At 41.9% G+C, this 97,156-nt stretch carries 93 protein-coding genes, 1 tRNA gene and 1 pseudogene (1 of these 95 running past the window's edge); 49 read left to right on the top strand and 46 right to left on the bottom strand.

Going from position 1 to position 97,156, the window contains the following annotated elements; translation table 11 throughout:
* Positions 1 to 149, top strand: a pseudogene (locus MLE17_RS10335) (IS4 family transposase); the annotation flags it as partial.
* Positions 150 to 572: 423 nt separating this feature from the next.
* On the opposite strand, the gene MLE17_RS10330 reads toward MLE17_RS10335, so the two are convergent.
* The 3 genes from MLE17_RS10330 to MLE17_RS10320 form a co-directional block, all read right to left on the bottom strand.
* Positions 573 to 1,058, bottom strand: a complete 486-nt coding sequence (locus MLE17_RS10330) for a hypothetical protein (protein ID WP_243348717.1) — start codon at positions 1,056 to 1,058, stop codon at positions 573 to 575.
* Between the two features lie 451 nt (positions 1,059 to 1,509).
* A tRNA-Lys gene (locus MLE17_RS10325) sits at positions 1,510 to 1,582 on the bottom strand.
* Positions 1,583 to 1,673: 91 nt separating this feature from the next.
* Entirely contained in the window at positions 1,674 to 2,855 is a 1,182-nt protein-coding gene (locus MLE17_RS10320; protein ID WP_410795621.1) for an exo-beta-N-acetylmuramidase NamZ domain-containing protein, read from the bottom strand.
* A gap of 42 nt (positions 2,856 to 2,897) precedes the next feature.
* Here MLE17_RS10320 and MLE17_RS10315 point away from each other — a divergent pair, with 42 nt between their 5' ends.
* Complete coding sequence (locus MLE17_RS10315; RefSeq protein ID WP_243348716.1) at positions 2,898 to 3,434, top strand: HD domain-containing protein; 537 nt, start codon at positions 2,898 to 2,900, stop codon at positions 3,432 to 3,434.
* Between the two features lie 27 nt (positions 3,435 to 3,461).
* Positions 3,462 to 4,307 (top strand): hypothetical protein, encoded by an 846-nt coding sequence (locus MLE17_RS10310; protein WP_243348715.1) that lies wholly within the window; start codon positions 3,462 to 3,464, stop codon positions 4,305 to 4,307.
* Here MLE17_RS10310 and MLE17_RS10305 read toward each other — a convergent pair whose 3' ends face one another.
* From MLE17_RS10305 to MLE17_RS10270, 8 genes are all read right to left on the bottom strand, one after another.
* Positions 4,308 to 5,090, bottom strand: a complete 783-nt coding sequence (locus MLE17_RS10305; protein ID WP_243348714.1) for a GNAT family N-acetyltransferase — start codon at positions 5,088 to 5,090, stop codon at positions 4,308 to 4,310. It lies immediately after the preceding gene.
* A gap of 15 nt (positions 5,091 to 5,105) precedes the next feature.
* Positions 5,106 to 6,608 (bottom strand): leucine-rich repeat domain-containing protein, encoded by a 1,503-nt coding sequence (locus MLE17_RS10300; protein WP_243348713.1) that lies wholly within the window; start codon positions 6,606 to 6,608, stop codon positions 5,106 to 5,108.
* A 95-nt stretch (positions 6,609 to 6,703) separates the two neighbouring features.
* Complete coding sequence (locus MLE17_RS10295; protein ID WP_243348712.1) at positions 6,704 to 8,137, bottom strand: leucine-rich repeat domain-containing protein; 1,434 nt, start codon at positions 8,135 to 8,137, stop codon at positions 6,704 to 6,706.
* Between the two features lie 97 nt (positions 8,138 to 8,234).
* Positions 8,235 to 10,160, bottom strand: a complete 1,926-nt coding sequence (locus MLE17_RS10290; RefSeq protein ID WP_243348711.1) for a leucine-rich repeat domain-containing protein — start codon at positions 10,158 to 10,160, stop codon at positions 8,235 to 8,237.
* 39 nt (positions 10,161 to 10,199) lie between these two features.
* Positions 10,200 to 11,807: a leucine-rich repeat domain-containing protein gene (locus MLE17_RS10285; RefSeq protein WP_243348710.1), complete on the bottom strand. Its 1,608-nt coding sequence runs from the start codon at positions 11,805 to 11,807 to the stop codon at positions 10,200 to 10,202.
* A 654-nt stretch (positions 11,808 to 12,461) separates the two neighbouring features.
* Positions 12,462 to 12,851 (bottom strand): hypothetical protein, encoded by a 390-nt coding sequence (locus MLE17_RS10280; RefSeq protein WP_243348709.1) that lies wholly within the window; start codon positions 12,849 to 12,851, stop codon positions 12,462 to 12,464.
* Positions 12,852 to 13,062: 211 nt separating this feature from the next.
* The gene (locus MLE17_RS10275; RefSeq protein WP_243348708.1) at positions 13,063 to 13,611 is read right to left on the bottom strand and encodes a methyltransferase family protein; all 549 of its coding nucleotides are present in this window, start codon (positions 13,609 to 13,611) and stop codon (positions 13,063 to 13,065) included.
* Complete coding sequence (locus MLE17_RS10270; RefSeq protein ID WP_243348707.1) at positions 13,612 to 14,583, bottom strand: peptidoglycan DD-metalloendopeptidase family protein; 972 nt, start codon at positions 14,581 to 14,583, stop codon at positions 13,612 to 13,614. It abuts the gene before it with no gap.
* Positions 14,584 to 15,102: 519 nt separating this feature from the next.
* On the opposite strand from MLE17_RS10270, the gene MLE17_RS10265 reads away from it, so the two are divergent.
* Entirely contained in the window at positions 15,103 to 15,324 is a 222-nt protein-coding gene (locus tag MLE17_RS10265) for a DUF2905 domain-containing protein (protein WP_243348706.1), read from the top strand.
* 12 nt (positions 15,325 to 15,336) lie between these two features.
* On the opposite strand, the gene MLE17_RS10260 is transcribed toward MLE17_RS10265, so the two are convergent.
* Positions 15,337 to 16,068, bottom strand: coding sequence for a hypothetical protein (locus MLE17_RS10260; RefSeq protein WP_243348705.1), 732 nt, complete (start codon positions 16,066 to 16,068; stop codon positions 15,337 to 15,339).
* Positions 16,069 to 16,259: 191 nt separating this feature from the next.
* Positions 16,260 to 16,661, bottom strand: coding sequence for an acyl-CoA thioesterase (locus tag MLE17_RS10255; RefSeq protein ID WP_243348704.1), 402 nt, complete (start codon positions 16,659 to 16,661; stop codon positions 16,260 to 16,262).
* A 94-nt stretch (positions 16,662 to 16,755) separates the two neighbouring features.
* Between MLE17_RS10255 and MLE17_RS10250 the strand changes: the two genes are divergently transcribed.
* The 4 genes from MLE17_RS10250 (at position 16,756) to MLE17_RS10235 (ending at position 18,655) form a co-directional block, all read left to right on the top strand.
* A complete protein-coding gene (locus MLE17_RS10250) occupies positions 16,756 to 17,160 on the top strand; it encodes a DUF134 domain-containing protein (protein ID WP_243348703.1) in 405 nt (134 codons plus the stop codon).
* Positions 17,153 to 17,377, top strand: coding sequence for a hypothetical protein (locus MLE17_RS10245; RefSeq protein ID WP_243348702.1), 225 nt, complete (start codon positions 17,153 to 17,155; stop codon positions 17,375 to 17,377). The genes MLE17_RS10250 and MLE17_RS10245 overlap by 8 nt, the downstream gene beginning before the upstream one ends.
* Positions 17,340 to 17,714 carry a NifB/NifX family molybdenum-iron cluster-binding protein gene (locus MLE17_RS10240; RefSeq protein WP_243348701.1) on the top strand — a complete coding sequence of 125 codons (375 nt, stop codon included), beginning with the start codon at positions 17,340 to 17,342 and terminating at the stop codon, positions 17,712 to 17,714. The genes MLE17_RS10245 and MLE17_RS10240 overlap by 38 nt, the downstream gene beginning before the upstream one ends.
* Positions 17,715 to 17,824: 110 nt before the next feature.
* A complete protein-coding gene (locus MLE17_RS10235; protein ID WP_243348700.1) occupies positions 17,825 to 18,655 on the top strand; it encodes a sulfite exporter TauE/SafE family protein in 831 nt (276 codons plus the stop codon).
* A gap of 276 nt (positions 18,656 to 18,931) precedes the next feature.
* On the opposite strand, the gene MLE17_RS10230 is transcribed toward MLE17_RS10235, so the two are convergent.
* The 5 genes from MLE17_RS10230 to MLE17_RS10210 all read right to left on the bottom strand — a co-directional run bounded on the left by MLE17_RS10230 (position 18,932) and on the right by MLE17_RS10210 (position 25,467).
* Complete coding sequence (locus tag MLE17_RS10230; protein ID WP_243348699.1) at positions 18,932 to 19,117, bottom strand: DUF2892 domain-containing protein; 186 nt, start codon at positions 19,115 to 19,117, stop codon at positions 18,932 to 18,934.
* A gap of 6 nt (positions 19,118 to 19,123) precedes the next feature.
* Positions 19,124 to 19,438, bottom strand: a complete 315-nt coding sequence (locus MLE17_RS10225; protein WP_243348698.1) for a hypothetical protein — start codon at positions 19,436 to 19,438, stop codon at positions 19,124 to 19,126.
* 70 nt (positions 19,439 to 19,508) lie between these two features.
* Positions 19,509 to 22,712, bottom strand: coding sequence for an efflux RND transporter permease subunit (locus tag MLE17_RS10220; RefSeq protein WP_243348697.1), 3,204 nt, complete (start codon positions 22,710 to 22,712; stop codon positions 19,509 to 19,511).
* Positions 22,713 to 22,913: 201 nt separating this feature from the next.
* Entirely contained in the window at positions 22,914 to 24,002 is a 1,089-nt protein-coding gene (locus MLE17_RS10215) for an efflux RND transporter periplasmic adaptor subunit (RefSeq protein WP_243348696.1), read from the bottom strand.
* A gap of 127 nt (positions 24,003 to 24,129) precedes the next feature.
* Positions 24,130 to 25,467 carry a TolC family protein gene (locus MLE17_RS10210; RefSeq protein WP_243348695.1) on the bottom strand — a complete coding sequence of 446 codons (1,338 nt, stop codon included), beginning with the start codon at positions 25,465 to 25,467 and terminating at the stop codon, positions 24,130 to 24,132.
* A 135-nt stretch (positions 25,468 to 25,602) separates the two neighbouring features.
* Here MLE17_RS10210 and MLE17_RS10205 point away from each other — a divergent pair, with 135 nt between their 5' ends.
* From MLE17_RS10205 to MLE17_RS10190, 4 genes are all read left to right on the top strand, one after another.
* Positions 25,603 to 25,977, top strand: coding sequence for a YbbC/YhhH family protein (locus MLE17_RS10205; protein ID WP_243348694.1), 375 nt, complete (start codon positions 25,603 to 25,605; stop codon positions 25,975 to 25,977).
* Between the two features lie 45 nt (positions 25,978 to 26,022).
* Positions 26,023 to 26,718: an RNA polymerase sigma factor gene (locus MLE17_RS10200; protein WP_243348693.1), complete on the top strand. Its 696-nt coding sequence runs from the start codon at positions 26,023 to 26,025 to the stop codon at positions 26,716 to 26,718.
* A 44-nt stretch (positions 26,719 to 26,762) separates the two neighbouring features.
* A complete protein-coding gene (locus tag MLE17_RS10195; protein WP_243348692.1) occupies positions 26,763 to 27,194 on the top strand; it encodes a DUF3795 domain-containing protein in 432 nt (143 codons plus the stop codon).
* A 306-nt stretch (positions 27,195 to 27,500) separates the two neighbouring features.
* Positions 27,501 to 27,860, top strand: a complete 360-nt coding sequence (locus MLE17_RS10190; RefSeq protein WP_243348691.1) for a hypothetical protein — start codon at positions 27,501 to 27,503, stop codon at positions 27,858 to 27,860.
* A gap of 186 nt (positions 27,861 to 28,046) precedes the next feature.
* On the opposite strand, the gene MLE17_RS10185 is transcribed toward MLE17_RS10190, so the two are convergent.
* The 5 genes from MLE17_RS10185 to tnpA form a co-directional block, all read right to left on the bottom strand.
* Positions 28,047 to 28,673 (bottom strand): Crp/Fnr family transcriptional regulator, encoded by a 627-nt coding sequence (locus tag MLE17_RS10185; RefSeq protein ID WP_243348690.1) that lies wholly within the window; start codon positions 28,671 to 28,673, stop codon positions 28,047 to 28,049.
* 168 nt (positions 28,674 to 28,841) lie between these two features.
* A complete protein-coding gene (locus MLE17_RS10180) occupies positions 28,842 to 29,213 on the bottom strand; it encodes a hypothetical protein (protein WP_243348689.1) in 372 nt (123 codons plus the stop codon).
* Positions 29,214 to 29,237: 24 nt separating this feature from the next.
* Entirely contained in the window at positions 29,238 to 29,390 is a 153-nt protein-coding gene (locus MLE17_RS10175; protein ID WP_243348688.1) for a hypothetical protein, read from the bottom strand.
* A gap of 60 nt (positions 29,391 to 29,450) precedes the next feature.
* A complete protein-coding gene (locus MLE17_RS18865) occupies positions 29,451 to 29,573 on the bottom strand; it encodes a hypothetical protein (RefSeq protein ID WP_262920310.1) in 123 nt (40 codons plus the stop codon).
* Positions 29,574 to 29,797: 224 nt separating this feature from the next.
* Positions 29,798 to 30,259 (bottom strand): IS200/IS605 family transposase, encoded by a 462-nt coding sequence (gene tnpA / locus MLE17_RS10170; RefSeq protein ID WP_243348687.1) that lies wholly within the window; start codon positions 30,257 to 30,259, stop codon positions 29,798 to 29,800.
* Between the two features lie 353 nt (positions 30,260 to 30,612).
* Here tnpA and MLE17_RS10165 point away from each other — a divergent pair, with 353 nt between their 5' ends.
* Positions 30,613 to 31,683, top strand: coding sequence for an amidohydrolase family protein (locus MLE17_RS10165; RefSeq protein ID WP_243348686.1), 1,071 nt, complete (start codon positions 30,613 to 30,615; stop codon positions 31,681 to 31,683).
* A gap of 82 nt (positions 31,684 to 31,765) precedes the next feature.
* Here MLE17_RS10165 and MLE17_RS10160 read toward each other — a convergent pair whose 3' ends face one another.
* From MLE17_RS10160 to MLE17_RS10110, 11 genes are all read right to left on the bottom strand, one after another.
* Positions 31,766 to 33,775: a hypothetical protein gene (locus MLE17_RS10160; RefSeq protein WP_243348685.1), complete on the bottom strand. Its 2,010-nt coding sequence runs from the start codon at positions 33,773 to 33,775 to the stop codon at positions 31,766 to 31,768.
* Positions 33,772 to 34,908 (bottom strand): S8 family peptidase, encoded by a 1,137-nt coding sequence (locus MLE17_RS10155; protein WP_243348684.1) that lies wholly within the window; start codon positions 34,906 to 34,908, stop codon positions 33,772 to 33,774. The genes MLE17_RS10160 and MLE17_RS10155 overlap by 4 nt, the downstream gene beginning before the upstream one ends.
* Positions 34,908 to 36,023 (bottom strand): hypothetical protein, encoded by a 1,116-nt coding sequence (locus MLE17_RS10150; protein ID WP_243348683.1) that lies wholly within the window; start codon positions 36,021 to 36,023, stop codon positions 34,908 to 34,910. Before MLE17_RS10150 ends, MLE17_RS10155 begins: the two co-directional genes overlap by 1 nt.
* A 58-nt stretch (positions 36,024 to 36,081) precedes the next feature.
* A complete protein-coding gene (locus MLE17_RS10145; protein ID WP_243348682.1) occupies positions 36,082 to 36,804 on the bottom strand; it encodes an N-acetylmuramoyl-L-alanine amidase in 723 nt (240 codons plus the stop codon).
* A gap of 70 nt (positions 36,805 to 36,874) precedes the next feature.
* A complete protein-coding gene (locus tag MLE17_RS10140; RefSeq protein ID WP_243348681.1) occupies positions 36,875 to 37,792 on the bottom strand; it encodes a hypothetical protein in 918 nt (305 codons plus the stop codon).
* 75 nt (positions 37,793 to 37,867) lie between these two features.
* Positions 37,868 to 39,358, bottom strand: coding sequence for an alpha-amylase (locus tag MLE17_RS10135; protein WP_243348680.1), 1,491 nt, complete (start codon positions 39,356 to 39,358; stop codon positions 37,868 to 37,870).
* 137 nt (positions 39,359 to 39,495) lie between these two features.
* Positions 39,496 to 40,416, bottom strand: coding sequence for a hypothetical protein (locus MLE17_RS10130; protein WP_243348679.1), 921 nt, complete (start codon positions 40,414 to 40,416; stop codon positions 39,496 to 39,498).
* A 48-nt stretch (positions 40,417 to 40,464) separates the two neighbouring features.
* Complete coding sequence (locus MLE17_RS10125) at positions 40,465 to 41,064, bottom strand: hypothetical protein (RefSeq protein ID WP_243348678.1); 600 nt, start codon at positions 41,062 to 41,064, stop codon at positions 40,465 to 40,467.
* A 47-nt stretch (positions 41,065 to 41,111) separates the two neighbouring features.
* A complete protein-coding gene (locus MLE17_RS10120; protein ID WP_243348677.1) occupies positions 41,112 to 42,017 on the bottom strand; it encodes a C1 family peptidase in 906 nt (301 codons plus the stop codon).
* A gap of 57 nt (positions 42,018 to 42,074) precedes the next feature.
* Complete coding sequence (locus tag MLE17_RS10115; protein WP_243348676.1) at positions 42,075 to 42,659, bottom strand: hypothetical protein; 585 nt, start codon at positions 42,657 to 42,659, stop codon at positions 42,075 to 42,077.
* A gap of 76 nt (positions 42,660 to 42,735) precedes the next feature.
* Positions 42,736 to 43,710: an alpha/beta hydrolase gene (locus tag MLE17_RS10110; protein WP_243348675.1), complete on the bottom strand. Its 975-nt coding sequence runs from the start codon at positions 43,708 to 43,710 to the stop codon at positions 42,736 to 42,738.
* A gap of 234 nt (positions 43,711 to 43,944) precedes the next feature.
* On the opposite strand from MLE17_RS10110, the gene MLE17_RS10105 reads away from it, so the two are divergent.
* Positions 43,945 to 44,652, top strand: a complete 708-nt coding sequence (locus tag MLE17_RS10105; RefSeq protein WP_243348674.1) for a LuxR C-terminal-related transcriptional regulator — start codon at positions 43,945 to 43,947, stop codon at positions 44,650 to 44,652.
* 622 nt (positions 44,653 to 45,274) lie between these two features.
* Here the strand turns inward: MLE17_RS10105 and MLE17_RS10100 are convergent.
* From MLE17_RS10100 to MLE17_RS10090, 3 genes are all read right to left on the bottom strand, one after another.
* A complete protein-coding gene (locus MLE17_RS10100) occupies positions 45,275 to 45,415 on the bottom strand; it encodes a hypothetical protein (RefSeq protein ID WP_243348673.1) in 141 nt (46 codons plus the stop codon).
* Positions 45,416 to 45,783: 368 nt separating this feature from the next.
* Positions 45,784 to 46,662 (bottom strand): T9SS type A sorting domain-containing protein, encoded by an 879-nt coding sequence (locus MLE17_RS10095; RefSeq protein ID WP_243348672.1) that lies wholly within the window; start codon positions 46,660 to 46,662, stop codon positions 45,784 to 45,786.
* A 258-nt stretch (positions 46,663 to 46,920) separates the two neighbouring features.
* Positions 46,921 to 48,045, bottom strand: a complete 1,125-nt coding sequence (locus tag MLE17_RS10090) for a DegT/DnrJ/EryC1/StrS family aminotransferase (RefSeq protein ID WP_243348671.1) — start codon at positions 48,043 to 48,045, stop codon at positions 46,921 to 46,923.
* 172 nt (positions 48,046 to 48,217) lie between these two features.
* On the opposite strand from MLE17_RS10090, the gene MLE17_RS10085 reads away from it, so the two are divergent.
* The 14 genes from MLE17_RS10085 to MLE17_RS10020 all read left to right on the top strand — a co-directional run bounded on the left by MLE17_RS10085 (position 48,218) and on the right by MLE17_RS10020 (position 61,182).
* On the top strand, positions 48,218 to 49,219 hold the full coding sequence (locus tag MLE17_RS10085) for a GNAT family N-acetyltransferase (protein WP_243348670.1): 1,002 nt from the start codon (positions 48,218 to 48,220) through the stop codon (positions 49,217 to 49,219).
* A 163-nt stretch (positions 49,220 to 49,382) separates the two neighbouring features.
* Positions 49,383 to 49,763, top strand: a complete 381-nt coding sequence (locus tag MLE17_RS10080) for an endonuclease domain-containing protein (RefSeq protein ID WP_243348669.1) — start codon at positions 49,383 to 49,385, stop codon at positions 49,761 to 49,763.
* A gap of 152 nt (positions 49,764 to 49,915) precedes the next feature.
* Positions 49,916 to 50,521 carry a sugar transferase gene (locus MLE17_RS10075; RefSeq protein WP_243348668.1) on the top strand — a complete coding sequence of 202 codons (606 nt, stop codon included), beginning with the start codon at positions 49,916 to 49,918 and terminating at the stop codon, positions 50,519 to 50,521.
* 43 nt (positions 50,522 to 50,564) lie between these two features.
* On the top strand, positions 50,565 to 50,984 hold the full coding sequence (gene ruvX, locus MLE17_RS10070) for a Holliday junction resolvase RuvX (RefSeq protein ID WP_243348667.1): 420 nt from the start codon (positions 50,565 to 50,567) through the stop codon (positions 50,982 to 50,984).
* Positions 50,985 to 51,013: 29 nt separating this feature from the next.
* The gene (def, locus tag MLE17_RS10065; protein WP_243348666.1) at positions 51,014 to 51,571 is read left to right on the top strand and encodes a peptide deformylase; all 558 of its coding nucleotides are present in this window, start codon (positions 51,014 to 51,016) and stop codon (positions 51,569 to 51,571) included.
* 33 nt (positions 51,572 to 51,604) lie between these two features.
* Positions 51,605 to 53,152 (top strand): acyl-CoA carboxylase subunit beta, encoded by a 1,548-nt coding sequence (locus MLE17_RS10060; protein WP_243348665.1) that lies wholly within the window; start codon positions 51,605 to 51,607, stop codon positions 53,150 to 53,152.
* Positions 53,153 to 53,348: 196 nt separating this feature from the next.
* Entirely contained in the window at positions 53,349 to 53,672 is a 324-nt protein-coding gene (locus tag MLE17_RS10055) for a biotin/lipoyl-containing protein (RefSeq protein ID WP_243348664.1), read from the top strand.
* An 18-nt stretch (positions 53,673 to 53,690) separates the two neighbouring features.
* A complete protein-coding gene (locus MLE17_RS10050; protein ID WP_243348663.1) occupies positions 53,691 to 54,479 on the top strand; it encodes a polysaccharide biosynthesis/export family protein in 789 nt (262 codons plus the stop codon).
* A gap of 85 nt (positions 54,480 to 54,564) precedes the next feature.
* Positions 54,565 to 55,311, top strand: coding sequence for a polysaccharide biosynthesis/export family protein (locus MLE17_RS10045; RefSeq protein ID WP_243348662.1), 747 nt, complete (start codon positions 54,565 to 54,567; stop codon positions 55,309 to 55,311).
* Positions 55,312 to 55,317: 6 nt separating this feature from the next.
* Positions 55,318 to 57,684: a polysaccharide biosynthesis tyrosine autokinase gene (locus MLE17_RS10040; RefSeq protein ID WP_243348661.1), complete on the top strand. Its 2,367-nt coding sequence runs from the start codon at positions 55,318 to 55,320 to the stop codon at positions 57,682 to 57,684.
* A complete protein-coding gene (gene gmd, locus MLE17_RS10035) occupies positions 57,677 to 58,828 on the top strand; it encodes a GDP-mannose 4,6-dehydratase (RefSeq protein ID WP_243348660.1) in 1,152 nt (383 codons plus the stop codon). Before MLE17_RS10040 ends, gmd begins: the two co-directional genes overlap by 8 nt.
* A gap of 2 nt (positions 58,829 to 58,830) precedes the next feature.
* Positions 58,831 to 59,877, top strand: a complete 1,047-nt coding sequence (locus MLE17_RS10030) for a GDP-L-fucose synthase family protein (RefSeq protein ID WP_243348659.1) — start codon at positions 58,831 to 58,833, stop codon at positions 59,875 to 59,877.
* 194 nt (positions 59,878 to 60,071) lie between these two features.
* The gene (locus MLE17_RS10025) at positions 60,072 to 60,887 is read left to right on the top strand and encodes a hypothetical protein (protein ID WP_243348658.1); all 816 of its coding nucleotides are present in this window, start codon (positions 60,072 to 60,074) and stop codon (positions 60,885 to 60,887) included.
* A complete protein-coding gene (locus tag MLE17_RS10020; protein WP_243348657.1) occupies positions 60,844 to 61,182 on the top strand; it encodes a diheme cytochrome c in 339 nt (112 codons plus the stop codon). Before MLE17_RS10025 ends, MLE17_RS10020 begins: the two co-directional genes overlap by 44 nt.
* A gap of 364 nt (positions 61,183 to 61,546) precedes the next feature.
* Here the strand turns inward: MLE17_RS10020 and MLE17_RS10015 are convergent, their stop codons facing one another.
* Complete coding sequence (locus MLE17_RS10015) at positions 61,547 to 62,275, bottom strand: hypothetical protein (protein ID WP_243348656.1); 729 nt, start codon at positions 62,273 to 62,275, stop codon at positions 61,547 to 61,549.
* A 127-nt stretch (positions 62,276 to 62,402) separates the two neighbouring features.
* On the bottom strand, positions 62,403 to 63,476 hold the full coding sequence (gene leuB, locus MLE17_RS10010) for a 3-isopropylmalate dehydrogenase (RefSeq protein WP_243348655.1): 1,074 nt from the start codon (positions 63,474 to 63,476) through the stop codon (positions 62,403 to 62,405).
* An 80-nt stretch (positions 63,477 to 63,556) separates the two neighbouring features.
* Here leuB and MLE17_RS10005 point away from each other — a divergent pair, with 80 nt between their 5' ends.
* Entirely contained in the window at positions 63,557 to 63,880 is a 324-nt protein-coding gene (locus MLE17_RS10005) for a hypothetical protein (RefSeq protein ID WP_243348654.1), read from the top strand.
* Between the two features lie 2 nt (positions 63,881 to 63,882).
* Here MLE17_RS10005 and MLE17_RS10000 read toward each other — a convergent pair whose 3' ends face one another.
* A complete protein-coding gene (locus tag MLE17_RS10000; RefSeq protein WP_243348653.1) occupies positions 63,883 to 65,070 on the bottom strand; it encodes a metallophosphoesterase in 1,188 nt (395 codons plus the stop codon).
* 12 nt (positions 65,071 to 65,082) lie between these two features.
* Positions 65,083 to 66,051, bottom strand: coding sequence for an NAD-dependent epimerase/dehydratase family protein (locus tag MLE17_RS09995; protein WP_243348652.1), 969 nt, complete (start codon positions 66,049 to 66,051; stop codon positions 65,083 to 65,085).
* A 151-nt stretch (positions 66,052 to 66,202) separates the two neighbouring features.
* On the opposite strand from MLE17_RS09995, the gene kbl reads away from it, so the two are divergent.
* Positions 66,203 to 67,393 carry a glycine C-acetyltransferase gene (kbl, locus tag MLE17_RS09990; protein ID WP_243348651.1) on the top strand — a complete coding sequence of 397 codons (1,191 nt, stop codon included), beginning with the start codon at positions 66,203 to 66,205 and terminating at the stop codon, positions 67,391 to 67,393.
* A 52-nt stretch (positions 67,394 to 67,445) separates the two neighbouring features.
* Here the strand turns inward: kbl and MLE17_RS09985 are convergent, their stop codons facing one another.
* Complete coding sequence (locus tag MLE17_RS09985) at positions 67,446 to 69,398, bottom strand: transglutaminase domain-containing protein (protein WP_243348650.1); 1,953 nt, start codon at positions 69,396 to 69,398, stop codon at positions 67,446 to 67,448.
* A gap of 24 nt (positions 69,399 to 69,422) precedes the next feature.
* Positions 69,423 to 71,267: a DUF3857 domain-containing protein gene (locus tag MLE17_RS09980; RefSeq protein WP_243348649.1), complete on the bottom strand. Its 1,845-nt coding sequence runs from the start codon at positions 71,265 to 71,267 to the stop codon at positions 69,423 to 69,425.
* Positions 71,268 to 71,495: 228 nt separating this feature from the next.
* Between MLE17_RS09980 and MLE17_RS09975 the strand changes: the two genes are divergently transcribed.
* The gene (locus MLE17_RS09975) at positions 71,496 to 72,401 is read left to right on the top strand and encodes a DUF4349 domain-containing protein (RefSeq protein ID WP_243348648.1); all 906 of its coding nucleotides are present in this window, start codon (positions 71,496 to 71,498) and stop codon (positions 72,399 to 72,401) included.
* A 72-nt stretch (positions 72,402 to 72,473) separates the two neighbouring features.
* Here the strand turns inward: MLE17_RS09975 and lepA are convergent, their stop codons facing one another.
* On the bottom strand, positions 72,474 to 74,261 hold the full coding sequence (gene lepA, locus MLE17_RS09970) for a translation elongation factor 4 (protein WP_243348647.1): 1,788 nt from the start codon (positions 74,259 to 74,261) through the stop codon (positions 72,474 to 72,476).
* 368 nt (positions 74,262 to 74,629) lie between these two features.
* On the opposite strand from lepA, the gene MLE17_RS09965 reads away from it, so the two are divergent.
* The 3 genes from MLE17_RS09965 to MLE17_RS09955 all read left to right on the top strand — a co-directional run bounded on the left by MLE17_RS09965 (position 74,630) and on the right by MLE17_RS09955 (position 78,633).
* A complete protein-coding gene (locus MLE17_RS09965) occupies positions 74,630 to 75,316 on the top strand; it encodes an L-ribulose-5-phosphate 4-epimerase (protein ID WP_243348646.1) in 687 nt (228 codons plus the stop codon).
* Positions 75,317 to 75,381: 65 nt separating this feature from the next.
* Positions 75,382 to 76,884 (top strand): L-arabinose isomerase, encoded by a 1,503-nt coding sequence (araA, locus tag MLE17_RS09960; protein ID WP_243348645.1) that lies wholly within the window; start codon positions 75,382 to 75,384, stop codon positions 76,882 to 76,884.
* 78 nt (positions 76,885 to 76,962) lie between these two features.
* Positions 76,963 to 78,633 carry a ribulokinase gene (locus MLE17_RS09955; RefSeq protein ID WP_243348644.1) on the top strand — a complete coding sequence of 557 codons (1,671 nt, stop codon included), beginning with the start codon at positions 76,963 to 76,965 and terminating at the stop codon, positions 78,631 to 78,633.
* A 219-nt stretch (positions 78,634 to 78,852) separates the two neighbouring features.
* Here MLE17_RS09955 and MLE17_RS09950 read toward each other — a convergent pair whose 3' ends face one another.
* Complete coding sequence (locus MLE17_RS09950) at positions 78,853 to 79,560, bottom strand: hypothetical protein (RefSeq protein ID WP_243348643.1); 708 nt, start codon at positions 79,558 to 79,560, stop codon at positions 78,853 to 78,855.
* Between the two features lie 241 nt (positions 79,561 to 79,801).
* Here MLE17_RS09950 and MLE17_RS09945 point away from each other — a divergent pair, with 241 nt between their 5' ends.
* The 6 genes from MLE17_RS09945 to MLE17_RS09920 all read left to right on the top strand — a co-directional run bounded on the left by MLE17_RS09945 (position 79,802) and on the right by MLE17_RS09920 (position 87,967).
* Positions 79,802 to 80,539, top strand: coding sequence for a response regulator transcription factor (locus MLE17_RS09945; RefSeq protein ID WP_243348642.1), 738 nt, complete (start codon positions 79,802 to 79,804; stop codon positions 80,537 to 80,539).
* A gap of 565 nt (positions 80,540 to 81,104) precedes the next feature.
* Positions 81,105 to 81,407 (top strand): hypothetical protein, encoded by a 303-nt coding sequence (locus MLE17_RS09940; protein ID WP_243348641.1) that lies wholly within the window; start codon positions 81,105 to 81,107, stop codon positions 81,405 to 81,407.
* 175 nt (positions 81,408 to 81,582) lie between these two features.
* Positions 81,583 to 82,365: a hypothetical protein gene (locus MLE17_RS09935; RefSeq protein WP_243348640.1), complete on the top strand. Its 783-nt coding sequence runs from the start codon at positions 81,583 to 81,585 to the stop codon at positions 82,363 to 82,365.
* 411 nt (positions 82,366 to 82,776) lie between these two features.
* Positions 82,777 to 83,538, top strand: coding sequence for a transposase (locus tag MLE17_RS09930; RefSeq protein ID WP_243348639.1), 762 nt, complete (start codon positions 82,777 to 82,779; stop codon positions 83,536 to 83,538).
* A gap of 37 nt (positions 83,539 to 83,575) precedes the next feature.
* A complete protein-coding gene (locus MLE17_RS09925) occupies positions 83,576 to 87,112 on the top strand; it encodes a leucine-rich repeat protein (protein WP_243348638.1) in 3,537 nt (1,178 codons plus the stop codon).
* Positions 87,113 to 87,157: 45 nt separating this feature from the next.
* Positions 87,158 to 87,967 carry a PorT family protein gene (locus MLE17_RS09920; RefSeq protein ID WP_243348637.1) on the top strand — a complete coding sequence of 270 codons (810 nt, stop codon included), beginning with the start codon at positions 87,158 to 87,160 and terminating at the stop codon, positions 87,965 to 87,967.
* A 59-nt stretch (positions 87,968 to 88,026) separates the two neighbouring features.
* On the opposite strand, the gene MLE17_RS09915 is transcribed toward MLE17_RS09920, so the two are convergent.
* On the bottom strand, positions 88,027 to 88,239 hold the full coding sequence (locus MLE17_RS09915) for a hypothetical protein (RefSeq protein WP_243348636.1): 213 nt from the start codon (positions 88,237 to 88,239) through the stop codon (positions 88,027 to 88,029).
* Between the two features lie 49 nt (positions 88,240 to 88,288).
* Here MLE17_RS09915 and MLE17_RS09910 point away from each other — a divergent pair, with 49 nt between their 5' ends.
* From MLE17_RS09910 to MLE17_RS09870, 9 genes are all read left to right on the top strand, one after another.
* Positions 88,289 to 89,863, top strand: coding sequence for a rhomboid family intramembrane serine protease (locus MLE17_RS09910; RefSeq protein WP_243348635.1), 1,575 nt, complete (start codon positions 88,289 to 88,291; stop codon positions 89,861 to 89,863).
* Positions 89,864 to 89,950: 87 nt separating this feature from the next.
* Entirely contained in the window at positions 89,951 to 90,493 is a 543-nt protein-coding gene (locus MLE17_RS09905; protein ID WP_243348634.1) for a hypothetical protein, read from the top strand.
* A gap of 96 nt (positions 90,494 to 90,589) precedes the next feature.
* Complete coding sequence (locus MLE17_RS09900; RefSeq protein ID WP_243348633.1) at positions 90,590 to 92,530, top strand: SPFH domain-containing protein; 1,941 nt, start codon at positions 90,590 to 90,592, stop codon at positions 92,528 to 92,530.
* A 150-nt stretch (positions 92,531 to 92,680) separates the two neighbouring features.
* Positions 92,681 to 93,280, top strand: a complete 600-nt coding sequence (locus MLE17_RS09895) for an energy transducer TonB (protein ID WP_243348632.1) — start codon at positions 92,681 to 92,683, stop codon at positions 93,278 to 93,280.
* 72 nt (positions 93,281 to 93,352) lie between these two features.
* The gene (locus MLE17_RS09890; protein ID WP_243348631.1) at positions 93,353 to 93,892 is read left to right on the top strand and encodes a dihydrofolate reductase family protein; all 540 of its coding nucleotides are present in this window, start codon (positions 93,353 to 93,355) and stop codon (positions 93,890 to 93,892) included.
* 3 nt (positions 93,893 to 93,895) lie between these two features.
* Positions 93,896 to 94,687 carry an energy transducer TonB gene (locus MLE17_RS09885; RefSeq protein ID WP_243348630.1) on the top strand — a complete coding sequence of 264 codons (792 nt, stop codon included), beginning with the start codon at positions 93,896 to 93,898 and terminating at the stop codon, positions 94,685 to 94,687.
* A 111-nt stretch (positions 94,688 to 94,798) separates the two neighbouring features.
* A complete protein-coding gene (locus MLE17_RS09880) occupies positions 94,799 to 95,950 on the top strand; it encodes a hypothetical protein (protein ID WP_243348629.1) in 1,152 nt (383 codons plus the stop codon).
* 54 nt (positions 95,951 to 96,004) lie between these two features.
* Entirely contained in the window at positions 96,005 to 96,565 is a 561-nt protein-coding gene (locus tag MLE17_RS09875; RefSeq protein ID WP_243348628.1) for a DNA-3-methyladenine glycosylase I, read from the top strand.
* A gap of 108 nt (positions 96,566 to 96,673) precedes the next feature.
* Positions 96,674 to 97,156, top strand: the 5' portion of a protein-coding gene (locus MLE17_RS09870) for a hypothetical protein (RefSeq protein WP_243348627.1). It continues 114 nt past the right edge of the window; 483 of the gene's 597 nt are visible here — the first part of the coding sequence; its start codon is at positions 96,674 to 96,676; its stop codon lies off the right edge, out of view.

The raw sequence follows: 97,156 nt of genomic DNA, 5'->3' as shown, positions 1-97,156 counted from the left end.
AACTTGACAGAACTACATATGAGGTTTTGCAGATCTTGAGTATTTCATTGACTGATAAAACTAATCTTAGAGAACTATTCAACAGAACTAAATTTCAAAATGACAAAGATCGTTTTAGGCTTAATGAGCCAAGTTTATTTGAGTTTTAATTACGTCCCAATTTTAATGGGACACTAGTGACTGAATCTAATCAATTAATGCAATTGACAGGTCATTCTTGTGTTTTGCGGGTGGGATTGGACGGGAATCAAAGGGTGCGGGAAAGAAATGTTTCTTTGGAGAAGATATTGGGTCGTTTTATAAGAGCGAAAGCAGGTCTTATCGCTTATTTGTGTTTGTTAATTTTGTAGGTAGGCTGTGGTGGACGCTGGAGTATATGGGGTGATGCGGTTACAAACCGCATCATTTTTTTTTATTTTAGTCTCGAATCAGCGGTTAAAAAACGCTGCACCCCGTTGCTTACTTCATATTGATCCATTGTTCTGATTTGTTGATTGGGGCAGCGGAGATCTGGATTTATAATAGCTTCACTCTTTAACCTGAGTCGTTTAATGGTAATCCATTTGATTTATCTATGGAATAAGATCAGCACCGATTCCCTTTTTATATAGTAGGCAGAAAGACTCACCTGCTTGCCCATAAAGTTTTTCAAAACCGGTTAAGTTCTCAAGATACTCTTTTAGCGGTTTATTGTTTAATGTCGATTCAAGTTTTAAATCCTCAATCCGGAATGGAAATTGAGTGTTAATAGGATTGGGCGTATGCAAAAAGAGAGCATCGCTTGCGCTATCAAAGTCAAGTATAATTGTGTATAATTGGAAATCTGTTTTTAGATTTCTGGTCTTCTCAATCAATAAATCGAAATGGCGAAATAATTTATCCAGGTGTGGTTTTCTTTTCCTGAAGCTATTATTGCCATGTCCATACCAATCAAAATGAATGTGCCAATTATCAAACCAGGTATCCGTTTTCTCAAAATCCAGCCATTTCATTTTATCGAATTCATTTTGAATTGATAAGTTCTTATAATATCGTCTTAATCCTCTCTGTCGCTTCATATAATTACAATTGATAAACGAGACTTAAAGTATTATTGATCCTGTCAGTTAGTATAACAATCAAATCTTTGTCCATAAATTCGTAGTCGTCCGGAATGTTCAAAATCTCAATAGGAGGAATGTCTAAATATCGATATAATTCCCTTAGTTTAGCCCTCTGTCCTGTCTCCATTACAAATATCAGGTCAGCCCAGTTTAAATCATTCTCTGTTATTTTTCTATCGCTTTTTGGACTTAATCCGGCTGAACGAATATTGAACCGATTATCATTTTTGAAAATCGACTCCGCTGTCCTGCTCCGTTTCTTATTTCGTCCACAAACTACTAATATATTGGGCCTATTTGTCATTTGTATGGGGGGATTTGGAGTATACTTGCAAACTGGAGACTTGTTTTTCGAGGTAGGTATTTTTTGAAAGAAAAAAGCCACTAATAATTAGTGGCTTTTCAGTGACCCCGGAGGGGCTCGAACCCTCGACCCATTGATTAAGAGTCAATTGCTCTACCAACTGAGCTACGGAGTCAATCGTTGGTGATTTGTATCAGCAAAAGTACAATAAAATTTAAACGTGCCAAATATTTCGTAGAGAAATTTTTATGTCTCCAGCCCTTATTTCATCGGGATTCCGTCTCTTCATAGAGCAGATATTTGCGGCGCGTTTCTTTGTATTTGTTTAACTCTTTCTGCCACAATCCTTTAATCTCTGTTTCTCCTTTTCCGGCAATAATCATCTTTCGAACAAGACTGGTTCCCATCAGCTGATCAAATCCGCGCGGTTGAGTGAAAAATAGGGCTCCCTGCCCGGACTTTTTATAATAATCGAGGAAGAACTTAAGGGTAAAACCGCCTTCAAATGATTTCTTGCGGAAATCAATCCCATAGCACAGCCTGTTTTTCTGCGCCGGATTCTTATCAAAACCGGGCAAGGAAACCGGAGTGAAGGTAAACGAGCCGAATCGTTTATCCGGATATCCGATGACCTGAAATGGGTAGGTAGTCCCGCGTCCCACACTGACCGCTGTCGCTTCGAAAAGGCAGAGGGAAGGGTATAACGAGACTGCCAGATCATTGGGCAGGTTGGGGGAGGGTTTTATGGGTAGGGAATAAGGCTGGTGATGTTTCCATCCCTCCACTTTGATCACCTGCAACGGACAAACCTTTTCTTTGCTTTTGAGCCAGTGTTCGCCGTTGACCATTTGTGCAAATTCGCCAACCGTCAATCCGTGCAAAAGGGGAATAGGTACAATCCCGACAAATGAACGCAGGGAATCCTTTATCACCGGCCCATCCACGTAATCGTTTGGATTGGGGCGGTCCAGCACGATTAACCGGATATGTTGATCGGCACAGGCTTCCATCACATAGTAGAGTGTGCTGATGTAGGTGTAGAATCTTGCTCCAACGTCTTGGATATCGAATATCACGGCATCTATACCTTGTAGTTGTTCGGCAGTCGGTTTCTTGTTTTTACCGTAAAGAGATACGATGGGCAGACCGGTCTTTTTATCTGTTTCGTTATGAATAGTTTCACCTGCATCTGCCGTTCCGCGAAATCCGTGTTCGGGGGCAAAGATGGTTTTGATGCCTATTTTCTGCGCTAACAGTGTATCCACCAGATGCGTGCGGTTGTCTTTCAATACCGAGGTCTGATTGACGACCAGCGCAATCTTTTTTCCTTTAATCAGAGGGAGTAGCTTATCCAGGCAATCGGCTCCGTTTAGCACCTTATTGGCTCCAATCATACTCAGGAAAGGAACGATAGTAAGGATTAATGTTGTTAAACAGACTTTTCTCATAAGTTATGCGTAATTTTGTAGTACAAAAGTACGCTTTTATAGATGGACCCGTTAGAGATCATACAGAAATATTACCCCGAAAATAGTAAAGCATATCCCATTCTGGTCGATCACAGCCGACTGGTTACGGACAAAGCCCTTGACCTGGCTCTTGATCATCCTGAGTTAGAACTGGACCTAAAGTTTGTGGAAGAGGCGGCCATGCTCCATGATATTGGCATTTACCTGACCAATGCGCCGGAAATCGGTTGTTACGGTGAACATCCTTACCTGCGACACGGTTATTTAGGGAGCCATATAATAGCAAGGGAAGGCTTTCCTAAGCATGCATTAGTATGTGAAAGACATACCGGGACAGGACTCACAAAGGATGATATCGTCAAGATGAATTTCCCGATTGTCCCCCGTGATATGCGTCCGGTGTCGCTGGAAGAACAGTTGATCTGCTTTTCAGATAAGTTCTATTCCAAATCAAAGCCGGGTAAAGAGAAGTCGGTGGAAGGAGTTCGCAAAAGTATGGCGAAATATGGCGAGCACCACGTGAAGAAGTTTGACCTTTGGTGTGAGATGTTTCTTTGAATTTTCAATACAATAAATATTTGTGGTATGAATAGTAAATTGGCTTTGTTGTTATTGCTTCTTGTTTGTTTTTCTGTGAATATGCTGGCTGAAGATGAAGCCGAAGAGAAGACATCATATTTCACGGCTTCAATGAATTATTCGACAAACTCGGTTTGGGAAGGTAGGTCCGATTCGATTGTCACTCCCTATATCGGGACAACGCTCGGTTATCACTTTAAATTCGGCGGATATATAAACGGAACCCTTAACTTCTATCCGAATCGCAAGGATAATGTACTGGATCAGTCTATTCTGCAGACCGGTTATGATTTTACTCTGATTAAGGATAAACTGAAAGGTGCTCTTTCCTATAGCGCTTATTTCAACAGCAAATACAGTACTCAGGTAAAATCAGAGATAAAAGGTGTAACCTCTGCCGGATTATCCTATGATGCCAAAATCTTCGAATGGTCTCTCAATGCCGATTATGATTTTGGAAATAAGAGTGATTTTACGCTTACCTCCTCATTGTCCAGATGGATTCAGGTTTTCAGTAAAGGAAATAATACCTTGTCGGTAAACCCGACGGTTACCGGATTTGCAGGAACGCAGAATCTCTATGCCGAGTACCTGAAGAACAGGGTGAATAAGATAAAACTACACGGTAAGAAGGCCGAAACAACAGCTGCATCAACCACTTCTACAGTGCAGACCTCTGAATATTCCCAATTTAATCTGGTTGATATAGATCTGGCTTTGCCGGTTGGTTATAGTTACCATGATTTGTCATTCAGTGTAACACCTACTTATGCCATTCCGTTGCATGTGCAGAGTGGTGAGTTTACATCACATCCTTTTTACGTGAATTTCTCGGTTGAATATAAATTCTGACTAAAGTTTCCTGACCCTTCTGGCTACCTTGCGTCGTATTTTTTCAAATGAAGGTGGAGGACCGGTTCGCACCTCTTTGCCGTCGATATATAGTGCGTCGGAGATTCCCCATTCATTTACAATCTCACGATTGGTGGTGTCATATTCTACGATCTCAATCTTTCCGGGGAATTCCTCCGAAGCCCGTTTAACCCGCTCATAGGCAAGCGTCATTACCGGACACCATCCGTTTCGGAAGAGGGTTACATTGACTTTACCGGAGCCTTTCGCCGGAAGTTTTTGTGGCCGGATAAATTTAGGTGCAATGGCGTCTTCATTAAATGGTTTCCACAATAGCCGCATCATCCCGTATTTGTCCACCACTTTATGCCCCTGCCGTTTAAACCACGAGGCCCGCATAAAGACCGGAAGTATCAAGCCCCACGTGACCAGCCCATCAGCGCCAAGCTCACGACAATCCTCTTCTGCCGCTAGAATCAGGGCTTTCCCCATTCCTCGATGGCGATAATCCCCGCGTCCTTGTTTGTGCCCGTGTACCCAGATGCAGAGCACGACATAGAGATTCTTGCCCTCAAACATGGAATGCTCGATGGGTATGTATTGAATCATACCGCCGATGATTCCGTGATCATCTACGGCATATTTTACCCTGATGCCTTTGTCTTTCATCTTTTCGTACCACTTTTGCTTAAAGTCTCCGGCTTCTTTGATGTCGTCAGACCATTCTTCAAGACAGCAGAAATAGTGGTGCTGGTTTTCGGGGGTGATATCGATGATTTTCATGGAGATATAATCCGGTTAATATAGAACTACTTTGGTTGTGTATTCTCCAATCTTCAGAATGTATAAGCCTTTCGGTAAATCAATTGCTATTCTGCTGGATTGAGGGTAAATGGTTTTGATATAAGCTCCTGTTGATGTGAAGAGTTGAACGGATGCATCGCAGTCTTCAATAGAAATCTGATTTTGATTTGTATAGATTTTTAATCCGTTAATATTGGTATTTCTGATTGCGGATGGAAAGTCCTTTTCGGATATATTTGAGAATAATGACCAGATCGGGTCTGTTTGATAGGCTGATTTTGATCCTATGGGAACATAAAGCAGGCAATTTAGATAATCGACTAAAGAAAAAGTGGAAGGAATAATATTCGGAGGTATAGGATTGGCTGCCTGAATTGTTTTTAAACCAGAACATCCTGCAAATGTTTCAGTAGGTATAGAGGTTAAATTTTTACTTAGATATAATTCTTCAAATCCGGAGCAATAAGCAAAGGTTGAAGTGCCGATAGAAGTTACAGAATTAGGAATTGTCAAGGTTCCGATCAGACCGTTGCAATACATGAAAGATGCATTCCCGATAGAGGAAACCGAGCCTGGAATAGTTAATGAACCGGTTAACCCGGAACAGAGTGCAAAAGCATTATTTCCTATTGTCGTTACAGTCGTTGGTATAATTAATGTACCAGTTAGTCCAGTGCAATTAGAGAATGTAAAAGGATTTATAGCTGTTAATGAATTTGAGATTGAAAGATTTCCTGTGAATCCGGAACAATTTTGAAATACCCTTTCACCTATAGTCGTAACAGAATTCGGAATTAGGAGATTCCCTTTTAGCCCTGAACAATATGAAAATGCGGCAGTACCAATGGTCGTTAAAGAACCTGGAAATGTCAGAGTGCCATTTAATCCAGTACATTGAGTAAAAGCATAACTCCCGATTGTGGTAACGGAATTGGGTATGACCAGATTTCCTGTCAGTGCTGAACAATTTGAAAATGAAGAAGAACCAATAGTTACTAATGACGCTGGAAAGGTAACTTCCGTTAATCCTGTACAACTGGCAAAAGACAGATCTCCGATTTTCTGAACATGATCCGGTAATATAACGCTGTTTATTCCGGAACAATAGTTAAAGGCGTAATCACCAATTGATGTTGTCGAACTCGGCAATTTAATGCTCTTAAGTCCGGTTTTATAGAAGAAAGCCCGTTTGGGTATTTCATTAGCCGGATAGCTAAGCGATGCCGTGGAATATGTCCCTCCGGTTCCGGTATATGCCGCAATATTGCTTGCTGACAAATCTAAATTGGTTAGAACGGTCATTTCATCCCGTAAGAATTTGACATCACTTGCGTCAATAGTACCCGTTACAGTCAAATCAGTAATGGTGGTTTTTTCAGTTGAAGTAATCAATGAGTTCAAAGTTCCTGCTGTGGTGACGTTTACGGTTTTGCTGACTTGTCCGAAAGCAACTGTATTCAGCAGGAATAGGCTTAGGATAAATAATAAGTTTTTCATGGTTAGGTGTTTTATAAGGTTTGGTTAGATGAGACTCCGAAACCCTAATGCTGCAGGCTTCCGGACACTTCTTTGGCATGATTAAAAAAGATCGTTTACAGGATAATCTTGTGAAAATGATTACCCAAGCGAATAATGTACATGCCGTTAGGCAAGTCAATCGCGAGTTTGCCTTCCTGACATTGCAAGACCTTGATGAGCTGCCCCGTCACGCTATAGATTTGAATCAGGGCGTCTGACTGACTGCATTCAACTATGAGCTGGCCATTCGTAGTGTAAACATCATTTTTGCTAATTACTACGTTATTTGTCGCAGCTGTAAAATCCATTTCCGAGACAATCTGGAAGTTTGACCAATAAGATGCAGCTTTGTATACCGCTTTTTTCCCGATAGGAACATATAGAGTGCAGGTGCTGTATGGTACTCCGGAGAATGTTGTGCTTGTAATAGCCGGGGGAACAGGATTCGTCGCTTTAACTATATTCAAAGCATAAAATCCACCGAATGTACTTTGTGGGATGGTGCTGATATTTTTGCTTAGGTAAAGTTCTTCTATATAAGAACAATATTGAAAAACAGCAGCACCGATAGAAGTGACAGAGTTTGGTATAGTCAGTGTTCCTGACAGTCCATAGCACCAATGGAATGCACCTTCTCCGATAGTTGTCACGGAGTTGGGGAAGGTGAGTGAGCCGGAAAGTTTTTCACATGAGGAAAAAGCATCAGGCCCAATAACCGTTATAGATCCGGGAATAACTAATGAGCCGCTTAATGCTGAGCAATTTGCAAAAGTAGCTGTGCTGATTTCGGTTAAAGAGTTTGATAGTGTCAGTGTTCCGGTAAATCCGTAACAGTTCTTAAAAGAACTTTCTCCCATAGCCGTAACCGAGTTGGGAATCACGAGGTTGCCTTTCAGTTTTGTACAGTATGAGAACGCAGAGGAGCCAATTGTCTTTAATGAGCTGGAAAGAGACAGGTTCCCGTCTAAACTGTTACATTGATAAAAAGCACTTGCTCCGATATCTGTTACCGAATTGGGAAAAACCAGGTCACCCTTCAGTCCGGAACAGTTTGAAAATGCACTTTGCCCAACGGTTACCAGGGATGCCGGAAAGGTAATTCCTGACAATCCGCTGCAACTGGCAAACGCCATATCCCCGATAGATGTCAGAGATATGGGTAGTGTAATGGTTTTTAGTCCATTTTTGTTGTATAAGCCACGTTGGGGGATTTCATTGGCTGGGTATGTGATTGCGGAAGAAGTGGTTCCTTCAGCTCCGGAGTAGCTAACAATACCAACGCCTGACAAATCGAGGCTGATAAGTGCCGTCATATTGTCCCGCATAAACTTAAAGTCGCGGGCATCTATGCTCCCGGATATAGTCAGATCGGTTACGGTTGTGGCCTCAGTAGTCGTGAGCAATGTGTTTAAAGTCCCTGCTGTACCAACGTTTACGGTTTTGCTGACTTGTCCGGATGCAATTGTATTCAGCAAGAAGAGACTAAGGAGTAAGATAATGTTTTTCATGGTTGGTCGTTTATAAGGTTAGGTTAGAAAAGTGATTCAGGAAGCCCGACAAAGCAGGCTTCCTGACACTTCTTTTACATGACTGAAAAGAAAATACTTACAGCATAACCTTGAATGAGCGGTTACCAAACCGAATAATGTAAATGCCATCAGGCAAGTCAATCGCCAGTTTGCCTTTCTGACTTTGCATGACCTTAACAAGTTGTCCTCTCACACTATAGATTTGAATCAGGGTGCCGGACTGACTGCATTCAACGATGATCTGTCCATTCGCAGCATAAACACGGATCTGCTCCTGGATTGTATTGACTATTGTAGTGAAGTTTTGTTCCGTTATAGTGGTAAAATATGACCAATATGGTGCAGACTGGTAAGAACTTGTTGAACCTGTCGGGATGATGAGCTGGCAAGTGGTAAAGTCCACATCTTCAAATGTGTGCATGCCGATTGAAGGTGCTGTAGGACGGGCCGATTGAATCTTTGTAAGGCCAATACATCCGAAAAAACAGTAATCGGGGATTACACCGATATTGGCAGGCAGATATAATTCCGTTAATCCGTAGCATCCGTAGAAAGCTTCTTCTCCGAGGGTGTTTACTGTCTCCGGAATAATGAGCGCACCCGACAACGCGGCACAATCGGTGAAAGCGCTGCTCCCGATTGACGTGACGGAGGAGGGAATAGTTAATGTTCCCGTCAGCCCGGTGCATTCGTAAAAGGTATAATCGTTGATCGTTGTCAAAGCATTTGATATTGTAATAGAGCCTTTAAATCCGGTGCAGTTGGCAAAAGCTCCTTCTCCCAGGTTGGTGACTGTATTGGGGATAATCAGATTTCCGGTGAGGTGGTTGCAGTAATAAAAGGCATAGTTACCAATAGTTGTAACGGAAGCGGGAATCGTCAGACTTCCAATTAAACCGTACCCATAGGCAAATGCGTAGTCAGCAATTGTAGTAACTGTACCGGGAATCGCACACGAACCGGATTTTCCGGTTGGATATTGAAGTAAAGTAGTAAAGTCTTTATTATACAACAGATTATTGTAAGAGGAATAAGTGGGGTTATCACCAGCTACGGAAAACGATGTAATAGAGCTTCCCGCAAAGGCTGCTGTTCCGATAGAGGTGACGGACGCCGGGATAGTCAGAATGCCCGTAAGCCCCGAACATCTGCTGAAAGCAAAAGCTCCGATGGTATTAACTGATGTGGGAATAGTGAGGGTTCCTGTCAGTCGGTAACAGTTTAAGAATGCGCTATCCTTTATCGTAATTATCGAAGTGGGCAATGTCAATCCGGATGAAAGACCAGTACAGTTCATAAATGCTTTAATCCCAATGGTGGTAACAGACGAAGGAATGGTCAATATCCCGGTTATTCCGGAGCAACCATAAAAAGCTGCATCTCCCACAGACGTGACTGTAGAGGGAATAGTATAATTGGCTGTTGTTTTGCCATACGGACAGAGAAGCAATGTGGTTTGGAGCTTATTGAAAAGTATCCCATCAATAACAGAGAAGCTACTGTTTCCACTACCAACGGAGAAGGCCGTTAAGGCAGTATTCGTAAATGCTGCTTTTCCGATAGAAGTCACAGGATCGGGAATGGAAAGTGTTCCGGCAAGCTTTATACAGTTATAGAAAACTGAATCACCAATTGACGTTATGGAAGTGGGCAAAGTTATCGAGGTCAACAAACTTTTGGTGTTGAATGATGATACCGGCATTTCATTGGCTGCATAAGTTGCAGTACTGCGGACGCTGGTACCGCCGGTACCGGAATAAGCAGCGATAGTTACCCCCGATAGATTCAAATTGGCGAGCTGTGAAATATTGTCCCGCATAAATTTGAAATCCCGGGCATCAATTGTACCGGTTACGGTGAGATCTGTGACTGTCGTCCTTTCTGTAGAAGTGAGTAAGGTACTCAACGTGCCTGCGGATGCAACATTGACGGATTTGGATACAGCACCTGATATTACAGATGTTATGCAGGCAAGACTCAGGGTAAGTATTATTCGTTTCATAGCCTGTTATTTATTAGCTGTCAGATTTTACCGGCCGGATCAGTTCTTTACAATTTTACGGGTTACAGATAATTCTCCAACATTTAGTTGTACGATATAAATTCCATTTGCCAGCTCAGAGATGGAAATAGATTCGTCTCCTGAGATATTTTTAGCAATCAGCTGTTTCCCTGCTGTATTATAGATTCGGAGGATTGCCGGACCGTTAATGCCTTCTGTCCGGATTCTGTCGCCTGATGTGTAGATTTGAGGTTTATCAATCACAGCATCTGATTTCCCTGTAGGAATTAATTCTACAATGGAGGAAAACTCTTTCCACTGATAAGCATTGGCATAAGCGCTTTTTGCATTTTGGGGGACATATAAAATACAAGTAGGGTCAATTCCATAAAAAACAGAGTAGGTACTACTCAGGTCAATGGGGACTGAGCGGGATACATAAAATGAGGTTAGGTTACTGCAATTGAAAAATGCATTTTCTCCGATAACTCCTACCGATAGAGGAACAGAGAATGTTGTCAGACCGGTGCAGTTATAGAACGCATATGGTCCGATAGTGGTAACAGATGATGGGATATCGATTGAGGTCAGGTTCTTACATTTGTAGAATAGACTGCTGCTTATCGAGGTCAATGTAGCTGGAAGTGATACCGAAGCCAGATTTATACATTCGGTAAATGCATTATTACCAATAGAGGTCACTGATGAGGGTATCGTAATAGACAGAAGTGTATCGCAGTGGGCAAATGCGTAGCTGCCGATAGTTGTTACCGAGTTGGGTATATCTATTGAGGTTATGCTTTTGCAGTAGTTGAATGCGTTTTCCCCAATCGTGATCACAGAGGTTGGGATGGTAACTGACGTCAGACTGTCGCAAAAGGCAAAGGCATAGTTCCCGATGCTGGTCACTGTAGCCGGAGGGGTGTAGTGTCCACGAAGAGAGGACGGGCATTGTAATAAGGTAGTCTGAGTCTTATTAAAAAGTACACCTCCATTGCTGGAATAATAGAGGTTGGCCGGATCTACAATAAACAGAGCCCCACATCCGAAAAAAGCACCGTCCCCGATAGAGGTTACCGACGCCGGGATATTTATTGAAGACAGGCTTTTACAGCTGGAGAATGCAGAAGCGCCGATCGTTTTTAGTACTGTAGATCCGGTAATGGAGGATAGGTTATAGCAATCAGAAAATGCCTTATCTCCGATGATTGTAACCGATGAGGTCCCTGTTACGGAGATTAAATTACTGCAGTTCATAAATGCTTCTGCATTTATCCTGTTTACCTGGGTATTTACAATGACGGAGGTTAATGAATTGCTGCTGTATAAGGCATAATCCGGAATGGCTTTAGATGGATAGAAAACGGATAAACCAGACCAGTTATCAGTTCCGTCAGTACCTGTATAGGATGCAATATTCGCTTCGCTGATATCCAGTACTGACAATGAAGACATTTCATCACGCATGTACCTGAAATCGCGTGCATCTATGGAACCTTTGATTGTAAGATTTGTAACTGTGACTCTCTCTGTAGAGGTGAGTAGGGTATCTAACCCTCCCGGTGTTGCATTGACGGTTTTGTAAACCTGTCCGATAGCAATGGATGCTATAAAAATAAATCCAAGGGTAAAAATAAGCTTCTTCATGACCAACAAGTTCAGTTTAGGTTAAATACAGCGAATCCTGTAAAATAATATCCTGCAAGGATATGAGATGGTTATTAGTCGGTAAAGCAGATTAACAACTAATCATGTGACGAAGCATAACAATGTGAAAACCTTATCAGTAAGTATAGATGATTATAAAATCATCTTCAGGTATATAACAAACTGAAGGTAACAAGAGCTGCCTTCGGAATGGATTTTTAGCATTTATAAAGATTTATCGGATAGCTGGTCTGTTTATCAGATAAACGACTGCTAAACAAAGGATAAAGATTGATTGTATTAATAGCTCTATAACGGTTTGTGTGGCAAGGTATCTATTGAGTCCTTTTTAGGGAAAGAATTTACCTAAAGGATTTCGTGGGATAATTTAGGATAAACTCTATCTAAATGATTTTAGCCACGAATGCACGAATTAAACACACCATATAACCTTTTGTTAATCAGGTGAACTGAAAATCGTAGTTTCACGAATCTTTTTTCATTACTGAAAAAAGAAAAGACACATTACATATTCGTGGATTCGTGGCTAGATAAGTATGATTGTTTAAACCTTTAATATATCACCCACACAAAACGTTATAGAGCCGTATTAATCTTATCTCGTGAAGTCTTATCCTCTTTAATTTCGGGTATCTATTTCAGTTTGATTGGTTTGGTGACAATTAATTTCCCGTCCGGCGTCATCTTGGTATCGTCCATATCTTCTTCAAAGGCTTGGTTGCCGGAAGCCCCTCCATTCAGGTGATATCTGACGGTGGTATTGTCCCATTGGGTCTGGTCCAGATTAGATAAATCAATTGTCGAAACAATGAGCAAATAATCATCCTTTAGCTCTGAAGCTTTGCCGAGTACAAATTCTTTTATCTCGCCCAGATCATCGGTCGGATTGGAATGCGCAATTGCAACCTCTTTTTCTCCGGCATTGGCTTTGTAAACGACCGTATGCGCAACGCCCTGGGTTTTGACTTTGACTCCTAGGGTAATGGGATGGTCGTTTTCACCGGTGGTGTACGTTCTTTTCATTTTGTATATCGTTTAAAGTTAAAGTAGCGTGACTTTGAATTGCGAATTTTATATTTTGGTGCTCTACCCCGACGTAACCTGAAGCGGTAGAGCCGCGTAATATTTGTATCAGGGCTTCTGTATTACTTCTGTTTAATCCTTTTCATATGTCATTAATTATTTCTGTTTTGGCTACATATGGTGCCGATAACTATCGGCATCGCATGTAATGTCATGCTCCTTTATGAACATTTGATCTTGCTCGTTTCATCGGAATAAACCGGGATACTTTTTTCTTGTACTCCAGATATTCATCGCCGAAATCATCCAGCAGCCTTTTTTCTTCGGAAAACTTAATCATATAGCTCATGAAGGTAAAAAAGGCCAAAACCGTCAGCAGGCAGATCAATGAATTCTGTAGAATACCCACCCCGAAATAGAGCGTAAATGCTCCAAACATCATCGGATTGCGACTATAACGATAAGGTCCGGTCGTCACCAGCTTTTTGGTTTTGGGACTGATGGAGATATTAAATGCCTGAGCAGGCCCGCCTTTTCCCACATTAAAGAGAAAGATATTAGACCAGATTGCAAAGACGGCCCCGACAACCAGGAACGGAGTTGCGATGATCCAGCGTATGGCTTGCGATTCTATCAGGCTGATGTGTGTAACGGAATGATCCCATGCGCCCAGATTAACCAGACCCATGGGTATCAGGATTCCAAACATCGTTAAGCCTAATGTGTATCCAAGGATATGTCTGATAAGATTTGACATCATTTATGCCGTTCTGATCAATTGTCCCATTTTGATAATGCCATTTCTGATTCTGTTCAGATGGCGTAATACATCCACCGTTGTTCCGTATTTTTCGGCGATAGAGTGGAGAGTGTCTCCCAGTTGCACCTTGTGGTAAGCAATACCTTCCACTTTAGCCAGTTCTTCGCCTCTCTTCCGTTTTTTTGTATCGGCATAGAAAACATAGGTATCCATGTGTGTCACTTTATTCTCAAAGTCGATAATCTCAGCCGGATTGATTGCGACACCCAGGAAACGGGTTTCGAAGTGAAGGTGCGGACCGGTAGAATGTCCTGTATTTCCTCCCAATCCGATCACTTCACCGGCTTTGACGTATTGTCCCACTTTGACGATCTGGCGGGAGAGGTGTCCGTAAACGGTTTCCAATCCGTTGTTGTGGCGGATTACAATGACTTGTCCGTAACCGCCCGACTGATAGGCTACAACACGTACTTTTCCGGAAAAAGCAGCGTGAATAGGTTCTCCAACGGTTACTTTCAGATCGGTTCCATAGTGAAAGCGATGCATACTCGGGCGAAATCCGTAGTTGGAAGTTACTGCTCCCATGCAGGGCATGCTGAATGCAGACAAATCTATCGCAACAGATTCGGGAAGATTGTTCATCTCCTTATAAGGATTGACTGCGTTGGTATTCCAGTCGTTGTTGTACAATCCCAGTGCCGGATAGAGGTCTTCCTCATTTTCAGTCGCAATACTCGGTCGAAAGGCGGAGATTGAATCAATCCTTTGCTTTATCCGATTGATCTTAACAGCATCGGCAAGCATTCCATTTCCTGCATAAGGCGACTGTTTGGCATGATGTGCATGGGTACGATGTATAAGGGTGCGTCCCGCAAATTTACGAGAGTGGCGGTGTTTCGTCTTAGCATGAACATTCAGGTGCATAAAAAGGGAACCGACTGACATAAATACATATAATACAGTCCTTTTCATGGCGGTTGCTATTTTAAGAGCCTGTTTAAATTTTATTGCTCGACTTTTTTAGGGCTATTTCGGAGTAGATTTTTTGCTTTTATCCCGCTGATTTAGCGGGATAAATCAAGGGGGAAAAGTGAAAAATATGCCCGAAAGAGGCTAAAAAAGGAGCAAAGAAAGGAGACTCTTCTCCATAATGAAATTGTTTAGGTAAAATTTAAACAGGCTCTAAGTTGCAGCGGATAATGACATTATACTGCTGTTTTCGGAATTCTTTCTATGTATATCTTGTTGTTCCTATCGGAACGGGAACCAATGCCCTCCCTGACGATAAGCAGAATCGCTTTTGCAGATAGTGTTTAGGTTAAAAGGGTACTTTCTTATAAAACAAGTGCCTTAGATGGTTGGTTTTGGTTGGTGCGTTAAGGATGGTAAAGAGGGCGTTTTCTAAAGGCAGCGCTCAGCATTACAAATCGAGGGTGTCTGTGTATTGTGTACTTTCCATTAACTTTGTTCGTCTAATTATCACTGGAAACTATGCATAATACTGGAAAAGTTCTGATTTTATTGGGTTTAATCGCTGTGATAGCAGGAATCGTAGTCTATTTCTGGGGAGATAAGTTCTCCTGGCTGGGCCATTTGCCCGGCGACATTTGTATTGAAAAGGAGAACTTCAGGTTTTATTTCCCAATAACCACGATGATTATAGTCAGTGTGGTGTTGTCAATAATCGTCCGGATAATTCAGAAGCTATTTTAACCGGGATAGTTTTCAAATAGTCAATAATAGCCCCAGGTAGGAGGTAAAGAAACCTCCGTTCACCAGACTGTGTCCTGCCGAGAAAATCAGATGTACTTTGGGGCTCGCATTGATTGACCCTCCGAGATTAAACGCTGTGACAGGTTTCACACCAATCGCATCCGATGAATGATAGTAGAGCTCGCCACCCAGCATCAGGGTGGGAGAGAAGTCGTATTGTACCTCCCAGCCCGAGAAGATATAGTTGCGGTTGCCTTCTCCCGGATTGATCCAGTATCCCATACCTCCGTATGTGGTTAATTTGCCCCACGACTTTTGCGCCCAGACCGGGATGAAGATTTTGGCTTTTCCATTGCTGAATGTCTCATTTTTTATCGTGGGTACTTCAATGATTGGAAAGATTCCACCCTGTGGACGTGAATCGGTTTCTTGCAGGAAACGGAATTTGACTCCCACTTCGGTCTCTGTATATCCGAAAGAGGCTTTCTGATGCGGTACGGTCGTGTAATTCACCGGCATCAGCAAATGTATCTGCACATCAGGTACCAGACCATAATTCACTTCAAAATGCGGTGATGTTCCCGACCAGACTCCTTGTTGGTAGTTGTTTACTGTCGAAACATAATATTCCCAATGTTTGTATTCAACCGGCTCCGGATCATCGGTATTGAAGGGCGGCCCGGCGTAGCTTTTTTGTGCACACAATAGAGCAATCAGGCAGGTTAATATCAGCAGTTTTCGCATAACGTTATTTGTCTTTCATTCAGAACTTTGGTTCTACAAATAACATCTCTGTTCAACTCCTTGTTTTATGTGCTGGAATAATATTTGTATAGTTTGAAAATTGAACTGGCAGTACTCCAGTTTTTACCTCACTCTTTGTAGCTACTGTTTATGATTATTTACTTTACAGAAGTGGCTCTGATTTCCCAAAATTAGTGGGTTGTAATCCCGATAGGATAGCTGATGCGACGGGGACGATTCTCATCATCAAGTGCAGCAAATACAAATGCACCTTCCACCGCTTTTTCGCGTTTCTCGCCATACATCTCTTCCATGTAGATTTCCACCTGTACGGTCAGTTTGACCGGACCTGCCTTCTCCACACGTCCCACTACCTCGACGAAAGAGCCCGGGGAGATTGTTTTCAGGAAACGGATATTTTCCGTGTTAACGGTAAACATACGTTGTCGGGTAAAGCGCGTGGCGGTAATATAGGCCACCTCGTCCATCCACTGCATGGCCTGTCCGCCAAAGAGCGTTTCGTTAGCATTTAACGTGCTGGGGAATATGGCCTTAAACTGGCGGGTTTCGCTGGATTCTATTCGTTGTTTCATTTGTCTGACGGATTAATTCTGTGGCAAAAGTAGTGATTAAATGAACATATGTTCATAATAACTGCTATATTTGCAGCCCAGAAATCAATTACAGATGGCAAGAACGCCCCAGAAACGTAAGATAACAGCTCCTCCTACCATGGAGGGTTTCAAGCCGTTTGGCATACCGATGAGTACGCTCGAACCGGTCATTCTGCTCTTTGAAGAGTACGAGGCAATTCGCCTGTGTGACTACGATGGGCTGACACAGGATCAGGCAGCTGAACGGATGACTGTATCGAGGCCTACCTTTACGCGCATCTATGAAAAGGCGCGCCGGACCATTGCTCAGGCCTTTGTGGAAGGCAAAGCCATTTTTATCGAAGGGGGCAATTATCATACAGACGAGCACTGGTACCGTTGCGAATCCTGCAAAAAACTGCTCATTGAGCAAGAGGAAACCGAACAATGCGGCTATTGCCAGTCAGCCGAACTCCGAAAACTGAACTCAAATGGATAAATGTAAAGAAGAGGGGCTCTATAACGGTTTCTGCATCTGCGTGTATTGCGGAACCCGGCAACCTCACCTCAAAGGCGTTCCCTGCCGTGAAACCGCTTGTCCAAACTGCGGCAAGTTCATGATGCGCGAAAATGGATATCATCATCAATTATACATATTAAAAAAAGGAGACAAAGATCATGAAAGTAGCGATCCCGACACGGGGTACTGTGGTTGACGACCACTTCGGCCATTGCGAGAAGTACACCATTTATACCATTGGTGCGGACAACCATATCGAAAGCACCGAAACACTTCCATCGCCTCAGGGCTGTGGTTGTAAATCAAACATCGCTGCGGAATTGAGAGAGAAAGGCGTAAAAGTGATGCTGGCCGGTAATATGGGCGAAGGTGCGATGAAGAATCTGGTTTTGCGCCAAATCGAAGTCATCAGAGGCTGTAAAGGCGAGGTAGATGAATTAATTGCGGCTTATTTGCAGGGAAGAATCAACGATTCGGGTGTGGGTTGTGATCATCATCACGATCACGGCGCCGATCATGTGTGCTCGAAATGAAGACATACGATTCAAGTCTATATTCCAAAATAAATAGGAGGATATCTAAACTATCCCCCTTATTCTTAAAGTCATAATTAGCAATCTGTGTCAACAAAAATAGCGGTATTATGGACAGCATTTATATGATCATCCCGCTTGGCTTTCTGATCGGTACCGTTGGCACCCTAATCGGTGCTGGCGGTGGGTTTATATTGGTTCCCATCCTGATCCTATTGCATCCGGAACTCAGCACCGAAACCATCACTGCAATATCGATGGCAGTGGTTGCCTGTAACGCTCTGTCAGGTTCAGTAGCCTATATGTCTTCCAAAAGAGTTGATTACAAGGCAGGCTTTGCATTTGCCCTGGCAACGGTGCCTGGTTCAATACTTGGTGTGTTTACCACCAGACTCATTCCGCGAACTACTTTTGATATTCTTTTTGGCATCTTGTTGCTCGGTTTAGCGCTTTTTCTTTTCCTAAAGGGAGGCATGAAGATGGCGGTCACGAAACCCGCTTCCTCGCATAAAGGGTGGGTGCAGCAACATCTTGTCGATAAGTGGAATGAATCCTATGATTATGCTTACGATATGTTTAAAGGAGCATTTCTAAGCCTTTTTGTGGGGTATTTCTCTCCATTGCTGGGGATTGGCGGTGGGATTATTCATGTGCCGGCTCTGGTGGAGTGGTTGCGTTTCCCCGTACACATTGCCACGGCTACTTCGCATTTTATCCTTGCCATCATGGCCACGGTGAGTGTGATTGTTCACATTTACAACGGAACCTACAATGATCCCCTGATTCTGAAAATGGTCATAGGGCTGGTGGTTGGCGTGATACCGGGGGCGCAACTGGGCGCTTACTTATCCCGGAAGATTCACGGCAGGATGATTATCAAGGCATTGGCGCTTTCCCTTATCGTTGTGAGCATCCGGATTTTATTGTCAGGTATGATCTGACGTCTTCCTAAAGCATTTATTCCTGTACGAAAGTCGAAATAATTGATGCCATCCTTTCTTATCGTCGCCCTACTTTTCTACGGTTGCTCTTACACCTCCGTCATCAGAATCGTATTAAGGGAGTGAACTGCCTCCAAAAAGATGGAGACATAACTTTTTGGAGGCAGTTCAAAAATACTCAACCGTATCAACTTTTCCTCTACTTTTTTCTATACAACAAAAGCGCTGACTCATTCTGATCCAGCGCTTTTGTTGTATTTCTATGGGTAAACATGGCTATTCCCCGATGCGCATCTCTTTCAATATCCATTCCAGGGGACAAAATCGGGTAAATGCAGATTGAAGAAGGTTGACTCCTACAAATACACCGAGCCAAACCCAGTTGGGTGAAACGGTGAGGGTGAGTGTTACGCTAAGTAGCATCATAATCCCTGCTACAGCACGGATAATTCTTTCTCTCATAATCTTTTATATTTTGCTGAATGACTCAACGGGTAAAACAAATGCATGAATGGGAAATTGAGACTGATCGTTGCAGTTACGTGATGTGATCATTTCTATGGCCGCATCGGCAGATGCCGCATCGGTAAAGCTGAAGAATACAACAGAGTCAAACTCTCCGTTTTTACTGCCAAACCAGTTGTTCAGAGCGTTGGGGTTACCATTATTGCGTTTGTAACCGGTGGTTTCCGACACACTAAAAATGGATATTCCAGCCTCTTGCAGAAGTTTCGATACTTCGTGCTTATCGTCGGTGAGCGAGGTGATGATTAAGAGTTTCATAGGGGGTAGATGTTTTTTTAATTTAAGGGGATGAGACCTGACAGGTTTTTAAAACCTGTCAGGTCTGAACTTACTTACTTTCCGGATATTTCTTCCGCATCATTTTGAAGTAAAGCAAAGGCACTACAATCAAAGTCAGCAGCGTTGAGGTAAATGTACCTCCCATCAGCGAGATAGCCAGCCCCTGGAAGATCGGGTCGAACAGGATCACAACCGCACCTAAGGCAACTGCACCGGCGGTCAGCAGGATAGGAGTGGTACGAACAGCTCCCGCTTCTATGATAGACTGTTTCAGGGAAATGCCTTCCTCCAGCCTGATATTGATAAAGTCAATGAGCAAGACCGAGTTTCTCACCATCACACCCGCTAAGGCAATAAAGCCAATCATGGAGGTGGCGCTGAAGAAGGATCCCATGATCCAGTGACCAATCACGATACCGATCAACGAGAGCGGAATGGCAGCCAGCATTACGATAGGTACCATGAAATTCTGGAACCAGCCGACAATCAGCATATAGATGATGATAATCACAATCAGGAAGGCGATGCCCAGGTCACGGAATACCTCGTAGGTAATCTGCCATTCACCGTCCCATTTCAGGGTATAGTTGTCTTCGAGTTCTGGCTGTTTACTGTATTCTTCGTTAAGCTTATAGCCGGCAGGAACTTTCACCTCTTTGAGTTTATCCGAAATCTTAGTCATAGCGTAGAACGGACTTTCCAGTTTACCCGCCATATCGGCCACCACGTACACCACACGCTTCTGATCTTTACGGAAGATGCTTTTTTGAGATACATCTTTCTTGATAGTGATTAAATCGCTTACCGGTACAGCCATGCCCTGACGGTTGATAATTTTCAGATTGCTCAGGTCGTTGAGTCCGGCTTTGTCGGCATCACTCAGTTGCAGTAGGATATTCACCGGCTGGAAGCTGTTGGTACGGTGCAACACTCCTGTGGGCATGCCCGACATGGCGCCTCTTACGGTAGCCACTACCTGTGCAGGAGCAATACCCATTTTCATTGCTTTCTCTTTATCCACGTCGAAGTTCAGTTCCGGTTGGTCAGCTTCCACCATCCAGTCTACATCGACAACGTCTTCCGTATTGGCTACGATGTGTTTCACCTGGTCGGCGATTTTCATCTGCTCGTTGTAGTCCGGACCGTAAATTTCAGCCACCACAGTGGACATCACCGGAGGGCCGGGAGGAACCTCCACCACTTTTACATTAGCATTGTATTTCTTCGCAATGGCCTGAATGGCAGGTCGCATTCCCTTTGCAATCTCGTGGCTCTGAGCTTTACGTTCTTTTTTATCCACCAGATTTACCTGGATATCAGCCACATTCTCGCCGCGGCGCATGTCATAGTGACGAACCAGACCGTTGAAGCTGATTGGAGCAGAAGTACCCACATAACCCTGATAGTTGGTGACCAACGGCTGTTTGGCGATGTATTCCGAGATCTCCTGCGTGATGGCAGCGGTGCGTTCGAGCGTAGTTCCTTCAGGCATATCAATCACCACCTGAAATTCATTCTTATTGTCAAACGGCAACATCTTCACCGGAACCGATTTGGTATAAAATAATGTCAAAGAGCCTAAAAGTATTGCTACAGTCACGAGCATGAATGTCCAGCGCTTTTTGCGGTTTTCGAGCAGCGGAACGATGGTCTTGTAGTACAGACGGTAGATTTTGCTGTCCTCCATCTTATGCTCTTTGTGTTCCTTGCCGGCTTTCTCTTTTTCCCTCAGGAAAATGTAACCCAGATAAGGAGTCAGGGTCAATGCAATAATGAGCGAAATCAGCATCGCAATAGATGCTCCAATCGGCATCGGACTCATGTAGGGTCCCATCAATCCGGACACGAACGCCATCGGCAATACTGCCGCGATTACAGTAAATGTCGCCAGAATGGTTGGATTTCCTACCTCGTTGATGGCGAAGATGGCAGCCTGATGGAACGGCAGACGTTTCATCTTGAAGTGGCGGTGCATATTCTCGGCAATGATGATGGAGTCGTCCACCACAATCCCCGTTACAAACACGAGGGCAAAGAGCGTAATCCGGTTGAGCGTATAATCAAGGAAATAGTAGGCAAAAAGTGTCATGGCAAAGGTGACCGGAACCGACAGGAAGACCACTAATCCACCGCGCCAGCCCATCGCCAGCATCACAAACAAGGTAACTACGATAATAGCGATGAACAGGTGCATCAGCAGTTCGGATACTTTTTCAGAAGCCGACTCCCCGTAGTTACGGGTGGTAGTCACTGTTACGTCATTCGGAATCAGGTCTTTCTTCAGGTGATCCACCTTACTCAGAATTTGCTCGGAGAGGTGCATCGCATCGGCTCCTTTTTTCTTGGCAATAGCCAATGTTACGGCAGGGTATTCGCCTTTGTGCTTCAGTTGGTCTGCCTTACTGGCCGCTCCGTAACCGAAAGTCACGTACTGGCGGGGAGTTTCTGCTCCGTCTTCCACTTTAGCGACCTGACGGAGATAAACGGGCTGGTTGCCGTTAGAACCCACAATCAGATTGGCCACATCATCGGCGCTGCTCAGGAAGTTGCCGGTCTCCACAGAGAATGCGGTGTCGGCTTTCAGCAGATTGCCGGAGGTCATTTGTGCGTTACTGCCCTGGATTTGTTGGCTGATAGAGAGGAAATCGACATGATTTTCGGCCATTTTATCTTTATCCAAAACAACTTTCACCTGACGGCTGCGACCTCCGAGGATAGTCACGTTGGCAACGTTGGGAATCTTCTTGATTTCGGTGGTCACCACTTCTGCTAGTTGGGTCAGGGCATAATCACTGCTTTTTTCGCTCCAAAGGGTGAGGCTCAATGCAGGTACGTCATCGATGGCACGGGTTTTCACCAAAGGCATGGTTACGCCTTGCGGGAATTTATCCATGTTCTTCATGATCTCGTTGTAGAGCTTCACGAGGGAACGTTCGATGTCTTGTCCCACGTAAAACTGCACCGAAACCATTGCCTGGCCTTTCATCGAGGTGGAGTAAACGTGCTCCACGCCTTTGATATTGGAGACCACTTTTTCCAGTGGTGCGGATATGGTCGATTCCACCTCCTGCGGTGATGCACCGGGGAAACCGATCATGATGTCGGCCATTGGCACATCGATTTGGGGTTCTTCCTCACGCGGTATCAGGTATGTACTGTAAGCCCCTATCAGCAGGAAGGCTATCATCAACAGTACAGTCAGTTTTGACTTTAAAAATGCGTTGGCTATTTTGCCGGATAATCCTTCTTTCATAGTTGAGAATGTTGTTTTTAATTGGCCGAAAACCATTTGTATCATCAGCACAGGGCAACGCCCTGTGTAAAATGTTTTCGAAGAATTTGCACCCTGTATGGGCAATCTGTTTTTATTTTGCCCTTTCAGGGCGCAGGTTGTCGGGGGATTCTTTTCCTGGGGCGATACCCCGGGCTGATGTTATTTCAGACTTTCAGCCTGTTAGTTTTTCGCAACGACCGTTACTCCGTTATACAATTTTCCGTCCGCTTGTAGCACGAACCGCTCATTCGCATTCAGTCCCGAAAGAACCTCCACCTGATCACCTGAAACTTTGCCCAAACGCACCCAACGGAGCGAGGCTTTGTTTTTGTCCGAAACCACATAAAGGCCGGTCAACTGGTCGCGATTGACGATGCTGGCTACCGGAACCTGAATGCTGCCCGATTGTGAAGAACCTGTTGATTTACCGGCTACAGTGGCGTTGGCATACATGCCGGAGAGTAACTCTTTCTGCTGGTTGGCCGGGATAGTGATTTTTACCACGTATTGACCACCGGTAGCTTGGGAGGAAGGGCTTAGCTCTGTTATCTTTCCCTGGAAGCTTTTGCCGGTCGATTTGATGTCCACCTGTGCTACCTCTCCCACATTTATTTGATTGATATCACTCTCCGAAACCGTTGCACTGAGGCGAAGCAATCCGTTCTGTTCCAGAATTAACAACGGCATTCCGGGATTTGCCATGCTACCTTCGTCGGCCAGCTTTTGGGTAATGACACCGGAGAAAGGAGCCGTGATGTTAGTGTAGCTCAGCATGGCATTGACCTCCTTCAATCCCTGGCGGGCCGCTTCGAGGTTCGATTTGGCTGCGGTGTATTGCAGGGTGACGTTTTCCAGCTCTTTGTCTGATGCGCTTTGCTGTTTGTGCAACGTCTGGAAGCGGTTGTAGTCCTTGGCAGCATTCTTATAGGCTGCTTCTGCGGCGGCAATCATCGCCACGGCCTGTGCCTTTTTCGCCTGAATGTCTTTGCTGCTGATGGTGGCGAGCAAAGCGCCTTTCTGTACGCGATCGCCTACTTTTACCCTGATGGAGGAGATGTAGCCCATCACGCGGGTACTGATGTTGGCGGTATTTTCTGATTCGAGCTTTCCGCTTAGGAGGATGCCGGAACCACTGTTGCCGGATGGGGTTGCAATTACTACCGGAACGGGCTTGGTGTCGTCGGTTACGGCTTCGTTTTTTTCTTTGGATGAACAGCTCGTCATACCTATGACGACTGTCAGTAAGGCTGTGGATATGAGTGATTTCATAAATGTTATAAATAAGTCCCCTAAATTCCCCGACGGGAAACTTGCAGGAGTGCGGTTGTTGAATCGTTATATTTATTGATTATTCGAAGTATTCATTTTCAAATCCTCAAATTTGCTAATCTGCAGATTATCTGGCTCCGAGAAACACCAGATAAGCCAGTGTCAGGTTATTTCCGTAAATGGCTTGAGCTAGCGAAAGCTTCTGTTGCAGCAGTTGTGAGTGCGCCATCAGCAGATCGGTAGTGGAGACTAATCCCTCGTTGTAGCGATCCTGCAGGATACGGAGTGACTCTTCTGCCTGTCCTACCGATACGTTTTGGCGGTTGATCTCTGCCAGAAGATCCATGCGGTCGCGGTGAGCCTTGTTGAGTTCGAGCTGGCTCTGGTCGGTCTGCTGACGAAGCTGTGTGTTGACTTTTTCGAGTTCCGCTTTGCTGGAGTTTATCTTGTGATAATTGTTGAGACCGTTGAAGATGGTCCACGAAACTTTCAATCCCACCAGATAGGAGTTGGCATTGAAACGATCCATCTTGTAGTCGTTAAGCTGGTAGCTACCGAATGCATTCAACTTCGGATAGCAGCTCAACTGTGCCGCTTTGACCATCATCGAAGAGGCTTCGGAGGCCTTTTTCAGAGCCATCAGGTCGGAACGGGCGGGGGAGACTTCGGTGGCTACGGATGCTGTTTCGGATTCCAGTTGCAGCGAATCCACGTTATAGATTACGCTTGCCGGTTCGCCCATCGTAAGTGCCAAAGTTTCCGAAGCGCTGCTGACATTGCTTTTCGCTTTGGTCAAGTAGCTTTCGACGGTCGCCACATTTACCTGCACATTGAGCAGATCGGATTTCTTGATCAATCCCTGCTCGAAGTAACGGCGGGTATTGGCTTCGATGCGTTTGGCGTTTTGTAACGACTCTTCCAGTACCGAAACCGAACGGTTGGCCAGTTGCAGTGTGAGGTACGCTTTCGTTACATCAAATTGCACATATTCTTGCGAACGTTTGTGTTTGTATTCGTAAAGCTCCTTTTGCTTGCGGGCTGCAGCACGCTGGAAGTAGGTGTCCACGTTGATGAGCGGTTGCTTTACCTCCACCTTCGCGCTGAAGTCTTTGCTGTTGCTTGGATTGTTGAGGCGTGTCGGGTCGAAGTCGGCCATCGTTACATTCTCCTGTTGTAGCTTAAATCCGAATGCGTTCAGTGGATTGTTTGTCGCCATCGCTGTGTAACCCAGCTCCACGTGCGGAAGCAGGATAGCATCCGTCTGGCGGTAGTTTGATTTGGCGATTTGGGCTTCGAGGCCCGATACTTTGAGCGATGCGTTGTTGTCCATCGCGGTGGAGACGGCCTCCTTCAGCAGAAGGTGTTTTCCTGCGGGGGCTTGTGCCGCTATTTTTCCTGCGGGGAGGATAACACTTGTCAGTAAGGCTATTCCGAGGAGGCGGCTTTTGAGTGTAGTAACTGCCATATTGTTTTTGATTTTTGTTTCTTGCTGCAAAGGTAGAGCAGGCAAAAATCGTGGTCAGCTACTTTTGTTACATAAGGGGGATTTTGATATTTCGTGGTTATTTTCAACCTTTGTGATAGTATTAATAAACTGACTATGTTACATAAAGACAGCCTGTTTAGGAACTTAACCCAGAACTATAAGAGTATAATGTGGATTTGTATCATTCTTTTGATTATTCTCTTTTTTACAGACAATTTCTTTTTTACAGATAAGCAAAAGGTAAAAAACGATGCTTATTTGATTAGAAATGAAAGTACTGCAGTAAAAATAGCCGAGGCTATTTTATTTGAGCACTATGGGAAAATGAAGATAAATTTGGAGAAGCCATTTTCTATTAGTCTTAAAAGTGATAGTTTATGGTATATAGAAGGGACTTCATATACAACTGGATTTGCAAGTGGTGGTGTATTTCACATTACGTTATCTGCAAGAAACGGAAGAGTAGTTGATATGTATCATGACAAATGATATTCCATATTTAACGGAACATTCACAACGTAAAAGCATCATCTTATGGATATTGACAAAACTCAGTTGGTAAAAGAGTTTGGGCTAAGTGTTTCGAGGTTGGCTCATCGCATGATACATAATCAGGAGTTGGCCAAAGAAGCTGCGCAGGAAGTCTGGGTTGAGATTATCAGAAGCATCGGTTCATTTCAGGGAAACTCAGAGATTTCGACCTGGATTTATTCCGTGGCTAAAAGGACGATATTGAGGTATGCCGAGGCGGAAAGGACCTACACAACGATGGAAATCAATAACCATTTTGAGCTTGAACCGATTGATTGCGACGGAGCAGAGGGTGAAAAGAGGCAATGGGTGAAGGAAAAATGCGATTATTGCCTGACCGCATTTTGCCATTGTCTGAATAACGATGCCCGGTTGATATTCTTGTTTCGGGAGATAGCAGGCTTGCACTATGAGCAAATCGGTCATATTATGAATCTGAAGGAAGAAAATATCAGGCAGATTTTGACCCGTTCACGCGAAAAAGTCAGGCATTTCATGAATAACAATTGCGTGATTTACAATCCTCAGGGCAATTGTAAATGCAGGATTCGGAAACATGTCATGGCCGTAGATCTGGATAAAGAATACAATAACTTATCGAAGGCTGCTGAACTGGTCGCTTTTTATCAGAAATTCGATAAAGAACTTCCTCAAAAAAATTATTGGGAAAAAATAATATCCGAAGTTGTCACAGAATGATGTTTTTCTCCACTAAAGAGGTGTATATCTTTAAAGTGAAAAAAATGGACTACAAAAATCTGACTGCTCCTTGTGGGAGAGATTGTTTCAACTGCTACTTTTATCTGGCATCGAAGGATGTGAAGTACAAATCAGCCCTGGCTGCAAAGCTTGGACTGGAACCTGATAAAGTGGCTTGCCCCGGATGCCGTAACATCAAAGGTGATTGCCAGGTGCTCAGGAATTATGGCTTTTCCGGTAATTGCAAAATCTATCGGTGTGTGACGGAGAAGAAGGTAGAATTTTGCAGTGATTGCACTGATTTTCCGTGCGATTTACTTCATCCTTTAGCGCATGGAGCCGAGCGGTTTCCGCACAATCTGAAAGTATATAACCTTTGCATGATCAGGAAGATGGGATTAGAAAACTGGGCCATTCATCAGGCAAAACCCTCTTTTGACCGCTATTACAATGATAAGCTGGATACCTGTTTGTGATTAAAGGTTAATTTCTTTTCCGCAAAAATTTGCGCTCCCCGTAATCCCTATCATCCTTAATCCACATTTCCATAAACAAAAAACCGTCCGCAACCTCGTGGAAAACCCAGCACCTAGCGGACGGTCGTCTACAGCCTCCTATAAATCCGAAACAGATTTGCCCCATCACCAGATGGGGCAGATTTCTTCTTAAACGGCATGGAACACTGCTATCAAACATAAATAATTGAAGCCTTTAGGCCTTTGTTGTAAAGAGAATGCATTTATCTTTGTATTTAGAATCAAACCAAATAATACCAAGGAATAATGAATGCTGTTCTAACTCCTTCTATTCGATTTGCGAAATTTATTACCAGGGATAACGATGCGAGTGTAATTATTGCAAATGTCAGATTTATCACGAATAGGAAACATCCTAAATTTGGAATGTGTCACATCTTTACGGATGATCCTGATCATACTTTATCTTCTCATCCGCTGTACGATGCATTGTATATGACTGAGGAAAGTGCCCGTAAGGTGTTGTCAGATAATGGCTTTGTAGAAGTGTGTCCTGATTTTAATGCGCACGATATTGATCACCTGAAATTAGTGAGGGATTACTTGCCTGATGAGTGGATTGAGTGTTTTAATTCCTGGTCGAAGCAACTCAGGGCAACTCCTTAATCTCAAGCAATAGAGAGACCTTTTTTACTCAGAATAACCGCTCTGCTCAGATTGGAGTAATTAGAGGGAAATATTTACGATACAAAAAACAGAAAGCCTTCCAGATCACTATTTTATGTGAAGGAAGGCTTTTCCTATCTGTGAAAATCCGTGTTGCACAGCATCCGTGTCATCCGCGTGCCAGACTTATCCCACCAATGTAATCTTATTCCGTCCCAATTTTACTATACCTTCCTCCTCCATCTGCTTGAGCAGGCGGGAGACTACCACGCGGGCAGTTCCCAATTCGTTAGCCAGAAGTTCGTGAGTAACGGTGATGGTGTTGTTATCCGTGAGGCTGCATTTAGTCTTAATCAGGGAGAGCAGTCGCTCGTCCACTTTCTTAAAGGCAAGGGAGTTGACAATCTCCAGCAGCTCTTCGAAGCGTTTGTGGTAGAGGCGGAAGATGTATTCGAGCCACTCGGGAAACTCCTTGATGAGCGGCACCATTTTACTGGCGGGGATGAAAAGTATCTCGGTATCTTCTTCGGCAATTGCCTTGATCTTGGAGGTATCATTGTACATGCCTCCGAGAAATGACATGATACAACTTTCGCCCGCTTTGATGTAGTAAAGCAGGATTTCACGTCCCTCGTCATCGGTTCGCAGCACCTTGATGTTGCCGTATGATACGATGGGGATAGCCTTGACATAGGCATTCTCGCGTTGGATCACATCACCGGCTTTGAAGACTTTGGGGATGCTGTACTCTTCCAGCCGTTTACGGATCTCGGGTGAAGTGCGGAATTCGATGATGTCGTGTAGCGCTTGCATGATTATTTCCTTTTTTTTGTAAGGTAAAGATAGCGGATTTTGAAAGACCGGTCTTCAAAATGCAAATACAAATGCACTAACCTTTGATTAGATTCCATTTGTTTTGTCTATGATAATATGATTTGTAGTCACTTTTCAATAGATTCCTATTTGCAGAATTGCAACATGTTAGATAGTCAATAATAGTCCCAGGTAGGAGGTGAAGACATTGCCGTTGATCAAGCTGTGACCCGCCGAAAAAATCAGGTGAACTTTGGTACTTGTATTGAATGACCCTCCGATATTAAATGCTATAATGGGTTTTTCACCAATCTCATCTGTCGAATGATAATAGAGTTCACCTCCCAGCATCAGAGCGGTAGAGAAGTCATATTGTATTTCCCAGCCCGAGAAGATATAATTCCGGTTACCTTCTCCCGGATTGATCCAGTATCCCATCCCTCCGTAAGTGGTTAATTTATCCCACGATTTTTGTGCCCAGACCGGGATGAAGATTTTAGGCTTCCCGTTGCTGAAGGTTTCATTTTTTATCGTTGACACTTCAATGATCGGAAAGATTCCTACCTATGGACGTGAATCGGTCTCCTGCAGGAAACGGTATTTGACACCCACTTCGGTCTCTGTATATCCGAAAGAGGCTTTCTGATGCGGTACGGTCGTGTAATTCACCGGCATCAGCAAGTGTATCTGCACATCAGGTATCAGGCCATAATTCACTTCGAAATGAGGCGATGTTCCCGACCATACTCCCTGATGGTAGTTGTTTACAGTAGAAACTTAATATTCCCAATCCTTGTATTCAACCGGCTCCGGATCATCGGTATTGAAAGGCGGACCGGCGTAGCTTTTTTGCGTACTGAGCAGGGCTAACAGGTTGGATATTATCAGTAGTTTTCGCATAGTGTTATTTGTAATTGGTTCTTGGTTCTACAAATAACAGCATTGATGGAAGAGTTGTTTTGTTTGCGTGGAAATATTGTCTTTTGGCGAACGTTAACATACAACGGATTAAAATCCGTTGCTACAATATCGGTCGCACCTACGGCGCTTTGCCGTACGGTGAAGTGCCGTAGGCACGATCGATGTTGTAGGCAAATTGGGCAATCATTCGCGGGAATATGAATTCAAATTAAGTCTTCAAAAATATATTCTTCATCGTAGTCCACCTCGTAAGTCTCCAGAAAGTCCAGATATTCCTCCCGGAAGCTCTGATGGTGATGATGTTCCTCTTGATGTTCGATATAATGATAAACCGTATCTACTTCTGATCTGCAATATGAGAATGCGCCATATCCTTCCTGCCATTCAAATCGGTAATCCAGTATGCTGCTTTCGTTGATCCATTTGGATGACTTTGCTTTGGCATTTTTCATCACATCGGACAGCGAGACGGAAGGCTTCAATCCAAACAGACAATGTACATGATCCTCCACACCGTTGACAATAAGTGTTTTGCAGCCGGTCTCATTGATCAGGTTGCCAATTACAGCCATCAATTCTTTCTTCCAGTTTTCGGCGATGACAGCATCGCGGTATTTCACTGCGAAAACGGCCTGAATGTAGATTTTGTGATAGGTATTTGCCATGATAAATGGGGGATATGTCGATTTGTGTGGTATGGATGAAAATTGTTCTTATAACACTTGTCATAACGGATTGTTTTCAACGGATTAAATTGCCTAACGGAGAACGTTGTTTCCGTTGCTACAATATCGGTCGCACCTACTGCGCTTTGTTGTACGGTGAAGTGCCGTAGGCACGGTCGATGTTGTAGTGCAGGATTTTAATCCTGGGTAGATTTGTATGTGAATAGAGAATGGATGCGAAAAAACATATTTAAGAAGGGATTTGTTTTTATACAAACCTGATTCGATTTATATCAGTATAAATTCATTAGGCTCTTCCTTCAGTTTTTTTATCACATTAATCTATTAGCCTTATGTATTACAACTGCCATATCCACACTTTCCTGAACGTGGACGTTCCGGAGAAGTTTCTTCCTCTTTCATTGGTACGTTTTCTGGCCTCCAAAGAAAGGAGCCGGTTTTTGGCCAGAATCCTGCATCATATCAATCCTTTCACGGATAATGATTTATTTGATCGTTATGCCAGGTTTCTGATGACTGGTGGTTTGGATTCGCAACGATCGGTTTTAGCTAAATGTGCCGCATATTATCCAGATGGTATAAAGTTTGTCATCTTACCTATGGATATGGCCTACATGGAGGCCGGGAGAGTGCCGCGGCCTTACGATGTGCAGATTGCTGAGTTGGCGGATCTGGCCAGTGAGAATCAGGCAGTCATTCCTTTCTTTCATGTTGACCCGAGACGCCCCGGTGTATTTGATATGTTCAAGAAAGCGGTGGAGAAGGATGGTTTCAGAGGACTAAAGATTTATCCTCCATTAGGCTATTTCCCTTATGATGACCGGTTATATCCGATTTATAAATATTGCCAGACAAATCATATTCCGGTGATATCGCATTGCAGTCCTTATAATGCCGTGCATTACCGGGGATGCAAGCATGAGCTATTGAAGATGCTCTCCAAATCCAGGATTCCTCTTCCTGATCTGAAAGGTAAGAGCAAGAAGGAGCTGTGTTCTTGTTTCTCCGATCCCCGCAACTGGACTCCTGTGTTGGAGGATTTCCCCTCGCTAAAAATTTGCATTGCGCACTTTGGCTCTAACTATTATCTGGATCAATACCTGGATGATCCCGGACAAGCTGATAACTGGTTTGTCATCATTAAGAAAATGCTCAGCGATTATCCCAATCTTTATACGGATATATCCTATACGCTGAATGATACGGATTATTTCTCGGTATTGAAAATTCTTCTTACTGATAAAGACCTGAAGCACAAGATTCTTTTTGGTTCGGATTACTACATGGTGCAGACTGAAGCGCAGGAACGCCGCTTCTCAATGGATCTTCGTGCTTTTCTGGGGGAAGAAAATTTTAATCTGATAGCGATGGAGAATCCGAAGAGGTTTTTAGGGGAGAGGTAGTTTTGTTTATCAATCTATGAACTGCACCCCCAATTTAGATATTACATTTGGGGTGCAGTTCAAAATAGAAGCAGTTCTTTGCTTATCGGGATTTGTTATACAAATTCAAAATAGGGATATCTACACAAAGTGATACACTAAATCTTGAATATTTATTATTATACTCATTTTGAGTAGAAGTGACTTTTCTCAATAAAGGTCCAACCTGATATCCAACATTTATAGAGATCGGGCACTTTGGAAGTCCAATCGAATAAAAAATTCCCGGCGAAATGATATCTTTTAACTGAATCTTTGGCGCTAAACCTACACTGTCATTTGACGTGTCAAACCTAAATGCAGCGAGAGTTCCAATATCAATAACCGAAAAAAATATTGATGACGACATTCTTGCTTTGGAACCAAACGGAAATGAATGACCCATACTTGCTGCGAAGCCGATTGGTGCAGATATTCCATAACTATTCCAGTTTTTAAATCTAAAGTTCACCTCCCGATGTCCGTTATCCACATCTTTAATCTTTTCATAACCCCAATAACCTCCGCAATATGCATTCAACGACACATTAAAGTTGCTCTCTCTTTTCACCCTTGAAGAACCGGCTGGCAATGCAACAGCTTCAATTGCGGCGGCTACCTCATCACTATTTTCAGCTTTAGCAACAGTAGCTGCAAACGTTCCATATTTGACTAAAAAAGATGAGAGCTGCTGCATCTTTTCCAGCTCCCTCTTTTCATTTTCTAGCTCTTTTATTATTTCTTTCTTTACTTTCTTTTTAATCGTATCATTTAGAGCTTTAATGCTATCGTCTATCTCCTGGATTTGCTGATTTATATGCTTAGAATTCAAATCAGAAAAGTAACTGCTTAGTTCCACAATTGCCGAGGTATATTGTTTTTCATAGATGTCAACGTACATATTTCCCACACTATGTGCCGCTTTGAAATAGGATTGATCAATTTTATTATTAATTGAAGGCAATTGATTTACATATTCAAGCAGACTAACCGTAGCGTCATATAGACTATAATAGTCCTGATAGGTTGGCTTATCTTTTCCGGCAATCTGCTTTTCTTTGATTGCATTAAAATAGTAATTTGCATTATTTGCTTTTGAAATCAACGCATTTAAATAAGATGTATTCTTTTGAATCTCTTTTAGAAACGGTAGAATCGTGTCATTGTTAATCTTCATTTGAGGATCTATTTGCTTAACTTGTTGGTATATTAATCCCAAATAGATATTCAGCAGAACCGGATCTTTATACAGCAACATTACAGAATCCTGACTTAGCCAATAATGACCGGTTTGCCTTGACCGAAGAGACTGAGAAAATAGATCAATTACTCGTAAAGAAGGATACAAATCCGGACTTATTCTATCTAAAGAATTCTTATCTGCTCGCAAAGTGGCATAATTATGCACAATATCGCCCGGATGTTTCCCCTCTCTGAATTCGTTTGTAATGAATAAAGCATTAGATAAAATAGTTTTCACCTCCGGATATTCTGAAAATAACGACTTCATACAATCACTGTTGACCAGTCTCTCCAGATTTGGTAGTAAAAGAGCTAAATCTTTTTGAAACGACTCCCGAAGCAAATCCAGATAAGCCGAATAATTATAAATCTCCCGATCAATTGCTTTTAAAGCATTATAAGTAGCCGGAAATAATATCTCCGCTTGGGGGGTGTTGTCCAATTCTTCTTTAAAACGCTCAAAGAAGGTAATTGATAATTCCTGTTTAGTTCTCTTTACTATAAATTTTGCCATGCCATCGGCAAAGTTGGTGACATCTAGATCGCCAAAGGAACTAATAAACTTATTTATATATGGAGATGGTATGTAAGCATGCAAACATGCCGGATCGAAATAATTCTTTAAGAAATGATTCTGAGTTAATAAATATGCTATTTCATTGTCTGATTTTTCAGGATAATACATATATAATATAGTAAACTGATTTTGCCCAAACTTTTTATTGCTATTCAATGCTTTGCTTAATTCAGTTGCATCATAAAATGCATTTTGTGCAAATGTGTTAGCACCGATTAACAGTAAAAAGATAAGAAAGTAGTTGTTCTTTTTCATATACTTTGATATAAAATATAGGGGTTAATTATTCTATATTGATATCCATCGTTATAACAAAGGGGGGAGTTAATTAGGGCATTGTTAATTTTTGCTGATATATTCTTTTCTCCTTCCTTTTTGAGTTTTGAAACCAACAAAGCTAAAATACCAGAACAAATCGCAGTTGATTGACTGGTCCCAGATTCTATATTCAAATCACCATTAATCCAATAAGATAAAACATTCGTACCTGGACATGTTATTGTCAACTTGGGATTACGATATGAAAACTCTTGAAATACATTATTGAAATCGACTGCTCCAACGGATATTACACCATCTATTATGGCCGGAAAATACCCTCCAATTATAGGCCCATTCAGATTTCTATTCCCAATTGAACAGACTAAAATCTTTCCCTTCTGCAAAGCCTGATTTACAATAGGGATCATATCTGGAATATTTAATAAGCTCCCATTACTTATAGAAATTATATCAATGTTCTGAGGCGATCCTTGTACCAATCCCGCAGCCCATGCAATTCCATTGATCATACTATTAACAGAAGGAGAATTATTTCTATCTGAAATTTTCCCTACATAAAGGTTACTTTTAGGCGCTATTCCAATTGGATTTTCTTTATTTCTTGAAGCAATCAATCCTGCGCAATGAGAACCATGTCCTAGATCATCATCAATTGATATGCTATTGGGGACGAAATTTCGAGCTCTTAATTTCGAATTTAAATTTCCTCCAATTATATCTGAAGAAATTGCACCTAATAAATCCGGACAATTTAAGGCTATGCCGCTATCTAAAATCGCAATCGAAGCGTTCTCTCCAAATTCTTTTTTGTCCCAAATCTTATCTATTTGAAGCAGATAAGGAATTGTTTTAATATTCTTATATTCACCAGCGATTTTAGGTTGAACTTCTTTTGTTTTTTCTATCAAGTTCTCCACCCCGCCACTCCAATAATAATTACCCGCTTCATCCCGATACCAGGTATCGATTCCCTCGTATTTGTCACCCGGGTAGGGCTTATCTTCTACTTCAATTACAGAGCCGGGAGCAAGATATTGAAAGCAGGGGGCATTGACACTTGGCCTGCCCACCCGCACATTCAAATAAACTTTAACTGTGACTTTCATTATCCTTTACGTTCAGGAGTTGATAATTTATCTTCCGGATTCCCTTTGGCACTTCCCGGTTTCGAACTGCTCACTGAACTTCTTAGCTTCATGAGCTTATTCAGCTGGTCAAACCAAAAAGGAGCGCCTAATGAGATGGCAAGTGCCGTGATGAGCCAACCTGCAAGATGATCTAAGATTTCTTTCATGCTAATATCACAAATGCAGTATGATTGATAGCCAAGCCCTAATACTCCGTTCATGTTTGCGATATCGGTTTTTATAAGTGAATCAGCCCGATTGATCAATTTCTCCTGAGTCATAAGTAACGCTTCTGTCAAGGTGTCTTTTATTGCCGTATCTGTACTTTGCACCTTATCCAGATTCGGATGAACCTTTGCAAAAGCATCGGCTTGCGCCACAACTGCTTCACGCAGCTTCGGATCTTTTTTAAGCTTATTGGCAATGGCAATCGAATCAACATTAAAAGAAGCTGCTATAACAAATCCAATGATCAGCGTAATAACCTGAGTCTGTTTTTTATACCAGCCGGTGCAACGTTCCATGGTTTCATCAAACCAAGACTCCAGACTTTTTTTAAATACACTAATTTCGCCATGGGAGTCGACCCAGATCGAATATAGAAATTCAAGTGTTTCATTACTACTATTTTTTATAGAAACTTCTACCCACTTTATTTTTCCATCCTTAAGGGACTCACTAATCATTTTGGAATGATTTTCGCCCGGATCCTGAACTTTCCCTCTTAACAAGTCAATTATTACTTTTGAGAAAGTTTCTTTGGAAATGTAAGAGGGGCGGCTATTGGGTTTGTCTTCTGCCAGGTATTTGACAAGTGGATGGTTGTAAAATGCTGTAGTCAGGTCAGTTGTTTTTTCTTTATCTTTTATTGGTTTGAAAATAAAAAACAACATTTGAAATCGATTAACCATTTGAAATCGATTATTAAATCGATTTCCATCTTCCAACATTCTAATAATAGCCCTCTCCAGTACTTTTGCCCTGAAATGGAAATAACTGGCCAGCAATTCCTGGATCGTAGTAGCTAACAGACTATATAACAGATAGACAAATACTAATCCGATAGCAATGTCCAAAGCAGCTATTCCGCTCATAATTGTTAAGTTTTAAAATTTTATTATTCTCAAAGTACGATGATAATAGAGATTATCGCTACACAACCAGAGAAAGATATCCCGAATGCACCCACTTATCAACCCCAATCTGAAACCATTTACCAATAAATCCAATGGGATGAATGATATCATCTTTATTTAGCTTGCCGACAATAGGGAAAGTAATTCCGTTTCCTTTTCGTATATTCAGTTCAGAAGCAGTAACGATATAAGCTTTCGGAGCGACGGGAATGGGATTAAATACAGCATTCAGAAATTGACCCCAAATGCCATTATCCAGCATCATATACGGGCAATCTTTGCCGGTAATGTCATAGTGGCGATAGATGTCTTTCCTTTCGAGATGATATTTATCGCAGAGGTAACGGATCAGTTCGATGGTATTCTCCCGGGTCTTATAAATATTCCCATCTGAGTTGACGCACATCTCGATGCCAATGGTGTAATAGTTGGGGCTGTCACCATGCGGAACACCTAACTGAGAGTAAATTAGAGGTTCATAAGATTTGGCTCCTACATGATATGCCTCTTCATCATCGGGGATCAGATGAAGGATGGTTTTGTCATCCACCACATAATGAGCTGAGCCATAAACAACATTAGTAGAAGGCTTAGGCCGGTTAAAATATCGGTAATGCATTTCAGCATTGGCTCCTTTGGACATATTAGCTGTCCAGTGCACAACAATACCATTCAGCTTCTTAAGATTCTTTCCGGGCCGATTGTAACCGGTCAGAAGTTTTTCATCAATAGGTAACATAATGGATAAATTTAAGATGAACAATGACTTATGAGGTTAAGAGCAAATTCCAGATAGTTCTTTATCGCAATTATTTTAGCCGTCTAAGCTGGATCTTTGTAGAGTCTATGTATTTGTTTTTCTTACGTTCATTTCCCAGAGATTGAAATGCTTTGGCTATTACTGCGCTCTGTATTGCGCTTTTAGATGCGGTTTTTTCAATACTTTCAATATGCTTGATAGCTTTTGAACGAGCAAAAGTATCGGCAGGGCTTTCTATCGCTTTTTGCAGATCTTCCTTGATTTTGGCCAACTGAATAATTTCATTTGCTTTATCTTCTTTCGGGTTTTCTGAAAGAATAACCGCTGCATTTTCTTTTGCTTCTGTCGTTTTTCCAACTAATAAGTTTCCCTCAGCAACTTTGAGTCTTGTATAGTTATTCCGGGATGAAATCCTTTTCAGGTTGTTCAGATTTTTATTTACATCAGAAATGGCTTGTTGGTTATCGGGATTGATCATCAAGAAATTGATTGCCAGACTGGTTTGTGCAAGCGTTTTCATTTCAATCGCCGGAACATACCCTGGCTCTTTTTGTAATGCTTTGTCTGCATATTTTGTTCCTTCGTCATATTGACCTAAAATTGTTTTTGCTTTTGCTAATTGGGTTAGATTCTTGGAAGAGTAAACAACCGATGGATTTATCTTAGAGATATCATTTTCGAGATCTTGTTTTATCTGAATATTTGATGGATCATTCATTAGCATTCTATTTTCTACTTCAATTTTCCCGAATTTAGTATCAATTGAAATCTTCTTAATTCCGGAGTATCCAATCATTATAATGGAAAAAGCTATAAAAGGAACGAATTTTTTTATATCTCCTCTGATATTGATGAGAACACCTGCTATCATTATAAAGAACAAGAAGCAACCGAAATATAGAAGGATGCTTTCAAAAGGCTTTAATCCATCAATTGTGAGGAAATTGAGATTTATGTTTAGTAGCATGGTCGTTGGTTTTTATTGTGGTAATTTCAATAACTAATAACTTCTTTTATAAAACAATAATTCACATCCTTGCCTTCATTTTTGTTTCACCCATACAGATACCGATTTTTCATTTACCCAAAATTCTCCCCAGCCATCTTTGTTGATTTTGACGGTTTCCGTTCTGTTATTCAGATAATCATGATATTCATTTCCGGCAGAATTCTTTCCCATATACATCCATTTCGAACCGCCACTGCCATTAGTCAATAACACCGCTAATCCTGAGTTTTCATGGTCGTTGTCACCCTCTCTTGTCCATCCGACCATGTTGCTGTGGTCAAAATAATCGTTTTGATTTCCATAAGCATACAGTTTTCGGGCACGAATCATTTCTGTGAGTTTTGGAACAGGAGCTAAGTCGATGTTGAAACCATGATCGGTATAACCGGCTCCATACAGGTCGGGATAAAATACGCAAGGATAGCCTTGCTCGCGCAGTAAGATGATGGCATAGGCAAGGGGCTTGAACCAATAATCGACCCACGACTCAAGTGCCTGACAAGGTTGTGTGTCGTGATTGTCTACAAGTGTAACAGCCTTACACGGATTTATTTGAACAAGCGTATTATTCAAAATACACCTCATGTCATAATAATTGCGTGACGCCTCGTAGAAGTTTTTATGGAGCGGGGCATCGAATAAAGACATACAACCTTTTGTCATTTCGATGTATTTCAATAAATCGTTCACATGATCGGGATTCCAATATTCACCCACTGCAAAAAAGTACTCCTTAAGTTGTTTTCTTAAATATTCGAGCCAATTTCTAAAGAACGAATATTCGATGTGCTTCACAGCGTCGATGCGAAATCCATCGATATCGGTTAGCTCAACGAACCATTTTCCCCATCTCGAAAGTTCAGTCCGCACGGCGGCTGAATTCATGTCAAGATCGTTACACATCAGGTAATCGTAATTTCCATTTTCGTCACCTACCAATTTTTCCCAATCTTTTCCCCGATCTACAAATTTGTAAATGTAAAGCGGATTTCCATAGGGGTCTTTTTCATCCGGATAATTATTGGCATAATCCACGCCATCAAAATGTTCCCAATTCCATTTGAAATCAGAGTATTTATTATTTCTGCCGGGGAAATTGAAAACAGTCCATGCTTCTATCCAATCAGATTCACCAAGGACAAAATTTGCATTTTCCTTTTTTACTCTTACAATCTTCACAAATTCAATATCATCACCTCCCGCTTTTTGATTAAAAACAATATCTCCATAGACCTGCAATCTATTGGCATGAGCTTCTCTAATAGCATGGATTAATTCGTTTTTGGTGCCATATTTGGTGCGGATAGACTCTTTCTGATCGAACTCCCCCAAATCATATAGGTCGTAAATGCTATAGCCAACATCGTTCACTCCAGCACTGCCTTTGTAGGCCGGAGGAGTCCATAATGCCGTGAAGCCCATTTCTGCCAAAGACTTGGCTTTTTCACCTATTTCTTTCCAAAGAATTCCGGTATTGGGGTAATACCAGTGGAAGAATTGAATGATTGTTCCGTTGGTTGCCATAATTGAAGATTAATAAGATGTTTATATATGTGTAATACGAATTGACAGGTAGCTGGATTGTAACGGGACAATCCCAATAAAAGGCTTGCATGATTACTCCCATGGTGATTGGTTTAAAGGATTACGGAAAAATGATGTTACAGAAATGAATTGGAAGTGCTGTGATATTTCTTGCTGAAAACCCCTGAACTGATCAATTCGTCAATCGTTGCCTGAATGGAAACAATCCTCGACTGATAAGTATTGCCGCCTATTTCTAGTAAGTTATGATAAGCTTGCAGATAATTTTTGTTCGTGTCCAAAGCCTGCGAGATCTGAGCGTTATTGCCTCTTCCCTGGTGTCGTATGTCGCAAATAACCTGACAGACGTAATCGGGTACGCCTTCTAAATTGAATTTGTTATGATATTGGATCATATTGTTCTTGTATAGTTCGGTCGCTGTTTCGATCTGTATATCAACATGCGAAGGGTCATTCATCGCCCAATGTACAAAACGGGCAGAGCATATCAGTTCCTGTTTATCCACTTCGTTTAACGAAGGGTTTAGGTAATTCATTAACTCCTGAGTAGAGCTTTCATTTTCCAGTTGAAGCGAGCCATCTTTCCCTTTATAAAAAATATGATTCCCTTTCAATTCCAGTTTTGGAAAATAATCTGAGGCATTGGGCTGGGAGAGAAGTTTTCTGAAAAACCGGACAAAATCCCCATTAGGGACATGAGCTGCATATTGCATAAAGCCAAATGTAAATTGAGCCCTATCATAGGTGTTCAGGCAGCTAAAGCTACCCTTGCTTTCGGCAATTGCAGTCGGATAAATAAAGTATGCCCAGAAACCATATCGGGATACCTGTTTTTGAGGATCATAAACTACTGTTTGTTTAGGATTTTCCAGTCCAATGTAGTTCTTGTAATGGGTTTGGTATCCTACGAAAAACTTTGAATCAGCATTACCGGCAAGAGCTGCATAATGAGCCGTTCTTCCATTTGGCGTTATTTGGCTTGATAATGAAAAGTCGAGTGCCATAGTGTTATATTTCTGTTTTAAATAGGTGGCCATAATTGGCTACCGGTTAATGATATTCAGGGTAGATTCCCGAAGGATGGCCTATAAGTCGTTTTTGTTCAATAAGGTATAGGTGAATTTGTTTCCCAATATCTTTGCCGATTCGTTACACATATCCATAAAATGGTTGAATTGGAATGAATCGGCAAATACCTGGCAACCCGCAGACCATTTATCTACCTGAATCGATCTGCCATTCAGACAGGCCCGATGGATATTGATTCCGAAATTATTATTGGTTTCTTCGCTGCCTGAGTTGTAATCCAACTGTTTATCCCTGTCGTAATCCCGTATAACCGTGAGATTGCCTATCTGTACCAGGGCTTTATATTTACCCTGATGTAATCCCAACTGATGGCTTCCCGGATATTGGCCTTCTTTTAGAATGGCTGTTCCAAGTGGATTGCCGGGATTTTCCAACCAGAATAGACCCGGATCGGTGGTGGCTTCATACTTCACTAAATTCCAGTTACCTTTATACTTCCACATTACTGTTATCCAATCATCGAAGGAGTTTGGTTTGGCGTTAATGCTCCGGATTCCTACGATGTTAAGGTTATAAGGCTTGGTGTCATTTTCAAAAATCTTGTACCCTTTTTTTCGAAGAGCATTTTGAATTTTTTCAAGAGTGATGTCAGTCATAGTTATAATTTATTTTGATCGTGAATGATATTTCCATTTCCGGATTTTCAAATTCCAAATTGTTTGGTATTCACATATTCCATACTCAACAGAGACCAAAAGTCCATTGCCAGTTTGTTTAGCACATATTCGTATGGAAGCCAGCCGTAACCTTTATCGCCCCAACCTGATCCCCATGAATTGCGGATAAGCAGTGCCCCTGTCGTTTCTTTGTTGCATTTGGTGTTTCTAATTTTCTTCTTGTCGTCATAGCCAACTGCGACAATGGCGTGTCCCCATTCCGCTTTTTCTCCTATACAGGGGTAGGGTATTCCACCGATCACATTTGTGTTGTCAAAAGAAGGAAATCCCCAAAAACCAAACATTGAAGGGATTCCGGCGGCAAGATATTGTTTGACAGAGGTTAGTGCAGATGACGGAGGCGTATTTACACCCTGAGGATCATGGCAGAAGTATTTAATAGCCTCATAATTATCTGCTACAGCATAGACAAAAGCGGTAGGTTCATTATCGAAATCTACCACATTGTAGGGCCAGTATTTTTCATCCGGAACACCGCAAAGACAAAGCGCACTCATTACACTTCTTAGCCATGCACCCGAATCCCCCGTTACCTGCATAAGATTGCGGGTGGTTTTATAGAGAAACAGGCGAGATCCTTCGATATGATTGCCAAATGCCTTACTTTCAAAATACTCAATTATCCCGATCCCGGCATGTGCGGAACATGAGCCCAGATTTCCCTGGTCTTCAACAGGAGAACAGTGTTGTCTTAAATCAACCATCGCAGGTAATGAAATGCTTCCGGCTGTTATGCCCAGTAATTTCCCCATCTCTTTAATCTCGGGATGTTCTATGGAATAATCTCGTAAATCAGGTAGTGGAGGTAACCAGCCTGTTCCTACAACCTTATTCGTTTCGGTAAGTACGACTTTTTTATACAATGCATTCATAGTAATACTTTTTAGATAGATTGATGAATTTATGATCGCGATCAGGGGGGGCAGATCTTATTTAGTCTGATGTGTTGAAGCTTTGTTTTCCGGAATTTTAAGCACCGCGTAAGTTCCCGAGCTAATGCCCAAAAGAATTAACTCATTATCTCCAATGGTTGGAATTATTTGGTGAATGGGAGTTGAACTACTTATGTTATTAACTACATTGATGATCATCCATACTCCAAAAGTGAGATTAAAGAGAAGGGCCTGCAAACGATGAATACTCGCTCCGTTCTGATTGGAAATTAAATCGATCAGGAAACCTTCTCCATCGTCATCCTGATGCCGGGTTGGAATATTGTTTTGTCTTATGTCCGAAATGTCGGTGATCCTGGCGCCTACAGTTGTCGCGGCGCTAATGCCCAGGAGTTCTAATGTAGAAGCGGAAAGCTGGAGTATTTCATTGAACCGGAACATTGCCGCAATAATCGCTGAAAGGATGATGATCGACCACCATGCCAACTGTACACGGGCAAAACTCCGTGGTTTTTTTATAGCAGTACTTAGGTCCCTCAATAGGTTGTATTTTATGTCTAAGGTCCAGACGATTGCCAAAAGAATAAGCAATGTGATCCAGTAGATTACTACAAAATTCATGATCGTTTGTGTTTAGGTTGATTAAGAGAAATAATATTATTGCTTGCTTTCTGAGATGAACGAAATAAGAGGGTTGCTACTTAACTATATACTTCGAATCCTTCCCATTTAATACTCGTATAATGTCCTTCACCACATCGGTTGAGGAATAATAGTACCAGTGGTTTAGTTCATTTATTCCGATAGATTGATCGAAATCGTCTTTAGTATGAGTCACATCGATATCGAAGACATCCTTCATATTGTCTGTACTTTTACGCCCGTAGCGTCCTAAACGGTTATTGAAATTTTTGGTGTATTTGGAGATGTCAAGTACCACATCATGCTCATGAAAATAGATATGTACACGATAGCCAATATCAATAAGCTTTTCAAAAGGCTCGTGTGGATCGAAAATTGTATATTCCACATCGGCTGCCACAAGGATAATCTCTCTGAACAACTCATATTTATGGGGTAGGCTTAACAGCATAAACTCCAGCACCTGATTACCCATCGAATGGGCCATCAGATGAATATGTCTTTGACAGGGGGCATTTTCATCTTGTTTAAGAAAGCGATTAAAGAAGATAACCACCTTCTCAAAGCACCTGGCCAACGTTATTCCGGAACGTTGGGCATCATATTGGTCATCGCGGTAATGTAGGGGAATGTCTGGACTTTTAGAAGGCCAGGTGAAAATTACGATATGCTTAATTGGTGAGCCGTCGATTACATATCTTTTGTTTAATCGGTCGAAGCAATCTTTTACATCATTCAGATCTGTGTTAAACCCGTGAATGAAAAACAGCACATCGCCTTTATTGGTAGTCAGTCCATCATATAGTTGTTTGAAGAACCTTGACGATCCTTTCAAATCTGTTGGCTGTAGCTTCTTTATCCCGACATATGAGATTTCCATTTCATTTTCCGGTTCAGGAAATAGGATTAATTTGCCATCTAGATACTCTCCAAAACGAAGATTGTCTCCGGCATGTTCTTTGCCATCGGATCGGATCATTTCCGATGTTCCGACGGTTACGATCTCGCGGTTGGTTATAAAGAGGTTCATGATATAATTATGTTTTATGTTAAAGGTGTCAATAACAAAAAGATCAAACAAACAGAATGAAATACAGCTAAAAATCAAAATGGTCAAAAGAAAAACAGGGTGAAATCGTGTTATATAGAAGTGTGATTGTGGTCTTTGTGTATACTCTTCGGATTCTAAACAAAAATACAACATCCGACCCCCCGAAATCAATACTACCATGGTAGTATTTTTGAACCTTAAATCTCCCTGAACATGAAAGAATCAAATGAAAGTAATCCGGTGAATGGAGCAGCGTTTGAAAGCTTGTTTTATAAGAGTATCGTTATGACTCTTCCGGTTGTGTTGATGGTGAATGAAGTTGTGAATCAAGGGGATATTGCCTCGCTGTGTAATGTCTGGATGAATCCATTCGGGTTAATGTTTCTGGGGTATGGTCAACAAGAGATTACGGGGATGAGGTACGGTTTTTTTCAACAGGTGATTCACCCCGATGACCTGGAGGTATTGCCGGTAAGTCTATTGGTGATGAATGGGGTTCAAGAGGCGGAGCCGGTCTTTGTAGGGATGCACCGCATCCGGCCCAAAGGGCAACAGCAATATCATTGGCTCTTTTGCCATTGCACGGTGATGGATACCTTTGAGGACGGCTCTCCCCGCAGGTTACTCTCCGTGGCCTTCGAGATCACGAAGATCATGCACACCGAAAATCAACTCTTTGCCGCCATGCGGGAGATCAGCCGCCTGAAGCACGGTCTGTGTCACTGCTGCCTTTCAAAGCGCGAAAAGGAAGTACTCCATTTAATCATCAAAGGCAAGACCAACCGGGAGATTGCCGACCAGCTTTTTATCAGTCTGACTACCGCCCGCAAGCATCGCACCAATCTGATTCATAAATTCGGTGTCCGCAATTCCGCCGAGCTGGCCGCTCTCGCTGTGGAGAGCGGGGAGGATGGGGATTGATGTTTCTTTCCTGATTATCTTTTTGTCAGGGTTATTCCCATTTCCAAAACAGTTGTAGTTTCTTTCTACCTTCGCTCTTCCTCCACAGCAATTCCACAGCAACTCCACATATGCTCCACAGTTGTCCGGAACAAATATGAAAAAGGGTGCAATAACAGAACTTTCGGTTTATGACGGTTTTGCTGTCAAAATGTTTTTTGATTGATGCAGGAAGAGGTATAAGTCCGTTAGCGGGTTTCGAAAAGGTGTGTCTATTTGTGCTTCTTCATATGCGGTAGAATGCACACGAACCCACAAACATGACAGCGTCGCAGGCCTGTCATCGTTAAAAGCTCAATGAAAGCAGAATTCCATAATCTGACCAATCACCGTATTCCGTGGTAGAGGCGCGATTTATCGCGACTAAAATATTCGCACCCGTAATATAATCACAATTGTTGGCAGATCCCGTAACTGAACTTCTGTTGGTGTATGTTAGTTATTTAAAATCGATGGGTTGAATTGCCTTTTGGGAGATTTGTTTCTATGCCACAACATCGGTCACAACGGAATAAATTCCGTTCAAAATTGTTCGCACTTATATTCAATGGATTGAAATCCATTGCTACAATATCGGTCGCACCTACGGCGCTTTGCGGTACAGTGAAGTGCCGTAGGCACGACCGATGTTGTAGCCCGTGAATTCATTCACGGGAATAAAATCGAATATTATCGCAATAAAAACAACAACATCCGTCTGGAATCTCACATATAAATCAACCATCAGAAACCCTTCTTATTTCTGATGTAACAACCCGTAGCTTCTTTTCTATAACTAATTCCTGCAAGTATTTATCTCTTGCATCCAGATTTGCATTTGAAATGCCACTGCTCCGTTACTCCTCCGATACTCCTCCGATGCTGCTCCAATACTGCTCCTATACTGTTCGATCAAGGGATATTGGTTGTTTGTGTCGGTTTGGTATTTTATAGGGTGTGTTTGTATTGAATTGTTGCTAAATAATATCTCTTTGTAATGGATTGTAAGTTGCGTATTTCGGGGGTGATGGATTGATTTTTGTGCTTTGATTCCTGAAAGTATTTAAATGCAGGGCGTTTTTATGATTCTTGGCCAGAGTCATATTGCTCCCGTTATTTCACAATCAGGTTGCAGGATGGGTTGCAATGTTCACCGGTTAGGTTCACAGTGTAATATCCGCTATTGAGCTCTTTAGTAATTATACCCACGTTTATCTTATGTTCTCCGGGAGGTAATGAGCCGTTAAAAAGAGTCTTTATCATTCTGCCAGTCAGGTCATAAATCGAAATCCGGATATTATCCGACTGCAAAAGGGTAAATGTGAGTGTCGAAGATGACGTAACAGGATTGGGGGCAATGATTGCTTTTCCAAATATTTCCGGCGTAATTACCCCTGTGGTATTGGACGGTATCACCTTCATATTGTCAGCCATAAAGATAACCCCATAGTCCTGGCAAGTGGGCGGGCGTTTATCGTAGTGGACCACCACACTGTCGAATCCCTGGGTGAAACTGCAGCTCAGCGTATCGACCGGCCATGTTCCCGGATTGGTAGCGGTCATGGTGGCTGTTCCGATTAACGAGCCTTTACTATACGCCGTTACCCGCATGGTGGCGGCATCATCACAGCCCAACTCCTGACATGCGTACATGATGGAGAAATAGGACAGCATCTGATCGAAATGGATATGCAGGTCGGCCAGATAGATGCTGTTGGGGTAGATTACCTGTCCGGCGAATCCCTGAGGTGTAAATCCAAGCGCATTGGCCTCCTGAATGGAAAAGCCCTGTCCAGTTGCAGAAAAGTAGGCGGTAATTCCACCTGCAGTCAGGTTGATCGGTAGTGAAGAATGAAGCGGGGCATTGTCGAAGTCAAACAATATTGTCTGAGCGGACGCATTATTTGCCGTGGATATCACACTTGCTGATAAACACCAAATTATGCAGGTTATCACCAGCGGATTGTGCTTTTGGATACTGGAGGTTTTCATAGCCGAATGGATTAAGGTAATGTATATGGCATTGGCCTGTTTTTGACATTTTGATATTTCCATACCTCAGGGAAACAACCGTTTCAGAGCTGTTGATGCTCCACGTATCCTCCACGTATGGTCCACGTACACTCTACGTATGCTCCGTGGAGAGGATAAAGTGTTAAAACTGTAGAGACATCTTCCTTTGTGCCGGATATTGAGCCTTTTTGCTGTCAAAAAGATATACTGTGAATGTTCCTTCGGAAATGCCCGGTATTATAAAATACTTTTGATCCCTTCGCTCACTTTCTCCACAATAAAATCAAGCTCTTCTGTCATCAGGGCAGAGCCGGAAGGCAGGCATACTCCTCGGTTGAAAATATCTTCCGCCACTTTATCTCCATAATAAGGCGCTTTTTCATGGAGTGGTTGCAGGTGCATCGGCTTCATGGCGCGTCGGGCTTCAATCTTGAATTGTGCCAGATAATCAATCACCTGTTGTGGATCGCCATCATCAAGGAGAAAAGTGGTTAGCCAGAAATTGCTGGAGTAGTCCGACGACGGTTCGGTCTGGAATGTCAGGTTAAACGGGGCGAGTTTCGTCCGATAATATTGGTTTGTGTTGCGGCGTTTGGCAACCCGTTCTTCCAATACCGTCATTTGTCCCCGCCCGATTCCTGCCGAGATATTGCTCATGGCGTAGTTGAATCCCAGTTTCTTGTGTTCGTAAAAGGGGAGCGGTTCTTTAGCCTGCGAGGCGAGAAACTTAGCCTCGGCAAAATCATCGGCATATTTCGCTACCAAAGCACCGCCGCCGGATGTGGTGATGATTTTATTGCCGTTGAACGAAATGGTCCCCAAGTCACCCAGCGTGCCGCATTTTTTTCCTTTGTATGCGGCGCCCAACGCTTCGGCAGCATCTTCAATCAGCGTAATTTCGTATTTTTGAGCGATAGCCGTGATTTTATCGTAATTGGCAGGCATGCCGAAAAGGTCAGTGACGATGATGGCTTTCGGTTTGTTGCCTTTGGCGATGCGGTCGATGATCGCTCGTTCAAGTTGTTCGGGGCAGATATTCCAGGTCTCTTTTTCACTATCAATAAATATAGGAGTAGCATCCTGGTAAAGAATCACATTGGCCGATGCGGCAAAGGTGAGACTTTGGCAGATCACCTCGTCGCCACGGTTGACATTGGCCAGGATCAGGGCCAGGTGAAGGGCTGAAGTGCAGGAGTTTAATGCCAGGGTATGAATGTCACTGTCGAGGAAGTTATTTAATTCTTGCTGAAAGGCTTCGATATTGCTTCCCGCTGTGGTGATCCAGTTGGTCTGAATAGCCTCTTCGATGAACTCTTTTTCTCTTCCGCAAAGGTGCGGGGGGGAGAGGAATATCTGTTTCATATGTCATTAATTATTATAGTTTTGGCTATATATGGTGCCGATAGCTATCGGCATCGCGTTCAATGTTATAATCTTATGAACATTACTTCATGCTCGTTCCATTGAACTTTCTTTTTAAATCGTTGGTTTCTTTAATAAACAGGAGCACAAAGAGAACACAAAATAGAATGATATGCAAATAATCACAGATAAAGCCGGATGGCGGGAAGCAATTACCCGACAGGGAAAGTATGATTTTTACTACACCTACGAGTATCACGCTTTGCATAATAACGGCGAGCCTTTACTTTTTGTTTTTGAAAATGGCGATGAACGGCTCTGTATCCCTTTGCTGATGCGCTCTATAGAAGGGACGCCTTATTACGACCTGACTTCTGTGTATGGATATGCGGGGTGTCTGTACAACACGGATAATCCATCTGAAGCCTTGTTGCAAAAGTTTCGGGATGAGATGACGGAATATCTGATTAATCATGAGGTTATTTCAGTCTTTTCACGATTACATACTTTAATACCCAATGCATCTCTGATTCCTGACGGAATGGGAGAGGTGGTTGCTTTAAACCGGACGGTCTATATCCCTGTGTCGGAGCCGGAGACGTATCAAACCTCATTGTATGCCGATACGCTGAAGAGACAACTGTGTGCGATAGCGAGTAAAGGATTGTCGGTTCGGACAGCCACTTCATTGGATGACTGGATGGCATTTTACAAAATATATACCCGGTCAATGGATGAGAAGCAGGCTCCTGATGAGTACTTTTTCTCGACCTCCTATATGCTCGGGTTAAGGAATGCGACTGAATTTAAGCCTCTTTTATTGTTGGCAGAATATGAAGGTGAAGTAGTAGCCGGGGCATTGTTTGTGGTTTGCGGAGAAATCATGCAATATCACCTGGGGGGTGTTTTGCCGGAATTCCGGGATTTGTCTCCTTTGAAACTTTTGATTGATAGAGCCCGGCATCTGGCCTCCGGGATGAAGCTCAGGTATCTGCATTTGGGCGGTGGGAATGGAGCTGTTGATAATGGCTTGTTTCAGTTTAAATCCCGTTTCTCCCATCATTTTTCCACATTCCATATCTGGAAATGGATTGTGGACGAGGATATTTACGAGCATTTATCGGAAGGATTGGCTGAAGGACGGTTTCCGAGGTATCGGAATATGATGGGGTGAGATATTGTAGTGCCCCCTGGGTGGTCAATAATAGGTCTGGTGCAATGAAATTACAGGCTGATCTTGCTCTTTGTTTTTACCCCTAATCCCCTGAAGGGGACTTTTGCTGAGTGCGGAGTTGGGATTTAACTGCTATTTAGTCGCATGTTTAATTGTTTCGAATATGATTATAAAGAAAGAAGCTTCGATGTTTTATAATGCAAAACCTGAGCTTTATGAGAAAGCAAAGGTTTTACGAAATAAAATGACACCGGCTGAGGTCGTATTATGGGATAGAATAAGAAATAATCAACTTGGGGTGCGGTTTAAACCCCAACATCCCATAGATATTTTCATCGCTGATTTTTACTGTCACAAATTTAAGTTGGTGATTGAGATTGATGGAGAGATTCATAATAGTCAAACAGAATATGATATTGGTCGGACTGCAGAAATGGAGTCTTATGGAATAACCGTAATACGTTTTACTAATGATGAAATATTCAATGAATTAGAGCGTGTTATGGGTGAAATTCGAAAGTGCATAACAGAACTAACTTCGTGAAGGTTAAGTCTGAATATTGTTAAGAGGAAGACTTTAAAGGGTTACTACTGCTGCAAAAAGTCCCCTTCAGGGGATTTAGGGGTGAAAATGGCAACGATATTTAATAACTATATGAGTTTTTCAAACCTTGGGTATTTAGGGGTAAAAGATTTATGTATAAACACTATATCAAACGCATTCTTGATGTAATAATCAGCACCCTGCTGATTATCCTCCTCTTTCCGCTAATATCACTATTATGCGTCGTCATTCTAATTGATATAAGGGAATGGCCCATTTACAGTGAATGGCGGGCCGGTTTTCATGAGCGTTTATTCCTTATATTAAAGCTAAAAACCATGAAGACCAATCCCTCCTTACCCGAACGTTACCGTATTACCCCGATGGGAGCATTTCTGCGAAAATATTCCCTGGACGAGTTGCCCCAGTTGTGGAATGTGCTGGCCGGAAGCATGAGTCTGGTAGGCCCGCGTCCCTTAAAAGTCAAATATCTTCCCTTTTATACCTCTACCGAAAAGCTCCGTCACTCTGTTCGCCCAGGTATTACCGGTTTGGCTCAAGTGTCAGGGCGAAACTATTTAGGATGGAATGAACGGCTCAATTATGATGTTGAATATGTGCGGCATTTAAATTTTAAGCTAGATTTAAGCTTGCTCTTGCGTACTGTCTTAATAGTCCTGAAGGCCGAGAATGTCTCTGTTTTACCCGAAGATGCTGAAACTGAACTCGATGAGGAGCGAAGTCAGCTTATGTCCTGATGAGTTTTAATTGCAGATTATTTACTATCTTTGCAGCCTGATTATGGGTAGAATAATTTCCATTGATTATGGCCGCAAACGCACCGGACTGGCTGTTACAGATACGTTGCAGTTGATTGCCAACGGCTTAGGTACGGTGCAAAGTAGCCAGTTGATCCCTTTTTTGAAGAGTTATATCGAAAAAGAGCCGGTCGAACTGTTTGTTGTCGGATTGCCGAAGCAGATGAATAATCAGCCGTCGGAGAGCATGAAGTATATTGAGCCTTTTGTTAATACCTTAAAGAAAACGTTTCCTCATATACCTGTTGAGATGGTAGATGAGCGATTTACTTCCGTATTGGCGCAACAGGCTATGATCACCGGTGGCATGAAAAAGAAAGACCGTCAGGATAAAGCCAAAGTGGACGAAATCAGCGCCACTATCATCCTGCAAAGCTACCTGGAGAACAGAAGATTCAGATAATACTAGTTACAAATTTAATATTCAGCACATTGATACTTCCTGTATATTTGTATGGTCAACCCGTTTTGCGAAAAGTCGGGGAAGATATTACGCCTGATTATCCGGGTCTGGATAAATTGATCAAAGATATGTACGAAACCATGTACCATGCCGATGGCGTGGGACTGGCCGCTCCTCAGATCGGATTACCCATCCGCCTGTTTGTCATTGATCTCGATGTTATGAGTGAAGAGTTTCCTGAATACAAGGATCGTCAGCTCACTATGATAAACGCTCAGATTGTGGAGCGTGAAGGAGAGGATGTTTCTCGTGAAGAGGGTTGTCTAAGCCTACCGGGAATCCACGAAAATGTGACCCGTAAGGATAAAATCCGTATCAAATATTGTGACGAGAAGTTTGTGGAACACGAAGAAGAGTTTGACGGATTTGCGGCACGGGTTATCCAGCACGAATATGACCACATTGACGGAAAGATGTTTATTGATCACATCTCCCTGATTCGGAAACAATTGATTAAAGGAAAATTGAACGCCATTCTGGCCGGAAAAGCCAGAACCAGCTATAGAGTTGCTCAACAGCGACGCTAATAACCAAACAATCTTTCTAATAACTTTTATATTATGTCAAGTTTAAAGAAAAACATCCTTGCGCTTCGCGAAAAGAAAGCCATCGTTGAGATGGGTGGTGGTGAAGCCGCTATCGCAAAACAAGAGGCGAAAGGTAAAATGACTGCCAGAAAGCGTATTACCGCTTTGTTGGACAAAGAATCTTTCAAAGAGTATGACCTGTTTGTAACTCACGGTGCACGTGACTTCGGAATGGATAAGAAAGTACTTCCGGGTGATGGTGTAATTACCGGTACAGGTACTATCTACGGTGCTCCGGTGTGTATCTATGCTCAGGACTTTACCGTAGAAGGTGGTTCTTTGGGTTTGAAACACGCTCGTAAGATCACTAAAATCATGGATCACGCTCTGAAAATGAGAGTGCCCATCATCGGTATTAACGATTCGGGTGGTGCTCGTATCCAGGAAGGAGTAGGCGCTTTGGCAGGTTACGGTGAGATCTTCTACCGCAACACAATCGCATCCGGCGTTATTCCTCAGATTTCTGTAATCCTTGGCCCATGTGCCGGAGGTGCAGTATATTCACCTGCGTTGACAGACTTCGTTTTCGTAGTGGAAAATATCTCTAACATGTTCATTACCGGTCCTTCTGTAATCAAAACCGTTATCGGTGAAGAGATCTCAATGGAAGACCTGGGTGGTGCACGCGTTCACGCAGAAATCACCGGTAATGCTCACTTCTTTGCAGTAAGTGAAGAGGAGTGTTTCCAGCAAATTAAAAAACTGGTTTCATTTATTCCGTGGAACAATACGTCTAAAGCTAAAACAATCGCACCTAAGAAACCGGTTGCTAAAAAACAGATCGAAGACGTTATTCCTTCAGATCCAAAACAGCCTTACGATGTTCGCGATGTGTTGAAAGCTATCGTTGACGATTCTGAATTCTTCGAAATTCAGGAACTGTTTGCTGCTAATATCGTGATCGGTTTCGGCCGCATGAACGGTGAGACTGTAGGTTTCGTAGCTAACCAGCCTATGGTATTGGCTGGTGTACTTGACTGCGACAGCTCAGACAAAGCCGCTCGTTTCATCCGCTATTGCGACTCTTTCAATATTCCTATTGTTACTCTCGAAGATATGCCAGGTTACCTGCCGGGTGTTGACCAGGAGCACGCCGGTGTAATCCGTCACGGAGCGAAAGTACTTTATGCTTACTCTGAAGCTACTGTGCCAAAAATCACTGTGATCCTGCGTAAAGCTTACGGTGGAGGTTACATCGCGATGAACTCACGCCACCTGGGTGCAGACTTCGTATTTGCATTGCCAAGTGCTGAAATCGCCGTAATGGGACCAGAAGGTGCAGCTAACATTATCTTCCGCAAAGAGATCATGGAAGCTGAAAATCCGGACGAAATGCGTCAGAAAAAAGTTCAGGAGTATGTGGAGAAATTCGCAAATCCTTACGTGGCTGCTGCAAACGGATTTATCGACGCTGTAATCGAACCGAAAGAGACTCGTGGTATCTTGTTGCATACGCTGGAAGTTTCTCGTGAGAAAGAAGAGTTCCGTCCATCTAAAAAACACGGAATTCCTCCGTTCTGATGCCGGAATTGTTTACTAAGTGAAACAAAACTGAATTACTCTATAGTCTGAGAGAACGAATCGGCACTTTGATTTGTTATCATATCAAAGCCGTCATTCGTTCTTTCAGAATTTTTAATCCTAACCGATTGAAAATAGATTGGTTCAGTTAGAGACAGTTTCCTTCAAGTTACGTCGTTTCTAATTAATCCAAAAAATGGAACAGAAAAAAGATTTACAATTGGTAGATTTTGCCGTTACCGCGCGTAAATATAAAACTACCCTTACTAAGAAATTTATCAACCGCAAACAGTGGGAAAAAGCAGTTGAAGGCGAAATTAAAGCTTTCTTACCTGGTACGATTCTTAACGTATTTGTGAAGGAGGGACAAACGGTGAAAGCCGGCACGGTTCTCCTGATTCATGAAGCGATGAAAATGCAGAACAAGGTTATTGCTCCTCATGACGGAAAAGTTGTTACTCTTGCGGTAAAAGCAGGTGACAAAGTTTCTAAAAATGAGGTACTGGTGGTTTTCGAATAACCTCAAACACCTAAAACGATGAAGTATGCAGGCAAAATCTGTTTAGTTATACTTCTCACTTTAACGGCCTGTGCCGCACCCTGGAAGACCAACCTCATGACAGGTGTACGTGCAGATGCCGAATTGATCAAAGAAGTTAAACCCGCACCTGAATATTGCATTCAGCCGGGTGATGAGTTGTCGGTAAGGCTGAGGACTCTGTCGCATGAAAATGCCGGTCCTTTGTTGCAGCTTCTCGGAGAGAATCAGACGGATGTTATGTCCGGAGGTGGTTCGGGTCTTGCAGGTTCATCCCGTTTGTACACTTATTCTGTCAATGCAAACGGTGAAATTGATATTCCTTATGTAGGGAAAATCAATGTAAAGGGACTTACCATACTGCAAACGAAACAGCTTCTCGAAAAGAAATTGTTTGATTTAGTGAAACAATGCTCCGTAGAGGTTTCTTTGGTCAATAATTATTTCACCGCCATGGGTGAATTTGGTACAGGGAAAATTCCTTTGCCAAAAGAACAAACCAATATATACGAGGCTCTGGCACTGACCGGTAAAATTACCGATGTCGGTGACCGGACTCGTGTAAAACTGATCCGTCAAACCCCCGACGGACCTGTAATCAAAATCTTCAATCTCCGCTCAAAGGAGATTATCTCTTCCGAATATTTCTGGATTCAGCCCAACGATATTATCTATATTCAACCTCGTGAAGGTCAGTTCTTTGGCGTTCATAGCACTGTGTACAGTATTCTTGGCCTTTTGACAGCTGTGGCCTCCATTGCTGCTTTAGGAATTAAACTGGCAAAGTAGTTTGCCGGGTGTGATTTGCTTTGTGATATTGGGTCATTCTAAGCGGATTAAAGACATCTGCTTATCATAAAACAGTTAATGACGTATGAAAATACATTGGTATATAGCTTTGGTGATTGGCCTGTTAATGTCATCTTGTATAACCAATCGCGATACAGTCCTTCTGCAACGAAAGGGGGATGTGACGCGATATGTCGAGGCATATGACAGTGCATACCGGTTACAGCCGAATGACCGCATCGTTTATAATGTGTTTTCAACAGATGCAGAAGCGGCTAAACTCCTTACCGGTATCACTCAGCAATCAGGGATGGGATCGCAGAACCAGGGTGGTGCCGTCGGTTATCGTGTTTATCCGGATGGTAAAGTACGTTTGCCTTTTATGGGTGAATTGTCCATTGTAAATCTAACCATCCAACAGGCTGAAGAGGTGCTTCGCAATAAAGTCCGGGAGTCATTGCCCGATGCCGAAGTCAGACTTGCGTTGGTGTCTAATTACTATTATATCGTCGGTGTCGGTCGTTTTGAGATGGATAAAGATCGGATTTCCATTTTTCAGGCATTAAGCAGTATTCCGGGAAAAGATAAAATGCTTGACTATAAACATGTCCGTTTGCTGAGGAGGATGGCAGACGGATCCTATCAAATTAAGACATTGGATTTACGTTCTGCATCATTGATAAATTCCGGGTACTATTATGTGAAGCCGAATGACGTATTCTATTTCCCAACCAGCAATAAAGCATTCTACAATATAACTTCATTCTCCGGTTTCTTAAGTTTTGTGATGGTACCTGTTTCTTTCTTATTGCTAATATTGAATCTCAATTAAGCTATTATGGAATCTAAACCTTACAGAGATAATATGCCGTTACCATTTGGCAATGCCACTTCCCATTTGCCAGATGAGAGCAAGGTTGTGAACTGGCTATTCTGGATTACCACAATTCTCCGATACTGGTACTTTATCGTTTTGGGATTGCTTTTTGGCTTAATGTTTGCTTACTGGCAAAACCAAAAGTGGACACCTGTCTATAATTCTTCTATCAAATTAATGTATGAGCAGGGAAATAAGGTAGGAGCGGAATTCCTGAATAAGAATTCCTATATGCCGAATCAAAATAATATGAGTAATCAGATTTTCATGCTAAGTTCCTATGATTTGATACACCGTACATTGTCGAATCTCAATCTTACAGTCGATATGTACGAGAAAGGAATGTTTCGTTCTGAAAATCTATATAAAATAGCTCCGGTTGAAATTATTCCCTCTTTTATAGCCGAAAGTGCTTACGGGCAAGAATTTACTATTGAAAGCCTGAACAGCCGTTTTTACAAAATCTCGTTTGCGGGAAATAAAACAATCGCTTCATTTTCATTAAAGGGAGAGTATGGCAAACCTATTCAGCACTCATTGTTCTTTGTTATTGTAAATAAAACAGATCTGTTTACCAGTAGTTATAGTTTTACATTCCGTTTCAATTCACTTTCTTCGCTTGTTGACCAATATATGGCTACGTTAAGTGTAAGACCGATAGAAGAGAACTCGTCAATATTGTCTATTTCCCGGTCAAGCGAAGTGCCCCGTCGTGATCTCGATTTTTTGAGTGCGCTCTGCTCCAACTTTATTAAAGAAAACCTTGCACAGAAAAATAAAGCAGCAGAGAAAACCATTGAGTTTATAGAATCTCAGCTCTTGATTATTTCAGACTCTGTTTCTGCCTCACAGTCACGGTTGATGAATTATCAGGCCTCCAATCGTATGTACTCCAATGATGTTTCAGTAAAGGCTTCTACCGGTATTGATGATTTGGAAAAGAAAAAAGCAGAGTTACAGATGAAGAAAGTTTATTTGGAATATCTGACTAATTATCTGAAGAATAATGTACAGGATGGTGCTATGATAGCTCCTGTTAATGTCGGTGTAAGCGATGCCGGACTTTCTGAATTTGTAACCAAATACAATGATATGGCTCGTCGCCTTAAGGAGATGGGGGATAAGAATCCTCTTTTCTCAAAGTACCAATCACAGATTAGTGAACTCAAAGAGTTGATGAACGAAACTGTACGTAATATGTACAATGTCTATCAACTGGATAAAGGACAGGTTGACCGCCAGTATAGTCAGGTGATTGGTCAGATGAGCAGCGCCCCTGAAAAGGAACGGAAATATTTGTTGCTGGAGCGGAATTATAAAATTCATGAGACCTACAATGCCTTTTTGATTCAGAAAAGAGCAGAGGCTCAGATTCAAAAAGCCTCAAATATGGCTGACTATTATGTGTTGGAAAATGCAAGAGTAATCGGATCTGTCAATTCTACAGCTCCTAAGAAGAATTTTCTGCTCTTCGGGCTACTCGGACTACTGTTGCCTGTGCTGATTATTGTATTACGGGAGATATTGGATTTCTCCATAAAATCAGTAGATGAGGTTGAGCGTATTTCCCGTTATCCATTGGTAGGTAAGATTATTGTTTCCAATAAACCGGAAACAATCATTGTCAAGAACTATCCAAAGTCTAGTTATGCAGAGGCTTTCCGTGCTATGCGGACGCGCCTGGAATTTGTAGTCGGTAATCGTAATAAATCCTCTTTCATTATCACCTCTGCAGAGCCGGGTGATGGGAAAACCTATATTGCACTGAATCTGGCTTCTATTTTTCAAATGACCGGAAAGAAGGTTGTGTTAGTGGATTTTGACTTACGGAAGCCTGCCGTGGCTAAAGTATTGAAAGAAGAGGTTCACAGGGGTGTTTCAAACTATTTAATAGGTCAGGTCGAATTAAAAAATATTATACATCCCTATCCTGATTACGGATTTGATATTATCTTTGCGGGAACTTTGCCTCCAAATCCCGGAGAGCTGACGCAAAGCCAGGCAACAAAGGATTTAATAGAAGAGCTCAAAACAATGTATGATTGTGTGATTCTTGATTGTAGTCCGATTGGACTGGTGTCTGATGCTCATCCATTATCGTATTTGGTGGATACTGTTTTGTTTGTGGTTCGTAAGAATAAAACGAACCGGACATTTTTCCGTAATATCATCAACCAGTTAAAAGCCGATGATATCAAGAATGTCGCAGTGGTCGTAAATGGTCTCGACAAAACAGGAACTTACAATTACAACGGAGGCAAGAGTTATTATTACCAGACGAAATACCACAAAGATTATTATAAAGATAACTATTTTGAAAATGTCTAAAGTTGCACTTATTACAGGGATTACCGGTCAGGATGGAGCATACCTGGCCGAGTTTTTGTTAAAAAAAGGCTACATCGTTCACGGCCTAAAACGTAGAACATCTATGTTCAATACAGACCGTATTGATCACTTATATCAGGATCCGCACATCGAAAACCGGAACCTGATTTTGCATTACGGGGACTTGACCGATTCAATGAACCTTACCCGTATCATCCAGGAGACTCAACCGGATGAAATCTACAACCTGGCAGCAATGAGCCACGTAAAAGTGAGCTTCGACACTCCTGAATATACAGCAAATGCTGATGGTATCGGTACATTGCGTATTCTTGAGGCGGTTAGATTGTTAGGGTTAACTGAAAAAACCCGCATTTATCAGGCTTCAACATCAGAACTTTATGGTTTGGTGCAGGAAGTTCCTCAGCGTGAGACGACTCCTTTCTATCCTCGCAGCCCTTATGCTGTTGCAAAAATGTACGCTTACTGGATTACAGTAAACTATCGCGAGGCTTACAAAATGCACGCCAGCAACGGTATTCTGTTCAACCACGAGTCACCTCTGCGTGGAGAGACTTTCGTAACCCGTAAGATTACCCGTGCTGTCAGCAAGATTGTATTGGGCGTACAGGATAATTTGTTCCTAGGTAACCTTTCTGCACAACGCGACTGGGGGCATGCCAAAGATTATATCAAAGCGATGTATCTCATCCTTCAACAAGATGAACCTTCAGATTATGTAATTGCTACCGGAATTACAACTACTGTTCGTGATTTTGTTAAACTGGCGTTTGCTGAAGCAGGTGTGACTGTTACTTTTGCAGGTGAAGGAGTTGACGAAAAAGGTATTATTGCCAGCATTGACGAGACTAAATTCATTGAAAAAGTAGGTGAAAAATATCTGGCCGGATTGAAAGAGCAGATTGGAAAAGCTGTTGTACACGTTGACCCTGCGTACTTCCGTCCGACTGAAGTTGAGTTGCTGATTGGTGACCCGACTAAATCTAAAACTCGTTTGGGCTGGGAACCTGAATACGATTTGCAAGGTCTTGTCGAAGATATGATGAAATCTGACATCAAGCTGATGAAAAAAGATGATTACCTCAAAGAAGGTGGTTATCGCGTGATGAATTACTTCGAATAATCATGGATAAATCAGCTAAGATATTTGTAGCAGGGCACCGCGGAATGGTGGGCTCGGCTATTGTTCGTAACCTGACCAATGCAGGTTATACCAATATAATCACCAAAACCAAAAGCCAGCTCAATCTGACTAATCAGAATGAGGTGGAAGCGTTCTTTGAAACCGAACAACCGGAATATGTTTTTCTGGCAGCGGCGAAAGTAGGTGGAATTGTCGCAAACAACGTTTATCGTGCGCAGTTCATCTACGAAAACCTGATGATTCAGAACAACGTAATTCATTCGGCATATAAGTACGGTGTTACAAAGCTGATGTTCCTCGGTTCATCGTGTATCTATCCCCGTTTGGCACCGCAGCCGATTAAGGAAGAGCATTTGTTGACCGGATTGCTTGAGCCGACCAATGAGCCGTATGCGATTGCTAAAATTGCAGGAATCAAGATGTGTGAGGCTTACCATTCCCAATACGGATGTAACTACATCTCAGCTATGCCGACCAACCTTTACGGACAGAATGACAACTATGACCTTGAAAAGAGTCATGTGTTGCCAGCATTGATTCGTAAGATGTTTTTGGGTAAATGCCTGAAAAACGGAGATTGGGCTACCTTACGCAAAGACCTGAGCAAACGCTCGGTGGAAGGTGTAAGCGGAGAGGCTTCAGAAGCCGATATTTTAGCTATTCTGGCTAAATACGGTATCGATGACAAGTCGGTTACACTTTGGGGTACCGGAAGCCCGTTGCGCGAATTCCTGCACGTGGATGATATGGCGGATGCCTGTGTCTATCTTATGCTGAATTACGACGCACCTGACCAGATTCCTTCGCATGTGAATGTGGGTAGTGGTACGGACCAGACAATCAAAGAACTGGCAGAGTTGGTTCAGAAAATTACCGGTTACGAAGGTAACCTGGTATGGGATTCTACCAAACCGGATGGCACTCCCCGCAAGTTGATGGATAACTCCAAACTCTCATCACTGGGCTGGACTGCGAAAATCTCTCTGGAAGAGGGTATTACGAAAGTATTTGCCGATTATATTGCATAAACGAGTAATCGTAGATAATATGAGAGAGGTAATCTGATTTGTTTCGGGTTACCTCTCTCTTTTTCGCTTAAAACTGACTCAAATACCCAGATTTGGGGACTTTTACACTTAAATTTCCCCATTTATAGGGATTGTACTGCTGGTGCAGAAGCGCTTCCTTTGCATTCATAAAATCATATCAAAAATAGAATCGTATGAATGTAAAGAACCTACTCCTAAAAAGCGCAATGCTGACTTTCTTCCTGCTAACTGCGATGTACTCTCAGGCTCAGGACCGTATTTTTACCTATACTTATCAAAGTGGCGTGTTAAATAAAGGCCAACGTGAGATTGAAATCTGGAACACCTACCGCACCGGTAAGAGCGATTTCTTCACCGGATTTGATCACCGTACCGAGTTTGAAATCGGTCTGGGAAATAATCTCCAGACATCTTTTTACCTCAATCTTTCCACTCAGACCTCGGCAGTCGATAATGGAGGTATAAAGTCGTTGGAAACAGAACATGATATCAGTTTTTCGAACGAATGGAAGTACAAATTGTTAGATGCTGTAGCGGACCCTGTTGGCCTGGCGTTGTATGGCGAGCTTGGCATTGGAACAAAGGAAAACGAATTCGAGGGAAAAGTGATTCTCGACAAGAAAATCAACAAGTTTACTCTTGCAGCCAATGCCGTATATGAGCTGGAGACCGAAGCAGAACTTGAAAACAATAAGGCGGAATGGGAAGCTGAGCATAAGGCTGAACTCAATGTCGGTTTGGCGTATGCCCTCAGCCCAAAGTTTCAGATTACTACTGAACATGCTTTCCGTAATGTGTTTTCCGAGGGTGAGCTGGAGCACAGTGGGCTTTATTCGGGTGTGGGCATGTCTTATGTGCGTGACAATTTCTGGGTGAATTTCTCGCTCATGCCACAGGTCAAAGGGTTCAAAGGTAATGAAGGAAAATCTTTAAACTTAGTTGAGTATGAAAAAATGCAGTATCGACTGTTGGTATCGTTCGCTTTCTAATCCCAAACGCCTGGTGGGGTTTACCCTGGCAAGTTTAGCCTTAATTGCATCGGTGAGCGCTGGCCTGTACAAGCCAGCCAAAAAGGATGTGACGACCCGGGCATCTCTCGCTGAGCTGAAGCAGGGTCGTGAATTGTATGTCAATAAATGCGCTAGTTGTCACAACCTTTATGAGCCGGAACGTTACGATACCACCCGCTGGAAACGTATTATGGATAAGATGGCTCCAAAGGCCCGCATCAATAATCAGGAAAAAGCCCTTATTCTGAAGTATCTGACCAAGGGAGCCAAATAAAAAGTTTAATTGAATGAATGGATTGAATCCTTTCTGACTTTTGTTGGGAAGGATTCTTTATTTTATTCGAATAGTATATCCGGGCTTTGATTGAAGATAAATTGGTATCGTCAGCTGAGGCTCAGCTGACTGGAGGAGAGAAGTTGCCAGCTGAGGCTCAGCCGGGCAGAACCGGGCTCAGTTTGACCTGGATGAGGCTCAGCCGAAGAGAATCGGGGTCCGTTCTCGTTAGCCGAGCCTAAGCTGGTGAGAATCCCGTTCAGTTCTTGTCAGCTGAGGCTCATCCGGGTAGAACCGAAGTCAGTTCTTACTGGCTGAGGCTCAGCTAAGGCAAACCTGGCCTGGAGCGGGGTGGCTGAGGTTTCTAGTCAAGAGACATAAATCTAATTACTCTTCCTTTTTGTTTGCTGAAGCTGAGAATATACACACCTTCATCACAATCAAAACAAGGAAGACTAATAATCTTCAGTGTAGAGTCGCTTATAACCTCATGGTAAAATTCTTTATTAATTATTCCCTCATCATTATTCATAGAAATAATATCCTGTCGATTGCAGAAGAAAATATTTAGATTTCTGTCCACCTCTTTTTGTGTGAAGGTTTCGAATTGTTTTTTGGTCAAAGAGTAGATATATTTTTTCCTATATCTGTCAATAGCTTCTTGGCTTTCTGTAGGTATTGTTTCAGGGTCGAATATATCTCGAACTAAATAGTGAGTATCAAAAGTTTCTTCGTAAATAGTTTTTCCATCATTGTCTTTTATTACAAATCTGGATTTAGATTTGGCTATAAGTCCAGCTGGTATTTCAATTATAAAATGGTCTGGTTTATTTGGATTGGAAAAATGATAATCTTTGGTTTTTACAAAAGGACGTTCAAATGAAGCTCCTTTTAAAGTTGATTTGATTTTTTGATATAACTCGACATAACTATATTGGGATAAAGAATCAATATTTGTATTTTGAACAACGGAATTGTATTTGGTATGAGTAATATACGCAATTTTGGAATCACCATTTTCAGCTTTATTTGTACAAGAACTTGTTGTTGAGATTAGAAGGATAATTAATATTGAAGAAACTTGATTGTACATAAATTGAAGTATTTGTGTTTCTACAAATGTAATAAATAGGAATTGAAGAATGTGGATAACATAAATAAAAAACGGGAACACTCCATTCGGAATGCCCCCGTTTATATAGAAAAAAAGAGTTGTCGGATTAGTTTTTCGCCACGTATTCAGCGATCCATTTACCTACTTCTGAAGTTTTGTAAGCTTTGCCTTCAGCGCCAGCGATATCTTCAGTTACGATGCCAGCTTCCATAGATGCAGTTACAGCATCGCGGATAGCCTTACCTTCTTCCATCAATCCGAATGCATATTCGAACATCAATGCTGCTGAAAGTACAGTAGCGATCGGGTTAGCGATGTTTTTGCCGGCAGCTTGCGGATAAGAACCGTGGATTGGCTCAAACACAGAAGTGTGGATACCGATAGAAGCAGATGGCAACAGTCCCAAAGAGCCGGTGATTACAGATGCTTCGTCAGTCAGGATGTCACCAAACATGTTTTCAGTCACCATCACGTCGAAGCTTTTTGGCCACTGGATGATACGCATTGCAGCGTTGTCCACAAACATGTATTCAGTTTCCACTTCTGGATATTGAACCTGGATTTCCTGACCGATCTGACGCCACATACGTGAAGTACACAATACGTTAGCTTTGTCCACAATAGTCACTTTTTTGTTACGCTGCATAGCGTATTTGTATGCCAGGTGGATGATGCGTTCGATTTCTTCGCGGGTATAAACGCAGGTATCGTAAGCTGTGTTGCCATCTTCTGAGCGACCTTGCGGACGACCGAAGTAGATACCACCGGTCAACTCGCGGATGCACATGAAGTCAGCTCCTTCAACGAGGTCGGCACGAAGCGGAGATTTGTGCAACAATGAAGGGAAAGTAGTCACAGGACGGATGTTTGCGTACAAACCGAGTTTTTTACGCATAGCCAACAGACCTTGCTCAGGACGAACTTTGGCAGAAGGGTCGTTGTCGAATTTCGGGTGACCGATAGCACCGAAAAGAACAGCGTCAGACTTCATACACAGTTCGTGAGTTGCATCCGGGTAAGGGTTGCCTACCTCGTCGATAGCGCATGCACCTACGATTGCAGTTTCGTAAATCAGTTCGTGACCGAATTTTTTACAAACTTCTTTGGTTACGTTCAACGCCTGTTCAACGATTTCTGGCCCGATTCCGTCTCCGGGCAATACGGCAATGTTTAGTTTCATCTTATGTTTGGTTTAATGTTTATTGCGAATAATTTAACCGGCTGCAAAATTAGCACAAATTTCGGATGTGTGATAACGAAATGGCATTCAGATGTGGCAATTTAGAAGAGACGTGGCATGCCGCGTCTGTGCATGGAAATAAAAAAGGAATAACCCATCAGAATGCACTGAAAATTGCATCAGCGGCACTGAAATACGGGAGAGCGGTGCTGAAAAATGCATCAGCGACACTGAAAAATGGGAGGGAGGCACTGAAAAACGCTTTGGAGTCACTCCGAAATGCTTCAGCGGTACTGAAAAATGCGTCAGAGGCACTGAAAACTGCGATAGCGGCGCTGAAAAATGCGAGGGAGGCAGACTCCCAGCCCTTTTTCTGTGCCGCTATCGATCATTATACCTTGTAAATTCAATTCTTAAACAACCGCAAAACCGTAATCTCCGGTCCGGTACCGAATCGCATAGGCCACATTACATAGCCGATGCCCTCATTGACATAGAGATATTTCCCTTTTTCTTCAGACAGACCACCCCAGTTGGGGTATTTGAAGGCAGCCGGAGAGTAACGCTTATTTCCAATCTTGATGGCCATTTGCCAGGCGTGGGTGTGTCCGGCAAGTGTGAGGTCGATATCGTATTTTATATTTGGTAAAATGATTCGGCGCCAATGTTCCGGATTGTGCGAAAGCAACAGTTTGTAGCAAGTCGAATTGACATTTTTCATGGCCATCGTCAGGTTGCCGTATTGATGGAACGGTGGCTCACCCCAGTTCTCAACGCCAATCAGAGCGATACTGTCATTGCCACGGTGCAGATAAACAGAGCGATTGTTAAGCATTTTCCACCCCAGACTCGCCTGTTTCTTATGCAAATTGTCAAGGTTTTCCTGATGCTCATAAGGTTTTCTCCAATAGACATAATCGCCGTAATCGTGATTACCCATGATGGAATAGACTCCGTCCCTGGCTTTGAGCTTTGTCAGAATAGGATAGAAGCGGTCAATTTCTCCCGATTTGGTATTTACCAGGTCACCGGTAAAGACGATGAGGTCAGGATGTGTCGCGTTAATCCGGTCCACCATCTCCTGAATGATGGAATTGTCGTGTCCGAAGTTGCCAAGGTGAGTATCAGAGAACTGTACCACCGTATATCCGTCGAAAGCCTTTGGAAGTCTTTCTGATGGAATATTGACCTTATTTTCCTGAAACTGAAAACGTCCGACCAATGACCCCCAAAGCATACATCCTGCAATGGTCAGCCCGAGCACTCCTCCTGCGATTGAAAAACCTTTTGTCTTTTTCCAGATAAGCTCTGGCCAGGAGAGCAACAGGAAAGCCAGTTTGGGTAAATAAAAAAGCAGAAAAGTGTATGTTCCCCAAACATAAACGGTGGAGGTTGGGTCGGTATAAGGATTGATAAACTTGTAAATAAGGAAGATAACATAGGCTACAAAAAAGAGACTGATGCAGATATGTGTCTTCTTCAGCCATTGAGGAGCATTGAATCGTTGCAGCACTCTTTTGTAGAAATACCAGTCGGTTATTCCATTGAATAACACGATGAACATAAGCATGGTAAATACGATGCGGTAAGCCATATTGATTTGTTTTTATTGTTTAAGTGAAAATGGAATATTCAGTTTCTCGGCCACATGCACGAGCATATCTTTGACCATCATTTCCAAATTATATCGGGGCAGCCATCCCCAATCGGCACAAGCGGCAGAATCGTCAATGGATGCCGGCCAGTATTTGGCGATTTCGCGCCGGAAATCAGGTTTGTAGTCAATGGTAAAGTTAGGAATGTATTTGCGGATTTCATTGGCCAAATCTTCAGGGGTAAAGCTCATGGCTCCGACATTGTAGTCACCGTGATGTTTGAGAAATTCAGCATCTGCTTCCAGCAGTTCGATGGTCGCCCTTACACAGTCGGGCATATACATCATTGGCAGGCAAGCTTCGCTGCTCAGGAAACAGGTGTAATGTCCGGTTTTGAGCGCTTCGTAGAAAATCTCGACGGCATAATCCGTTGTTCCTCCGCCCGGCGGTGTTTTGTAACTGATGATGCCGGGATAGCGGATACCGCGAAAATCCAGTCCGTTTTTCCGGTAATAATAACTCCCGAGCATTTCACCAATCACTTTCGAAATGCCGTACATTGTATTGGGCTTCAATATTGTTTCTTGCGGGGCGTTGTAAAGCGTGGATTGCGGACCGAATACTGCAATCGAACTGGGAACCATCAACCGGTCGAGATTGTATTTGATGCCGAGTTTTATCACATTGAGCAAGCCGTTCACATTGATGTGCCAGGCCAGTTCCGGATTTTGTTCTCCTTTGGCAGATAAGATTGCGGCAAGGTGTATTACGGTGTCAATCTGATGTTGTTGAATGAGATTATCAAGGGCATCAATGTCCGTAACATCTGTCTGCACAAATATATTTTCCGGATAAATACCATTCAAATCGGGATTCACATCAGAAACAATGACGTTTTCATTCCCGTAACGCTCATTGAATGCGTGTGAAAGTTCCGACCCGATTTGTCCCAACGCTCCGGTGATAAGAATTTTATTCATAATAGTTGTCTTTTACTATTTTCGCTCCAGGTTTCCCCTCTTTTAGGAGGAGTGGAGAGGTCTATCGTAACAACATTCCCCGACTTCAACTTGTTGTAAATATATCGAAAAAATAATTCCGCATTAGACTTAACTCCTTAAAAATATTATCATGTACGGAAAAATCAGACAGCATCTTCAGGCAGAGCTGCAAAAAATCAAAGAAAGCGGTCTCTATAAGCAGGAGCGAATCATTTGCAGTCCACAGGATGCGGTGATTAAGCTCAATGACGGACGCGAGGTGATAAACTTTTGTGCCAATAATTACCTGGGTATGTCAAACCATCCCGACCTGATTGAAGCTGCTAAGGCTGGTCTGGATAACCGGGGATACGGGATGTCTTCGGTACGCTTTATTTGCGGAACGCAGGATATTCATAAATTGCTGGAACAGCGCATTGCCGATTTCTTTGGCACAGAAGATACTATTCTCTATGCGGCCTGTTTTGATGCGAACGGAGGCATTTTTGAGCCACTCTTCACAGAGGAGGATGCCATTATCTCCGATTCATTGAATCATGCTTCAATCATTGATGGAGTAAGGCTTTCGCGAGCCAAGCGGTATCGATATGCCAATGCCGATATGGCTGATTTAGAGAAACAATTGCAGTTGGCTCAGAATGAACGTTTCCGCATCATCGCCACGGACGGTGTTTTTTCGATGGATGGAAATGTGGCTCCGGTGGATAAGATTGTGGCCTTAGCCGAAAAATACGATGCTCTGGTGATGGTGGATGAATGTCATTCTGCCGGAGTGGTTGGTAAAAAGGGCAGGGGAGTTACAGAATTGTTTAATATTCGCGGTCAGGTCGATATTATCACGGGGACTCTGGGAAAAGCTTTTGGTGGAGCGATTGGTGGATTTACGACCGGACGTAAGGAATTTATCGACTTGCTGCGCCAACGCTCACGTCCGTATCTCTTTTCGAACTCGTTACCACCAGCAGTAGTCAGCGCGGCGTTGCGGGTGTTTGATCTGCTCGAAGAGTCTGACGAATGGGTAGAACGGTTGCACCACAATACAGACTTCTTTGTGGAAAAGATGATTCACGCGGGCTTCGATATTAAACCGACGGAATCATCTATTTGTGCAATTATGCTATACGATGCAGTGCTGGCTCAACGATTTGCCCAGAAGCTGCTTGATGAAGGCATCTACGTGATAGGATTTTTCTATCCTGTTGTACCGGAAGGTAAGGCCAGGATTCGTGTGCAGGTCTCGGCAGCACATACACATGAACATTTACAGAAAGCAGTGGAAGCGTTTATAAAGATAGGCAGGGTGCTGAAGGTGTTGATTTAAAATAAAAACCGCCGGAATCGTCACAATTTCGGCGCTTTTTATTGAGAGACAGTTATCCTTTTATGCAGATTACTTTTTCGTTGAATTTATCCACGATTTTATTGAAGAATCCTTTCAATTCATAGTATTGATCGGCATTAATCACGTCGTTGTTAAACTTATAACTACCAATGATTTTGACAGTCTGATTGTCAATAATTTCAGTTGTAAATGAGATAGCACCCAGATTGTTTGACAATTTCAGATCTTCCGGTTTTGAGAATACTTTGTAGCCTTTGGGAATTTGGATAGTAGCGATATATTTCTTCTCTTTTTTATAGTTCATGTCAATCGGGTAACTACGGCTAACTCCTTTCAACGGATTTTCTGTGATAGAAAGATTGCAGAATGGTGAAATAATCAGTTTGTCTTCCACTTTCTCCAAAGGAGTATTGGCTCCGAAATTAACTTCAAAAGATTTTTCATATTGAGACAGATTATTAGTCTTAATAGAGTCTGCTAGCGTAAGGGTTGAAGGTAAGATATCGCTCTTAAATTGCTTAAAGTTTGACTGATATTGTTCGCGGAGTTTCAGAGCATCATAACCAGTAGTCTCAATCTTTATTTTTCCTGATACATTTTCTTTTATCGGGTCAGGTTGAAGGTCCAGAACATAGGTTGAGTTTGACAAGCCGGGATTATTAATTGTAATCCATTGCGCGTTTTCTTTCTTAAGTAACAGTCCCTTATCGTTGAAACAGACAGGAGGTATTTCCATGAAATTACTCAATGGGTCGGTGGCATCCAACGGAATAAGATCTTCTCCTACTTTCGCCATTGCAATCACATAATTAAAGAAATGCAGGAAGGGATAGTCAGAGAATATCTTTCCATGCCCACGTGTACTAAGCAGTACCGGTGAAGTCTCAATGCCCGCGGCCTTCAACATCCCGATAAGAAACAGATTGATTTGGGCACTATTTCCCCGTTTTGTTTTAAGAAGTTCTTTTAGGCTGCTATCAGGGAATTTCGTTACATCTCCGTTCCAACTGAAGTTGTCTTTTATATAACGTTCAATGGCTTTCGCCTTTTCAAGTGGATCGGTTGACCTGAATTTCATAGTATCTACTATCGCTTTGGCTTTCTTCTCTGCATCTGATAAATAACCGGCATAGCCGTCGGAACCAAGCATCTCTTTAACGAGATTTTCCCAAGTCGACATGATTTTACGTTCACCTCCGGTTGGATAATGTATCTTTGAAAGCTGAAAGTTCAGTTTGATCATATAGTCATTAGCTGAGGAGATAAATGTTTCATCTCTGAATGCCGGAACATCTTTCATGATAAATTCGTATATCATGTCATGGTATTCGATACCTCCAAAGTGTCGGCTCATTCCAGGATCAACAAATGAATTGAATCCACTTAACTGATTTGTACCTTGCAGAATATAAATGTATTCGTAGAATGGATTCATACAGGTACGGTACTCGCTATATTTGATGGGGATTTTGTATTGAAAATCCCAGCTACGCAGGTTAAACAGGTATGGACTGCTGATTTTGTAGGATACATCTATAACGGAGCTCACTTTTACATTGGGCATGGCAAATTTCATTATCCGCCAATTCTTATCAACTTTCTCTTCCAGCTTTTTATCGATTGCCAATGGCGTCGATTTTACAATACCGTCCTCCAGATTGTAAGTTGCGCCGATAATATCATAAATTCTTTCAATTCCTTCATTGGCAAAATAGAATGGAATTTCAATCTCACCCCATTTTAAACCTGCTTTTTTGTAAATCTTGACTCTGGTTTTACGCTCAAAATAGAGAGAAAAACCTTCGTCGCCGCTTTCGAAAAAAGACCTTCCTACATCACTCAGGATTGCGGCTTCAGCGGCAGGATCACCAGGGTATTGTTTTTGTGTCAGCGCCTCGTTAAGAGATGCCAGGTCATTGTTTTGTGCTCTCATTGCAGGCAGACTGGCAATGAAAAACATCACGATTAAGAACTGCTTTTTCATTAGTTTCGTGTTTTAGTATCGTTATTATTTGGTGGTAATTACAATTTTTCTTCGATCAGACTCGGCAATCCGCTTGAGAAATTCATAAAAAGCATCGTATTCCTTTCTATCAATAGTTCCGGCATTCAGTTCAAACTGCCGCACCTGTGTCATAGTATCTTTTTTGTCTAAAAACAGAAGATTGCATTTGCCATATTTACTTTGCATGGTTTGTGTCTCGGGAAGATTCTTAAGTTTATAACCGTCGGGGAAAATGAAGTTGATGGTATCTGTATATGAAATTGGAAAAGGAAGTGATACCGCCAAAGTTCGGCTTTGAGGAGTCTCAAATCCAAGGGTGCCAATGGGGAGAAGGCTGAAATAAAATTCATTTCCGATGGGCTTCAGATACTTGTACAGATTTACTTTGGTGTTGAGCGTGATGAAAGCGCTATCGCGGTCTGCTTTGGTTAAGTCCCAACTGATCACTTCGTAATTGCTTAAAGGCAGATATTCTCTCACCTGTCTATCCTGAAAATCCTGATTGTAATCCGACTTCAGGCTATTGAAGAGGTCAAAATTATACCCACGGAATCGGAAACTCAGATCAGCATCGGCATTTCCCGTTTTGCTTAAGTGAATATTGATAGTTCTGTCGTTTTCCCCCTTTTTGCTGCTAAAAGCCGGAATATGAATAAGCTTACTTCCCTTTTCCCTTATCAATAGTGCTTCCCTGTTTTGGATAAATGCTCCGGTAAAGTCGAAGGGATGGATATTACTTGTGTTTTCCAGATATAAAGTGTCTTTATCCAGTGGAACGGTAAGGATCACATGATTAAACTGACTGGATGGGAAATCTTTCAAAACCTTTTTAGGTAAATGATCTCCTTCGATGATCGTAAGATAAGACGGGATACCGACGCTCTCGAGCAATGACTTCATATAATTACTCAATGCTTTGCAGTCACCATATTTGTTGGTTGATACATAGGAGGCCGGGTAGGGTTTAAGTCCCCCGATGTTAAGAGAAATATTGATGTAGCGGGTCTGGTCCTGCATGAAATGATAGATTTTTCTGATCATCTCCTTTTTATCCGTGATGCCGCGGGTGAGCTCTTGCACTTGCTCTTTGTCCTGAGCTGATAAATCGTTTAATCCTTTGGTCAGGCGCCAATACCAGTTGCCGAAGGATTCCCAGCTCTGAAGCTCACCTTCCACACCATAGATAAAGTGTCTGGGTACTACTTTTACATAGGGTGTCAGTTCCTCTCTGTCAATGCTGTACTTTTCGGAAAGTATGGGCTGTGTATAAGTTGCAGTCCAGATATGTTTGATTTGCCCGGGCAAACTATCAATTTTATGAGATTGAATACCATTTTCTTTGAATCTAATATCGTAGTTCCTGGGTACTTTAATCGTTAGTGACGCTTTGTCAGTCGGCATGCTATAGTTATAGACCGGAGTCCAGTCGGCAATTGACAGAAACTGCTTCCTGGTTGTCCGGTAGGTGTAGGTTACAATGTAAGGATAGACATTATGCTTAAGTACGAGCGTTTTGATGAATTCGTCCTGGTATAACGAGCTTGCATTCCTATAACTTGCATCGGAAATATCTGCACTGCGAAGATTTCTTATCCTATTGCCACGGCTGTCATCAATCCATCCATTGATATCCGATAACTTTTCCATTTTAGAATAAGGAATACTGATTTGACAGTGCTCTTCTCCGTTGCGATTGAATATGGCAAATGTTATTGTATCTGTTTCAGTGAGCTTATTGTCTGCAATTTCACAGTATTGAGTCATTTTTAGAACTTTTGCATCCTGAGCGTAAAGTGTTGATATGGTTAGTAAAAGCAAAGTGCAGAATTGGTAGATCTTTTTCTTCATAGTATTCGGATCTTCTCTTGTTATTGTAAAAAACATCAACGCCGATTAAATTTAGTGTTCTATTGAAAGCAAATATAGAAATAAAACTTGTATAATTGCATTTGTTAATCGCTTCGATTAGCTCTCTTGTGAAATTAGTGGTGTAAGAATTATTTATTGTATCAGATGTTAACGTTGAATTAGGTTGCGAAAAGAAATAGCTATCACACAATTAAAAAATCGTTTATTATGAAAACCAGACAAATTATCTTTTCTCTTGGTGTTATTGCACTGTTGACCGGTTGTGGCAATAAAGCGGCAGACAAAATGAGCTATGAGGCAGCGGCAGATTCTACGACTGTTAATATGAGTTCTTCTGCCGCAGTTGAAAATCCCGGTGATTCTACTCATAAGTTTATCCGGACAGCGAATCTGAAGTTCAGGGTGAATAATGTAGCAAAGGCAACGACAGTTATTGAAGATATTACTGCCCGGATGGGAGGTTATGTTGCTTCGACGAATCTGAGCAGTAATAAGGATAATGTGAAGACTACCGAGATTAGTAGCGATTCTACGCTTGAGACAACCTATTACACAGTAACGAACGATATGGTATTGCGCGTTCCTAATGTGAAGCTGGATACCACGTTACGCCAATTAGCCTGTCTGGTTACTTATCTTGACTATCGAGTCATTAAAGCTGATGACGTGTCGCTTCAGGTGTTAACCAACAAGCTGACACAGAAGCGTGCCAAAACGGCAGAATCCCGACTTGCAAAATCTATAGATACCCGTGGCAAGAAGTTGGGTGAAACGGCAGCTGCCGAGGAGACCCTGCAAAACAAGCAGGAAGCAGCAGATAATGCATTTGTGGAAAATCTCTCGCTGGAGGATCAGATGAAGTACAGCACCATTAATCTCTCCGTTTATCAGCGTCAGGGAATGTTAAATGAATTGATTCCAAATGAGAAAAATGTAGAGGCGTACCAACCCGGATTTTTCCTTAAGCTTTGGGAGGCAATTAAAGTCGGTTGGGTGGTTATTTCTGAATTGTTCCTGTTTATCGTAAAGCTTTGGGGCTTAATCCTTATGGCAGGAATCGTTTATTTGCTTTATAAGATTTATTTCGCAAAGAAAAAAGAGAGTCAAGAGTAAATGGATATATCCAAATAAAAAAGGCACCAATTGGTGCCTTTTTTATTTGATGAATAAGCTGTATTTTCAATATTAATCCAGTTTCAATACTGCGAGGAACGCTTTCTGCGGAACCTCAACCGAACCGATCTGTTTCATGCGTTTTTTACCTTTCTTCTGTTTCTCGAGCAGTTTACGCTTACGGGAAATATCACCACCATAACATTTTGCAGTTACGTCTTTACGAACCGCTTTGATGGTTTCTCGTGCGATAATTTTCGCTCCGATCGCAGCCTGGATAGCGATGTCAAATTGCTGACGCGGGATTAGCTCTTTCAGTTTCTCACACATGCGACGTCCCAGTCCGTAAGCATTATCCACGTGAGTTAGTGTAGAAAGGGCATCCACCGATTCGCCGTTAAGCAGGATGTCCAGTTTTACCAGCTTCGACGGACGGAAGTCGTGGATGTGGTAGTCAAATGAAGCATACCCCTTCGAAATACTCTTCAGTTTATCGTAAAAGTCGATTACAATTTCACCCAATGGCATATCATAGATGATCTCCACGCGGTCACCTGAGATGTACTCCTGTTTGAGCAGTTCACCACGCTTGCCGAGACAAAGCGACATGATCGGTCCGATGAAGTTTGTGGTAGTGATGACAGTTGCTCGGATATACGGCTCTTCGATACTTTCGATATGAGTAGGATCAGGGAGACCGGACGGGTTATGCACTTCCGACATTATACCCTGTTTGTCATACACGCGGTACGAAACGTTAGGAACAGTGGTGATAACGTCCATATCGAACTCGCGGTCGAGACGCTCCTGGATAATCTCCATGTGCAACAATCCAAGGAAACCGCATCGGAACCCGAAGCCCAAAGCCAGTGATGATTCAGGCTGGAAAGTCAGGGAGGCATCGTTCAGTTGGAGTTTTTCCAAAGATGCACGCAGATCTTCGAAGTCTTCTGCTTCGATAGGATAAATCCCGGCAAATACCATTGGTTTTACCTCTTCAAAACCGGCGATTCCACTTTTACAAGGATTAGCAATATGTGTAATGGTATCACCAACACGCACCTCTTTGGAGGTCTTGATACCGGTGATCAGATAGCCTACGTCCCCTGTTCCCAGCTCTTCGCGAGGAGCCATATTGAGTTTAAGTACACCGATTTCGTCAGCCTCATACTCTTTGCCTGTAGAGAAGAATTTTACCTTGTCGCCTTTACGGATAGTGCCGTTTACAATTTTGAAATAAGCGATGATTCCGCGGAAAGAATTGAATACAGAGTCGAAAATAAGACATTGTAGTGGGGCTTCCGGGTCACCTTTAGGAGCTGGAACGCGGTTTACGATTGCGGCCAGAATGTCTTCCACGCCAATACCGGTTTTGCCACTGGCACGGATAATCTCTTCGCGTTTGCAACCCAGCAATTCGATGATTTGGTCTTCCACCTCTTCCGGCATGGCGCTTTCGAGGTCCACTTTGTTGGCAATGGGGATAATTTCCAAGTCATGCTCGATGGCCATGTATAGGTTGGCAATGGTTTGCGCCTGGATTCCCTGTGTAGCGTCAACAATCAGCAATGCACCTTCGCAGGCGGCAATCGAGCGGGAAACCTCGTATGAAAAGTCAACGTGTCCCGGAGTGTCAATCAGGTTAAGGATATATTTTTCACCTTGATAAACGTATTCCATCTGGATGGCGTGGCTTTTGATGGTGATGCCTCGTTCGCGTTCCAGATCCATATTATCGAGTACCTGCGCCTGAAGGTCTTTTCCTTCTACTGTTTTCGTAAATTCAAGCAGACGGTCAGCCAGTGTACTTTTTCCGTGGTCAATGTGAGCAATAATGCAAAAGTTGCGGATATTCTTCATTTATTTTCAATCATAAAAATGTGCGCAAATATACACAAAATATAGCATCTGTAAGATAGGTGTAAGGGCTACACTAAACAATATATAATAGAGCGAACAAACCGTCAAAGCTTGTGGTTTAATTTAGGCGTCTGAAAAACAGGTGTTTGAGTTGTTGTATTTGTGTTGTTCAACATCTTTAAGTTCGTTTTGCGTAATGTGTTGCATAACATAATCTTTGGTGGTTGCCCAATCTTCATTTATTTCTACTTTTGCAGAGTCGAATAAGTGTAAGAATCACACTTAATGGTTTTAAGAACCATCTTCACTTATCCGAATCCTTTCGGAACCGACGTTTGCAAACAAAAACTTATTTAACCAATTTCAAAATGCTCGCAGAACTCAAAGAAAAAGTGTTTCAGGCTAATCTCGAATTAGTGAAGCACGGTTTGGTAATCTTTACCTGGGGAAACGTTAGTGAAATTGACCGTGAATCCGGTTTGGTCGTAATCAAACCTTCAGGCGTATCATACGATGATATGAAAGCCGAACACATGGTTGTTGTTGACCTCGATGGTAAAGTAGTGGAAGGTACTCTCAAACCTTCATCTGACACAGCAACTCACCTGGAGTTGTACAAAGCATTCCCCGGAATTAAAGCCGTTGTTCACACACACTCTACCTATGCAACTGCATGGGCGCAGGCAGGATGTGATATTCCAAATATCGGTACTACTCATGCTGACTACTTTGCAGAAGGGATTCCATGTACCCGCATGATGACTGAAGCGGAAGTGACAGGTGAATACGAAAAAGAGACCGGAACCGTAATCATCGAGCGTTTCGAAGGTATTAACCCTGTTTATGTACCGGGCGTATTGGTGAAAAACCACGGACCATTCTCCTGGGGTAAAGATGCGCACGATGCTGTTCACAATGCAGTGGTAATGGAGCAGGTGGCTAAAATGGCATTCATTGCATATAACGTTAATCCGCAATTGCAAATGAATCCCCATTTGATTACCAAGCACTTCTACCGTAAACACGGACCGGGAGCTTACTACGGGCAGAAATAACCGTTTTAATCATAACAGACTTAATTGCATTAAATCAAATACTTAACACTAAAAAAACAATAATCATGGCTTTTGAAAATTATGAAGTATGGTTCGTTACAGGAGCTCAGCTTTTGTACGGAGGTGACGCAGTTGTAAAAGTTGACGCGCACTCTAACGAAATGGTAAAAGGATTGAACGAATCTGGTAACTTGCCTGTAAAAGTTGTATATAAAGGAACTGCAAACTCTTCAGCAGAAATCGCTGAAATCATGCGTGCTGCTAACGGTGACACCAAATGTATCGGTATGATCACCTGGATGCACACTTTCTCTCCTGCTAAAATGTGGATCCACGGTCTTTTGGACTACAAAAAACCATTGTTGCACTTACATACTCAATTTGACCAACAAATTCCATGGGGCGAAATCGACATGGATTACATGAACCTTAACCAATCGGCTCACGGTGACCGCGAATTCGGACACATCACCAGCCGTCTGCGTAAACCTCGCAAAGTGGTGGTAGGTTACTGGAAAGACAAATCAACTCACGATAAAATCGGTGGCTGGATGCGCGTTTGTGCAGGTTGGGCTGATTCACAGGATATGTTGATCATCCGTTTCGGTGACAACATGAACAACGTAGCAGTAACTGATGGTGATAAAGTAGAAGCTGAAATCCGTTTGGGTTACCACGTGGATAACGCTCCTATCGCTAAACTGGTTCCTTTCGTAGAAGCAGTAACTGAAGCGGAAATTGATGCTTTGGTTGATGTTTACGAGAAAATCTACGACTTCGCTGACGATTGCAAAAAAGGAACTGAAAAACACGTTTCTGTACGTCAGGCTGCTGCTCAGGAAATCGGTCTTCGTCGTTTCCTTGAGTCAAAAGGTGCTAAAGCGTTTACTACCAGCTTCAACGAATTGGAAGGTATGTCTCAGTTGATGGGATTTGCTTCTCAGCGTTTGATGGCAGAAGGTTACGGTTTCGGTGCTGAAGGTGACTGGAAATCTGCTGCATTGTCACGTACTATGTGGGTAATGGCACAAGGTCTTCCTGGTGGTTGCTCATTCCTTGAAGATTATGTATTGAACTTCGACGGTGAAAACAGCTCTATCCTTCAGTCTCACATGTTGGAAATCAACCCTGAAATTGCAGGTAACAAACCACGTATCGAAGTACACTTCTTAGGAATTGGCGATGCAGGTGTTTGTGCACGTTTGATTTTCCAGGCTCACAAAGGTACAGGTGTTGCTACTACTATCGTGGATATGGGTAACCGTTTCCGTATGATTCTGAATGAAGTAGAGGTAATCGAGCCACAAGCTCTTCCTAAACTTCCTGTAGCTTGTGCATTGTGGAAACCAATGCCTAACTTCGAAATTGGTGCAGGTGCATGGATTTTGGCTGGTGGTACTCACCACTCTTGTTTCTCATTCTCTCTTACAACTGAGATGATGGAAGACTTCGCAGAAATCGCTGATATCGAATTGTTGATCATCGATAAAGACACAACTATTCGTCAGTTCCGTCAGGATCTTCGTAACAACGAAGTTTACTACATGCTTAACAAAGCTTTGAGATAATATCCACATAAAGAAGTCTGAAGCCCATAGTCATAGACAGGCTTCAGGCTTTCTTAGACTAACACACTAATAAAAATCATGAGCAAATACGTTATTGGTCTGGATTATGGTAGCGACTCAGCTCGCGCCGTTGTAGTGGACGCAATCACCGGAGCTGAAATGGCTTCATCTGTAAAATATTATCCTCGCTGGATGGAAGGCAAATATTGCGATCCGATAGCGAACCAATATCGCCAGCACCCGCTGGATTACATCGAGGTATTGGAATATACCGTTAAAGATGCTTTGTCTAAATGTCCTGCCGGAACTGCAGAGAAAGTAGTAGGTATGGCATTCGACACAACTGGTAGTACTCCGGTTTTCACCGATAAAGAGGGAACTCCGCTGGCACTGCTTCCTGAATTTGCGGAAAACCCTAACGCGATGTTCGTATTGTGGAAAGACCACACTGCGATCAAAGAAGCTAACGAAATCAACGAGTTGGCTGCGAAATGGGATATCGACTATACTTCTTACGAAGGTGGAATCTACTCTTCTGAGTGGTTCTGGGCAAAAGCATTGCACGTGCTTCGTGCAGATGAATCAATCCGTAAAGCGGGTTATTCATTGGTAGAGCACTGTGACTGGTTGCCAGGTCTTTTGGTGGGTAAAACCAAACCGGAAGAGATCTGCCGTAGCCGTTGTGCTTCAGGTCACAAAGCGATGTGGCTGGAGAAATGGGGTGGTCTTCCTGCAGAAGAGTTCCTTGTTGCGCTCGATCCTGTTTTGGCAGGGTACCGTGCTAAATTGTACACTGATACTTGTCCGAGTGACAAGAAAACAGGTACATTGACCGAAGAGTGGGCTAAACGTTTAGGCTTGACTACCAAGGTAGCTGTAGCTGTAGGTGCATTTGACTGCCACATGGGTGCTGTAGGTGCAGAGGTTAAACCGGGCGCTTTGGTACGTGTAATCGGTACTTCTACCTGTGATATCATGGTTGCTTCACACGAAGAAATGGGTGACAAACTGATCCCGGGTATCTGTGGTCAGGTAGATGGATCTGTTATCCCTGGCCTCGTAGGTCTGGAAGCTGGTCAGTCTGCTTTCGGTGACATCTACGCATGGTTCAAACGTGTGGTAGCATGGCCAATCGAAAACATAGTGGCTAAATCAACCCTGATTGATGAAGAAACAAAACAAAAACTGATTCAGGAGTCTCTGGATGCGATCATCCCGGCATTGTCAATCGAGGCAATGAAAGTGCCTGTATCGGAATCAACTATTATTGCAACAGACTGGATGAACGGTCGTCGTACTCCGGATGCTAACCAAATGCTGAAAGGTACCATCACTGGTCTTTCATTAGGTACAACAGCTCCGTTGATGTTCCGTGCTTTGGTGGAAGCTACTGCTTTCGGATCTAAAGCGATCGTGGACCGTTTCATCGAAAACGGTGTAGAGATCAAAGAAATCATTGGTATCGGTGGTATCGCTTTGAAATCTCCGTTTGTAATGCAAACTCTGGCAGACGTATTGAATATGCCGATCAAAGTAGCTAAAGCTGAACAGGCTTGTGCTTTCGGAGCTTCAATGTTTGCTGCTGTGGTAGCGGGCGTTTACGCTAAAGTAGAGGACGCTCAGGCTGCAATGGGTATGGGATTCGCTGCTGAATTCTATCCTAACGCAGAAAACCACAAACTTTATCTTGATATTTACCATAAATATGTTCAAATCGGTAAGTTTACCGAAGAGAACTTGTTTTGTTAGTAGATAATTTGTAGTTAGTAGTAGGGAAGGGGGAGCCGTGAGGTTCTCCCTTTTTTGATTTTGGTGGCGGGGCTGGTAGTTTCGCTTTTTTTTAGTGTAATTGAATTTTCGAATCCTTATTTCAGTGTATCTCTCAAGGGTATAGTGTCTTTTGAGGTATGTCATAAAACAAAAAGTGGAGGCAATGCCTCCACTTTTTGTTTGAATCCGATTAAGATCTTAGATGATAACCGTCGTTTGCAGGCTGCTCCACGAGCCCGCCAGTTCCGGGTGTTTGGTGTTGTACCAGCGGAAATAGATGTAAAGTGTTTTAGCCGCTGAGGCAGCACCCAATGACAGCGTGAAGATGGCTTTTGTCGATAAATCTTTTATCAGATTGGGGTCTTCTGCTGATGTGGGAGGTGTAGTGCCCACCATGTAAAGAATCTGTACACAGTCGGCATCGCCATAGATGGCAGCGCGTGCGCTGGTTGTGCTGTAACATTTGAGGGTGATGTCACCACCGCCTGCGGGAATTAGCATGGCTTGTACCAGTTCGTCAATGCGTGAGGTGGGAACCGTACGGGTCGTTTTCTCCAAAGCGCCCTTCTTGATATTAAAAACAGTCAAGTCGGCTACGGTTACGTTTAGCGAAACGGAAATCCGATCCAGAAAGTTAATCTCTTTGTCGAAATTAATCACTTCATCGATTTTACTCAATAGATCATCTTTGATGGCAGTGGTACGACCGTATCTTTTATCGGCGTATTTGGCATAAATCGGAGCCCATATCGTGTGAAAACCGACCCACCGATTAACCTCTTCTTCCGAAAAGCCCAGACGGGCACCGTTTGTGATGGGAATACCTAATACAATGTAGGCCGCTGTGCTGGCCAGATAAAGATTGAAATCATCAATTCCCCTGGGAATTCTTGTTGCTGAACCCATAGTTGTATGTATTTAAAATGGTGAATAATTTGCACATTGAAAAATGTACTTTACATTTGTAAATGTATATTGTTAGTTGTTTTGTCTGATGCAAAGGCATATTGTTGAAATGTTGTGTGCAATAACGACATGTCGTCAATTTTTGTCATAGATAGGGCTGTTTCTGCCAATTATTAATCAGGAGGGTTTATAGGTCGCTTATTCAGCTTGAGCGTGATCTTCTTTTAATACATGTAGTATTATGAAACGAGTAGAAGAAATGTATATGGATTTTATCGGCAATCATCCCATTTTTGCCGATTCTGAGTTTGTAATGTCCAATGCTCAGGCTTTACAGCTAAAACAGATGGCACGAGTAGAAGGTCGAACATTGGCGCTTTGTAATGCCGGGCGCAATGATTATCATTTCCTCCATACCAATTGTCCTGAATTCAGCCATCTTTTTAGCGGTACTGTTACTGTGGAGGAGTTTGTGAAGTCAATATGGCCGGCTGATATCGATCATTTTGTATCAGCATGGTGTAAGGCGTTTCGTTTTATCGGTGATTTAAGTACAGAGGAGTTGATCGATTATGCTCTGGTGTTTGAATGTCGTCTCCGCAACATACATGGTGTGTATAAGCGTGTCATGTTTAAATATCTGCTGGTCGAAGATCATTCCGAGGGAGATCATGGGCAGGTCTTACTGATGTTGAAACCTGTTGACGGGTGTAGTAGCCGTGAATTGTCTAAAGGGATATATATTATTAATTTGCAAACCGGGAAGTTTATGAAGCGTGCGACTGGTTGTACATTTTCCGATAGGGAATTGCAAATCGCGGCGCTTAGTAAGGAGGGGTATAATAAAGCTGCTATTGCGGAAGAGCTCTTTATTTCCCACGATACTATAGATAATCACCGACGTAATATCAATCAGAAATTATCTGTACGCGAGATCTCGTTTGCTGTTATGTATCTGCACGATATGGGGGTGATTTAGATGGTGTTAGATAGTGGTTTGATGTTTTGTCGTATTACAATACTTCGCTTACAGAGCGTTTTTTTATGACTACACAGTTGCTTGTAGTCGCTTCAAGCTTGCCCGAAGCGGCTACAAGCCACTAAGTAATGGCGTCGAGCTTGCTTGAAGCTACTACAGGCTTGCTTGTTGTGGCTACAAGTCGCTTTGTTGTGACTACAAGCAAGCTTGAAGCGGCTACAAAGTGGCTTGTAGTTTCTACAAAGCGCTTCGTAGTGATAAAAAAGTGACCTGTAGAGCCAAAAAAGCACTGTGTTTTGAGGTTTAAGTGACCCGCTGCGGGAGTAAAGTGCTCTCTTTTTCGGGCAAAGCACTGTGTGGTTATCTCTTGCCTGTTAGTTTGTATTAATGGGATAAGTGTATTAGAAACAATTTTTTCTGTTTAATTTGTGATTAATAGGTGTGAAATGATAAATTATAGAGTTATCTGTGTACATTTGTGGAATGGAGATAGACTTGTCTTTTCAAGAAAATCCAATTCTTAATAAGATTCTTTATCCTGAACAAATGTTTCGATTGAAAATAAATGAGATTAAGAAATTATTGCCGGCTTTGTAAAATAGGATTTTCATTATTGATTTTATTCTTGTTCTTAGTCTCGTGTAAGAATAGAAATAAACCATTTGATAAAGATTCCTGGATTAATTTTGATGGGACTGATTTTTCTCAAAGAGAACCTATCGTTAAGGATTTAATGGATCATTACTTATATAAAGGAATGAAGTATCCTGAAATAATCCGCTTGCTAGGGAAGCCGGAAATTTATGATGAAAAAAAAAGAAAAGCGAATTGGCTATATTTTATATCTGGATTATGGGTGGGATATTGATCCTATTAAAGGCCGGGATTTAATTATCAGTTTATCAAATGACTCTGCAATTGTTGATTATAAAATTGTAGAATGGAAGAAATAGCTTCTTTTCGTAGAATCTGATCCTTAATTGGGGTTTAGGTGTGAATTAGTATTGATGTAAATATTTAATCTGATTATTCGATATTTATATATGAGAAACAAGCTAATCGTTTGGTTGGTATTTTGTTCATTTACAATTTATGGACAGAATCTTAAGGTTGTTGAGAATGAGTTGTTAAAGCATTTGACGAAAATATCTTATTGGGCACATTTTACTGGAAATGCAAAGATAAGTGCAGAGGATTCATTAGATAATGAGAATGAGATATTTTATGATAAACTATTGAATTATACCAGCAAAATACCTTCTACCCTTGCTTATGATTTTAGTGAGTTGAAAAAAGCACACTTAATCATAACAACATCTTCGGATAAGAAATTCAGAATCTATTCATGGGATACTGAATTGGGTGGTACAATGAAAGATTATGAAAGTATATGTCAGTATCAGGGAGATAAAAAGGTTTGTTCAAAAAGTCTGAACGAGAATAGGCAGGAAGGAGATATTGGTTGCTGGTATTCTGAAATATTTACGTTAGAAACTGGAAGTAAAAAGGTTTATATAGCTTATGGAAACGCAGAGTATTCCTCAAGTGGATGTATGCAAGGAGTCCAGTTATTCAGTATAGATAACGAAAAACTGAATGACAAAGTCAGATTAATTAAAACCAAAACCGGGATCAGAAATAAACTGTATTTTGAATTTGATTTTTTCTCAGTTGCCAACAGAAAGGAAAGACCTGTAAAGCTCATCTATTTTGATGAAAATACAAAAACACTCAAAATACCGGTTGTGACCAATAAATTAAAGGTTACAAATCAGTTTATAACCTATAAATATAACGGTCAATTTTTTGAGAGAGTCTCCAAATAGAAATCTTTAATCGTGTGTTTTTGGCGACAAACCGGATACCACAGCCGTGCTGAGTGTTGACAGACTCCTTTGGCCGAAGATCAAGGAAGAGACCATTCAGCAATTCCGGGAGATGAACAAGAGATAGGATTCCGCATAAGCAGCCAATCATGAAAAAAATAAGAGGTAGTACATCCGCATCCGCACCGTAGAGACGCAAGATTTTGCGTCTCTAATATCGTACCAGGCGTATCAAATACCATTTCATGTGTATCAAATATCATCCATGGCATTTCAGATGGTTTGTTATTGCAATTATGAGACGCAAAATCTTGCGTTTAAATGGATGAATTATATTTATGAGACGCATAATCATGCGTCTCTACCGGGTGGGGAAATGGATGGATTACCGTTATGGAAAAATATTGGAATATGAACAACGAAAAATTTGCCGGGAAATACCGCATTCCTTCTGCACGTGCTGCATGGTGGGATTATGGCAATAACGGGGCTTATTTTGTGACGATATGTACAGCGGCTCATCGCCATTATTTCGGGAAAATAGTGGAGGATAAGATGATACTGAACGAATTGGGGCAGATAGCTGATCAATATTGGTTAGAGATTCCACAACATTTTCCCTTTGTGGAACTGGCCGAACACATCGTGATGCCCAATCATGTGCATGGAATTATTCATATCAATAAACCGGTAAAGGAGCTGAAAAATGGTGATTCATCCGTAGAGACGCAAGATTTTGCGTCTCATGAGCAGTGTGAAACAAATAAGACGCAAGATTTTGTGTCTCATGAACAGGATTGTGCGTCTGATGATTTCGCATTATTGAATGATACGCAAAATCATGCGTCAAATGTATCAGAATTGTCCAATGAGACGCATAATCATGCGCTAAATGTTTCAGGATTATTGAACGAGACGCATAATCATGCGTCTCTACGGGAAACACCGCATTCTATGAATCAATTCGGACCGCAGTCCCGAAACCTCGGATCTATCATTCGGGGATTTAAATCAGGGGTTAAATCGTATGCCACGACCAATCATCTGGTTTTTCATTGGCAGGAACGCTTCCATGACCACATCATTAGGGATGAAGAGGAGTACAGACGGATTGCTTACTACATCGTCAATAATCCGGCAAACTGGAGGAAGGATCGGTTTTATGGTGAATAAACTTATTATTGAATTACATTTTTTGAAATAACACATAATGACACGAAAAGAATTACTCTTACTATTTATTGGCTTGTTGCTGTATATTTCAGGACAAGCTCAGGTGGCAAAAACTGTTAATGTGATAACCCCCGGAACTTTATCGACACGACTTACCTCAACTGAGCTTAGTACCATTACAGACCTGACGCTTACTGGAGATATTGATGCGAGGGATTTTAAGACGATGAAAGACAAAATGCCCAAATTAGCCAATATTGATATTAGGAATGTTTCTGTCAAACATTATTATGGAAACCAGGGGTCAATGGGATATTCAGATGCTGATTCTAGTGCTTTTATTGAATATCCGGCAAATGAAATTCCCAAATATGCTTTTAATATATATTATTCATTTCCTACAACAGGTAAAGCAAGTTTAAGGACTATAATCTTGCCTGCTTCTATAACATCTATCGGTGAAAATGCTTTTGCTTATTCTGCTCTTTCTGGCACACTAAATATACCCGCATCTGTAATAACTATTGGGTCTGGAGCATTTAGTGGATGCTCTAAAATTACTGGAACGTTAATTATTCCCAGTTCAGTAAAGACAATTAAATCGAGTGCGTTTTCAGGATGCAGTGGATTTACAGGTTCACTCAATATTCCATCATCAGTAACAGAAATAGGGGGAGGTGCATTTGCTTATTGTAGTGGTTTTAATGGTACCCTGACTCTGCCAGATTCAATAACTAATATTTATTTTGGAACCTTTTGTGCTTGTTCTGGTTTTACCGGAGACTTAAAAATACCAGCTAGAGTAAAAACTATAGAAGAAGGAGCTTTTGTTGATTGTAGTGGTTTTAATGGGACTTTAACTTTCCCGGATTCATTAGCAGAAATCGGAAAAGGTTCGTTCCAAAATTGCAGTGGAATAACTGGATCATTAATTATACCTTCATCTGTAACTTCAATTGGAGAATCTGCTTTCTCTGATTGTAAAGGTTTTAATGGTAATTTGGTTCTGTCAAACTCTTTAAAAATGATTGATATAGCTACTTTTACCGGATGTTGTGGTTTTACGGGTTCATTAATAATACCTTCTTCTGTCTATGGAATTGAACGCTATGCTTTTTCAGGATGTAGTGGTTTTAATGGAACTTTAACTATTTCAAGTTCTGTCTCATTCATAAATGATAACGCTTTCTCTAATTGTAGTGGCTTTACCGGGTCATTAAAGATCCCATCTTCGGTGCTTAGTATAAATATTGGAGTGTTTTCCGGTTGTAAAGGATTTAATGGCAATTTAATTTTACCGGATAAGATTGGATATATAGATAATAATGCGTTTGCGGGATGTAGTGGCTTTACCGGAGATTTAATAATTCCCCCATTTGATTTTGAATTATATGCTAAAATCGGAGATCACGCATTTGAAGGGTGCAGTGGATTTAATGGAACGTTAAAATTTATGGGAGCTGTTCCGTTCACAATAGGACATTATGCATTTTCTGGTTGTAGCGGCTTAACTGGTAGATTGATGATACCATCCATTGTAAAATCAATAGGAAAGTATTCATTCAACAGTTGTAAAGGATTTACCGGGTCGTTAGTGATTCATTCAGCTCTTACGACCATTGATGATTACTCTTTTAAAGATTGTAGCGGATTTAATGGTTCTCTAACAATACCCGGCTCAGTTACAATTATTGGCTCCGGTGCATTTACTAATTGTAGTAGTCTAAAAGAAATATACGCCTATGGGAATAATCCTACTGATATCACATTAGGTTCATCTGTATTTCTGGGAGTACCTAATGATGCGTGTGTATTATGTGTACCTAAAAGTAAAAAAACACTATATGTCAATGCTCCACAATGGAAAGACTTTTTTAATATATCAGAGGGCCTTCCTGTAACCGTAATAACAAAAGATGTAACAAATATTTTATCTGTTACCCCTACAGGAAATGGTATTCTAAGTAATTTAGATACAAATGATCCGACTCAATGTGGTGTTGTCTGGAATACAAATCCTACTCCTACAATTGACTTGTCAAGTAAGACAATACAATCTATAACATCCGTTGGAGCATTTGCAAATAATTTATTTGATTTAGCACCTAATACCCGGTATTATGTAAGAGCTTATGCTACAAATAGTACCGGAACAAATTATGGTGATGAAGTTTCATTTAAGACTCCAAATCCGGTTTTGTTACAACCATCAATCCGTTCATTATCAGGGTTTAAAACGGTGAAAGGAATTGCGTCAGCTACACAATCCTTTAAAATCAGCGGAACAAATCTAGCTTCGGCTTTAGTTGTTACTGCACCGGCTGGTTTTGAAGTCCAGGAAAATGGAGCATCCAGTTTTGTAACAGTTCTTCGTTTTAATCCTATAGCAGGAGATGTGACAGAAAGAACTGTAAATATCAGAATCTCTTCATCGGCATCATCTTCAGGGAATATTTCAGGAAATATAGTTTGTTCAACAGCCTGGGCTGCAGATCAAATCGTTGCGGTTAACGGGGAAATTACCCAGAAACCATTGACTATAACGGCTCCGACCATCATAAATAACAAAATGGTTGACGGAAATTCAACGGCTGTAATTACAAAACTTGGAAACCTACAAGGTGTTGATGCTGCCGATATAAATAATATTGGAGTTACTGCGACCGCAAAATATGACAATGCAAATGTCGGTGTAAATAAAACCATTACTGTTGTTTATTCTCTGACCGGTAGTGCCGCTACCAAGTATTTTGCTCCTGAAAATTATATTATCAGTAATGCTAAAATATCCGATTATGTTACATTAAGACCGTTGTCAGCTCCTGGTTCTGGGTGTGAAGGTTATGATATGGACCTTTCTTATACAATTAAGACAGGAACTCCTACTCAATATAAAATCACGTTCAATAATGCTGCGCTAAGCGCCGGAATGAAAAACATCACTTATAACACACTTACCATGACAGACAGTAGTGCAGTTCTTTCATTTCCGATTCCGGAGGGTACACTTGACGGAACATACATCGGGACTCTGAAAATGAAAAATGAACTAAATGTAGAAAGTCCTGACTATCCGTTTGAATTTACCATCAATGTGTCAGATGATAATATCATTTCGAAGTTTGATGATGTTCTCCTTTTTAATAATTCCAGTGAGCGATTTACCGGCTATCAATGGTATAAAAATAATATTGAAATTCCGGGAGCTACCAAACAGTTTTATTGCGATCCGCTTGGATTAATCGGAATTTATTCACTCAGGCTGACAACTCTTGATGGTAAAACTGTTTACAGTTGTCCTAAGATTTTTTATCCATCCATGAATTCGAAAGTAAACATCTACCCTAATCCGGTAAGAGTTTCAGAATCATGCATCGTACATTTAGACGGGATAAAAGAGGAAGAATTAAAAACCGCAAAACTATCTGTGTTTGATCTTCAAGGTAAATGTGTTTACAATTCGTCTGCGGTTCAGTCGATCAACAAACTTGATTTTACGGTGTCCGGTGCCTATATCGGGCACTTATACACTGCAGGGAATGATTATGTATTCAAAATAATGGTTGTTAAATAACACGAAGGAGGGCCTTCGTATCAATAAACTTATTATCTCAGAAAAATGAATAAAAGAATCAGCATACTTTTAGGATTGATTTTATCCACCTTAATTCATGCACAAGAAAAGGGGAATTATCTCAACATAAACTTGGGAGGGGGACTTCATAATCTTTCCTATACTCTTCAGGACGGAACACAAAAAGGAAATACCGGAATATCGGCAGGAATTGGCTTTTCTCATTTCTTTACTCGTCAATGGGGATTCCAGACCGGACTTGGGATAGAAACATTCAATGCAACATCAACACTTAACGTGTTAGAAGCCACTCCGGCTATAGATAGCGATGGAGATGCTTATATTTTTAAATCCGATATTAGAGGCTGGAAGGAAAATCAAAGTTCAGTTTATTTAGAGATTCCTTTGACCGGACAATTTAAATACACGTATAGTGACAAAATAGGAATCATATCGACTTTTGGCGCTAAGGTTGCTTTTCCGATAAATACTACCTATAAAACCACTGGTGGCGAGATTGTAACCAGTGGTTATTATCCTCAATGGGATGCGGAACTAACAGATATGCCTCAACATGGATTTACTACTATTCATCCGACCTTCAACGGCGATTATAGCCTGAAGGCTCTTTATTCAGCGGTTGTTGAATTGGGTGGAATCTATAAGTTGTCAGATAAGCAACACCTTTATATTGGTGGCTATCTTAATTACGGATTAAACAATGTGCTGTCTCCTGAAACGAAAAAGGTCTATCTGGTTGATGGAGGGTATAGTGGTGTTTTGGGCACATATCAGACAAAAAGCATAAAACCATTTTCGATTGGATTGAAATTAGGGCTGTATTTTAAATTGTAATGAAACCTGATGATAAATTTCCGTTAGATAGTAAGTTTAATCCGGTAAGCAATGAGTACTTATACTCCTACAGGCAAATCAAAATGTCTTTTCATTGGCAGGAACGCTTCCATGACCACATTATCAGGGATGACGAGGAGTACAGAAGGATTGCTTACTACATCGTCAATAATCCGGCGAGTTGGAGGAAGGGTAAGTTTTATAGCGAATGAACACTGGGTATCAACATAAGACAATGCTGAATCAAAAAGCCCGGATTCATTTTCATTCATTCAATCACAGATCACATTATTATCATACACACAATCACAATAACACACAATGAACACTTATCTGCACAAATTAAAACTGGTCTATCTGCCATTTCTGAAAATTGCAATTGCTTTTATTCTTACCTATACTTTTCTGAATTGGTTACTGGTCGTTGAACTTCAAATCATTCCACTTAAAGAAATTATTGCAAACCTTTTCCTGCCTATGGGGCTTGTCTGGATTCCGGTAATCATCTGGTTACGACCACGAATTAAACTCCTCAATCTAAACCGGGGGAGTCGTGACCCGGATACTTTATATATATTGGTAGCGGCTCTTGCTATAGCAGCTACAACCATTGTTGCACAGGAATATATGGTCAGAGCTACCGGTAAACTTACTACCCTAGAATATCCTACCCTGATTAATAAGAGTGCAACTACCCGGTATTATTCAATTAAGCAGTATTATATTGACAGGAATCGGATTAAAGCTCAATGGAAGTATGAGGTTAGTGGCAAGCACAACGAAGATCTCAATATTCATATTTACGTGGTTGTGCCAATCAGTAATAAAGCCGCTGATACCTTATTGAATTATCAAAGAGCATATCTGGGAATTGAATTTGATGACCGTATCAGTAATCGTCTCAGTAACGAAGAAAAGGATCGGCTCTCGAAACAGTTTGCTGAGATGAGCATAGTCAAATTTAATGCTATGCCTTTATCTGGATATACCTATTTTGAACGTATTGGAAACTCGGATGAACACAAGGAGTATAACAAAGCAGTACACCGAGGTACCTACGCCGGCGATAAAGAAGAGCTTATTCTAACCGGCAGTAATGAACCATTTGAATCCCGTTGCGGAGATCGTTTTGCCTGGATTTTCGGTTCATTTGGAATAGGGGCGGGGTTGTTTCTGCTCATGGTTTCTTTGGTTAAGCTGGAGCAAACAGACAAAAGAAGACTTGATATCCAAACAAAAAGGCAACGAAAAGAGATGTTTGAATATCTGATGTGGTTAAAACCTCAAGAAGGCTTTTTCATTACTCCATTACTGATAATTGCGAATTTCTTAATATATCTGTTGATGGTTATAAACGGATGCGGCTTTATTACATTCCAGGGTACAGACTTGCTTACCTGGGGGGCTAATTATGGACCTTATACTGCAGATGGAGAAGCCTGGAGACTTCTGTCCTATATGTTTCTGCATGGAGGTATCATGCATTTGCTGATGAACATGTACAGTCTTTTATTTGTCGGTTCCCTTTTGGAGCCTTTCCTTGGGAAATGGAAATACCTTTCTGTATATATGGTTACAGGGATTATCTCTGGAATTGCCAGCGTTTGGTGGCATGATGCGACTGTAAGTGTCGGAGCATCTGGCGCTATCTTTGGCCTATATGGTCTATTCCTTTCTCTGATGCTTCTTAAAGTGTTACCGAGAGAATTCAGTAAAGCTTTCCTCTCAAGTATTCTGATCTTTGTAGGATTCAACTTATTTGCAGGGCTAGCAGGCGGAATTGATAATGCCGCACATATCGGAGGGCTTTTAAGTGGTGCGCTTGTCGGGCTATTTATTTATGTTTTCTCTGAAGAACGTGAATCGGAAGATGAGGAACAGGCATTAGAGGAATAATACACAACGCCAGTTTACAACATAGGAACTGAGCTATTTCTTTTTCTAACAATACAATATCTATAAATCAATCATATATCATTTATAATGAAAGTAATTCTGATTTCTATTTTAGTGTTTTTGGCCTTCATGCCGACGTTTGCACAACAAACGGAAAATACCCAACTGTCCCAGCCCTCTTTTTCAGTTACTTGTCAAACATTGAAAGATACAATTGAATTTAAGAACATAGACAAATCAAATGTCTATTTTAGAAACGGAGTAATACTTCGTCAGGCTGATATCGAGAAAATAGTTTCTTCGAATAAAGCTGCATCCATAGAATTCAGACAATTCAGATCTTTAGATAATGCGGCTAAAGTTTTGTTTATCGGAGGAGGCGCACTTGCTGTAACTGATCTGTTAATATATTCTGTCAATGAAGACTCAAAATCAAACTACAGCATTGCACCTGTGTTTGTTGGGCTGGCCGCTATAGGAATCGCAATACCTATTGAGATCTCAGCTAAAATACATTACTGTAAAGCCATTGCAACTTATAATCAGGATATAAAATCCAGAGTCTCCAGGAATGTGCAGATGAAACTGGCTTTAACTCCTTCAGGAATGGGGATGAAAATGCTTTTCTAATGAACCGACCTTAACAGTATTATCACTTTTGATTTGAAAATCAACTTTTAAACTTATCATTTTCAATACATATCATTCTAAACACAATCAATTATTATGGAAATTCTAATGAGTTTTTGGTGGATCATTCCACTGGTTCTGGCAGTCGTTCTGTACAAGTTTGTACTGCGGTTTTTATTTGGTACCGTCATTGTCCCGGAGGACAAGATCGGTTTGGTAACGAAGAAATTCGTTCTGTTTGGCGAGAACAAAAATTTGCCGGACGGTCGTATCATCGCGACAAAAGGAGAGGCCGGTTTTCAGGCGAAGACACTCGCTCCGGGAATGTACTTCGGCATGTGGGTATGGCAGTATGATGTAACGATGGAGGACTTCACCGTAATTCCTGAAGGTAAAATCGGTCTGTTGTTGGCTAAAGACGGTTCCGAAATCCCGACAGGAAACATTTTGGCACAGCGCGTGGAGTGCGATAACTACCAGGATGCAGAGAAATTCCTGATCAATGGTGGACAACGCGGTCGCCAGACTGCTTATATCACGGCAGGATCTTACCGGATCAACACCATGCTGTTTCAGGTGTCGGTAACCGATATGGTACGCATCCAGGAGAGTATGGTGGGAATTGTCACCACACTCGACGGACAGCCCATCGAAGCAGGACAGATTGCCGGTAAACTGGTGGAAGGCCACAACAACTTCCAGGACTTTGACGCTTTTATCCGAAACGGTGGTAACCGCGGTCTTCAGCCTCAGGTCATTCTGGCAGGTTCGTACAACCTGAATCCCTGGGCGGTACAGATTGAGGAAATCCCGATGACCGAAATTCCAATCGGTTACGTGGGCGTGGTGATTTCTTACATCGGTCAGGAGGGAAATGACCTTACTGGAAGTGATTTCAAACACGGTAACATTGTAGAAAAAGGCTTTAAGGGAGTTTGGATGGAACCTCTTGGTCCGGGTAAATATCCCATCAATAAATATATCATGAAAGTGGAGTTGGTGCCTACCACCAACCTGGTGCTCAACTGGGCGGCAGCTCGCAGTGAAGCCCACAACCTGGATAAGAACCTCTCTACCATTACGGTGCGTTCCAAAGATGGATTCCCTTTCAACCTTGATGTGGCGCAGATCATCCACGTCCCAACCAATGAAGCGCCAAAGGTAATTGCCCGCTTCGGTAACATGGTGAATCTGGTTTCGCAGGTACTGGAGCCTACCATTGGTAACTACTTCCGCAACTCGGCGCAGGATAGTGACGTGATTGCCTTCCTGAGCACCCGTAAAGAGCGTCAGGAATCAGCCAAAACGCATATCAAGACGGTATTGGACGAATATAACGTCAACGCTGTAGATACGTTGATCGGGGATATCGTACCGCCTGAGTCATTGATGAAAACACTGACCGACCGTAAGATTGCAGAGGAACAAAAAGTGACTTATGAGACACAGAAACAGGCTCAGGAGACCCGTCAGGGGATGGAGAAAGAGACTGCCATCGCGGATATGCAGAAGGATATCGTAAAAGCGCAACAGAGTGTGGAAATTGCAGAACGTACCGCTAATGCGACCGTGAAGAAATCGGAAGGGGATGCTGCCAGCGTGAAACTGGCGGTAAGCGCCGAATCGGAAGCTACCAAGATGCGCGCGTTTGCTGAGGCTGAAGCGACTAAGGCCCGTGCGCAAGCGGAATCGGAAGCCATCAAGCTCAAAGCGTCTGCCGAAGCGGAACAAATCTCGCTAACCGGTGCGGCTGAAGCAGGCAAGATCCTAGCTGTGGGTAAATCTACGGCTGAAGCTTATGAGTTGGCTGTAAAAGCGTTGGGCGGAGAAAACTTTACCCGTTACAAGATTACCGAAGAGCTATCGAAAGGCAACATCAAGCTGATCCCGGATATCCTGATCGGTGGTGCCAATGGTACCAGTGGCGGCAGCGCAGTCGATGGTCTGCTTGGTCTCAAGCTGATGGAGATGATCAATCCGGAAACAAAAGCTGTAAAGGGTGATATCCCTTCCGGCGGAAATAAGATGGATAACTAGGTTAGTGAATATAATTACCCCGGCCTTGTGGATGGCCGGGGTAATTAAATGGGAAGAAGTTTTTTTGATATCTATATCAGATAGATTAAATGTTCTTGTATTTGCGCTTTTCTTATCAACAATGAGAGAAAAGCTATAAAAGATCTAATAATGGAAAACACGAAGCTATTTATTCAAAAGCAAATCATCAAGTGTTTGGCGAGTTTTTACAATTTACTAAATTCTATAACTGTAAACCGAACACTATCTCCTTTAGTCAAACTGAAAATTGCAATAGGAATTACTTTACTAACAGCAAAAGCAGCAGAGGCTCAGATGATTAGAACGCCTAATCCGCCCATTATTCCAGAAACACTAAATCTATCTCATTTAGATGAAGAGCTTACAGGAAATATGTGTTACGGAATTGTAGTTACACATAAAAAAACACATTACGCTTCTTTTAAAGGAGGAGATAAAGCGCTTAATAAATTCATTTATGATCATCTGAAATATCCGGAAAGAGCTTTAGATGCTGAAGTCAGTGGTGATGTTGCAGTCAATATTACAATCGGAAAGGACGGTTCGGTCATAAAATCGCAGGTTATTCAACGGCAGGGTTTTGACCTGGATGAAGAAGCACTGAGGTTGGTTTCGCTTTTGCCCAAATTTCATCCCGGAAAGGTAAATGGAAAAAAGGGAGAAACCAATAAAACGATCATAATTCATTTTGAACTACCTAAATCCACTCCGATTGATGAGAATAAATAGGGATAGATGCTAAACTTACTGATGAAAGCAGATTATTGAGAGTATAAACACAAATACAAGTCTGAATACTTTATGGAATCTACCCAAATACAACTCTTTATCGCCCAAACCATTGATGGGTTTATTGCCCGTGAAGATGGTTCGCTGGATTGGCTGCTCGGATTGCCCAATCCCAACCAGATTGATCATGGCTACAATGAACTGATCAATGGGGTGGATACGATAATCATGGGACGGAAAACCTATGAAGAGCTATTGGCTCTGGTAGAAGAGTGGCCCTATCCGGAATTCAAAACCTATGTGGTTACCGGAAATCAGGAATACAGGGTAAAGACGGAACAAACTTTTCTCCTGCATCAGATTGACCGGGAGATCATCGGAAAACTAAAATCGGAAAGCAAGAAAAATATCTGGCTGGTAGGAGGGGGAACGCTGATTACGCAGTTCCTCAATCTGGATGCCATTGATGAAATGACTCTAAGCGTCATTCCAGTCTTATTGGGTAAGGGAATCCGACTATTTCCCAATGTTCCGAAAGAAACAACCTTTTCATTAATAAAATCGGAATCGTTTGAGACCGGAGTGGTAAATCTGGTTTATCGAAATAAATGAATTATGAAACAAAAACTATTTGCTTTGTTTTTTGCTTTGTCCCTCTTCAATGGAGTTGCTCAGACCGAAACGCAATCACAGAAGTCTGATACAGTCTTCGTTCGTTATGAAAACGGAAATCTGATTTCCTGTGATAAAGATAAGGCAGAAGGATATGAAATAAAAGATGAATTTAATCCGAATGTTCATACCCATACGATTCGATATTTACAATCTGATACTCCAATGATTGAATATGAGGAGTATGATCAGAAATTTAAGAATAATGGAAATAATGTAACTGCAACGATACCAATTAGTCATGGGAAATATACAGAATGGTATTTAAGTGGGGAAAAAAGAGTGGAGTGTACCTATAAGGAAAATATGCTGGATGGGGATTTTACAGTATTCTATCGTAATGGGAAAGTAAAGCGGGCTGAGAAATGGAAAAAGGGAGAGTGGGTTTCCGGGGAGTGCTTTGATGAAGATGGAAACAAGACCGACTATTGTTCTTATCAGGAGAGAGCTTCTTTTGTTGGAGGACTACCTGCTTTGTATAAGTATATTGGAGAAACACTACAGTATCCGGATTTAGCTCAAAAGAATGGAGTTACAGGCATTGTTTATATAAAGTTTATCGTGAATAAAGACGGATCAATTTCAGATGTGTCTGTTGCCCGAGGGGTACATCCGGCACTGGATAAAGAAGCGGTAAGGGTGGTAAAGGAAATGCCTTTGTGGAAACCTGGACGATTTGAAGGTCGTTTGGTTTCGATGGAATTTACATTACCAATACGATTCAGCTTTAAATAGAATTCTTCTAAGTGAAAGAGTGATATCATTTATACCAACTACTTCAACCTGATATTTATTATGAGATTTTACATTACAGCAAGCCTCTTGTGCTATCTATTTTTTTGTTCTATGGTATCAGCGGAGGCTTTGCCTATGCAAAATAATCGTCCTGAATCAAAGACCGAGCAAATTTATCGCTACCGGACATTATTGATTGATAAAGTGGTAAGTAACGATACTGCTGCTATACGTACCCTGTATCTGACATTGGTCAATGACTATGAAAGTGAATATTATGTAGCACTGTATCCGTTCGAAAAAAGAGTAATCAATCTTATATTGAAGGACTATACTGCATTGACCAACGAATATATCAGTACAAATGATGAAAGTATTGGAAAGTTTAAGTCAAAAATCGAGCCCAAAGAAGACGGGCTGGGGAAGATACTATACAATAAGCTTGTGGATAACAAACAAAAACTGTTGGATGAAGTAGGAAGCAATAATTCGCTGGCTTCAGATTCGAAAGCTTTTATCAAAATGATCATAGAAAACTATACAGCAACTATGCAAGATAATGCTTATAGGATGAAAACCAATGCAGATGCTTCTGTTTTTATAAATAAATTTCCTGAGAGTAAATTGACTTCTTATGTGCGAAATTATATGCGCTACGAATACAAACCCAAAGGATTTTTGTTTGGTATCGAATTCTATGCCGGACCTACAATTATATCCTCTGAAACTCGGAATTATATTGGTTCAGGTGGCGGTTTTGGCTTCGGATTTATCTGGGGGTACAACAACTGGCAGTTAAATACAAGAGCCTTTATCTCTTTTAGTGATACGCATAAAGATCTTTATTATAAAGGAATTCGTTGGTCTGCAGAAAGTGATGCAGAGACAGTATTTCCCGAGTTAAGTCTTGGGTATACATTCAAACCATCTAAAAAGATCAGTCTGACTCCGCTTATGGGATTAGGTTGGATGTCTGCATCACCTATTGAAAATGATATTAAAAAGAATCCTGATCTCGAAGATGTGGAAATAAGCAGTAAAGCGTCTCCTTTATACGGTGTTGATTTAGGGTGGAATTTATCAGAAACATACTCATACAATAGCACAAAGAAGAAGTATTCGTATGGATTTTCATCTGTACATATCCGATATGTGTATCAGGATAATCGTTTTCCAATGGAATACAGGGAAATGACAGGGCAGACTCACATTCTTTCTATTTGCTTTAAAATGGGAATTACAGGTGCAAAAAGGATTTTTTGATATGAATCCACCTGATGTCGGACTTAATGAGTTACAACTACCAAACATATAGCTATGTCCTATTGCAAATACCTCGATCAGATGGATGAAGGACGAAAGTCTCTCCACAAAGACTACCACGATTATCATTACGGGTTTCCCATTCATGATGATAACGAGTTGTTTGGCCGACTTCTGCTTGAAATAAACCAGGCAGGACTGAGTTGGGAAACGATACTGAAAAAGGAATCCTCCTTCCGCAAAGCGTATGACAACTATGATATTCGCAAAATAGCTGCTTACACAGAAATGGATAGGGAACGACTTATGGCTGACTCCGGCATCATCCGCAATCGTCTCAAAATAAATGCGGCTATTGAGAATGCCAAGACGATTCTCCGGCTTCAGGAAGAATACAACTCATTTGAAAAATGGCTGGAATACAATCATCCTAAAACTAAAGAGGAGTGGACGAAGCTGTTTAAGAAAACATTCCGCTTTACCGGCGGAGAGATTGTCAATGAGTTTCTGATGAGTATCGGCTATCTGCCCGGCGCTCATGATGACGATTGTCCGGTATCTGCTGAAATTGCAAAACGAAATCCGATGTGGAAGAGCTTACGTTCTCAGGAATAAATCACATCGTATTTCTTGATTTATTCTCCAAAAAGAATTGCTTTCGGGAAGTTATTTCTGCCAGAATCTCTACCTTTGCCGCTGTTAAAATTTAATCTTAGAGATGATATGAAACAGAGAGTTCGTTTTTTGATGTTTTTATTGGCAGTTGTCTTAGTGCCAGTATTTACCAGTTGTAAGCAAGATGAAGCAACAATTAATGAGAATATTGTTGGAAACTGGAAGACAGATTCTAATCAGTGTACCTACGATGGAGGAATATTAATGAAGTATTATCAGGTTAATACTGATTCTATTGGTAAAACGATTTTGCCCGTTTTTCAGGGATGTACTATTAGTTATACGTCAGACAAAACAGGGATACTTAAATTGCCCTATTTGGGATTGACCTTCAATGATACTTACAGTGTATCCACCGGTGCGGTAACCCTGACTTTACCAACATTGGCTAATCGGTCAATTAAACTGGATGTAGCTGCAATAAGCTCTACTCAGATGACCGTTAGGATGTCAGTGTCGGATATTTCAGCGTTAATCAGTGCGGTTGATACTACAGCAAATGCAAATAATGCGGATTTGATGGCTTTGGTG

The sequence above is a fragment of the Parabacteroides sp. FAFU027 genome, assembly GCF_022808675.1.
Taxonomy (GTDB): Bacteria; Bacteroidota; Bacteroidia; order Bacteroidales; family UBA7332; genus CAXXIC01.
Note: the sequence above shows the minus strand (reverse complement) of the source record. Positions and strands in the feature narration are given on the sequence as shown.

Excerpts from the sequence above, each read along its gene's own strand:
- MLE17_RS10155 (WP_243348684.1), bottom strand. The coding sequence starts at position 34,908 with ATGAAAGTCACAGTTAAAGTTTATTTGAATGTGCGGGTGGGCAGGCCA.
- MLE17_RS10050 (WP_243348663.1), top strand. The coding sequence starts at position 53,691 with ATGAAGTATGCAGGCAAAATCTGTTTAGTTATACTTCTCACTTTAACG.
- MLE17_RS10210 (WP_243348695.1), bottom strand. The coding sequence starts at position 25,467 with ATGGCAGTTACTACACTCAAAAGCCGCCTCCTCGGAATAGCCTTACTG.
- MLE17_RS18865 (WP_262920310.1), bottom strand. The coding sequence starts at position 29,573 with ATGCGAAAACTACTGATAATATCCAACCTGTTAGCCCTGCTCAGTACG.
- MLE17_RS09995 (WP_243348652.1), bottom strand. The coding sequence starts at position 66,051 with ATGAATAAAATTCTTATCACCGGAGCGTTGGGACAAATCGGGTCGGAA.
- MLE17_RS10295 (WP_243348712.1), bottom strand. The coding sequence starts at position 8,137 with ATGAAAAACATTATCTTACTCCTTAGTCTCTTCTTGCTGAATACAATT.
- MLE17_RS10285 (WP_243348710.1), bottom strand. The coding sequence starts at position 11,807 with ATGAAGAAGCTTATTTTTACCCTTGGATTTATTTTTATAGCATCCATT.
- MLE17_RS10315 (WP_243348716.1), top strand. The coding sequence starts at position 2,898 with ATGGACCCGTTAGAGATCATACAGAAATATTACCCCGAAAATAGTAAA.
- MLE17_RS10320 (WP_410795621.1), bottom strand. The coding sequence starts at position 2,855 with ATGAGAAAAGTCTGTTTAACAACATTAATCCTTACTATCGTTCCTTTC.
- MLE17_RS09905 (WP_243348634.1), top strand. The coding sequence starts at position 89,951 with ATGAAAGTAATTCTGATTTCTATTTTAGTGTTTTTGGCCTTCATGCCG.
- MLE17_RS10215 (WP_243348696.1), bottom strand. The coding sequence starts at position 24,002 with ATGAAATCACTCATATCCACAGCCTTACTGACAGTCGTCATAGGTATG.
- araA (WP_243348645.1), top strand. The coding sequence starts at position 75,382 with ATGGCTTTTGAAAATTATGAAGTATGGTTCGTTACAGGAGCTCAGCTT.
- MLE17_RS10280 (WP_243348709.1), bottom strand. The coding sequence starts at position 12,851 with ATGAAAAGAACGTACACCACCGGTGAAAACGACCATCCCATTACCCTA.
- MLE17_RS10005 (WP_243348654.1), top strand. The coding sequence starts at position 63,557 with ATGGCATTCAGATGTGGCAATTTAGAAGAGACGTGGCATGCCGCGTCT.
- MLE17_RS10240 (WP_243348701.1), top strand. The coding sequence starts at position 17,340 with ATGAAAGTAGCGATCCCGACACGGGGTACTGTGGTTGACGACCACTTC.
- MLE17_RS10075 (WP_243348668.1), top strand. The coding sequence starts at position 49,916 with ATGTATAAACACTATATCAAACGCATTCTTGATGTAATAATCAGCACC.
- MLE17_RS10160 (WP_243348685.1), bottom strand. The coding sequence starts at position 33,775 with ATGAAAAAGAACAACTACTTTCTTATCTTTTTACTGTTAATCGGTGCT.
- MLE17_RS09880 (WP_243348629.1), top strand. The coding sequence starts at position 94,799 with ATGGTATCAGCGGAGGCTTTGCCTATGCAAAATAATCGTCCTGAATCA.
- MLE17_RS10235 (WP_243348700.1), top strand. The coding sequence starts at position 17,825 with ATGGACAGCATTTATATGATCATCCCGCTTGGCTTTCTGATCGGTACC.
- MLE17_RS10165 (WP_243348686.1), top strand. The coding sequence starts at position 30,613 with ATGTATTACAACTGCCATATCCACACTTTCCTGAACGTGGACGTTCCG.
- MLE17_RS10135 (WP_243348680.1), bottom strand. The coding sequence starts at position 39,358 with ATGGCAACCAACGGAACAATCATTCAATTCTTCCACTGGTATTACCCC.
- MLE17_RS10130 (WP_243348679.1), bottom strand. The coding sequence starts at position 40,416 with ATGGCCACCTATTTAAAACAGAAATATAACACTATGGCACTCGACTTT.
- MLE17_RS10110 (WP_243348675.1), bottom strand. The coding sequence starts at position 43,710 with ATGAACCTCTTTATAACCAACCGCGAGATCGTAACCGTCGGAACATCG.
- MLE17_RS10105 (WP_243348674.1), top strand. The coding sequence starts at position 43,945 with ATGAAAGAATCAAATGAAAGTAATCCGGTGAATGGAGCAGCGTTTGAA.
- MLE17_RS09980 (WP_243348649.1), bottom strand. The coding sequence starts at position 71,267 with ATGAAGAAAAAGATCTACCAATTCTGCACTTTGCTTTTACTAACCATA.
- MLE17_RS09940 (WP_243348641.1), top strand. The coding sequence starts at position 81,105 with ATGAGATTAAGAAATTATTGCCGGCTTTGTAAAATAGGATTTTCATTA.
- MLE17_RS10190 (WP_243348691.1), top strand. The coding sequence starts at position 27,501 with ATGAATGCTGTTCTAACTCCTTCTATTCGATTTGCGAAATTTATTACC.
- MLE17_RS09985 (WP_243348650.1), bottom strand. The coding sequence starts at position 69,398 with ATGAAAAAGCAGTTCTTAATCGTGATGTTTTTCATTGCCAGTCTGCCT.
- MLE17_RS09895 (WP_243348632.1), top strand. The coding sequence starts at position 92,681 with ATGGAAAACACGAAGCTATTTATTCAAAAGCAAATCATCAAGTGTTTG.
- MLE17_RS10015 (WP_243348656.1), bottom strand. The coding sequence starts at position 62,275 with ATGTACAATCAAGTTTCTTCAATATTAATTATCCTTCTAATCTCAACA.
- MLE17_RS10025 (WP_243348658.1), top strand. The coding sequence starts at position 60,072 with ATGAATGTAAAGAACCTACTCCTAAAAAGCGCAATGCTGACTTTCTTC.
- MLE17_RS10145 (WP_243348682.1), bottom strand. The coding sequence starts at position 36,804 with ATGTTACCTATTGATGAAAAACTTCTGACCGGTTACAATCGGCCCGGA.
- MLE17_RS10265 (WP_243348706.1), top strand. The coding sequence starts at position 15,103 with ATGCATAATACTGGAAAAGTTCTGATTTTATTGGGTTTAATCGCTGTG.
- MLE17_RS10260 (WP_243348705.1), bottom strand. The coding sequence starts at position 16,068 with ATGCGAAAACTGCTGATATTAACCTGCCTGATTGCTCTATTGTGTGCA.
- MLE17_RS10040 (WP_243348661.1), top strand. The coding sequence starts at position 55,318 with ATGGAATCTAAACCTTACAGAGATAATATGCCGTTACCATTTGGCAAT.
- MLE17_RS10250 (WP_243348703.1), top strand. The coding sequence starts at position 16,756 with ATGGCAAGAACGCCCCAGAAACGTAAGATAACAGCTCCTCCTACCATG.
- MLE17_RS09925 (WP_243348638.1), top strand. The coding sequence starts at position 83,576 with ATGACACGAAAAGAATTACTCTTACTATTTATTGGCTTGTTGCTGTAT.
- MLE17_RS10270 (WP_243348707.1), bottom strand. The coding sequence starts at position 14,583 with ATGAAAAGGACTGTATTATATGTATTTATGTCAGTCGGTTCCCTTTTT.
- MLE17_RS10330 (WP_243348717.1), bottom strand. The coding sequence starts at position 1,058 with ATGAAGCGACAGAGAGGATTAAGACGATATTATAAGAACTTATCAATT.
- MLE17_RS10060 (WP_243348665.1), top strand. The coding sequence starts at position 51,605 with ATGTCAAGTTTAAAGAAAAACATCCTTGCGCTTCGCGAAAAGAAAGCC.
- kbl (WP_243348651.1), top strand. The coding sequence starts at position 66,203 with ATGTACGGAAAAATCAGACAGCATCTTCAGGCAGAGCTGCAAAAAATC.
- MLE17_RS09930 (WP_243348639.1), top strand. The coding sequence starts at position 82,777 with ATGAACAACGAAAAATTTGCCGGGAAATACCGCATTCCTTCTGCACGT.
- MLE17_RS10120 (WP_243348677.1), bottom strand. The coding sequence starts at position 42,017 with ATGAATGCATTGTATAAAAAAGTCGTACTTACCGAAACGAATAAGGTT.
- MLE17_RS10140 (WP_243348681.1), bottom strand. The coding sequence starts at position 37,792 with ATGCTACTAAACATAAATCTCAATTTCCTCACAATTGATGGATTAAAG.
- MLE17_RS09965 (WP_243348646.1), top strand. The coding sequence starts at position 74,630 with ATGCTCGCAGAACTCAAAGAAAAAGTGTTTCAGGCTAATCTCGAATTA.
- MLE17_RS10115 (WP_243348676.1), bottom strand. The coding sequence starts at position 42,659 with ATGAATTTTGTAGTAATCTACTGGATCACATTGCTTATTCTTTTGGCA.
- MLE17_RS10255 (WP_243348704.1), bottom strand. The coding sequence starts at position 16,661 with ATGAAACAACGAATAGAATCCAGCGAAACCCGCCAGTTTAAGGCCATA.
- MLE17_RS10150 (WP_243348683.1), bottom strand. The coding sequence starts at position 36,023 with ATGAGCGGAATAGCTGCTTTGGACATTGCTATCGGATTAGTATTTGTC.
- MLE17_RS09975 (WP_243348648.1), top strand. The coding sequence starts at position 71,496 with ATGAAAACCAGACAAATTATCTTTTCTCTTGGTGTTATTGCACTGTTG.
- MLE17_RS10095 (WP_243348672.1), bottom strand. The coding sequence starts at position 46,662 with ATGAAAACCTCCAGTATCCAAAAGCACAATCCGCTGGTGATAACCTGC.
- lepA (WP_243348647.1), bottom strand. The coding sequence starts at position 74,261 with ATGAAGAATATCCGCAACTTTTGCATTATTGCTCACATTGACCACGGA.
- MLE17_RS10205 (WP_243348694.1), top strand. The coding sequence starts at position 25,603 with ATGTTACATAAAGACAGCCTGTTTAGGAACTTAACCCAGAACTATAAG.
- MLE17_RS10290 (WP_243348711.1), bottom strand. The coding sequence starts at position 10,160 with ATGAAACGAATAATACTTACCCTGAGTCTTGCCTGCATAACATCTGTA.
- MLE17_RS09910 (WP_243348635.1), top strand. The coding sequence starts at position 88,289 with ATGAACACTTATCTGCACAAATTAAAACTGGTCTATCTGCCATTTCTG.
- MLE17_RS10090 (WP_243348671.1), bottom strand. The coding sequence starts at position 48,045 with ATGAAACAGATATTCCTCTCCCCCCCGCACCTTTGCGGAAGAGAAAAA.
- MLE17_RS10300 (WP_243348713.1), bottom strand. The coding sequence starts at position 6,608 with ATGAAAAACTTATTATTTATCCTAAGCCTATTCCTGCTGAATACAGTT.
- MLE17_RS09955 (WP_243348644.1), top strand. The coding sequence starts at position 76,963 with ATGAGCAAATACGTTATTGGTCTGGATTATGGTAGCGACTCAGCTCGC.
- MLE17_RS09945 (WP_243348642.1), top strand. The coding sequence starts at position 79,802 with ATGAAACGAGTAGAAGAAATGTATATGGATTTTATCGGCAATCATCCC.
- MLE17_RS09915 (WP_243348636.1), bottom strand. The coding sequence starts at position 88,239 with ATGAATGAAAATGAATCCGGGCTTTTTGATTCAGCATTGTCTTATGTT.
- MLE17_RS10055 (WP_243348664.1), top strand. The coding sequence starts at position 53,349 with ATGGAACAGAAAAAAGATTTACAATTGGTAGATTTTGCCGTTACCGCG.
- MLE17_RS10125 (WP_243348678.1), bottom strand. The coding sequence starts at position 41,064 with ATGACTGACATCACTCTTGAAAAAATTCAAAATGCTCTTCGAAAAAAA.
- MLE17_RS10230 (WP_243348699.1), bottom strand. The coding sequence starts at position 19,117 with ATGAGAGAAAGAATTATCCGTGCTGTAGCAGGGATTATGATGCTACTT.
- MLE17_RS09875 (WP_243348628.1), top strand. The coding sequence starts at position 96,005 with ATGTCCTATTGCAAATACCTCGATCAGATGGATGAAGGACGAAAGTCT.
- MLE17_RS10275 (WP_243348708.1), bottom strand. The coding sequence starts at position 13,611 with ATGATGTCAAATCTTATCAGACATATCCTTGGATACACATTAGGCTTA.
- MLE17_RS10195 (WP_243348692.1), top strand. The coding sequence starts at position 26,763 with ATGGACTACAAAAATCTGACTGCTCCTTGTGGGAGAGATTGTTTCAAC.
- MLE17_RS10100 (WP_243348673.1), bottom strand. The coding sequence starts at position 45,415 with ATGGTTGATTTATATGTGAGATTCCAGACGGATGTTGTTGTTTTTATT.
- MLE17_RS09950 (WP_243348643.1), bottom strand. The coding sequence starts at position 79,560 with ATGGGTTCAGCAACAAGAATTCCCAGGGGAATTGATGATTTCAATCTT.
- MLE17_RS09890 (WP_243348631.1), top strand. The coding sequence starts at position 93,353 with ATGGAATCTACCCAAATACAACTCTTTATCGCCCAAACCATTGATGGG.
- MLE17_RS09935 (WP_243348640.1), top strand. The coding sequence starts at position 81,583 with ATGAGAAACAAGCTAATCGTTTGGTTGGTATTTTGTTCATTTACAATT.
- MLE17_RS10080 (WP_243348669.1), top strand. The coding sequence starts at position 49,383 with ATGATTATAAAGAAAGAAGCTTCGATGTTTTATAATGCAAAACCTGAG.
- MLE17_RS10045 (WP_243348662.1), top strand. The coding sequence starts at position 54,565 with ATGAAAATACATTGGTATATAGCTTTGGTGATTGGCCTGTTAATGTCA.
- MLE17_RS10030 (WP_243348659.1), top strand. The coding sequence starts at position 58,831 with ATGGATAAATCAGCTAAGATATTTGTAGCAGGGCACCGCGGAATGGTG.
- MLE17_RS10305 (WP_243348714.1), bottom strand. The coding sequence starts at position 5,090 with ATGAAAATCATCGATATCACCCCCGAAAACCAGCACCACTATTTCTGC.
- MLE17_RS09885 (WP_243348630.1), top strand. The coding sequence starts at position 93,896 with ATGAAACAAAAACTATTTGCTTTGTTTTTTGCTTTGTCCCTCTTCAAT.
- MLE17_RS10185 (WP_243348690.1), bottom strand. The coding sequence starts at position 28,673 with ATGCAAGCGCTACACGACATCATCGAATTCCGCACTTCACCCGAGATC.
- MLE17_RS10310 (WP_243348715.1), top strand. The coding sequence starts at position 3,462 with ATGAATAGTAAATTGGCTTTGTTGTTATTGCTTCTTGTTTGTTTTTCT.
- MLE17_RS10245 (WP_243348702.1), top strand. The coding sequence starts at position 17,153 with ATGGATAAATGTAAAGAAGAGGGGCTCTATAACGGTTTCTGCATCTGC.
- MLE17_RS10020 (WP_243348657.1), top strand. The coding sequence starts at position 60,844 with ATGAAAAAATGCAGTATCGACTGTTGGTATCGTTCGCTTTCTAATCCC.
- MLE17_RS10200 (WP_243348693.1), top strand. The coding sequence starts at position 26,023 with ATGGATATTGACAAAACTCAGTTGGTAAAAGAGTTTGGGCTAAGTGTT.
- gmd (WP_243348660.1), top strand. The coding sequence starts at position 57,677 with ATGTCTAAAGTTGCACTTATTACAGGGATTACCGGTCAGGATGGAGCA.
- ruvX (WP_243348667.1), top strand. The coding sequence starts at position 50,565 with ATGGGTAGAATAATTTCCATTGATTATGGCCGCAAACGCACCGGACTG.
- MLE17_RS10225 (WP_243348698.1), bottom strand. The coding sequence starts at position 19,438 with ATGAAACTCTTAATCATCACCTCGCTCACCGACGATAAGCACGAAGTA.
- MLE17_RS10085 (WP_243348670.1), top strand. The coding sequence starts at position 48,218 with ATGCAAATAATCACAGATAAAGCCGGATGGCGGGAAGCAATTACCCGA.
- MLE17_RS09900 (WP_243348633.1), top strand. The coding sequence starts at position 90,590 with ATGGAAATTCTAATGAGTTTTTGGTGGATCATTCCACTGGTTCTGGCA.
- MLE17_RS10220 (WP_243348697.1), bottom strand. The coding sequence starts at position 22,712 with ATGAAAGAAGGATTATCCGGCAAAATAGCCAACGCATTTTTAAAGTCA.
- MLE17_RS09920 (WP_243348637.1), top strand. The coding sequence starts at position 87,158 with ATGAATAAAAGAATCAGCATACTTTTAGGATTGATTTTATCCACCTTA.
- leuB (WP_243348655.1), bottom strand. The coding sequence starts at position 63,476 with ATGAAACTAAACATTGCCGTATTGCCCGGAGACGGAATCGGGCCAGAA.
- tnpA (WP_243348687.1), bottom strand. The coding sequence starts at position 30,259 with ATGGCAAATACCTATCACAAAATCTACATTCAGGCCGTTTTCGCAGTG.
- MLE17_RS10000 (WP_243348653.1), bottom strand. The coding sequence starts at position 65,070 with ATGGCTTACCGCATCGTATTTACCATGCTTATGTTCATCGTGTTATTC.